A 115,343-nucleotide genomic window follows, 5' to 3' on the forward strand; every position below is an offset into this window, starting at 1 on the left:
CACTGAATATCATTTCTCGGTTGCTGCTATCTATGCCGATGGTCGTGAATCGCCTCGCAGCCCGGTTCTCACAACCGAAACGGCAGCCCCCTTTAGCAGAGTGGTTGATATCCGAGACTTTGGTGCAATTGCAGATGGCCTAACGGTGAATACAAAACCTATCCAGGCGGCAATTGATACTTGCTCGGTGGCCTCGACCAGTGCTTATGGATGTAAGGTGCTTATTCCATCAACAAACAGTGGCAAGGCTTTTGTGAGTGGGGCATTGTTCTTAAAAAGTAATATGACTCTGGAGATTGCAGCAGGGGCTGTTTTGAAGGGCTCGGAAAATGCAGATGACTATCCTTTAGGCCAGGGTTATCAACTGTATAGCTATCGAACCAATACGACCGATTCACGCCGTCCTCCATCATTACTGAACGCCCTCAACCCGCATCAGATGAATGCTGAAAATCACAGCCAACATGGTTACGATTATCGTCGCGGTCGCTTTAACAATATCCGAATTGTTGGTGAAGGAACCATCGATGGTGGCGGCTGGTTAAGGGGGAAGGACACTCAAGATGAACTAGGTCGGTCGCTGGCATATTATCCGGCAGGGAGTCGGGCGAAAGTATATCGCTTGGGATTATTGGCAAAAGACCAAATGCAAAAAGCTTATCGACAATTTAACCCCGCTTGGGATGGTGATACCGATGAGATTGACTATCAGGCGCAGTTACATCGTGACTTGTACTCGAATCGGCGCTCTAGCCTGGCAACCTTTCGTGGGGTGCGAGATATTTACTTTGCGGGTTTAACGCTACTCAACCCGGCCTATCACGGGGTGATGTTTCTAGAAGCCGAAAACACGGTGTTTGCTTATAATTCGGTTCAAACCTTTGATATTAACAATGCCGATGGGGTGGAGTTTGGTAATAGTGGAAACTCTCTGATCTTTGCTAATTTTATCGATAGTGGTGACGACTGTATAAACTTCGCTGCTGGTCAGGGGGCGGATTATCATTTGGGCTCTGCACATGTACAGGCCACCGACGGCGCTTGGATTTTTAATAACTATACCCGCGAAGGGCATGGCATGGTGGTTGCTGGCAGTCATACTGGTGCCTGGATCCAAAACATTCTGGCAGAAGAGAATGTTGCCTTTATGACCGATAATGGATTGCGAATGAAGAGCACCCCGGCTACTGGCGGGGGAGCGCGCAATATTACTTTTCGCAATAACGCGATGAAAGATATTGGTACCCAAAATTCCCATCAGATTGATGGCCTGACCATTGAAAATCGTGGCCGGGTCGGGAATCCATTTGTATTTACCTTGGCCTATAAAATGGGGGATAACGTATTTGAATCGGCACCCAAGGCTGCTCAATTTCGCGATATTGTGGTGCAGGATGTGAGCTTAGATAATGTTGATAGTGAAAGCCCGGCAAATTATTGGCTCAAAATCGATGGTTACGACGGTGCCGATCAACGTTTGGTTTATCCAGAAACCTTTCAACAAAACTTTTTGTTTGAACATGTGCGAGTAAAAAATACTAAAGTTAGCCATATCAGTCGTCTGAAAGGTGCAGTCTTTCGTGATGTGACGATTGAAAGTTGGGAAAATGCCGCGACTTCCCCATGGCAGCTCAGTGACTCAGAAAACATTCAGTTTATTGACGTCACGCCACCAATCAACCACTAATCATGCACTCATCAGGCAAGCGATCTTGAATGGCTTGCCTTGTTGTTCGCTTTAACGAGCATCGGAACGTTTAACCCTATATGTTTTAGCCATTCAAAACATATATTCAGATTGACGACTAGCGCTTATACCCATCTGATTGATCATATGATTAATTTATTACGCAGAATAAATCTGCCGATAACCAGGCATTAAGTGCAGCAACTCGTGGTCCTAGTGACAAGATACATCACGCAGTTAGCGGTAATTTAGGCCCCCAAGAACGGCCAGATAATTAGTTCTATTGGATTAGTTAGCCATAAACATTTCACGCGATGTTGGCCTTACTGACCGTCCAAACCTTGTTCTAGGTGTCGGTTTGGTAGCCAATATTAGCCATTTGAGCACCTTTAAAGGGTTGTTTTTAAAAGCTTTGTTTTTGTTGCGATTTCGGGGGTAGCTGTTAGTCTTCAGGCTCGTGTGGCGCAAGGGCTAGTTATGAACGAAGAATATGAAGTGTTTAATCAAGTTGATTTTTCTCACCAGGATTTGGGTGATGCCCTTTTTAAACGTTGTAAGTTTTATCAATGTGATTTTAGTCGTACAAATCTAAGGGATGCGCAGTTTGTCGATTGTATGTTTATAGAACAAGGTGCGATTGAAGGTTGCGATTTTAATTATAGTGACCTTCGTGACAGTTCTTTTAAAAACTGCCAGCTATCCATGGCTAATTTCACTGGGGCGAAATGCTTCGGCATTGAATTTAGGGGCTGTGATTTGAAGGGGGCTAATTTCATCCAAGCGAGTTTCTCAAATCAAGTGAGTCATCGTATGTACTTTTGTGCTGCGTATATCACGGGATGTAATTTATCCTATGCTAACTTGGAACGCCAATGTATAGAGAAATGTGACTTATTTGAAAATAACTGGATTGGAGCTAATCTACAAGGCGCCTCTTTCAAAGAGTCGGACTTAAGCCGAGGTTTATTTTCTGAAGATTGTTGGACCCATTTTCAGCTGCAAGGTTGTAATTTGAGTCATTCAGAATTGAATGGTTTGGACCCTAGAAAAGTCGACCTTAGTGGTGTAAAAATTTGCGCTTGGCAGCAAGAGCAGTTACTTGAGCAACTTGGGTTGATTGTTTTACCTGATTAGTTGCACTGATATAGTGGCATAGTACATCACAGAATTTATCATTTGGATCCGTCACAATTCCGGTCGTCAGTTCTCATGCGTCGTTGTGACAGGAACTGTCTGCTTATCCTAAGCAGGTTTAGCTTCAACAACTTCGCTCAGAGCGCTGTGGTGAATCTTCTAAGGCGACACCCATGACGGGTGAGCCGCGTCGTATTTGCGAGTCAGAGACGCGAGTTAAGCGCCTTGAAATGGAAAAAGACATTCTAAAAACGGCTTCTGTCAATGTCTTTCTCCATGCGTAATTCTTTGTTTTATTAACGTCATCATTTAAGTTCATCCCGCTCAGACTCTTCCAAGGTAATACCTAGTTGTTGAGCTTCATCTCTAAATTCCTGCGGATAGCTCTTGTGTGATTTTTCAAACTCATATAAGTCTCTTAACGGATTAACAATACGGTCTCAAAATTAAGTGTCCGATGGCATTAGACCAGAACAGGCTTGTTTTAATCTGAATTGATCTACGGAATTTATGAATAAATGTGTTCATTTCATCTTCAACGGTCTTGCCAGTCATTTAAGTTTCACTGGCCATTTTTGCTCTTCAACTCACAAATTAAGCCTTTGAGATGTTGAGTGAATATAGTTTTGACTATTTATTGATTTTTGGTGTAGATAATTTTATCAAATTATGATTGATTTATATGTCATTACAAACAACTATTTAAAAAGGATTGGCGATGTCTGAACAACTGAGTGAAACATGCTGTGGAATTAGCTTGCCGTTATCGAAAGGGCCATTTCAAAATAATGGCGCTTCGCCTTGGTATGCGACACTGACTCTGGGGACCGCAAAACCGGGAACCGAAATTCAGCAATTAAAATTTAGTGTTGATACTGGCAGTAACTTTGTTTGGGTGAGCTCTTCGCTATGTGTAGAGAATGAGTGTAAAGAAAATAAATGCCAACATTATGGCGGTGATTTGTTTAATTACCATAATTCAAGCTCTTTTCAGTTCATCTCTCAGCAACCACAAATGGTCGATTTTGGCCCATGGGGGGAGATGCAGGTAGAGCTGGGTGAAGATGTATTCCATTTTATCGATAACCAGCCAACACAAAGTGAGCTTTATCTATCTCGAGCATTTGTTGATAAAGATAGTCAATTTAAGGAGTTAGATTGGGATGGTGGCATCGGTATGCCAAGTTATACTATTCCGACTGACGGAAAATCGGAACACCAAGCGAAGGCTGGTCATTATGGTCTTCGTGCGGTCAATAAATTAGAACCTTCATTTCACATCATGGCTAGCCTGATAGAGCAGCAGCTAGTGGAAGCGCATATGCCGTATGTCGCCTTTGAAACGGATGGGCCAAGCGGGGAAGGAAGTGTTAGTTTGGGTCGACTCGATCGGAGTTATCAAACCAGTAGAGAGTACTTATTTTTGCCATGGAAAGAATCTTTGATCCCAAGCGTTTCCTACTTATGGTCGACGCAGCTGGAAAGCTTTGCACTGGGTGATCAGATCTTAGCCAAGGATGCAGATTTTATACTCGATTCTGGTTCCTCTCAATATAAAGGCGATGTAGAAGTGATGAATGCGGCGCTTAAAGCCGTGGCTAAAAGTCCAGAAGAGTTAATTATTACTTTCGGTGATACGGGTGAAACGCCTAATGGTGAGCTACGCATTCCTGCCAGTACATATTTGGTGAAGATAGAGGCCGGTCAAGATGAAGGGCAAGTTCAACCTCAATTTAAGCCAATGGAAGGGATCCCTGGGCTAATCTTAACCGGGTCGGTTCTGATGGATTATCTATACACCGTTTATGAATATCGAGTCAGACATATTGCCGGCAAGGTTGCTTTGTTTCCGGTGGGGACTTGGATATTTAATAAACCTGGCGGCTTAAACATTATTCAAAACCGTCAATCTTCTCCCGCAAGAATATTTACCCAAAACGAAGAGAACTAATTTATGACTCACGCAATCGATGGAATGTGGCAAAACAGTTATGGCTCTCAGATGAGACTGAGCGTTCAAAAAGATGGTTTATTATTGGGAGATTACAGTTCTACGACTGGTTCTTCAGGACGTTATTTAATGATTGGCTATGTGAGTGGTCATGAACCAAATCCTTCGCTGGGCCAAGGCGTCGTGATCTCTATTTATTGGCGATCTGTGGAACGCTCTGCTCCTGACGCTAGTTGGCATTGGGTGTCAACTTATTGTGGTCAGCTTCAAGCGAATCAGCAGATGGAAGTGATTAATTCGCTGGTTGCATCAACCCAGTTTGAACAAATTATCGTTGGGGACTACATTGATAAACTTGGTTTTCATAAGGTTGAATCAAATGTTAACTTGCAACCCTTCGAGCTAAGTATTAAGGGAGAGCATCCGGATTTGATGAATGGTACTTGGAGTGATCCAAGTAACTCTCTTAGTATCCAATTGGCAGTGACAAACCCTGAGTTAGGTATTGTGAGTGGGTCAGCAAGCTTCCAGCAACAGTGCTTTCCAATTTATGGTTTTACCGATACGCATCGGGCCGATCTTGATTTACAAAGTTTATCGATTAGTGGTTTGATACCTAATGATAAGCAGCCCATCTCGATTAGTGGGACTCTCGATGTCGTGAGTCAACAGTTAAACGTGTCGGCCTGGTTAGGTAATGGCACCGCGCCAGAAGAGAATTACTTGCAGGCGAGTATGTCTGCTTGGGTTTTAAATAAGAGCTCTAAGTAGCAAGCTATAAGCTGCAGTGTAGTAAAACTACTGCTCTGCAGTTTGGCTTTAGCGCATATTTTCCTACTGATGAGGGGATTAGATAAATGTTCATTCAGAACACGAAGCTTCGATTCAAATTAAGGTTTAGTGCGATAAATATGGTTATTTTCCGCTAATTCAATCTCATTATCGTGCATGTCTTCATTGAAGATGCTCACTCTATCTCTGCCTTGTTTTTTTGAGAAATACATTGCTTCATCCGCTCTAGAAATGATCTGCTCCGAGCTATCATCTTGCACTTCTATTTGGGACAAACCAATACTCACAGTGACATGAACGGTATAGTTTTCGACGACACAAGGGCTATTTGATATTTTTCGCCTTAAGCGTTCGGCCATTTCAAGTGCTTGTTGTAGGCTGGTATTACTCAATATGATAGCGAACTCCTCACCGCCGAGCCGGCCAATATAATCCACAGTTCTTATTTCTTTAGAACAGATATCAGTGACATGCTTAATCGCTTGATCTCCTGATTTATGCCCAAGTAAATCATTGATGCTTTTGAATTTATCGATATCAAGCATTAATAAACAAGTGTCATTCTTGTAGCGTTGATAGCGATGTAATTCGCCAGCCAGTTTTTCCATGAAAGCACGGCGATTTAAAATGCCTGTTAGTTCATCTGTTTCAGATAATTTCTTTAGTTGCTCTTGCAGGTGATGCCGTAAGGTGATGTTTCTTGCTGTCCATACCACCCGTTTCAATCCATTTACGAGTGTTGGAAGTGGTTTGATGGTGCTCTCTATCCATAAGGTATCAGGAACAATAAAACTGTCAGGTAGCTTTAACATGGTCTCATTGGCAAAGTGATAGCGTACTACCAATGTTGTGTCACTTTGGATTGTTTTCTTAATATAACCCAGAAATTCAGTCGCTCTATCGTGCGAGAGCACGTCATGTAAGGTTTTACCAATATAGTCTTTAAAATCAAAACCTGTCTCGTTTTCTTCGCCTCCAAACACTTCCAAATATTCACCTGCTTCTGAAAATACGAATACATGGTCGGGTAAGGCATCTAATATTTGGTAATAGTTTTTAGATAATGAGTATTTTTCATCCATAATATGACTTATTTTCTAACTGGTTAGACATCTGTTTGATACATTATCATTAGTGATGTATTTATTCTCTATACACTGAGCTCGGTATGAATAATGCGGTTTTTTTTCAGTAAAAATGAAGCTAAATCATAGATTTTTAGACTTCAATGATCAGATCCTATCTGATGAAAAAATATTCATAAGTGTACATTTTTAAGTGAATATTCGATTAATAGTAGACCTATTTTTTATTACATGCGAAATACAGAGCTGCATATTTAGAAATAGATCAATAAAGTGAAATGAAATTTTGTCCGTTTTTTCAAATGATTACCTTGGTGTGAATCGATGATGTTAGTCGTGGATGTGTGTCGTTTGCATATTTTGATACCCGCTGTTTCACCAACGGAGCCATAGCACTTGGTATAGGCAATGGTATGTACCCACTAGGAGTCAGCCATTTTTAATTGAAAATGATGACTTGGCGCTTAGCCGTCGCAATCAGTGAGCAGCTAAGCTTGGGAAGGGGATTATCATCAGACTTGACTCGCGAGCTTATCAAGCATTGGTTTTTAGGGCGAAAGTTTATAAGTTTTCCACGGTGAATGGCTAGCTTAATGAATGGGAATAACGCGATGAAGGTATCGATAAACGCTCGAGTTCATTAAGCTTTATTTTTACGAATATGGCTATGCTGAGTTAATTCAATCTCATGATTGCAAAGCTCGTCGTGGAAAATTCTAACTTGGTCTCGGCCTTGTTTTTTGGCGTGATACATAGCTTTATCGGCTCTCGATATCAGATATTCTGAGCTATCAGCTTCGGTTTCTATTTGAGACAAGCCAATACTCACGGTGATATGAATGGTATAGTCTTCAACGACACACGGAGAACGCGCTATTTTTTGCCTTAAACGTTCAGCCATTTCAATAGCTTGTAGTAGATTGGCATTGCTGAGTAGGATCGCGAACTCTTCACCACCGAGCCGACCAATATAATCGACTTCTCGGATTTCTTTGGAGCAAATATCTGTGACATGTTTAATCACCCGATCACCGGATTGATGGCCAAGTAGATCATTGATACTTTTAAACCTGTCAATATCCAGCATCAATAAGCTGGTATTTTGCTTGTAGCGTTGGTAGCGGTGTAGTTCGATGGTCAACTTTGCCATGAAAGCGCGACGATTTAGAATGCCTGTTAGTTCATCGGTTTCAGACAACTTTTTTAGCTGTTCTTCCAGGTTATGTCGCAGAGTGATATTTCTTGCTGTCCATACGACTCGTTTTTGTCCGTCTTCGAGTAATGGTAGTGGTTTAATAATACCTTCAAACCATAGCTCGTTGGGTACAGAGATACCGTCAGGCAGCGTTAGCATATTCTCATTGGCAAAATGGTAGTGCACCACCAGTGTTTGATTGGTTGCTAGTGTTTTCTTAATATAGCCATGAAATTCTTCAGCCATATCTTGGGAGGTAACATCGTATAAACTCTTACCAATAAACGGCTTGCAATCAAAGCCGGCATCATTGTCTTCGCCACCAAAAACATCTAAGTACACCCCTGATTCCGAAAAAATAAATACATGATCCGGCAAGGCGTCCAATATCTGGTAATAGTTGCGAGATAATGAGTGTTGATCATCCATAATTCTACTCATTTTATAGCGTTTTAGTTATCCAATTTGTACATTAACATTGACATTATTATTATTCACCCTGCATTTTTCCATTCTTTGAGCAGGGGAGGTTTTATAAGATGTAGTTGTGTGATATTGAATCGAAATGCTGGGTGGCTATTTTATGGTTAATATCACTAGTTATATATATATTTATTGATTGAAAAGCCGTCTTATGTGGCGCTTGGTTAAATGTTGAACCAAAATATATGCCAAATATTATTGATGCGGTCAATATTACTTCGCTTCATCATTAAGACCAAATTTTACTCAAGCCATCCACTAAGCTTGAGCCGCCGTTATTACCAACATATTGTAAAATAATGGGTGCAAACTGTTCTATCATACTTGCGTCTAAGCCCAATGCTGAAAAAGCACTTTTAACACTGTCCATGCTGCTAATTTTCTGGAGTAGTTGAGCGCTGAGTGAAGCGCTGTTTCCACTTGGAATAATGTCGTTCAACAAAGAGCTTTCGCTACCAGATAGCTGTTGTTGGGCAAGCGCCAGCAAGGCTGCTGTACCACCAGTAGCTTGAGTGTCACTCACGCCTAGCTGGCTAGTTAAATTGTTTAGTAGCTCACTGTTTATGGTGCTTTCTTGGTTACCGGTTAGCGCGGATGCTGAATCAAGCAGTGAACCCAAACCGGCGCTGTGTAGCTGAGGGCTCATGGTAAATAGCCAAGCGCAGATCACTAATCGCGCATATTTTATTTGCTTATTCATTATTATTCCCTCGTTAATGGCTGGATAAACAGGGTTGCTTAGCAAGAGCAACGATCATGCATTGTGCTATGAAATAGTGATATTGGGAACAATTTCACGAAATTATTGTATGGATTAACTGCAAATAAAAATGAACATTGACCAGATAAGCCATGATGCTTATTCAATATTTTGTTTTTTTTGCACTACTTTTGTTTACTAAAGCTTGGAATGGGACGGTATATATTGATTCGTTTAGCTTGCGAGAAATAGATTGGTCTGAAATGGTGGTTTGAGTGGCTGGAACTATTGCCCGCTCATATATAATAGTTGGAAGATTAACGTTGTCATGAACGCGGATGATCGATTAACCGTTGGCGATCCGAGTCTGTAGCGCTGAGAAGCTAGAAGTCGACCAAAACTGTTCTATTCACTTACTCTTCGGATCTTGAAAGAGGCTTTAATACGAGCAAAGCCCGTATTAAAGCCTGCGCTTACAAATTAAATTCAGATTTTATTTGCTCTAACCAACCGCTAATGCGTTCGGGGTGTAATTCACTTTGATTATCGTTATCTAAGACTAATCCGGCAAATTTACCATTTTCTAACAGAGCTGCTGAATCGTCGAAAGTATAGCCATCAGCAGGCCATTCTCCGACCAATTCTGCACCAGTCTCGGCCATCGCGTCGTATAGCTCGCCAAGACCATCGACAAACTCACTGGCATAGTTCACTTGATCGCCTAGCCCGTATAAAGCAACTTTAATACCGGCAAAATCAGCGTCTTCTAGCTGGGGTAAAAACTCATCCCAGCTTTCTGCCTGGCAGTCAGAAGCCAAGCCTGGGAGCTGTCCTTCGCCTAGGGTTGGGGTACCTAGGATCAGCATCTTATAGCTGGTGAGGGTATCTACGTCTACTCGGTTAATATTGAGGGGTTTGTCGCATAAATCCGCTCCGAGTTGTTGCTGGATCATTTTTGCGATTTTGCGGGTTGTACCGGTATCAGTACCAAAAAAAATGCCTATATCTGCCATGGTTAACTCCTTAAAGATCAGACCAATTAGTGTTTTGCAATATTTAAACCAAATAAAAATACCTATATTACAAGGGGTTATTAATATATAGGATGAAGGTTTCTCACAATGTCACCAACACTGATGTCGTAAAGCTCACAAAGTGTTGATTTATTCGTCATCGTCATCATCATCTAGGTCTTCAGGTTGCCAAGTAATCGGTCGATAAATTTCTATTCGGTCACCTTCTACCAATTGGTTTTCTAAGGTGACAAACCTGCCAAAAATGCCTACTTTTTGTTTATCTAAAGCGATTTCTGGACATAGGTCTAAGATCCCCGATTGATGCAGCGCGTTTATTACGCTGCTGTCTTGCACCACATCAACATTGATACATAGTTGCTGGTGAGGGGTGGCATAAGCAATAGAGACTAACATCTTGGTAAGCTCCTAATTTGAGGCCGAAGGATCGACGCAGCAAGCGGCTTGAGTGGTTTGTTTTTGCGCTAAAATTCTTTGGACCTGTCGATGAATGCTAAGCAAACCGCCCAGTACCAAGAAGCCTCCAGGCGGTAGAATTACCAATAGCAAGCCGTGATAGTCGGGAATAACCGTGAGCTCAATCGCACTAAAGGCTGGGCCCAATAAAATATGGGCGTTCGCAAATAGGGTGCCGGAGCCAATAATTTCGCGGATCCCACCGAGTAATACCAAGACCCAAGTAAAGCCGATCCCCATGGCCAAACCATCCACGATGGCTGGCATTACTTTTTGTCGACTGGCGAAGGATTCGACTCGGCCTAAGATAGCGCAGTTGGTCACAATCAGCGGAATAAACAGGCCGAGCACCTTATGCAGTGGGTGAACCCAAGCGTTGAGTACCAGATCGGTGATCGTCACCAGAGTCGCAATCATTAAAATGTTAATTGGGATCCGAACTGCGCGGCTCACATAGTTTTTAATTAGTGCACTAACCGCGTTAGAACTGACCATTACCGCGAGAGTCGCTAAACCTAAACCTAAACCATTGGTGGCGCTAGAGGTTACGGCTAACAACGGACACAGGGCTAAACATTGCCCCAAAACCACGTTGTTATTCCAAAGACCGTCGGCAATAATTTGAGAATAGCGGCTCATTGTTGGCCTCCTTGCAGAGTTTGGATCTGTAAATCGAGTAGTGCTTGGTGTACGGAGTTCACCACTGCACGAGGCGTGATGGTAGCACCGGTAAATTGGTCAAATTCACCACCATCTTTTTTTACTGCCCAGGCTTTTTGGCTGGTATTGTCTAAACTTTTGCCATTAAAACTGAGCACCCAAGGGGTTTTCTCAAATTCAATTTTGTCGCCCAGCCCTGGCGTTTCGCTGTGGCTTAATACTCGTACGCCCAAAATCGCAAGATCGGCGTCGACCCCAATTAGAAGGTCAATCGGCCCGGCATAACCATTGGCTTGAGTTTGTACCACATAACCGCTAATTTGCTGTTGCTGATTTAAAGCGGTATATAGGGTGTATTGTTGTTTGCCTATGGTAAATGTTTGTTCGGTAGATAACATCGGGTTTTGATAGAGCTGTTTTGGCATAACTAAGTCAATTGCCGCGAGTTTGTCTTCGTTGAGTCGTTCTGCGATAGCGGGGGCAGTGAAGCTATTTAAGGTTAGTAGTAAGATACTGGCGATAGCGACAGCAGCAGCCAACGAGAGCGATTGATACACGGTACTATCGATATGTTTTTCAATACTGGGAAGGGTCATGTTTAGGCTCCTTTTGATCGGCTAAAAGGCTTGGCCATACCAAATATGGTGGGACGTAAATAATGGTCGATGACTGGTGTACAGGCATTCATGATGAGTATGGCAAAGGCGACACCTTCCGGGTAGCTGCCAAAGCAGCGAATTAACCAAATTAATAGGCCGCAAGTTAAACCAAATAACCATTGTCCGCGGGGGCTAGTGGGTGAGGTCACCATGTCGGTAGCAATAAAAAATGCGGCTAACATCGCTCCGCCACTAAATACATGTAATATTGGCGAGGCGAATTGATTTGGGTCGATGAGGTGAGCGATGCTGGCTGGAAGCACCAAGCCACAAATTAAGGCCGTTGGTATATAGGGGCGGATCACTCCCCGCCAAATCAGAAACAAACCGCCAATGGCGATTAAAATTGCACTGGTTTCTCCCATGCTGCCCGCGTGTTGTCCTGTGATCAGCATGCTCAAATCGTGTATTTGACCGAGATCGGCCAGTGGGGTTGCCGCACTGCTACCGTCGATACCAGTCCATTGTGAGTTAAATATTAGGCCGGTTTCGCTTAAAGTTGGTGGAGCAATCGCGCGCCAGTCGGTGAGTTCTACTGGAAAACAAATCAATAACATGACTCGACCCAACATCGCTGGGTTAAAGGGATTGTGCCCCAATCCGCCGTAAACATGCTTGCCTAAGAAAATTGCAAAGCCACAACCTAAGGCGGCGACCCACCAAGGGGTTGCCGGCGGTAAACTCATTGCCAGTAGCAGTGCGGTTAATAAAGCCGAACCATCGAAACTGTGTTGCCAGTTTTTGTTTTGTAGCAATAAACAGATTAGCTCACATAACCAGGCGGTGAGGCAACAGCTTACTATCACACTAAGCGCTGGCAGGCCAAACAGCCATACGCCATAAATAGCGGCGGGACTTAGGGCCAAAATCACTAAATACATGATGTTGGTCGTTGAGGTACCGGAGTGGGTATGTGGGGCGGCAACCGGATTGTATTGGGCCATTAGCTTTCTCCTTGAGTACGGCGGGCTCTGGCTGGGCGTTTACGTTTAGATGCCTTGGCTGCTTTTTTCGCTGCGGCTTCTTTAGCCAAGCGTAACTGACGAGCTTCAGTCAACTGGCGAGCTTGATTAGATTTTTGTAGCATGCTGCGCTGCGCATTGACGTTAGATTTAGCGTGTTGAAAATATTGCACCAAGGGAATGCTGGAGGGACAAATATAGCTACAGGCACCGCATAGTAAGCAGGCGTCTAAACCAAATTGTTGAGCGCTTGCAAAATCACCATGATTACTATGAGCCGCCATTTGGAAGGGCATTAAACCCATCGGGCAAACTTTGACGCAGTTTCCACAGCGCACGCAATCTTGGCGTTCACGTTGGTTAATTTGAGAATCGCTAAGCGCTAATAGTCCACCAATACTTTTGTCGATAGGCACGAAGGGAGAGGGCAGTACTTGGCCCATCATCGGCCCTCCGGCGATCATTCGGTTAGCTTCAACTTTTAGGCCTCCACATTCGGCTAATACCTGCGACACCAAACTACCAATGGGAACCAGCAAATTGGTTGGGTGTTCAATGGCATCTCCCGACACTGTGAGTACTCGTTCAATTAAAGGACGCTGAAAACGTACCGCTTGGAAAACCGCCTTAGCGGTCGCTACGTTATGCACCAATATGCCTTTGGCGGTACTCAGTTGTCCGGGGGGAATGGCCAGTCCGGTCACTGCTTTGATTAGATGGCGCTCCGATCCCATCGGGTAGAGACTCGGAACCATCTTTATTTCCAGCTTGGGCTGTTCCGCACACGCTGATGCCATGGCCGCGATCGCATCAGGCTTGTTATCTTCGATGGCAATAATTGCTTTATTGGCCCCAATTGCTTTGAGCATCATGTTGATACCGCCAATAATCTCGGCAGCGTGTTCTTGCATCAAACGGTCATCACAGGTGAGGTAGGGTTCACACTCGCCGCCATTAATGAGCAGGGTGTGTACCTTGGCTTGTCGGGCGAGCCTGAGCTTGATGCCGCTGGGGAAACCTGCGCCACCTAGACCGACGACGCCAGCATCTAATACGCGCTGGACAATTTGTTCCGGCTCTAGCTTTGTATAGTCAGAGGGAGGGTGAGCGTCTCCCCAACAATTGTCGCCATTATTAACTATCACCAAGGTTTGACATTTGATCCCCGCTGGATGGCTACTTAAATAGGGCTTAATTTCAAGTACTTGACCGTTCACTGGTGAATGCAGCGGTACGGTCATGTCGTTACTGCCTTTGGCGATTAATTGTCCTTTGAAAACCATGTCTCCAGCGGCAACTAAACACTGTAACATTGAGCCATTCCGCTGCTGCATGCCAAGGTAAACCCGATCAGGGCGAAAGCCTTTGGCAATGCTTTGCTGTTCAGTGAGTTCTTTAAAACCTTTGGGATGGACGCCGCCACTAAATGGTCTGGGTTTGAATGCAAACATACTGTCTCCTTAGGCAACTTGGGGTTTTGGCCATTGCCAAGTATTGAGTTTGACGGCGGGAGCTTGCATTGTTAAACAACCTTGACTACAAGCCTTTTCGCAGAGGCGGCAACCAGTACAAACATCGCTAATCACGGTATGCATTTGTTTACTGGCTCCAACGATTGCATCGAAGGGGCAGGCTTTAAAGCAACGAGTACAACCGCTGCAGTTGCTTTCATCGATATAAGCGACTAAAGGCCCACTGCCTTGCTCGGTGCTTAGTTCCACACCAAGCAATGCCGCAATGCTGCTGGCTAAGCCCGCGCCCCCAGGAGGGCAGCTCTGAGCCGACAAACGCCCAGCGACCATGGCTTCCGCGGCTTGTCGACAACCAGGCTCACCACACTGACCACATTGTCCTCCGGGCAGCATTGCTTCCAATTCATCGACTCTTGGATCCCCCTCAACTTTTAAGGCTTTTGATGCCCAACCTAGCAGTCCGCCTAAACAGCCACCCACTAGCATTAGCAAAAAAATGGATAAGTAGATCATTGCTCGTCTCCTGTTATTTGACCATGCCGCTAAAACCAAGAAAGGCCATCGATAATAGTCCTGCGGTTATAAACGCGATCGGTAGGCCTGCAAATGCTGCGGGTACTTTGGCCAGCTTGATCCGCTGGCGTAATCCGGCAAACAGCACGATCACCAGACTAAATCCCAATGCCGAGCCAAAGGCATAACATAGGGTTGCTAAAAAATTCATGTTGTTTTGTACAACTAACAAAGCCACTCCCAATACCGCGCAGTTGGTGGTAATTAAAGGCAGAAAAATACCAAGCGCTTGGTATAAGTCGGGACTATTTTTTTGGATGAGTAGCTCGGTCAGTTGCACCACTGCTGCAATCACAATAATCAAGACCAGAATACGCATCACTTGCAAGCCTAGTGGTGCCAATAATAAGACTTCGATTAACCAGGCGGCGACGGCGGCTAAACACAGTACAAAGGTGGTTGCTAGCCCCATGCCTAAGGCGCTGTCGATGCGATTGGATACGCCCATGAATGGACATAAGCCAAGAAATTTACCCAGCACCACATTATTCACGACCGCGGTGCTAATAAAGATTAAGAGATATTCAGCCATTTGTTTGTTCCAAGGATCACCATGCTTAGTTAATTGCAGGTGTTGTACCAATATGGGGAGTTGAACCAAATTAGGGAGAAAAGCCTTGTGACAGAGCGGATTAGTTCGCTAGGTGGACTGATTATGGCGCTTGAATTTTGGTGTTAAAGCTAACAATTTTTACTGATAAATATCTTATTTTTGTTGTAAATCAAACAATGAATGGTTAATGGAGGCTGAATTTAGGGGCTTTGGCACATGGGAATACCCTTTGCATTGAACAAGGTTAGTCACAACAAGCAGCAATGCAAAAGGTAACAATGACGATGAGCGAACTTCAATCTAAGTTAGAGCAGGCCTTGGCCGTTGTGGGGGATGGCACAATGAGCGATGTGTCTGAGCAGTATTTGCAAGTGGTAGAGCAAGCCCCCATGGCCATATCGATTAGCGACCTAAGTGCTAACATTCTCTACGTAAACCGATATTTTACTGAAATTACCGGATATTCAGTGGAAGAGTTGGAGGGGAAAAAACATTCGGTTTTGAGTTATAAAACCACTCCCATCGAAGTCTACCAACAATTATGGGGGTGTATTTCAGCTGGAAAAAATTGGCAAGGGACCTTGATTAATCGTAAGAAGAATGGTCAGCGTTACTTAGCCGAAGTTTCAATCAAAGGGCTGTATAACCGAGCTGGGGAAATTACTCATTACGTTGGAATGCATCGTGATATTAGCCAACGGCATGATAATCAAACCAAGGTTGCCAATCAAAAAGCGATGGTGGAAGCGGTGTTAAACACGGCACCAGTTGCGATTGCCTTAATTGATGAACATCAATCCGTATTACTCGACAATCTTTCTTATAAAACTCTGGCCTCTGATTTTGGCCGAGAGCCGGTTGATATTGTGTTGCAACAATTAAAACAATCGGCGGGGGATGATGAAGGATTATTACACCTCGCCGAAGGGCAGCAATTTAATGTTGAGGTCGGTAGTGGAGGACACAAACGTTGGTTTTCTTGTTGCTTATCCAGTGTGGAACTTAATGATGGCAATGTTGATGATTATTTTACGCCAACGGTGAGTCGCTTTTTAGTGCTCACACTGAGCGAATTTACTCGGGAGCGACGTCGCCAAGAACGTCAGCGGCTGATTGAATTACAACGCTCAACTGAAGAATCGGAAGCTTTGCACGTGATGCAAGAGGTATTACATGCTGCGATTCACCAGATCCAGGGGCCGATAAATATGATTGATTCGGCCTTAAATATGTTCTGTGGCGGTGCGACCCAATGCGCTCGGATTGATGCCATGCAAGCCGGTTTAAAGGCTGGGCATGCAGCGGTTGATCAATTACAGAATGCTTTACCTGAGCGCCCTCATGAACCGATGCAGTCGGTCAATATCAACCAGTTAGTTCATGAAGTCACCGAAATGAGTAATCAGCGGCTGCTGGCTCGTAGTATCAGCATGCAACTTAGTTTAAACGGTACGCTACCCGCGTTTACCGGTCAGCCTTCGCGGATCCGAGTGGCCTTAAAGCAATTATTAGATAATGCCATCGATGCCATCGATTACGCCAAAATGCCGCGTAGAGAAATTATCTGTTGCACCCAGCGAGTAGATGACGATATTGAAATCACCTTCGAAGATAGTGGCCCAGGGCTTAAAAAGGAATTACAGCTGAAGATATTTGAACCATTTTATAGCACCAAGCCCTTGTCTAGTAACAGTTGCCGTGGCGTGGGTTTAAGCATCGTTCAACAGGTGGTGAGTGAACACAATGGTACGGTGCAATATCAATCAACGTCGTTGGGTGGATGTAAAGCCAAGTTAGTGCTTCCTCTACGAGTTACAAAAAGGGCTTAATCATGGAATATTCAACCGCGAGAGAATCAAAAATAGCCGAACAACACTTGTTGGCGCTCTACGAGGTGAGTAGCGTACTTACCGACAGTTTAGACTACAAACAAAGTGTCACTAAGGTGCTACAGGTGCTGCACGAAAAGGCCATGCTTCAGCATGCGATGTTGGCGCTTATTGCCGAAAATGACCAAATGTTGACCATCGATACGGTACACACACCGAGTCATATTAGTGACAGCATTACTAAAAATGTGCGCTATCGTCCCGGTGAAGGCATTGTCGGAACGGTGTTAACCCAAAAACAGCCGATCGTGCTGAGTCGTGTTTCCAATGATCTACGTTTTGCCGACAAGTTAGACTTATACGCCCTAGATCTGCCTTTTATAGCGGTGCCAATAAAGAAATCAAGTGAAGTGCTCGGGGTACTTGCTGCTCAGCCGCAACTGGATGATCCTCAAAAATTGGCATCCTTTACCCGTTTTTTAGAAATGACCGCTAACCTTATTGCTAAAAGTGTATTGTTGGCAAAAGACGTGGCAGTGCAAACGACTCAGTTAGAAGCAGAGCGCGATCGACTGCGACGGAAAGTGAGAAGTAATTACAGCTTAGACAACATCGTTGGTCATAGTCAGGTGATGCGTAAGGTCTTTGAACAAATTCGTTTAGTGTCAAAATGGGATAGCACAGTATTAATTCGTGGAGAGTCGGGTACTGGTAAAGAGTTGATTGCCAACGCGATCCATTATAATTCCCCGCGAGCTACTGGGCCTTTCATTAAGCTCAATTGCGCAGCCTTACCAGATAACTTATTAGAATCGGAGTTATTTGGTCATGAAAAAGGAGCTTTCACTGGGGCAGTGAAGCAGCGTAAAGGTCGTTTTGAAATGGCCGACGGTGGTACTTTGTTCTTGGATGAAATCGGTGAAATATCAGCAGCCTTTCAGGCGAAGCTATTAAGAGTCTTACAAGAAGGTGAATTTGAGCGTATTGGTAGTACTCAAACTCTGCATGTTGATGTACGGATCTTAGCTGCAACCAATCGCAATCTAGAAGAAGAAGTAAAACAAGAACGCTTTAGGGAAGATTTGTATTATCGACTGAATGTGATGCCGATGTTCCCACCACCACTACGAGATCGGATTGAAGATTTACCTGAACTCGCTGATTTTTTAATCGAAAAATTGAGTAAGCAGCAGCGTCGAAAGTTGTCATTAACCGATAGTGCCATCCGAATGATGATGGCTTACGATTGGCCGGGTAATGTGCGCCAACTAGAAAATTTATTGGAGCGCGCCTCGGTGATGAGTGAAAGCGGTATGATTGATCAGGATCTCATCGTGATTGATGGTCTTGAAGGCCAAAGTTTTACTCGCCGACCGAGTATCGGTGCAGACAAAGCGCTGTTAGACGATTCAGAGATGGACGAACGGGAACGAGTGATAGCGGCCTTGGAGCAAGCGGGTTGGGTACAAGCGAAGGCGGCTCGCTTACTAAACATGACTCCTCGGCAAATTGCTTACCGGATCCAAGTGATGAATATTAATATGCGTCAGCTTTGACAAAAATGTACTGTCGCATTTGTGACAAATGCGACAGTTGTTAGTTTTTTACCTGAATGATTTTGCTTAACCTGTTGTTTTTAATGATTATATTTTCTGGAATGCGCTTTGCAGACTCTAAGTTAAGTCAATTTAGGGAAGCTCTTTATGAAAATCCAGCAACTTAATCATGGCGCGACGGCCAGTTCTTCCCAATCAAAAGCCGATATTCAAACGGCTTTGGTTGCCACCCATCCGTGTTTTTCAAAAGAGGGACATCAATACGCGAGGATGCACCTTCCGGTTGCGCCCGCTTGTAATATTCAATGCAACTATTGCAACAGAAAATTTGATTGTAGCAATGAAACGCGTCCCGGAGTGGTGTCTAAACTACTCTCGCCAGCGATGGCGGCGAAGCGCTTTGCGAAGGTAAAGCAACACGTCCCAGAAACCAGAGTTGTAGGTATTGCAGGGCCGGGAGATCCATTGGCAAATCCCAAGGCGACCATTGCGAGTTTAAAAGCAATTGCCGCGGTCGATCCCGATGTGCACTTATGTATTTCGACCAATGGTCTCGCCTTGATTGACCATTTGGACAAGTTACTTGCTGTCGGGGTGAAACACCTCACTATCACCATTAACTGTATCGATGCCGCAATTGGAGAAAAGATTTACCCTTGGGTCTATTTCAAGCAGCAGCGTTTGCGTGGGCGGGCAGGCGCGCAGGCCTTAATCGACCAGCAGCTACTGGGTTTAGAAGCCGCCATAAATGCCGGTATGTTAGTGAAGGTGAATACGGTATTGATCCCCGGCATCAATGACCAGCACATCGAGGCATTGGCCATGGAGCTGGGGCGTTATGGCGCGTTTATTCACAATATTATGCCGCTGATTTCGGATCCTGCTCATGGCACTTATTTTGGATTAAAGGGCCAAGCCGAACCCAACAAAGAACAGTTAAATCAGGCGCGTACTTTGGCCGGGCAAAGTATGCAGCAAATGACTCATTGTCAGCAGTGTCGTGCTGATGCAGTGGGTAAGCTGGGGCAAGATCTCGATCTCGAAGCTCTTGGCTCGAAAGTGGCGCAACCTGTGCAACAAATTCGGGTGGCGGTGGCGAGTCAAAGTCAGCAACTGGTCGATCAACACTTTGGCCATGCCAATCAGTTTCAACATTATGTAATTACGCCAGACGGTATCACTCAGCAAGCGGCGTTTAGTTGGCAACAATATTGCGAAGGCAGTAGCAGCTGCGATGAAGCGCTAGAAGACAACCGCCGAGAGCTGAGTCTATTAAGTGAGTTTGATGTGTTGCTCTGTAGCCGGATCGGTTTAAGCCCTCGTCAGGAACTAGAAGAATTAGGCATCACGGTAAATACGCAATTTGCCCTTCGTGATATCCAGCCAAGTTTGCAGCAGTTGCAGGCGGACTTGCTTGCAAGTTTGGCTGGGTCTTCGGCTTGCAATTCGAAGGAGTGTGGCTAATGGCTTTAACCATCACTCAAGCCTGTATTGGCTGTTTCGCCTGTAAAGAGGTTTGCCCCAACAACGCCGTGAAGGCTAGTGAACAGGGTTTTAGTATTGTGGCGCATCGCTGTAACGAATGCGCGAACAATGTTCATGGACCGCAGTGCGCACAAATTTGTCCGGTGGAAACGGCGATCACCGATAGCGAAGGGGTGGCGCTGAACCCTCCCGGTTCGCTGTGTGGTTTGCCACCGCAGAGTCGTATTATTACCATTGCGAAGTAGGAGTGTTGATATGAGTAGTGCAAACACCCATCTACAAACCCCGTTTATTGGGGCAAGTTGGTTAGAAGCATTATCTAACATCTGTAAGCCTTTGTCGGTGGCAAACCGACATTGGTTTCGCCAAATCATCTTAGCGCAACTCAAGGGCGATACTGCTTTACCGCATGGTCTGGGTTTAGACAATGCGAGTTATTTGGAGCTTAAGCGCGCAATTTGTAGCGGTACGGTTGATAAGCAAGAACGTGCTTGGCTTAAACCAGTGCATAGCCTCTTACGTAAACGCGCCGATACCTTAGATGAACTCATTGATTTGCGTGCTAAGGAGCGTAATGAGCTGATAGCGTTATTGTTTCAGTACGCTAACCAAGATGAGCCCTTTGCTTTAGAAATGGCAATCGTGCTGGCCAGTGCCAGTTTGTCTGCATCCCATCTTTGGCGGAGTTTGGGTCTTAAGCAGCGTAGCGATCTAAGTGCTTTGATTAAGCATAATTTTCCTCAGTTACATGCCTTAAACCACGAAAATATGCGCTGGAAACGCTTCTTTTATCGCAGCTTATGTGAACAGGGAGGGGATTATATTTGCCGTGCTCCCAGTTGTGGCGAGTGTAGTAGCTACGACGAGTGTTTTGTGTAGGGCTAACGGCTTTTTGAAACGGTGTTAGTCGTATTACGGTGAAGCGAGCGCTGAGGCGGATTGTTTGAGTATTACGGGTATAAACCGGCAGTTAAACGGCTAAATCGTTGTTGTGTGCTTGGTTCAGGGGGAAAACAGTTGGCAGCTGCCTCTAAGTTAGTTATTTTAGTCTCCGATTTTAGCCTCAGTTAGGGGTGATAACGTTTAAGGGGACTAAGTTGCTTAAGTGGAAAGTTATTTTTTGGTTGTTAGCTGGATTAACAACCTCTGATTTTTTTAGCGTCCCAACTTCTGATTCGGTTGATTTACTCGGTGTATTGGGGCTAGTGGCGAGTGCGGTAATGTTAGTACCGTTTTTTGGCTATGCCTACAACGCGATCATTGGCGCTAAGAAAATTTGGCAAGTCGCATTTTGTATTGCGATGCCGATTTTAGCCTGTCAGTTTGTGGTTGAAATTTCGTTTATGTCGGATTTGTTTGTTGCGAATCCCTCTGGCCCTGCAGTTTTTGGCGCGGTGTTTGGTGGCTTGGCTTATTTATTATTATTGCTTCCTGCTTATCGTTACGCTTTCAAATCGAATGAGTTTTGGCTTCAGGCTGAAAACACAGAGTCTTAAAGGCTATCCGTTAGGGTAGTCGTCGACTACCCGTCGCTTTATTGCTGTTACGTTGGGAAAAATTCACGCCATAAATAGGTAAATGGTAATACCAAGATCAGCGCCGGTAAAAAGTTTACCACTGCAAAGTGCATGATTTTTGCAATACGTAATCCAACTGCGAGCATGATAATACCGCCCACCGCCGAGAAATCTGCATAAGCAATAGCGTCCATGTAAGGCATAATCGATTGAGCTAGCAAGAATAGTGAGGCTTGAACAACAAACTGTACGACCGCGAGTAATACCACTCCAGGCCCCAACGTGACCGCAAAGATCATCGCGGTGACGAAATCCATCAATGATTTCACTAATAACAGTTGGTAGTTGCCATTAAGACCTTCGGTCATGGCCCCGATGACCCCCAATCCACTGGCCCCAAACAATACAATCAGCGCGGTAAACTGGTGGGAAAACTCTTGTTTGCTTAAGCCTCTAGGCAGTGGCAAAAAACCTTCGCATTTACGCTGGATAAAACTAGCCGCTTTGCTTACGCCTGATTCAAGGTAAATTAATTCGCCTAAAGCGGTGCCTAAGATTAAGGCCATCACGACCACGGTGAGATTATTGACTTTAACAATCATCGAAATACCAATTGCGATAGCCGACAGAGCAAATGTGGCAGGTAAACCTTTTTGGAGCCGTTTGGGAATATAACGAGCCAAAGACGCGCCACCTAAGCCGCCTAAAATAATCGCGCAACTGTTCATAATTGGACCAATCATCATTGGTTAATTTCTCCTTGAATAAAGCAATATCAGTTTGCGTAAAGATAGGTTTCGACCGCAGGTTCAATTCATAAGCCGCATAGCGAGAGCGCTAATTAGCTTTGCTAAGTAGCGAAAAGGGCCCGCGTTGAAAGTAAACTGATAGTTCAGTAAGACCATGTATCGGAGGAGCGAACAGATTTGTAGGACAAGCTCCGATAGAAAGTGGTGATTCTATCATAGGCTATGTCATGTATTTTGATTTAGCTTGGGTAAATTGATTATTCCCTTTGTTTTTACAGAGAATTATTTAATCTTAGTTTAATTTTACTCATCAGGGGGGCGTAGAATATTCAAACAGACGGTATTTATCATGGTGTCTTCCTAGATGACGATCCCAATGTAGGTAGAACGTTTCTGTGGGTTGGGGCGCTGTTGCTCAAATAAGATTGACCCTTCTAGTTTCTGCTAGACCCGATCGTGAAGTCTAAATAGTCTGTATAACAGGCAAAGTAAAAGGCAATATCGCCTTCTTCAACGCCCAGTCTGGATGATGGTGCTTAGGAGGATAGCCATCATGTGATTCTCTTAGCACAGCTACCACCCAAAATTTGGGGACAATTTGGGTGATAAACTGTCAATAGGGGCACAAATGTAAGTTTTTTCCGCCTTAGGTAGGCGCTCGTTTTTGTGGCCAAGTAAAAAGTTATTTATCGCTTATGCCGCGCGTCTTAGGTTAAGCGATCTAAGGGGCTGGTGACGCCATCAGCGCCCATATTCAAAACATGTGTATACATTTGCGTCGTACGAATATCACTATGCCCTAGTTGGGCCTGAATAGTGCGAATATCGGCACCTGCTTGTAATAGGTGGGTAGCAAAAGAGTGGCGAAGGGTATGGCAACTAATTGTTTTGCTTATTTTTGCTTGGTGTTTTGCCTGTTTTATAGCTCGGCTAATGTTAGAGGGATCGAGGTGGTGGCGGCGCAAGTGCCTAGCACCGTGCTCGTAACTTAAGCGACTAGAAGGGAAAAGGTAATGCCAGCTTAATTCAAAAGCAGCCTTGGGGTACTTTTTGGATAATGAGTAGGGCAAATATACCCCTGCATATTCCAGATTGGTTTTATCACTAAGGTAATACTGTTCACTGATTGATATTTGTTGCTTTAAGGCGGGGAGTAAATTTCTGGCTAGGGTTACTCTTCTATGCTTACCGCCTTTCCCATCCCAAATAGTGAGGCCAAGGTAATCAAAATCAATATCTTTTACTCGTAGCCTTAGAGCTTCCATTTTGCGTAAGCCACTACCGTACATGAGTTGAGCTAATAAAAGATTGGGAGGTGATAATGCCGCTAAAAGACGTTCAATTTCTGCCGGTGTTAAAACCACTGGTAACTTAGTTTTCTGGTGGCTTGGCTGAAAATTTAACGCGAGTGATAAGGGGTGGTTGATGATGTCTCGGTAAAGAAAAACCAATGCATTTAATGCAATCGCTTGGGTCTTTGGCGCTAAATGCTGTGCACTCGCCATGTGAGATAGGAAGGCCTCGACCTGTTGGTTATGCAATTCGCTAGGGTGCCGCTTATGATTGAAAATGATAAAACGTTTGATCCACAGCAAATAGGTTTTGATAGTTGCCTCACGATAGTGGCGCGTACGCATATGTTCGCTGATGTAAGTCAAAAACGGAGATGACATAAATTGCACCCGATACTGTTTTTATATGGCTCTTCACCGAATGTAGTGGAAACACTTTCAACAAACATTAATGAGCGAGATAATAAGTAAACGTTCATGAATACCTCGCGACCATGCAAGACACGACGCTTTATCAATCCATTCTTGGATTAACTCATCCTTGGGCTGTTTCATCTGTTGAACTCAATGAGTCAACCCAAACCATCACCGTACGCGTTGACTATGACCGAGCTTCATTAACGGCTTGCCCCTCTTGCGGTAAGGCTGTTCGTCGACACGATACTCGGCGGCGGGTTTGGCGACATTTAGATACCTGTCAGTTTGAAACACGTATTGAGGCTGAAGTCCCTCGAGCTGATTGCCCAGAGCATGGAGTGCAAACACTTCAAGTGCCTTGGGCGACAAGTAACAGTCGCTACACAGAGCTGTTTGAGGCTCGCGTTATAGAGATGCTTAAAGTCAGTTCCTTATACGCGGTGAGTAAAACCTATCGGCTTAGCTGGGGAGCCATCGACCGGATGATGACTCGGGCCGTTCAACGTGGTCTTGCAGCCAGAACCACCATCAACTACCAAGACCTGTTGGTCGATGAAACGGCATTTAAGAAAGGCCATGACTATGTCACGGTATTATCCAATCGTGATGGTCAGGTGATATCGGTTGAAGACGGTCGAACAGGCATGAGCTTATCTGCTTGCTTTAAGGCATTGCCCCCTGAGTCAACAATGGTTACACGTTCCATATCGATGGACATGAGCAGAGCATATATAAACGCAGCATATGACTACTTCGGTGAGCGGGCTAAGCAAATGATAGCCATAGACCATTTTCATATCGCAAAGGTGCTCACTAAAGCGGTGAATGAAGTGAGAAAAAGCGAACTCATGGCGTTGCCCCAGCATTTAAAAAGAGAGTGCCACCAAACACGGTATGGATGGTTAAAACGAAACAGCCACCTACATGGGACATTGAGAGAAAGAGTGAGTGCGCTGGCCAAGATGATGCAAAACACAGGCTTGAGCTGGATATTAAAAGAGCAAGCAAGAGCCATTTGGTATGGCCATGCAGCTAACGCCAAAGCGGCTTGGAATGATTGGTTAGCACTCATAAAGGTCAGTCAAATCAGACCGATGATGACAGCAGCAGAAACCGTGAAAACGCACTTAAAGGGCATCATCAATGCGATGCGTTATAAGGTATCAAATGGCTTAGCGGAAGCGATAAATGGAAACATTCAGCGCCTAAAAATACGTTCGATGGGTTTTAGAAATAAAGAACGCTTTAAGCGAGCTATTTTATTTCACTTTGGAGGGCTTGATATGACTTTCCACCAAGAACGGTGAAGAGCCTTTTATATACAGTTAAGTGGATTCCCATCTTTCTGCAAATACATGACCATCTTTCACGCATGGTCAAAATGGTGATTCACTGATATGCTGTTGATAAAATTGAATATTAAAGGCTGTGTGAATTTCTGTGCTGCGTGATAGGTGGTAACTTCGCATGCGTGAAAGATGGGAATTTGCATATTAATATACTGTTAGGTTTAAACCATAATTCCGTTATGCATTCTTAAAGGATTTATTTAATGCAAGCTTCAAGCTCCGCTATCGAAAAAATGGGGTACTCTAAATATCCTGATGATGATGTATTGTTAGTCAAATTTTCCGTTCAAAGAGTATATTCTGTGCAAGGAATCAACTTTGAAAAAGAAAGCGAACTATTAAAATCTGCCGTAATTCAATTTGGGCAACAATGTAAGGTTGTCATTGCCGATTCAGTAAATAAAGCTGCGAATGAAGCTTGTGGGGAAGACTATGCTGAGAATGAAGAAGAATGGGTTAAAGAAAAAAAAGGTCGTTCCCCTTATTTATTAGTTTGTTTCGAAGAAAATGAAGAACATATACTTAAAGGTGGTTACCGGCAGGAAAAAGAAGAGCATATTTTAACTTATGACGAATTCAAAGATGGTAAACAAGAAATAAAAAAATGGGAGGTAGAGGAATTACCAAGCATAATAACATCCCTTACAGTGCATTTATCTGAGCCCGATTTACAGATTAAGTTAGTATCTTTAGATCGGAGTGTTTATGGAAAAACCAAAGATAATAAAACACTTTTCGATTTAAAAATGACTGCGTCAATGAGTGCATTTCAATCACGACCTAAGTCTACAGTAGACATAAATTTATCCTTAAGAAAGTCTACAAACTTGTATTCTTCATTAGATCAAAAAACAAGTCGCCATATATTTATGGCATTAGAAGAACCGGATCGTCTAAAGCAGTTCCTATACTACTTCTTGTTCATTGAGCGCTTTACACATAGCCAATTCAAAAAAATTAACTATGATAATTGTGCTCAAAATATGTTTAATATACCAGCAAGAATGAGTGTTGCAGGTATGGAGTTCTTCAAAGAACGTCAATTAGACGCAAAGAATTTATCACAAAGGTTTCAATGGTGTTCTTTACTCCTTTGGAGTGAGATAAATGATAATGATGTGACTTCATTTAAAAAACTAAAGAAAACTAGAGATTTGATTTCTCATGGTGAGAACGTTATTGAATCTACATTGCCAGTAGAAGAAATAAGAATACTCGCTTTGAAGTTACTTGGTAGTATTTAAACCTAATCGGGTAGCCGAAGGTATCTAGCCTCCAGCCCCCACAACACCCTGCATGCGGCTCCGCACAGGGCGTTTCACTTAGAATGGTGAAGCTTAATCCATCCATCTCGAAGCGCAAATAGACCTTGGGATGCTAAATAAGCATTCGATAATGCTTGTTGGATCCCCGGTGTTTTCGAGCTTCTCCATGGGCCTTTACTGGTTATGCCACAGGCTACCGCGGCTTGAACATGTACTCCTCTACGCATCAGATTTCTTACTTTGGTTCTCGGTTTTCGCCACTGTCGCCAGTAGGCCATTCGCACTCTGCGCCTTATCCAGTGATCTAGATCTACGCACAGTTGATAGCAATTCGCGATCCCAAAGTAGTTTATCCATCCTCGCAAGTATTGGCTTACTTTAAATAGCTGATAGCCCATCGACACGCCCCAGTTACGGTTTGTTAGACGCCTAATTTGTTGTTTAAAACGGTGTAACGTTTTGGCATGAATTTGCAGCCGTCCCGCTTTAAAGGTAAACCCTAAGAACTTACTCTTCGCCGTTTTAACCACCTGACTTTTGGCTGTATTAACCACAAGTTTTAAGCGCCGTTGCAAGAAGCTACTAATGCTCGTAAGCACTCGTTCACCCGCACGCTGACTTCTCAGCAAAATGGTAAAATCATCGGCGTAACGAGCAAACTTGTGCCCTCGCTTTTCCAGCTCTTTGTCCAATGGATCGAGCATGATATTGGCCAGCAAGGGCGATAATGGTCCCCCTTGCGGTACACCTTCTCGACTTTCCTGATAGCACTGGTTATGGATAAAACCCGCTCTCAGGTATTTTCCAATCAGTGTAAGTAGCCGTTTATCTTGAACTCGATTTCCCAGCTGACTCATGAGCAGATCATGGTTAACTCGGTCAAAGAATTTAGATAAGTCCACATCAACCGCAAAACGTCGGCCTTGCTTGATGATGCCTTGAACTTGCTTCACCGCTTGCTGCCCATTCTTGTTTGGCCTAAATCCAAAGCTATTAGCTGAGAAACTAGGGTCAAAAATGGGCGTAAGCACTTGAGCTATGGCCTGTTGAATAACACGGTCTAGCACCGTTGGGATCCCCAGTTGGCGTTTACCGCCATCGGGTTTGTCAATCTCCACACGGCGAACCGGTTTAGGCTGATACTGGCCATTACGCAGCGCAGCAGCAACCTGCTTCCAGTGTAGTTTTGCCCAAGAAGGAAATGCATCAATGGACATGTTATCCACTCCAGCAGCCCCTTTATTGGCTCGAACACCTTGCCACGCGAGCTGAATATTCTGTCGCGTTAGCATATGTTCGAATAGATGTTGGCTAAAGGTTGGCTGCGAGTTATTACGCTGAATCGCATCTACGCCGGACGGCGAATGGGTGTTCAAGTTTAACAAGGCTCCTCCTTTATTCTAAGTGTTCAGGCCTTCACCGTGTCCCAACCATTACGATGGGCGTTGGGCTACTATGCCGTCTGCTGACTTCTGCTTAATCACCGTTTGAGTTACCCCAAATAGCGCTATCGTTGTTCATCGTATTTGCTCACTTAAGTTGATGAGAATTAAGTGCCAGGCCTGTTGAACTAGCGGCCAAGCTAGTCAGTTTAACGATCGCCTGTTAAGCAGATCTCCCCAGATAAGAACATGCACTGTCTCTGCACTGCTGCATCATTTACGGTGGCCGTTAGATCACATGGCTTCGTTGTCTTGTGCCAACTCGCCTCCAGCCTACGCCTCATATGATGTTTTTGTTCATCAGCTCGCAGATTTGCGTCCGGCTTCCTTCAGACATTCCCTCACGGTAACGCCCTTGCCATTCGCTAGTAGTTAGCGTTTAATAATCAAAGTGTTATTAAACGGTGACCTTCCTACAGAGGACTTTCACCTCATTAGTTCATGCCCATGCTGGGCGTACACAAGAAATTCAACTGGAAGAAAAACGGCGGGTCATCGCTACGCGATTTTAACCCACCATTTTTCTCCAGTTAATATAGGCGTTAAATTGCAATGGAGTATTATGAATTCTGTATTAATAACAGGTGCAAATAGGGGGTTAGGTTTAGCATTAGCACAACAATTTTCTGCCTGTGGTTATAAGTTGTATTTAGTAGTACGTACTGAATCTTCAAAAATTGATTTACTTAAAGAGTTACCTGACGCAAATGTTTTAATTTGCGACGTGACCACTAATAAATATGAAGTGTTATTAAATGAGTGGTTAAGCGATATATCCTTAGATGTTATTATCAACAATGCTGGTTCGGGTACAAAAGCCCCAACGCTAGAATCTACGAAATCTGAGTTTTTGCGTAAAGAATTTGAAACTAATTGTATAGGTGTCTTAGCGACAGTTAAGGGGGCTTTAGTTGCTTTAAAAAGAAAGCATAATTCCCTTGTAATCAATATCAGTTCTCGTAGAGGCTCATTAACTATGCAGTCTGAATTAGCAGCTAAAGGTTCAGGATGCTCATATTCTTATCGCATAAGTAAAGCCGCACAGAATATGCTTACACTTTGCCTTGCTGATGATCTAGAAGATTTGAATATTCGAGTTGTTGCGATACACCCGGGACGACTATTAACCAAAATGGCTTCAACTGATGCTGACATGACACCAGAATTATCAGCAAAAAAATTACTGGCGATGGTGAAATGCAACAAACTAAAAACACGAGACTATATAAGTTTGGATACAGGTGAGCTACCTTGGTAAGCAATTTAATCGGGTAGCCGGAGGAATCTAACCTCCAGCCCCCACAACACCCTGCATGCGGCTCCGCACAGGGCGTTTCCTGAAAACGGTTAAAATACAACGGCCGATTAGCTCCTTTGCATTCCAATGATGGCTTCTGTTTTTTGCGCCATGACTCCTCAGTCCGTTCGGATACGGAGACAGTGAGCTGCACAGGCTCCTCATTGATTTTCAGGTTCAGGCCTTCACCATGTCCCAACCATTACACAATAGAACGGCATTGGGACTTTTTATCTAAAAACGCCGTCTGCTGATAACCGCCATGGAGTGAGTTAAACGATCGCTTGTTAAGCAGATCTCCCCACTCTTTGTTTATAAGAAGTAGAACATGCACTTTCTCTTTTCTCTGCACTGCTGCATCATTTACGGTGGCCGTTAGATCACATGGCTTCGTTGTCTTGTGCCAACTCGCCTCCAGCCTACGCCTCATATGATGTTTTTGTTCATCAGCTCGCAGATTTGCGTCCGGCTTCCTTCAGACATTCCCTCGCGGTAATGCCCTTGCCATTCGCTAGTCCTTAGCGTTTAATCATCAGAATGTTATTAAACGGTGACCTTCCTACAGAGGACTTTCACCTCATTAGTTCATGCCCATGCTGGGCGTACACAAGGCATTTAAACGGAACTAAAACAGTGGGTTACGTTCCGCTTCGCTACACATTATAACCCACTATTTTAGTCCGCTTAATGCGGCGTTACATGTACGGGTAAATATGCGATATATCTTTCTAATCTACATATTATTTTCATCCTCAGTCTTCGCGGGTGTTGATTTAGTAAAAGTAGATAAATCTGATAACAAAATGTACTTACTGGCTGATGGTAAAGTTGTTAAGGAATATCACGTAGCATTTGGAGAAAATCCGAAAGGGCATAAAGAGCAAGAAGGTGATGAAAAAACTCCTGAAGGCACTTATACCTTGGATTATAAAAAAGAGGATTCATCATTCTACAGAGCAATGCATATTTCATATCCAAATGCTCAGGATGTTGAGAATGCTGAGTCTAAAGGTTTGTCTGCTGGCGGTTTTATTATGGTTCACGGACAACGTAATTGGCTTGGGTGGTTTTCTTTAATTACGCAAAAGTATAATTGGACAAATGGTTGCATTGCTTTGACCAATCCAGAGATGGATGAATTTATGGACTTAGTAGAAACTGGAACCAAAATACATATCCAGTGGTAGGCACATGTAATCGGGTAGCCGGAGGTATCTAGCCTCCAGCCCCCACAACACCCTGCATGCGGCTCCGCACAGGGCGTTTCACTTAGAATGGTGAAGCTTAATCCATCCATCTCGAAGCGCAAATAGACCTTGGGATACTAAATAAGCATTCGATAATGCTTGTTGGATCCCCGGTGTTTTCGTGGTTAGTTAAAAGTGGACATCCATATTAAAAATCATAAATACAGTAACAACGTTAGTGAAGTGAACACCACTACAATCATTTAGTTCTCAGGCGATTGTCATGCCGATTAACGGCTAAATTCACAGTAGGTGACTCAGTTTGGTGATTTCTGGGCCAATGTGCGCCTCAGCAAGGTATCACCACCGATACAATACTGATGATTAAGACATAGTTCGAAAGTAAGCTCGCGCCTAAGCGCGATTTAGCAAACGTTTGCAGCAACTTAAACCGGCCGTTCGTTTATGTCCCATATGCTGATGGTATTCCCTGAGCAAGCGCTCTTGACCAACAGCCCCAGAAAAGTGCCGTTCAAACTCACCGCTTAAAGTCAGCCACTGTGCTTCATTTATCCCTAAGCGTTGGATGATGGAACTTTCTCCACTGTCGATGTAACCCCGTTTATCTTCTCTTACCATGCGTCCGGTCATATCGACCAACTCAAGGTAGTCTTTCAGCTCAAAGGGTAAGCCTTGGGGCATCGGCTCTCTTGGGTTACCCACAAAGGGAAACAGGTTTGTTGCCTGGGCTTGTTTTAGCTGAGCTGCTTTTGCTCGTCGTTGTACGCTGGTATGGGCCGAGTCCTCTGGTGTACTTGCCATCTTGGCTCTGATGGGGTTTAGGTCTACGTAAGCCATACACGCCATGAGGGCGGCTTCATCCAAAAGCGCTTGGGATTTAAAGCGTCCTTCCCAAAATCGACCGGTACATTGGTCTTCTTGATTGGCGGCTCGCGCAATGTGTTCGTTTAAATGGCGCATAAACCAGCTTAAGTCATACAGGCGAGTCCGATACACTCCGGCGGTGGCACGAATGGCTTGTAGTTGCACCTCACTTAACTGCGGACGTAACTCAAGGTTGAGATACATCTGAGTCAGTAAGGTGCCCTGATGCAAACTATGCCAGCGTTCTAAGACTTCATCCATTAACCAAGCTTCTGCTTGCTGCGGATTAACATGTAGCACGAGGTGGGTATGATTACTCATGACAGCATAAGCACAAACATCAATGGCGAACACCGAGGCTAATTTGAGCAGATAATCCTCGACCCACTGGCGGCGGTGCTCATAGCTTTTACCGGTTAGTTGGTCTTCGCCACACAGAAACGCCCGTCGAACACAACGCGAAACACAGTGATAGTAGAGTGTATCTGATAAGCTCACCTGCGAGCGTCTTGGCCGAGGCATAATGATAACTCCCCAAATAAATAACTATTGATAGTTTAGGTTATTAAAGGCGTTTCGTTAGTTGGAGTGGGTGTCTCGTTTGACGTTTGGGTGTTGTGGGGGCTGGAGGCTAGATACCTCCGGCTACCCGATTATGAATTGCCATACTCGCCAATAATTTCAATTTCACCCACGATATTATCATTTAACTCTTCAAGCTGTTCCGCAGGAACCCACCACTCCGTGTGGCGTTTGGCTCCAACCGTTTTAATTGGAAATTGATCCATAAATACTTTGCTGACGAGAAACCTTGATACATAGCCCTTCCCGAAATCGGTAATATTCCATTGCGTAAGTTCAACGGCATATTCCTCACTCGTAACCGGATAGAAAATTGGCTGCTCTGGTAAGCGTGGTGGCCATTTCTTATAACCACTTGCAGCTACCAAATCCAATTCTTTCTGCCCTAATGGGCGATAGCAAATTATAGTTTCCATCTATTTCTCAGAATTCATAACAGTATATTAATATGCAAATTCCCACCTATCACGCACCACAGAAACTCACATATCCTTTAATATTTAAATTTATCAACAGCATACCAGTCAATCACTATTTTGACCATGCGTGAAAGATGGTAATGCACTTGCAGAAAGATAGGAATCAAACAGGCTGTATAATCACAGTATTTTTCCCATCAAAAAAATAGAAAAGCTAATCGTAAGCTGGTTTTTTGGGAGTATTGTTTAGGTAAGTTGTAACCTGTGGGTAGAATTACTTCGATGCATTCTGCTAGTTCGATTTAACAGAGGCAATAGGTGACGAAATTTATTGGAATGCGATCAAACTAAATTGTCTTCCGACAAGGTCTGGCTACTGAATAACAAGCATATAGCCCTTGGTTTAGCCACATTTTGTTAGTTTGAATTAGCGCTTAGTTCCAAGCCCAACTCAGGTTTACTATTCACTAGAAACGCGGTTGTTGCGGACCAGACCCCGTTTAACATTTCTACACAGTTTGCCAAAACGAGAGAGATCATCAAAGCTGGGGATCACCCCTCGCCGAATCGCATGTTCCCAGTAAGTTAGCTGATCGTCTACCAGTTCCATTAATTTCTTAGGGCAGCCAATACAGCTGTTATCTGGTCCGCATACAAAGGTATCTTCTTGATAAAGCGGAAATTCTTGTTTAACTGCGTGAATGATTTGTAGCATGGCGGTCACTCGGTCGGGTTTTTTACTCAAGGCTTGAATCATTTATTGTCTTTAGTCATACAATTAATTTCTCATTTACTCTAAAGTTTTTCAAGTCTGGTCGTCACTGGCTAAACCGAGGGTGTCGACGCGGAGGCTTTAGCGCGGCAGTTGAGCTGTATTATTAGGTATTTAAGTCGCTCTTATAAAAAATTCATCAAGTTATGAATATTGAAGAATTATTTTACTAAACAATCACTTCTGCTTGTCTCTATACTGTTTACATAGAGTTTTAAAGGAATGAATCATGAGACGTATTTTTTGGTCTTTGTTGATGTTGGGGGGCCTGAGTGCTTGCGACTCTTCAACACCATCTCAGGCCCTAGGGACCATAGAGCGTGATCGCATCACGCTTAGTGCCACCAGCAATGAAATTATTCGCAGTTTGCCAATGACCGAAGGTTCAGCGGTAAAGCAGGGGCAGCTGTTGGTGCAGCTAGATAACCTTAGCCAAACGGCAATTGTCGCTCGAGCGAAGGCTGAACAGGCAAAAGCCCAAGCTTACCTATTACGCTTAAGTAATGGTGAGCGGAGCGAAGATATTGCGAGTGCTCAAGCAGAGGTTAATCGGGCTCAGGCTCGGGTTGTAGAAATGCAAAAAAGTTATTTGCGAGCCCAACAATTGGTGAAGCAACAATTAGCGAGTCAATCGAGTTTAGATAGCGCTTTGGCCGAGCGAGATAGTGCTCAGGCTGGTTTAGCAGCTGCGCAGGAAGGCTTTGCTAAGCTGACTGCTGGGGCACGATTTGAAGATGTAGAACAAGCCAAGGCCGCTTTAGATGCCGCTCGCGCCGAAGTTGCCTTACAACAACATAAATTGGATGAGCTGAGTATTGTGGCTACCCGAGATGGGATCTTAGACAGTCTCCCCTTCAACTTGGGGGAGCGAGTGACTAACAATGCGGTGGTGGCGGTGTTGCTCGCCGATCGTTTGCCCTATGCACGGGTGTACGTGCCCCAGTCATACCGGGCTAAGCTACAGCCTGGTCAGGCCTTAACGGTACATGTGGATGGCGTCGATCGCAGTTTTAGTGGGGTGGTGCGTTGGTTAGCGACAGAACCCGCGTTTACTCCCTATTATGCACTCACCGAGAATGAACGCTCGCGCCTTATGTATTTAGCCGAAGTCGATCTAGAAGCCGCCGCTGGCGCATTACCCTCGGGTTTACCGGCACAAGTAGATCTGCCTGAGGCCAGCCAATATGAGTGAGTACGCGATTGTTGCTAATCATATCAGTCGCAAATTTGGCGATTTTACCGCCGTAAACCAGGTGAATTTGAACGTTACCAAGGGTCATATTTACGGTTTCTTGGGACCGAACGGTTGCGGAAAATCCACCACCATTCGAATGTTAACTGGTCTGTTAAGCCCGAGTAGTGGTGAAGTGAAAGTCTTAGGATTGGATATTCCTAAACAGGCCGAGGCCTTGCGTTTAAAAATAGGTTATATGACGCAGAAGTTCTCCTTATATGATGATTTAACGGTGCAGGAAAATTTACAATTTATGGGACAAATTTTTGGTATGCCCAGTAAGTCCTTAAACCATCGTTTAGAGCAACAGTTGAGTACCTATGGTTTGACTCAGCGGCGTAAGCAGCGAGTGGGCGGAATGAGTGGCGGACAAAAGCAACGTTTATCGTTAGCCGCAGCCACCATGCATCAGCCAGAACTGTTATTTTTGGATGAACCTACCTCGGCAGTGGATCCGGAAAATCGTCGCGAGTTTTGGGAGCAATTGTTTGATTTAAGTGATCAGGGCACCACTATTTTGGTGGCCACCCACTATATGGATGAGGCCGAACGTTGTCATCGATTGGCGATTTTGGAATCAGGAGAGATGCGCGCCGACGGCGATCCAGAAACGCTGATGAACAATATGGGGGTGAACGTGGTGGAATTAAAAGCCGCCAACTTGCGGGAGTTAAAACAACAGTTAATTCGGCATCCAGAAATTCGTTCTGCAGCACAATTAGGGATCCGCTTGCGAGTCTTGGTCGATCAGCAAGTTGCTGATCCTATTGGCTGGCTAGTGAAGCATTATCCACAGCTGCAAGGGGCTGAGCTAAGCCTTGCTCGGGCGAGTTTAGAAGATGTATTTGTAAGCGTGACCGGTAAGGGGCGCCAATGAAATCTGTATTTCGAATTAAGGCGGTGATGCTTAAAGAGTTTCGTCAACTGGCCAGAGATAGAATTACCTTTGGTATGGTGGTGATGATCCCGTTGATCCAGTTGTTGCTGTTTGGCTTTGCAATTAATACCGATGTGCGCAATATCCCCGTGGCGGTGGTGGATCAAAGCGGCAGCAGCAGTGGTCGCCTCATTGTAGAGTCGCTCAAGGTGGCTCAGGTGGTCCAGGTGAACCAGTTTTATGCAAGCATTGCCGAAGCAGAGCAAGCGATTGAACAAGGTAGGGTGCGAGCGGTACTCATTTTACCGAAGGATTTAGAGCAACGCTTAGCGCAAAACAGAGCCTTGGGACAGTGGCTGGTAGATGGTTCAGATACCATGGTCAGCTCCGCTATTATGCAGTTGCGGATGATGCCTTTAAATGATTTACAATGGCGAATCAATACTCAGCCTAATACTTTTGATGTGACCCTGTTGTACAATCCAAGCCGCCGTTCGGCGGTGAATATTGTACCGGGTTTGCTCGGTGTTATTCTTACTATGACGATGATTCTATTTACCAGTGCCGCGATTGTTCGCGAGCGAGAACGGGGCAATTTGGAGTTGTTGATTGCGACCCCAATCCACTCTATTGAGCTGATGATCGCTAAAATTGTGCCCTATGTGTTTGTGGGATTGATTCAAGTGACCATTATCTTGGGTTTAGGGCATTTCATTTTTTCGGTGCCGATTAACGGTGCGCTCAGCCAAGTTTTATTCGGGACGCTGCTCTTTATAGCGGCCAGCCTTACCTTGGGTTTGGTGATATCCACCATTGCTCAAACTCAGTTACAGTCTATGCAAATGACGGTGTTTATTTTACTGCCTTCAATTTTATTGTCCGGATTTATGTTTCCCTATGAAGCGATGCCCGTTGCCGCCCAATGGATTTCTGAAATTTTGCCTGCGACCCACTTCATGCGGATGATCCGCGGGATTGTGTTACGAGGTGCTGATTTGAGCGATTTATGGCGCGACAGCCTATGGATGGTGGTCTTCACGATCATTGGTTTAGTGGTGGCCTCATTCCGCTTTAAGAAAAGCCTTGATTAGTGAATGTTCAGTCGATTATTGGCTTAACCAACGTCGAAAGGCGCGACGAAAATTACTGACATCAAAAAAGTTCATCGCCGTGCTTAGCTCATTATCGCTGTAGTTATATTGCGCTTGTAGAAAAAATGCATGTTGCTGGCGAACTTCATCACACAGTAAGCGGTAACTGCTGTGGTGACTTTTTAATCTGCGCTTTAAAGTCGCAGGACTCAACGCGAGTTGTTGGGCGATTTGCTCTAGACTTGGTAATTGGCTGATATTTTGTCTTAGCAGCTCACGAATGATACTTAATAAACTATCGTGCTGGCTAAGGTTTACTTTGCTGTGGGCCAGTTGATAAATAATGGCTGAATGTTGTTGCCAAGGTTTATCCAAGTATTGTTGAGCGATGCTCAAGGCACTATAAGTTTGGCTAAATTTTACTTGGTCTCCAAGGTGAACTTGATATTCTGCCCGCCAGCTGGGGGCGGGGTAATCAAATTGGATCTGCCAAGGCAGGGGCGCAGCGGCTCGCCATTCACATAAGGAGACAATTGCGCTCACCAGCGCTTCTTGTATCCAGCGCCGATAGGCGAGTTGTTCTGGTTGTTGGTTTGGTCGAAGGCTTTCGCCAAAGGGATCTTCAAACAATAAGTGAGTCTGCTCGCGGCAGTCAACGAGGCGTGGTTTTAGCAGTGGAAAATAGTCAGTAAAATGCCGACAAAGAACGCCGAGTAAGCTTCTAAGGTTGGGGGCGTGTGTCAATAAGTGGGAGTACTGTTCAAATACGCCGGGAAACAAACGTTGACCAAATACAAAGCTAATGTCTCGATCGTTCGACTGAAGACTAATATTTAAACATAGTCGGGCTAATTGTTTAGGGCTGATCTTTAGCTCGCCGCCTAAAATATCTTGATAAAAAATTCCCGTTTTACGGAGTAAAAAGTGCGGCTCAGCCCCGCGCTCAAGCAGCAGATCTAGTAATAGGGCTAACTGGTGTTCGGCGGGGATGAAACGTTGCTGGTTTTCCAAGACCTGAATGCTGAGATTAATTGGCAAGGACTTCACCATGACTTGCTTGTTTGAGAATCGTTAGCTGTTGATTAGCTTGTTCTAGGAGTTGTTGAACCGCCTGTTGCGGCGAATCGGCAAGTTCTGCTGACACTTTTACCCAGTGAAAACTGGGGTGAATTGCTTGGTTTTGCTGATTGCGAAAGCAAAAATGTTGCAGTAGCGTGGATAGTTGCTGACTGAGTATCGCGGCTTGTGGCGGCGAGTGATTGAGCAAAATCGCAAATCGTTGTCCAGCGTAACGGCACAACAGTGCATCCGGTGGCAAAGCTAACAGTAATAATTCGGTGATGGTCATTAATAGCTTATCGGCTGCGCTGCCGCCATAGCATCGACTTAGCGCATTAAAGTCGGCAACTTCTAGCAACAACAGTTGGTTATTTAGCCAAGTTTTCGGCTGTTTGGCGCGTTGCAATAACTGTTGCTGTAAATATTCAAAGCCAGGAATGTTCAATCCACCATCGATTGCTGTCGGAGCAGGGCTTAACAATTTACGACGGCTCAAGTAACGGCTAATTTGTTGTTGTTCGGCCCGCCAAAACCATAGCGCGGCGGTGAGCAATAAAAATCCAACAGGCATCGACTCTAGCCAACTGTCCCAGCGGATCCCGGATTCAAGTTGAAAAAACTCATCTAATAGATCTTGGCTAAGTGCTAATACCATGGCGATTAATCCGCAAGCAAATAGATCGGTAAGCCAACCCTTCGCACGTACTGAAAGAATAATTATCAGCCAACATACAATCAGCAGCGCCGTCGCGCCTTCTCCAACAATGTCGACCCAGTCTAATTGAGCCCATGATTTTATTTCGCCATGGTGAGCATTTAAGCCAATTAATCCCACTAAGCTCACCACTTGTAACAACAACCACCAGCGATGTGGCTTTAAAGCATAATAAAGTTCGGCACACACGTAGCCTAAATTTTTTCGATGATTCAATCTTGTTTAACCTTGCTTAACCTTCGCCTCTCGCGGGGAAAAATGAAAAATAGTCCGATTAGCTCATATTGTTTTTCATTGAACCCCGTTATTCGTGGCGGATCCATAGTTTAAGCACAGTTTAAACCGCTTTTATGACGGTTTTAATTTGATTCAATTAGTCTCAATAGCTCACTTCTCGTTGAGTATGTGCACTTCAACGCTCTGTACAGGGAGTACGCCAACTTACTGTCATAAAAGTGCCATTTGGGCTGCTTAAGGTCGCTGGCAATCTTCATTACAAAGGAATATCGAATGCGTCATTTAGGATTAAGTAGTTTAACCATTATCTTGAGCATTGGTGGTTTAAGCGCATGTGGCAACAGCGATACAACTGCTGCAGTCACAACGCCCTTGAGCACCGAGCTTAAAACAACGCTCACTTATGATGACTTCGGCGATGCAGCTTATTGGTTTAATCACAGTGACTCGAGCAAGAGCCTATTAATTGCGACGCTTGAAGACGACGGTTTAGCGGTGTTTTCAAGCCATGGAGAACAGCTACAACAGTTGCAGGGTATTGCACCGACCAGCGCTGATATTCGTTATGACATTAGCGATCAACATGCCGGCAGTGCCGATATTTTAGCAGTGGCTTTACCCGAGCAGCAGTCTTTCGGATTTTATGCGATTAGCGATGACCAAAGTGGGCCGCTGACTGATTTAGGTAGCTTTGATGTTGGCTTCAATGCCGAAGGTTTATGTTTATATAAAAATATCACCACGGGTGAGCTGATGGTCACTGGTGTAGCCGATGACGGGATGGCGAAACAATTTAAATTGAGTTTTGATGGCAGCCAAGTGAGCAGTCGATTGCAAGATGTGAACGGAGTGGCACTGCCAGTTCGAGAATTCTCGGTTGGCGGTAAGTTAAGTGCATGTATTGCCGATGACGAATTGGCAAACTTGTATATCGCCGAGCAAAATATAGGGATTTGGGCTTATGGTGCAAATCCCGAAAATGTGAAAGAGCGTCAGCTGGTGGATGGGGTGGCACCACTTGGTCACTTACAAGAAATTGAAGGTTTAGAGCTTATCTATCAAGCACAGGGGAAAGGTTACTTAGTTGCTGCTGATGAAGGTGCTGGCCTACTGTTTTATCAGCGTGATAACTGGTTTTTTAATTCGCAGCAGCGGGTTGCTGGTATCGATGAAACCAAAGCGTTAGCCGTGGCTGAAGATGGCTTATGGTTGGCTAACTCCGAATTAGAACAACCAATTTATGAGAAATTGAGCTTTACGGCGCTTAATCAGCAAAATGGCTTAAGTGCTCGGCCAATCAGCGATGTATTAGCGCATCGAGAACTTTCTCTCTCCGGGGTGGCTTTAGTCGCGGCGACAGGAGAAACCGCAGCGGTTGACGACGATGGTGATGCAGCCGATGATCCAGCGTTTTGGTTAAATCCCGATGATGCCGAACAAAGCTTGATTATTGCGACCAATAAACAAGGCGGCTTGCTTGCTTATAACTTGCAAGGTCAGCAAGTACAGTACTTGGCTCAAGGTAAACCCAATAACGTAGATATCCGTTCCAAGGTGCAAAATTTCGCCGGGCAAGACATTAGCATAGCGGCAGCCAGCAATCGTGAACTGAATACCATCGCTCTTTATCAAATACGCTCTGCTGATGGCCAAGATCCAATCGTGCCGCTTGCTGCTTTGGGTAATGCCGCGCATCCAGATGCGGCGGAACTTCAATCTTCACTCGATGAAGTTTACGGTCTGTGTATGTACCAATCGGCAGACAATACCGCCTATGTGTTTGTGAATGGTAAAAACGGTCAAGTTGAGCAATGGCGCTTAACACCAGTTGAGGGGGGCTTTAGTGGTGAGGTGGTTCGAACGCTGAGTGTGGCCAGTCAGCCGGAAGGTTGTGTAGTGGATGACAGTAGCGCTACCTTATATCTAGGCGAAGAGGACCAGGCAATCTGGCAATTTAGCGCCGAAGAAGGAGCCGATACTCAAGCGAGCTTATTTGCCAAAGTTGATGGAGAGAACTTGGTTGCCGATATTGAAGGCTTAACCCTATATGATGATGGCATTCATAAATATCTACTGGCTTCGAGCCAAGGTAATAATACTTATGTGGCCTACGATCTGGCTCAGAATAATCGTTTGGTGGGGCATTTTGCGATTATCGGTGATGATAATCTGGGGGTCGATGGTGCCAGTGATACAGATGGAATTCACGCGGTATCGGCGAATTTGGGAAGTGCTTACCCTAAGGGATTATTTATTGCGCAGGATTGGTATAATATCGATGCCAACTACCAACAGTTGAACCAAAACTTTAAATTAGTTGATTGGCAGACGATCCAAGCCAGCTTTGATGACTAAGATTGACCGATTATATCGCCGTTAGCCTTTGGTTAACGGCGATAGCTATTGCCTTGGTTATAAGCACCAGCTTGCGCTTATTGTTACTTGAAGCCGCTTTCATGCACGACTTATCTAGGTTTGTCTAAATCATCAACAAGCACAGAACCATCGCGAACGCTTCGTCCTCATTAACCGATAGGCTTAGTGAACATTAACTGGTGGTGTTGGCTCAAGATTAAAGCGAGCTAACTTGGGGATGGCAAGCGAACTTGATGGACTGTTGTTGTAAGTTCTAATTTAAGTGCTGACTCCAGTGCGCTTTTCTATACTTAACTGTATTCTTATTCATTTGAACGCTCGCTTTAAGCCCATTCACTTTTGGAGTTTTATGAAGTTTTTATGGAGATTAAGCCTAGGCCTTTGGCTCTTGTTGAGCCCTTATTGCTATGCCAATAATTTGAAGCTGTTAATTCTGGAACAACCGCCAATTGAGTATCAACAAAATGGTTATAATAAGGGAATTGCGGTCGACATTGTAAAAGAAGTATTTGCCCGTTTGCATCGACCGGTCACCATCGAAGTTTATCCTTTTGCTCGAGCGCTGCGCATGCTTGAAGAAAGCAAAGCGGATGGAATTTTTGCCATTGTAAAAAAATCAGAGCGACAAGTTTATCTTAACTACAGTGATGAAGTGTTGATTGAGCAAGCCGCAGTATTATATGTGCAAGCACAATCTGAAATTACCTTTAATGGACAATTAGGCGATCTGGGAGCCTATCGCTTTGGGGTACTACGCGGTGCGACTTATGGACCGATGTGGGAGCAGGTTATCGATAGTGGTGGCATTTCTAAAATAGAAAGAGTTGCCGATTATCGTCAGAACGTTATGAAGTTGGTTAACCAGCGGCTCGATGTCATTATTGGCCCCGATTATACCATGGCTTATATTATCAAGGAGCTGGGACAAGAGGGACGCTTAAAACAACTGTCGCCGCATATTGAGGTTGTTCCTACTTATATCGCTTTTTCTAAAAATACGGTTGCGCCTGAACTGGTCGCTGCGTTTAGTGATACTTTAAAGGCGTTAAAGCGTGACGGAACCTATCAGCGGATCATCAACCGATACATTGAGTAATACCGTGGCTACAAATAATGTCGTTTAAGGTAGTTGTCTTAAGAAAATGCCCACCTTGTTGGGGCGGGCGAGGGATTTAATAGCTCAAGCCGAAGCCAAGTTGGTAGAGTGGGTTGGCCGAGTCATGTGCTACATCTTCATCTTGTTCTAATACGGCTTGCCAACTTGAAGGGAGCTCGAAGGGTAAATGTCCTTGCGGTGGTGTCTTTCCAAGCAAGACATCGAAAAAAGCGCTGTCTAAAGCCCCAAAGTTTGCCAACAATGCGCTTGCACTGGGCTCAATTGCCGTGAGAATAGCAGGGCGGTCCAAGTAAATGGAAATAACCGTGGGGATGGCTGCTGCAGTGGCAGCCTGGATTGCTGCGTAGTCTTCACTGCCCGAATAAACACCTTGATGGTCTTGGTCTTGGATCAAGTTGGTTTGGTCGAAAAATCCAAGTTGACCAAAATGTACGTTACCAAATGGTAAGCGCGGATCAGTTTCGTAAGGTGCATTCACCCGTAAGATTGCGATATCGGCATCTTCTAGTTTATCTACAACGGTAAAACCATAGTCTGTCGCCACTTGAGCATTGACTTGATATAAGTAAACCTTCGGGGTCTTGTTTGGACTGAGCGGCAAAGTTTCCGCGTCGTTTTTTAGCAATACATGAGCACGGCTCTGGGTCTTGGTTGCGACGCGTTGAAAATCCTCATTGCCGACAAAATTTGTCACAATAGAAGTGTCAACATAGGGATTTTCAAATAAGCCAAGGTCAAATTTTTGAATTAAGATCCGTTGCGCTGCTTTATCGATTTGTTCATTTGTTATTAATCCTGCGGCTATCGCTTCCAGTAAATGAGAAGGATCTTGTACGCCACCAAACTGGTCAACGCCAGCATCGACGCTCTTGGCATAACGTTCGGCAATTGATAAAGGCTCAACGCCCCAAGACATTCCAAAAGGAACCGTCCAAACGCTCACACCATCGGTAAGCTCTTGATCGCTTAAGCCGAGCTGACATTTGTCATTACAGTCATTCACTATCCCCCAGTCGCTGAGCACGACGCCTTTAAAGTTGTATTTACCTCGCAGCAAAGTGTCGAGTATTTGTTTGTTAAAGCCAAAGCCAATTGCTTCAATGTTCTGGTCGTTATAGTTTAATCCGATAGGCTGGCCGTAATAGGGCATCACCGAGCCCACGTTTGCATCAAAGGCGCCTTCAAAGGGGAGTAAGTGATATTGAAAGTTACTGCCGGGATAGACTTGTTCTTTACCAAAGTGGTTATGTGCATCAAAGCCGTTGAGTTGTGGGCCCCCGCCAGCAAAGTGTTTCACGACAGAGATGACACTGTTTGGATTGAGCCCTTCGATACCACGCTGAAAACCTTCAATGTAAGCTCCCACCAAATTTTTGGCAATTATGTTATCTTCACCAAAGGTTCCGGCGCTCCTACCCCAACGAGGTTCGGTGGACAAATCAGCTTGAGGAGAGAGCGCTTCATGGATCCCTACCGTACGATATTCCTGACGAGCAATATCGGCAAATTCTTTTACCAGCTCAGGATCATTCAGGGCGGCAAAACCTAATAACTCAGGCCACTGTGAAAAACCTCCAGCCCCAACGGCGGTGGCGTTTGGATCGTTGATAAAATGATTTCGAGGATCGGTGCTAATGGTAACCGGGATCCCAAGACCAATCGCTTCTGCCCGTTGCTGTAGGGCATTGTTATCTTCGGCGATTGCGAGAGGGTCGCCAGCCATGCGCGTAATAAAGGTATTTACATAGTTGTTGAGCAGTGGTGTCATCGCATTGCTGGATATGCGGCCAGCGGAGTCTAGGGGCAAGGTGCCATGCATCATTAAGCCCGCTTTTTGTTTGGTGTTCATTTGGCTGACGAGATCTGAGGCTCGTTCTGCACTAGTTAAACGCCAATCTTCATAGGGGCTGAGCTGCCCGTCTCTATTAAGGTCTTTAAAATGGTAATTGTCCACTTCAATGAGACTCAGTGTTTTATAGCCGAGAGAAGGTTGAAAGTAGATTCTATCATCGGATCCACAGCCATTGAGTAGTGAGAAGGTAACGGCTGTGAGGATTAACACTAGCATTGTTATTTTCATCTTAGTTCCTGTGATTCGGGGTGAGTAAACGGAATCATTTGTCAGTCATGATTTCGGTTCACCATCGACTATATCTAGGAGACGAAAATATGTTTTTGCAATATGGAGCATGCAACACTCAAAATGGTGCGAGTGTAACGAAGTGTGAATAATATGCATTTTTTACCCTATATTACAATCCGTTACATATATTTGTGAGTATCGTCTAAGGTCTGTAGATCGATCTAGCTTAAGCTTTGTTCTATTGATACATCTCTTGCTTGGAAAGTGTAGAATGCAGCAAAATTTTTTATCCTGAATTGCTCATGATTTACTGAATGTTCGCATCATGTATCGGTTGTTAAATTGAGCGAAAAGCATTTACACACAGACTACCTGAGGATTACATATTACTTACTATTTGTTACATCTGATTATTGTGAAGCATGAACCGTCTCACAACCTTTAGCGAGGTCTCCGCAAATAATAGCGCTTTACAAAAGATAAGAGTTTATGGGATGAAAACTGTTTCCAACCGTATTGCGCAAATTTATTTAGAGCAAGTTTTCAGTGCGAATGTGGATGAGCGTCAATTATTGCAGCGCACAGGGGTTAATATGCAAGAGCTTAGCGTTGCAAATGGTAGGCTTGACGCTCAGCGGCATTTTCGTTTTTTTGAACTGTATACTTCTATATTCCCCGAAGTACAGTTTGATTCAGAACCGGATTTAAGCTTCTTATTTTCAAACTTTAATGTGTTAGGAGCCGTGTGTGGGAATGCACCCACTTTGCTTGAAGCGTTAAAGGCGTATGTCCGCTATCGAGCTTTGATCGGAGAATGTGATGACATCGAGTTTGTCATTCAGGATCATTATTTAAAGATCGTATATCATTCTGAAAGTGATAATCCTTTGATCACCAAACTCGTCGTTCTTAATCATTTTTATGTTTTTTACGCAATTGTTCGTGAATATGTGGATGACAACTCTGCGAATTTAGGTTTGCGGCTAAATTTCCCAATATCGATTGAAGAAAAGCGTAATTTGAGTGAAATTTTTTATTGTTCGGTGGAATCGGGCATACAGAACAGCTATTACATTCATCGCCAATGTTTACATTTGCCCCACAAGTCAAGTAATTCTGCCTTACAACCTTACTTGTTGCAGCAAGCGGAAGAGCAATTACAACAGTTACGCCCGGCTCTTACTTATTCAGCTCAAGTGGAAAAAATCTTACAAAAGTTGATATGGACTGAGTTAGATATCGATTGTCACGCTGAATCGATGCAAACACTGGTTTGTGAGCAACTTAGGATAAGCCGTTGGACTCTTGCTCGGCGGCTCAATCAAGAAAACATAAATTTTTCAGTAATTTATACAAAGGTTCGGTGTGCTGAAGCATCTCGTTTATTGGCCGAACCACAATTTTCTCTGTTGTATATTAGCCAGGGTTTAGGCTTTACCAATCAAAGTAGTTTTAATCGTTTTTTTCGGGAACAGTTTGGCTGTACGCCCTCTCATTATCGGCAGCATCACGTTGCCGAATAAATCAATGTTTAGATAGGATCTTAAGCTAAGTCGATTTTTAAACCGTTTATGCATTGTTTTCTCATCATTAAGTTTGAATTAGTTATAAGGAAAATCTATGAATTCCTCCTCGTATTTGTCATCGGTGGCCGCTTGTATTTCACTATTTTTTATTTGTTCTTCGGTCTCCGCCAATCTGTATCAATTGCCAGCCTCGGCTGGTGCGGCAATACCCGATCTAAATGGCAATGGGCTTCTTGAGCCCTACGAAGATACTACGCTGCCAGACGAGCAGAGAATAGATGATCTTATTTCGCGAATGACTTTGATTGAAAAAATTAACATGTTAACGGGGACTGGCTTTAGTGTTGGGGCCTCTGGAGGTTCACAAAAAGTACCGGGCGCTGCGGGGGAGACTTATGCCCTTAATCGATTTGGAATTCCTTCCATAGTATTTGCTGACGGACCCGCTGGGTTACGTATTAAACCAACGCGAGAAGACGACCGTAAAAGCTACTATGCTACGGCATTTCCTATTGCGACGGCTTTAGCTTCAACTTGGGACCCTCATCTAGTGGAGCAGGTGGGGCAAGCAATGGGCAACGAGGTGAAAGAATATGGGGTTGATGTATTATTAGCTCCGGCGATGAATATTCAATTAAATCCTTTGGCGGGACGAAATTTTGAATATTACTCTGAAGATCCCTTAGTGAGCGGCACGCTGGCGGCGTCGATGGTTAACGGGGTTCAGTCACAAGGCGTTGGCGCAACCATTAAGCATTATGTTGCGAATAACGTAGAAACCAGCCGGATGGTACTTGATGCCAAAATTGGCGAAAGGGCAATGCGCGAAATCTATTTGAAAGGTTTTGAATTGGCTATAAAAAATGCCCATCCTTGGGCCGTTATGAGTTCATATAACAAGGTGAATGGGACCTATACTTCACAAAGTTTTGGCTTACTTCATTCGGTGTTGCGAGGGGAGTGGGGATATACCGGTATGGTCATGAGTGATTGGTTCTCGGGAGATGATGCCGCGGAGCAGGCCGCGGCGGGGAATGACTTAATTATGCCCGGGATCCAGCCCGATAGGGATGAAATAAGCAAGGCGATAGAGCTTGGCAGATTAAGTGGAGCGGAGTTGGATCGTAATCTGAAGCGGGTACTACAATTGGTATTTCGTTCACCATCAATGCAAAACTATCAATACAGTGATCATCCCGCATTACTTGAGCACGCACAGCTTGCGCGTCAGGCGGCGGCTGAGGCTGTGGTTTTACTAAAGAACGCCCACCAAGCGCTACCCTTTAGTAAAGATATTCAGCAGATAGCCGCTTTTGGTAATACTTCTTATGATTTTATCGCTGGAGGCTCTGGCAGCGGAGATGTGAACGAGGCTTATACCGTGTCTTTGGTTGAGGGCTTAAACCAGCATCATTTAGTTGTCGATGCTGAGCTAGCGGACATCTATCAACGCTATGCAAAACAACAAAAAGCCAAGCGAATCAAACCGAAAACGATGTTTGAATTAGTACCGCTCATCCCTGAAATGCCAATTGATCCAGCCTTAGTCGAACAAAAAGCAAAAACTGCTGATATCGCCTTAATAACCTTAGGTCGGAACTCCGGGGAATTTCAGGACCGAGAATTGAGTGATTTTAACTTATCTCCCTCCGAACAAGCGTTGATCACTCAGGTATCCAAGCATTTCCATCGGCAAAACAAGAAAGTTGTGGTGGTGTTAAATGTGGGCAATGTGATTGAAACCGCCTCTTGGAAGGATAAAGTTGATGCAATTGTTTTGCCTTGGCAGGGGGGGCAGGAAGCAGGCAATGCGGTGGTTGATGTGCTCAGTGGTGAGGTTAATCCTTCTGGCAAGTTAGCTGTGACATTTCCGTTAAAATATCAACAGCTTCCTTCCGCAAAAACCTTCCCTGGTAAAGCGACTAGTGAACAAATCGTGATGGATCCTTACTTAAAGTTTGCATTAGGTATGCCTTCAGAAATTCAATATAACGAAGGTATTTATGTGGGTTATCGTTATTTTGACAGCTTCGCTCAAGATGTCTCTTTTCCTTTTGGTTACGGTTTGTCTTATACCAATTTTGCATACGGCAATGCGAAACTAAATCGCGCTACTTTTAACGGTGAAATTAAGGCTTGGCTTACGGTTACCAATACAGGGGAACGAGCTGGAAAAGAAGTGGTTCAACTTTATGTCAGCGCGCCTCAAGGTCAGTTAGAAAAACCGCAACAAGAGTTGAAAGCTTTTGCTAAAACGGTGTTGTTAGAACCTGGCCAATCACAAACACTGAGTTTTACTTTAACTGCTGAGCAACTCGCTTCGTTTGATGATTTTGGTTCGCAGTGGCTGTTGGAAAAAGGGGAATACCTGTTGGCCTTATCCAGTTCCTCTCGAGAGCGAAAACTGAGTTTACCTTTCTTCGTGGATCACACCCAGCCTTTAGGGCATCAATTGCTAAGCCTTAAACCTCGACATGAGTTAAAGTTATTGAATCAACAGTAAAATATCATCTCCTCGCAGCGTAGTTGTGAGCTTTAGTTGTGAGGTTTAGTTGGACGCTTCCGTTTTGGTACGGTGACTGATACAGTGCCATCTCGGAGGTAAATTAAATATGCAAATCAGAGCAACCACCTACGCAGATTTCCTGATATTTTGGCCAAGCTTCCAAAAAATAGTCAGTGATCGGCAAAGCTATGCCTTTGACCCAGATATCAATATTGAACAAGCTTATGAGCTGTGGTGCCTTAGCCCACTTAAAAGTTATGTTTATGAAGAGAATGGCCATATCTTGGGTACTTACTATATAAAAGCCAATGCCATGGGGCCGGGCAGCCATGTATGTAACTGCGGTTACATGGTTGCTGAACTTGCCCGTGGTAAGGGGATCGCGGCGTTGTTGTGTTTACATTCACAGCAAGTTGCTTTAGATCTTGGCTTTAAAGCGATGCAGTTTAACTCGGTTGTGTCGACGAATGAGGTCGCAGTGCGCTTGTGGAAGAAATTGGGTTATCAAATTTTAGGTACGATACCTCAAGCTTATCTCCACTCTGACCAAGGCTATGTGGATAGCTATATTATGCATAAGCTGCTAGTTCCGCTGAATTAGTCTAGCTCGTCAACGGGTCGAGTGATCATTAATGGTGATGGCTATTGATGATGCTCAGCTGCTCGCTTGAGAGAAGTTCAGATTTAAAAATAAAAACTAACCCGCCTAAGCGGGTTAGTGGCGGTGTTAGCCTGGTGGTTTATAGTTTATAACGGTCGACTAGTTGTTGTAGCTGGTTGACCTCTTGACGAATGCTTTCGCTGGCTTGACTGGCTTCTTCGGCAACTTGTAAGGCCGCATTTGCGCCGTCGGATATTTGCACAATATTGTGTTCAACTTCATCCATCACCTTGCTTTGTTCCTCGATTGCGCTAGCAATATTGGTATTGAGGTCGACTACTTCATCTACCCGCTCGGTGATATTATTAAAGGCTCCACGCGCTTCTTCCGCTTGCTCCACACCACTTTGTGCTCGATTACTGGCATTGGCCATAGCGTTCACCGAGCTTAGCGATCCAGACTGTAAGCCTTCGATCATTTTTTGTATTTCATCAGTAGAAGTTTGGGTGCGACTGGCTAGGGTACGAACTTCGTCAGCCACTACCGCAAAGCCGCGGCCCTGCTCGCCAGCACGTGCAGCTTCGATGGCGGCGTTAAGCGCTAATAAATTGGTTTGTTCGGCAATGTTGCTAATTACATCAATCACACTGCCAATCGCATTGCTTTGTTGTTGTAGCTGACTTAATGAATCTGAAGTGGTCACCACTTCCTCATTAATCAGGCCAATGGTGGTGATTGTTCCGCCAACGATCTCTTGTCCACTCACTACCGCTTGTTGCGAGGCGAGCGTTGAGTCTGCCGCTTTGTTGGCGTCTTCGGCCATGTTATTGACGGTCGCATTCATTTCGGCAACCGCGGTCGCCACTTGCTGAGTCTCTTGTTGCTGTTGATTAATCGCATCACGCACGGCTTGTGATTTATCACCAATTCGCTGAGTTGCGTTGAGCATTTCCAGAGAGCTGGCGGTCACTTGTTGCAGTAGATGACGCAAGGCTTGCAGAGTTGTTTTGTAATCTTGAGCAATATCGGCCAGCTCATCTGAACCATGAACCACTAAGTCTGCGCTTAGATCACCTTGGTTGACTTTACCGGCAACTAAGCGAATTTGTTTCACGGTACGTTTGACGGAGAGGTAAGCACCAATCATGAAATAGGCACAGACAAGCAGGATCAGGCTGAGTGCAACCAGCAGTACAATCCGCTTATTTTCGGCATTATTCTTCCGGGCGGTGAGTTCTTCACCGAGGTAACTCATGGATGCGGTCGCCAGTTGTTCTATATTATCGAGGCTGAGTTGAGTGCTTTGGAAAACCGCCTCGGTATTGGTTTTTACCTGCTGGTCTTTTAAGATGTTGTCGCGAATTAACGAGATGCTCGCACCGATGGATTCAACAGACTGTGTCGCTTGGTTGCCGAGTTTTTGCTGGAAAAGTGGGTCATGATTGCCTAACAGGGTTAGGGCTTTTTGCATATTTTCTAATTCTTCGTTGGCCAGGTCGGTTCTAAAGTTGAGATCAGCATTGCCTTCGGCATCTAGGATCCCAAAATCGGCAATGTCGCCGCCTTTATCTCTGAGCCTGGCGATATTACTTTGTAAAATAGGTAGATTATTTACTGAGACAGCAATCAGGTAATAACTGGTGACTTGGGGGTCTCGTGTTAATCCACTGTCTGCACCAATACTATGAGTCAATCCTCTGATATCACTTAATAATGCTTCGTGTTCGACTAAGAGATCATTTAAGGAACCTGCCTGCTTGCCTTTTAACGCCAGCCATTGCTGTTGAACTTGTTGTAATTCTGTTTGATGATTTTCTGACATCATGGATGCGAGTTGAGCAAAAATACCATCAATGGACTGGTTGAGTGAAACGAGTTCTTCAGGCTCAAAGTCTCTATCCATTGAGTTTAAGGTCATCAAGTGTTGATGTTGCACGATCGAGGCTGATAATTCGGGGATTTTACTGACAAGTTGGTAACCGGAGAATTCCCGTTTCGCAGACTCAATATCTTCGTTCATGGTTAAAATAAGGGAACTAAAGCCGTAGGCGATAGGTACTAAAAACAAACAAGTCCATAATAGGAATTTATACTTAAACCCGATGCGGTCACTCAGATAGACCGCCGGGGAAAAAAAACTTCCCATGAAACTCTCCTTTTTTTGCAGCAAAATATGTTGTGTTAATTCTGTATTATCGGCATTAACTTAAAATAGTTTATGCCATTATGAGTGGTGTTTGCCTAGCGCCATTTCATTTTTTATCAGTATAATCGTTTGAAAAACAAACAATAAATAAAATCATAGCCAAAGGTGTTGATAGTTTAAGCCAAGCGGCTCAGATCTAAATAATACGCTTAGCCTAACACAGTTCACTTTTTTTAAACCAAATCGTAATCACTGAGTTCGACGGTGTGGTGATTTATGCTGGGCTGTTGGCTGAATCATAAACCACTAGGATTCGATCGGTAAAGTGGTCCGCTGATTGGCTTCTGGCTGGACCTAGACCTTGCGGGAGTATTGAACGGTCTATTTCGTCGTATAACTTACAATATAGCGAATTTTGTTGTTACTATGACAAGCCACGGAACCTTTGGCTATCAATTATTTCCATTATATACAATGCCTTAGAACTTACTTACTGAGTGGAATTGGACTTGCAGTAAAACGCTAGAAGAGTCTTGAGCGGTGATTCGCTTCATCCAAAAGACTTTGGTTTACAGCATGAAAATATGTTTAACACTAGCGTTATATAGGTGAAACTATGACGGAATCAACAAAGTCAGTCATCACCCAACCCTTGTTGGGGAAAATAAAACTGTGTAGTGAGTTAGGGCCTTTTCTCAGTGATAGCCGGATCCGTTTATTGGATGGCATTCAACAGCACGGCTCATTAAGTGCGGCGGCTCGCGCCTTACCCATGTCCTATAAGGCTGCCTGGGATGCCTTAGATGCAATGAATAACCTGTCTGAGAAGGCTTTGGTGATTAAGCAAAGCGGCGGTAAGAATGGGGGGGGAAGTGTACTAACCGAATATGCCAAGCGCTTAATCGCCTTACATAAGGCGCTAGAGTTAGAATACCAGCAGGCCTTCGAGCAACTTAAACCGCAGCTGAGTCAACCTCTGAAAATTAGCAATCACGAAGTGGCACACTTTCGTCAATTGATGCGTCGCTTGAGCTTTCGCAGCAGCGCACGTAACCAATTATTTGGTCAGGTAGAAGCGATTCAGCTGGGGCAAGTTAATTCGGTGATAAAAATAGCCGTATCGGAGCATTTAACTGTCACTGCCATGTTGAGCTGTGAGTCCATGGAGTGTTTAGGTTTGGCGCTGAGCTCAGAAGTGCTGTGTTTAATTAAAGCGCCGCAGCTGATGCTCTATCAAGGTGAAGGACTTAAGGTGGCGGCTGACAATCAGTTTACGGGACGGGTATCGCGAGTTATTCGTGGGGCGGTGTGCGACGACATTAGTATTGAGTTAGCCGACCAAAAAACGCTTGCTGCAATGGTTCCTAGTGAAAGTGCAGCGAATTTAGATTTAACCGAAAATACTGAGATTAAGCTATGTTTCTCTGCGTCTTCGGTCATTGTTTGTTGTTATGGATAAGTCGTCAACGGAGCTTTCATCATGAAATATAATATGAGCATTTTTAAAACAATGACCTTGGTTTTTAGTTTTTTGTTAGGTCAAACAGTCGCCTTTGGGGCGTATGCCGAAGGCTTAAAAGTGGCGGTTGCTGGCAATTTTTATAAGCCGCTACTACAAATCGCGGCGCAGTATCATCAAGATACGGGTCATCGGCTGCTTATTTCCACCGGTTCTACCGGCAAACTGTATGCGCAAATTCGTAATGGGGCGCCCTTTGAGTTTTTTATGGCGGCCGATCAAGTTCGACCGAGTCAGCTGGTTGCCGAGGGGATGGCGCTGGCCGACAGCCAATTTACCTATGCCCAAGGACGTTTAGTGTTGTGGTCGAATCAAAATAACTTGGTGGATCAACAAGGCAAGGTATTAAACAATTTTCAGTTACCTTATCTGGCGATAAGTAATCCCAAAACCGCCCCCTACGGCGCTGCGTCGGTGACTGTATTGAAAAACTTGGGATTATATCAACAATTACAGCCTAAATTGGTGGAAGGTCAATCGGTAGGACAAACCTTTCAGCAAGTGAGTTCAGGGGCTGCGCCTTTAGGTTTTGTGGCGCTTTCTCAGGTATATGTTGATGGTGAAATCAGCCATGGTTCGGCGTGGATTGTACCAAGTGACTTATATCAAGCGATCAAACAAGATGCGGTGATCCTTAAAAAAGGCGAGGGGAATCCTCAGGCCAAAGCGTTTTTAAGCTACCTACAAACACCACCCATTCAAGCCTTAATTAAAAGTTTTGGTTATCAAGTGAATGAGTAAGTAGAAATGAGCCTTGTCGCTCGAAAATGTTGGTATTTCTAAATGAAGGATAGTTGTCGATGACTGATTTTTCGGTGGTGTGGTTAACCTTGAAGTTAGCCGCCGTAGTCACCCTCATTTTGCTATTGTTGGCGACGCCCTTGGCATGGTGGATGGCACAAACCCGTTCGCGTTTCAAACCCATTGTGGGTGCCTTGTTCGCCTTGCCTTTGGTATTGCCGCCGACGGTGTTGGGATTTTACTTATTACTTGCTTTGGGGCCTAATGGCACGGTTGGCAAGTTGTTTAATGCTCTCGGTTGGGGCAGTTTACCGTTTACCTTTACCGGTATTGTGATTGCCTGTGTGATTCACACTTTTCCGTTTGTGGTGCAACCGCTGCAAAATGCCTTTGAAGCGATAGGGAAGCGGCCTTTGGAAGTTGCTGCAACCCTACGTGCCGGACCGATTGCCAGTTTCTGGCAAGTGGCTTTTCCGCTGGCCCGTCCAGGTGTATTTGCCGCCGCCATTCTGGGATTTTGTCACACCATCGGTGAATTTGGCGTGGTGTTGATGATTGGTGGGAATATCGCTGGGCAAACGCGCGTAATGTCGATAGAAATTTATAATCATGTGGAAGCCTTAGAATACAGCCAGGCCCATTGGTTAGCTGGTGGCATGTTGGCTTTCTCTTTTATCGCTTTGCTCTTAATTTACAGTCTTAATGATGCCGCGCGGCGGAGGGTCATGGCATGACACAAATACAAGTTCGTTTTGTGGCCGATCGCGGCGACTTTTGTTTAGATGTCAATATGACGTTTCCCAGCCAAGGAGTGACCGTATTATTTGGGCCCTCGGGATCGGGCAAAACCACCTGTTTACGTGCCATGGCGGGGTTAGAGCGACTACCTCAGAGTTACTTTGCAGTGAATGGAGAAGTCTGGCAGGATCATCAAACGGGACAATTTGTGCCGACTTATCAACGTGACATCGCTTACGTTTTTCAAGAAGCCAGCTTATTTCCTCATCTGAACGTGCAACAAAATCTGCTCTTTGGTTATAAACGTTTGTCTGCAGATAAACAGAAGTTGGACATTGGCGAAGTCTCTGCGCTGTTAGGCATTACCGAACTCTTGCAACGTCACCCTCGAGCGCTATCGGGGGGCGAGCGACAACGGGTGGCTATCGCAAGAGCCTTGCTCACCTCTCCCAAGTTATTGTTAATGGATGAACCCTTATCGGCCCTCGATCTCAGTTTAAAACAAGAGATCATGCCTTATTTAGAGCGTTTACATCAACAGCTGGCGATCCCCATCGTTTACGTTAGTCATTCGCTGGATGAAGTCGCGCGTTTAGCCGACCATGTGGTGGTTCTCAATCAGGGCAGGGTAGTGCTGCAAGGGCGCCTCGAAGAAGTGATGCTGAATGAATTATCTGGTCCACTATTTAGCGGCCAAACTAATACCTTGCTTACAGGGCGGGTGGTCGCGAATCATGAGCATGGTTTAACTCAATTGACGGTGAATGGCTTAGCTTTTTATTTAGTCGGGCAAAACTGGCAGCCTGGAGAAACGGTGCGCTGTCGGATCAACGCTCGCGATGTCAGCATTTGTCGAGTGAAGCCGCAGCAAAGTTCAATTTTAAATGTGTTTCCTGCCGAAGTGCAGAGCATTCATCCGGGGCTAAGAGCGGGAGAGTGTTTGGTGAAAGCAAAACTGAGTTCTTCACAGCTCGTTCAAGCGTTGATTTCGGAATATTCAGTGGCGCACTTACAATTGAAACTCCAGCAGCAAGTTTGGTTGCAAATTAAATCAGTGGCTATTTTGTAGCTTGCCAAGCTAGCGCTGGCTGATAAGGAAACCACCATCGATGCACACTTTTTGGGCAAATTTGGTTTGAATTGGTGCTTGGCGGGGTGCTGCACGCCTGACTTCATTGTTCCGTTGAGTATCGTTAGTCCTTCCTTTGTGCATTTGGTATATTTTCTTTGCTTGGCTTTGCTCGCCGTGCACAGTTTTTAATATTTGGATTTAGGCACTACTTATGGCACAGCTCTTGATACTTATTCGCTGAAGGGATCACTTATATTCAGGAGATACAGCATGAGTCAAACAAACGATTTTCCTTTATCAGCTGTGCCAGATGACCAACGAAAAGGTCTTTGGTCGATGGCCTCAGTTTTACTCGGTTTTACTTTTTTCACCGCAACGATGTGGGCTGGTGGTAGCTTAGGTGCTGCATTTTCCTTCTCCCAGTTGCTGGTTATTATTGTGGTTGGTAATCTGCTGTTAGGCGCCTACGCCGCAGGGCTAGCCTATGTCGCCTATAAAACTGGACTAAACTCGGTGCTATTAGGACGATATTGCTTTGGTTTGAAGGGCAGTATGTTGTCAGATTTTGTCTTGGGTTTCACTCAAGTGGGTTGGTATGCCTGGGGCACTGCGACTATTGCGATCGTATTGGTTAAATTACTGGCTTTGCCAGAGAGTTTGACCATTCCTTTGATGGTGGTATTTGGTTTTGGTTTTTGTATCACCGCCACTATTGGTTATAAAGGCATTGAGTTATTGTCTAAGGTGTCGGTACCTGCCATGTTGGTGTTTATCGCACTGTCTTTGTATCAAGGCTTGATTGATGTCGGCGGCTTGAGCGAGCTGATTGCGGTTGAACCCACTCAGGCGATGCCGATTGCCGCTGCGATTACCATGGTATTTGGTACTTTTGTGAGTGGCGGTACCCAGGCGACCAACTGGAGTCGCTTCTCCAAGAGTGGCAAGATCGCAGTGTACACCACACTGGCTGCGTTTTTTGTGGGCAACGGTTTAATGGTATTTGTTGGCGCCTTTGGCACCTTAATTTATCAGCAGGCGGATGTGGTGGATGTATTGGTGGCGCAAGGCTTTATGCTGGTGGCAATATTGATGTTGTTTACTAATATTTGGACCACTCAAGATAACACGATTTACAATTTTGCTGCTGCGGGGTGCAACTTATTGCGAACAGATAAACGTCGCTTAGTCACTGTAGGTGGTGCCGCCATTGGTACTTTGCTGGCTATATTTGGGATGTATAATCTATTGATCCCTTTCTTGATCCTGTTAGGAACCTTTATTCCACCGATTGGTGCGATTATCATGACTGATTTTTGGGTGAAGTATAAGGCTGCGCCACCCGCCTTGGAGCAGGTTAATTTACCGCAATTTAATCTACAAGGCTTAGCCGCCTATGTCGTGGGTTCGGCTGCTGCCTATTTCTCTCCATGGATTGCGCCTTTGGTGGGGATTGTGGTGGCAAGCGCCTTCTATAGTCTGTTGGTGTTTATTGCTTCGGCTCAACCGAGCCTTGCTAAAGAAGCTTAATGTGGCCTTAAAAGTTAGTGAGATCACCGCTATCGCCGGATTGGAAGCCTTTGTTCTTCGAGCCGGTGCTGGTGGTGCAGACAATTCAGTTCGTTGGCCCTATGTGGCAGAAAACCTCGAGGTAGGTCCTTGGCTACTCGGCGGTGAGTTGATTTTTGTTACCGGGATCAATTTGCAACGCAGTGTTGAAGATTATCAGCAGCTAATCGTAGAGGCTCAAGCTAAGTACGCGGCAGGTATTGTGATTTTGACCGGCTCGGAATTTATTCCTATGATCCCTGAGGCAGTATTGGCCTTTGCCGAACAACGTGATTTTCCGTTGTTTGAGCAACCCTATAGTTTGCCGATGGTGAAGGTCACCGAGCTTATTTGTAATCGGATTATTCAAGCCGATCTGGCCGAACATTCTCTGCGTTGGTTTTTAAGCCATGTGATCGAGTCCCCTCGAAAACTACCCGCTTTAGCTCGGCAACGGGCCAACAGTCTTGAACTTGATTTGCACCAGCCACTGTTAGTGGCGTTGGTGCTGCCCATGGTGAGCGATGATGTCGACTTAAGTGCTTGGGCCTTTAGCTTGAACCGTCAACTGGAAGCTTATCCCCATCGGTTGCCGATTTTAGAGTATCAAGATGGCTGGTATCTGTTTCTGGCAAATCCTGAGGGCTTGAACCACGAACAACAAATTCACTTGTGGAGCGAACTTGCGACACAGTTAGCGGCGGCTCATCTTAATTGTGCTTTAGGGGTGAGTGCGAGTCCTCAGGGGATAATTCATTTAGGTTTGGCGGCGCAGCAAGCCAAACAAGCTGCTCAATTTGCCCGTAATAGTGCGCGCCAAACGGTGTTGCATTATGCCGATCTCGGTATCAATCAAATTTTTTCTGCGGTGGACAATCATGAGTTGTTAGCCGATTTTTGCCGCCAGCAGCTGGGTCCTTTGTTTGCCAATCGAGAGCCGCAGGCGAAACTTTTAAAACACACGCTGGCAGTTTATTTTGAAAACCTATGTAGCGCCCGACAAACGGCGCAAAGTTTAGGTATTCATCGCAATACCCTGCAGCATCGTCTGCAAAAGTTTGAAAGCTTAAGCCAGCGGCAACTAAACAATGCGCAACAGCGTTTAGCGCTACAAAATGCGCTGATGATGGAAGCCTTGATTTTAGATGAGAACAATCACTATGGATGATCATCCGATGAAAATTATTAATGCTCGGCTACGTGGCCAAGAATCGCTATTTAGTATCAGCATTCGTGATGGTTGCTTTAGCCAAATAGAGCAACAACAAAGTACCCTAGCGATCAGTGCAGGTAGTTATGATGCTAAGGGAAATCTTTGCTGCGCCCCCTTCGTTGAACCACATATTCACCTCGATGCAGCCCTCACGGCAGGGCAACCCAATTGGAATATGAGCGGAACGTTATTTGAGGGGATCGAACGTTGGGCCGAGCGCAAACCGATGTTAAGTGCCGAAGATGTTGAGCAAAGGGTGCTTAAAACAGTCGAACTGTTGGTGGCCAATGGCGTGCAGTATATTCGTACCCATGTGGATGTTACCGATCCGCAGTTAGTGGCGCTAAAAGCGATTGCTAAGCTCAAGTCTCGTCTTCAAGATAAGATATTGTTGCAAATCGTGGCGTTTCCTCAGGAAGGTATTTGGTCTTATCCTAACGGTCGCGAGTTAATGCTACAGGCGTTGGAAGAGGGCGCCGACGTGATTGGTGGGATCCCGCACTTTGAATTTACTCGTGAATACGGGGTGGAATCGATGCGTTGGGTGATAGAGTTGGCGCAGCAAACCGGTAAATTGGTCGATGTGCATTGTGATGAAATTGATGACGATGCGGCGCGTTTTCTGGAGGTTCTCGCCACCGCCGCCTTGGAAGCCAATATAGGACCACGGGTAACCGCCAGTCATACCACTGCCATGCATTCCTATAATAACGCCTATTGCTCCAAGCTGTTTCGCTTACTAAAAATGTCGAAAATCAATTTTGTTTCTTGTCCAACCGAGAGCATTCATTTACAAGGTCGTTTCGACAGCTACCCTAAGCGGCGTGGTATCACTCGGGTTAAAGAACTACGTGAAGCCGGTTTAAATGTATGTTTTGCCCAAGACTCCATCCAAGATCCTTGGTATACCCTTGGCAACGGTAAGCTGTTACGGGTATTGGACTCGGGGATCCACAGCTGCCATATGATGGGCTACAGTGAACTTCAAAACTGTTTAGATTTGATCACTGATAATGGTGCAAGAACCCTACAGGTAGAAGATGAATACGGTATTGAGCTGGGCAAACCAGCAAATTTCATCGTATTAGAAGGTGGGAATGATGTCGAGGTCTTGCAAAAGCAAGGCGAGGTATTGTTGTCGGTGCGCCAAGGTCAGATCCTAATTGAGCGCAAACCTGCCGAGCTGCTGCAATCACCGATTTTTTGAAGCTGTGGTTTAGAGACCGTGTTGGTCACTAGACGCTGTCGTTTGCAATCACCGAGCTACAAAAAGGCCTTGTCAGTGACAAGGCCTTTTGCAATATTTAGTTTGTGATTGGCTCGCGGGTTTAGTGGCTGACTTTGTTTCTTGGCTTGTAATGCCCCGAACCCTTGTTTGATTTGGGCCGATAATTCAGGATAGAAATTGGCACTTCTTTTTTCGGCTCTAAGCCTTCAACGACCCGGCGTTCTATCAGCTGACCGAGGCGACTCTCAATCGAGCAAAGGTTTCTAAAGTCATCTTTTGAGACAAAAGAGATCGCTTCGCCAACAGCGCCAGCCCGGCCGGTTCTGCCGATGCGATGAATATAGTCGTCGGCTTGATCGGGCAGATCATAATTGACCACACGGCTTAATTCATCGATGTCGATGCCGCGCGCTGCAATACCAGTAGCCACCACAAACTGGACTTCACCGGATTTAAAATCGGCGAGTAACTTACTACGTGAGGCCTGGCTTCGGCCGCTATGAAAGGCTTCGGCTTGAATGCCACGCTTCTCCAATTGGCTCACCAGTTTGGCCGAGCCATGTTTGGTTTGAATAAAGATCAGCGCCTGTTGCCAGTTGTTATCAACGATCATCTGGCTGAGTAATGCCGACTTTTTGTCTTTGTCGACGGTAATTAACCATTGCTCGATTTTAGGGCTGTTATCCGAAGACGACGCTACATTGATTTCCAGCGGATTTTCGATAGTCGTTTTGGCTAAGCGCTTAATTTGTGGAGATAAAGTTGCCGAAAACAACAGACTTTGACGCTGCTCGGGCAGGCGCTGCAAAATTTTCTCAAGGTCGTCGATGAAGCCCATATCCAGCATTCGGTCGGCTTCATCGAGCACCAAAGTATCAAGTTGGTCGAAGTGCAGGGCTCGTTGATGGATCATATCCAGCAGGCGCCCCGGGGTTGCGACCAGAATATCTACGCCGTAGATTAGGGCTTGTTTCTGTGGTTCTGCGTCAACACCGCCAACCATTGCCAGTGAGCTGATTTCTAAATGTTTTGCGTAATGGCCAATATTCTCTTCAACCTGAACCGCCAGTTCACGGGTGGGGGTAAGGATCAGCACCCGAATCCGTTTACCGCGCAGGGGCGTTTGCGCTTTACTTAGTTTTTGCAAAATGGGCAATACAAAGCTGGCCGTTTTGCCGGTGCCGGTTTGCGCCGCGGCGAGCAGGTTTTTACCCGCTAAAATAGCCGGAATGGCCTGTTGCTGAATGGGCGTGGGCTGTTGATATGCACGCTCGCTCAAAGCTTGTAAGATCGGCGTACTTAATCCAAGTTTAGAAAATGGCATGAAGGGTCTCAGATGACGAACAATAGGGCCGCGATTAAGGCAAATAGCACTAAGCGCAGATAAGCTTGCGATTGTAGCACGAAGCGCGCGCTTTGCTTAGCGGGGCTAATCCTCACGATATAAATACTCAGTTTAGAGAGATATTGCGAATCGTGCAGGGGATTATGTTCTTAGCCTCGATAAGGATGCTTAGTGGCGCGGTTAACTATTTTTTTATAAAATTAATTTTCTTTTAATATCAAGGACGTTGTAAATGAATTATTTTGTTAAAAGCATTATTTCTTTGGCTGTTTTGTCTTTTTCTTCTTGGAATGCTCAAGCTCAGTGCGTTATGAACGAACAAGGGTATGTCGATATCGCAGGTTACTATGTTTGTACTGGGTATTGTCAGGTTTATGGTGGTGCCACTTATGTGACTCAGAATGCTGATAAAATTGTTTTGATAAATGAAAAAAGTCAAACGGCAACCGGAGAAATCGATCACTTGGGCGGTAATTCAACTGATTGGGGAGTAACATTTGAAATTACTAACAATTGTAAGCAAATTGTATTTTCTAATTCTACCATTTGGTTGAAAAATAAATAATTAGTCTTGTTGGTTGCGTTTTGTTTTAGCATCTCAGTCGTGAATACAGAAAGTAATCAGTTGTTATTCGTTAATATGTGAATACTTAGGTTCAAATGGAAACTATCATCCAGCTGCTGCAAAACGATCGGCAACGTTTGCAGGCACTTGACTGTGTTCACCGACTTGGCTTGCCTCAGGGGTATTTAGCGGCCGGTTTTGTGCGTAATATGGTTTGGGATCATCTGCATCATAAACCAGTTGCTACGCCTCTCAATGATGTGGATGTGATTTACTTTGATGCCGAGGAGACGGATCCAGAAAGGCAGCTGAAACTAGAAGCTAAGCTTAGATCTTACATGCCCCAGCTTCACTGGCAGGTGCGCAACCAAGCCCGGATGCACCTGCGTAATCATGATCGACCGTACTTAAGTACTTTGGATGCAATGAGTTTTTGGCCGGAAAAAGAAACAGCGGTGGCGATCCGTAAAACTTCTCAAGGCTATGAGTGTGTTTCGGCCTTTGGCTTTGAGTCGTTATTTCAATTGAACATTACCCATAATCCTAAGCGGTCGCGTGAAGTCTTTGAGCAGCGAATACAGGCCAAAGCGTGGTTGGCGCAGTGGCCTAAGCTAACGATTGAGGGGTAATTGGACACCGGTTTTGAAATACCACGCTGATCTTTCGAGTTGAGCTTTATAGCTTTGGTTTACTCGTTATTTACAGCCATTCTTTTTCGATCAGTTCATGAATGGTATATAGGCGCTGCTCCAATTGGTGGTTCTCAATAGCGTGTATGACTTTTAAAACCCCCGATGCATAGGGGGAATCACCGTACACCCGCGATTCCAAGGAGATGCTGCATGAACTATCTTGAATCGTTATTTGATGGACTGCGTGTCTGGATAAATGTTCCGAAGGAACTCCGCATAAGTGTTGCTGCTGTTCTGGATCTCTGATGGAGTGAATGTCCTCAACAGACAGGTCGAATGCATTCGCTAAATAAACTGCAGTGCCCGGCACCGAGGTTTTTTCTGACTGATGCGATTCACTTAGTTGGATGTTATATTGTTGGAATTGTTGTCCGTGGTTTGAAATCATATGCATGAATTTGAGCATCAATATATTGATATTCGGACAGACTACTGCGCTAAAGTCGATAGCTATCTCCTCTATCTGCGATCCTGTTGAAAGCTCAACCAACACCGAATTTGTATTTCGGCAATAGGTCATGATTTCTTCGAGTTCTCTGCCTGAACCCGCATGTACAATAATCGCCGGGTTGTTGTTCGCTCTTTCGTGCCAAGCCTTCACTTGGTTAAACTGCAATTGACTGAGTAGCTCGTTTGCTAGTTTTCCATTCCCAACTACAAAAACATTCATATGATTTATATTGCCTATTTAATAAGGGATTACGCCGTTATCCGTTCTTGAAAATATTAGATCTGAATTTCTCGCTTAGTGTATAAAAAGCCGTGTCATGATTGATCCAGCTCCGCTCGAATGATGTTTGTGCTCTTAACTTACATCAACCAGTTAGGTGAACGTTTGGATGACAAGGCTCACCGCTTCATCGATGCTTAATGAAGCGGTGATTTTGAATTTTAATCAGCACTTATTTTAATGAGTTTTTCTTCATTAAATCCTGGTCGATCCCTTTTAGTTTCATCTCATCCATGATGAAGTTAACAGTATTCAGCAGACGTTGTTCACCATCTGGGATCAGGTAACCAAATTGACTTTTGGTGAATGGATTGTCTTCGCGCACCGCTTCTAGTTTTTTATTAATCACTTGATAATAAAGAGCTTCAGGTGTTTCGGTTACCATCACGTCGATTTTCCCCGCTTCTAGAGCTTTAGGGACGTCTAGGTTGTTATCAAAGCGTACCAAAGTGGCTTTACTCAGGTATTTTTCGGCAAATTTTTCGTTGGTTCCACCAATATTTATCCCAACTTTAACTTCTGGACGGTTTACTTCTTCTAAGGTATCAAATAGAGAACCGCGTCCCTGAGCGACTAAGAAGCACTTGCCAAAAGTCATGTAACCTTGACTTTGTTCTGCGGCCATTTGACGAGAGATACGACGTGTAATGCCGCCCATAGCGATGTCATACTGGTTTTCATCTAAGCCCAACAGTAGGTTTTTCCAGGTGGTTTGAACAAATTTAACTTCTACGCCCATTTCATGGGCCAAGTGTTTTGCGACGTCGATGTCGTAACCTTTGAACGTTGCGCCATCGTAAAAAGAGAAAGGCTTGTAATCACCAGTGGTACCGACGGTGATGTAGCCTTGTTTTTGAATGTCTTGTAAACGGTCTGCTTGGGAGGCTGCGCTGAACAAAAGGCTAACAGCTGTAATGAATGTGACTAGTTTCATAAATAGGAATATCCGTATAGTTGCGTTTATGTGTGTTGTATTAAGCCGAAAATTGAATTTCTCCGGTCTTTTTAGTTCGACGATATGAGTAAGTTTTATACAAGTGATATCAGCCTCACCATAGAGAGGGTGAAAGCATTCTAGTTCTAAGTCAATATCACGCTGAATATCATTTTTAGGGCGAGTCCAGTTAACAATGCTTTAATTAGCCATATGAGTCGCTGATTTCCGACCAGCCTGCGCATTTTGGTCCCTAAATAAGAGCCGAGTACCGAACCAAGCACCATGCTTATCAGTAAGTTAAGATGCTCAGTGTAGCTAAAGCCGATAAAGCCAAATACCAATATTTTAAGTAAATGACTAATCGTCATAAACATTGAACTGGTAGCAATCAGTTGGTTATGGTCGCTCAGCTTTTTGGCTAACACGCTGGTACCGATAGGGCCAGTTGCACCCACGACTAAACCCAATCCGGTTTGCAGGACACCAATCAGGTAATAACTCTCATATCGATTGATGAGGCGAGAAAACTTGCTGCTCCATAAGTTCAACACAATGTAGGAGCCTATAAGCGCAGGAATATATTTGCTGGGTAGATGGCTTAGTAGCAAGCCAAATAAACCAACGCCGAGGATTGAGCCAATTAAAAACGGGACGATGAGCGGCCACTGTACGTGCTTGAGCGAAAATAAACTTCGTGAGATATTGCTGGCGAGTTGTGTGACCCCATGAATGGGAATGATGGTACTTGGACTTAGGTATAAAGGCAGTACGGCAATCAATAACATGCCACCACCAAAGCCAAATATGGCGGCAATCAATGATGTAACTAAGGCGCTTAAGCCCAAAATAGACTCTGTTGACAAATGCTTAGCTTCTCTTTTTTGGGTTTGTTTGATGATACTAATCATTAATCCATTGCTCGTACAAGCTTCAGGTTTATCGCAATGACAATACTTTGCTGGTTAACTCTAGTGAATTTCTGATATAAATCTGTTACTTCATAGGCTTGCGGTAAAAACTTACCGGCAATCCCAGTTCGTCCATTAGGTTTAAGACACGGACGGGTATTGTTTGACTCGAGTTATTGAAGCGACCAAGTTGAATTTTAAAGAGGATGAGTTGATGCGAATTGCGGTATTGTCAGATATCCACAGCAATCTGTACGCACTTGAGGCGGTGGTGGCAGATATTGAGAGCCGAGGGGTTGATGTGGTGGTCAATCTAGGTGATATTTTATATGGACCGATTGCGCCTCGGGCGACTTACGAGCGCCTGAGGGAACTTGATTTTGTGACGATTTGTGGAAATCAAGATCGCCAGATTTATCAAGCAAGTGCTGCTGATTGCGCGACGAACCCAACGATGCAGTTTATTTTAGACGACTTAGGGCCTGAGCCACTCCAGTGGATGCAGCAGCTTCCTTTTGATCTGCAATTGAACGAGCAGGTTTATTTGTGTCATGCAAGCCCTGGGGATGACTTGATCTACCTCGTAGATGACGTGAGTCAAGGCTTTGCCCAGCTACGTTCAGAGCATGAAATATTAGCTTTACTCGAAGGGCAAACATCACCGTTAATTTTATGCGGTCATAGCCATACGCCAAGGGTGGTGAACATCGGGGAGCAGCAATTGCTGGTGAACCCCGGCAGTGTCGGCTTACAAGCTTATCGAGATGATTGGCCCAATTCACATGTGATGGAAAATTTTAGCCCGCATGCACGTTATGCCATTGTAGAGTTGACGGCGCAAGGTTGGACAGTGGCGCAATATCAGGTTGCCTACGATATACAAAAAGCTGTTGCACTGGCGGAGCTGCGCGGTCGCGATGATTGGGCCTATGCTTTGGTTTCGGGTCGAGCAAGTAATTGAGCGCATGGGGCTGGTAAGTCTACTTTAGGTTTGGGCTTTGCTGGGGGAGTGTTACGCAGAGTTGCTGGTTGCGTCAGTTGTTGTTTCCACCAAACCAGATCTTGACAGCCATTGCCTTCAGCTAAGGCCGTTTGTTCTTGGCACAGTGGTTGATCGATAGGGCAGTGAAGCCTGATGTGCATATGTTTGGTATGCCCCCACCAAGGTCGAATTTTAGCCAACCAGCGTTGTTTGGCTTGAGTGTGAGTGCAGAGCTGCTGTTTGATGACCGGATTAACGAAGATCCTCGCGACTCGCGGGTCTTGCGCGGCAATTTTTAGCATTTGCTGATGCGTACTTGACCAAGCAGATTCAAGTCGGAAGTTTTTTGAGTCAACTAAGTTGATAGGCCTAAGGTTTGTCTGTTGGGATGGCGTGAGTTTGTCCGTGGTGGTTTTAAACCAAATATCCACATCTAAGCCGATTTGATGACTACGATGACCATGACTAAATGGTCCGCCTCGCGGCATTGACATATCGGCAATGAGAATATTCTGCAGGCCCTTAGCTTTTAGCGTTTTGGCATAGTCTTGAATAAATCCGAGTAAGCTTGGATGACCATAATTGCGTCGACGTTCGGGGTAAACCACCCGATAGCCTTCACCGGTGAGCGCTAAGGGCTGGCCTCCGGCTAGACAACCTTGGTTATAGGCGCCTATGGCATTAGGGCTCCCATGTGAGGGGCTATTGATCTGCTCCCAAGGGTGACTGGCTGCCATCACGGAAACATTGACCATAACACTCAAGCTAATTACCAGTTTGAATCGCTCCAGCATATTGACTTGATTTCCTTTATTAGCGGTTGGTTCGCAAAGTTTAGCGCACTTAGCTAAGCGCGTACGGTATTGTTTATCGCAAACCATTTGATTTGATGGTTGAGGGATCTCTCGTGATAGTTTGCGCTTATTGCTTAGATCATTTATGTTGATATTTGGTTGGTAATTTGTAGCCAATGTGTTGTCTGATTTGTTGTGAAGCTGATCGTTGTGGTATGGGAGTACTTCAAGCCACTCTGTTTTGGGTGAAGGACAAGCAACATGCTTGGCGTTTATTAATGATTGCCGTTTGGGCAATCGATTGATGCTGAACCAGAGTAACGATTGTTGGTAAATGGAGATGCCGCAGCTCAGAAGCAACTGTGTGAGCCGTCGCATTGGATGCAAATTTATTTTTACGTGAGGGTATGATAGTGGCTCAATCTAATCAGTTTTCTAGCACAGCAGCAAGTATCGATGCTCAGTCTTACGCGATTCCCCAAGAGGCTTTTGACTGGTATGACGAATATGCACATGGCTTGATTGACCGGCGAACCTTTCTGGCGCGTTTGGCAAAGCTGACCGCTTTGGGTTTTTCTATGGCGATGTTGTCTTCGGCTCTACTTCCTAATTATGCCTTGGCTGAGCAGGTGTCGTTTAATGATCCCGAGATTAAAGCCGAGTATGTCTTGTTTGATTCACCAATGGGACATGGTGAAGGGCGAGGTTATCTGGTCACACCGAAGAATGCCGACAAACCGCTGCCGGTGATCTTAGTGATCCATGAAAACCGGGGCTTAAATCCTTATATTAAAGACGTTGCGCGGCGCTTAGCCAAGGCTGGCTATATTGCATTTGCACCCGATGCATTGCATACATTAGGCGGCTATCCGGGGAATGATGATCAAGGGTGTAGTATGCAAAAGTCCCTTGATAAAGGTAAAATTGAACAAGACTTTTTGGCCGCCGCCGTTTTTTTGAAGGAACATCCCGCCAGTAACGGCAAGTTGGGCGCGGTTGGTTTTTGTTTTGGTGGTTATGTGGTGAATATGCTAGCAGCAAGAATGGCCAAGCAGCTGAATGCAGGCGTACCATTTTACGGAACGCCATCCGCGAAAGAGCTTCGGTCAAATATTAAAGCGCCCTTGTTGATCCACCTGGCTGAGTTAGATAAACGGGTGAATGCTACCTGGCCCGATTATGAACAAGATCTGCTGGCGAACAAGGTTGCTTACCAGATGCATATGTATCAGGGGGCCAATCATGGTTTTCATAATGACTCCACTGGCCGTTATGACGAGCTGCAGGCCGAACTCGCCTGGAGTCGCACGCTAGACTTTTTTAAACAGCAATTGGGATAAAAACTTGAAGGCGCAACCTTGCTTGTGTTTGTGCCTTCTATTTGTCGCTACCGAAAAATACTTGCTTATTTTTCGGTAGCGAGGGTGTTGATCGGTTGTTAGTTTAGCTTCATCCGAACTGATTACAGAGCAGCAAAACCAATGTTTGAGCTAAGCTTTCAGTTTCAGCAGAAGTATAACGCAATGAATCGCCGTGACACCCAGTATGAAGGGGGTAATACCACTTTTTGTCGGTCAAGTTGTCGCGTCTATCAAGCTATGCTAGATGAATTCGGCGTGTGGCGATATTTAACAAGCGACAATCGGTAACTAATTCAGCTGTCTATAATGGTTGTCAGTCACTCAGTGGCTTTCACCAGTAATATCGTCTTTTGTTTGGTAAAGCCCCTTACTCAATACATCATCAGGTGGTGATTCATATGACTCGTTTTTTATGTCATTTGGGCCGATGTACGCCTGCGCTTCGCAATGAGGTTTATGTTTATTGGTGTTTACCGCTCGGAAGATGCTTGAAACCGAGTTGAAGGGCTTCGCCAAATGCTTGAAGGCGCTTTAGATAAGCCGAGTAGCGAACTTGGCCAGCAGCTATGACGAGGTCGACAAGTGATACCTTATGGAGAAACCCGGAGTGATCAGCAACAAGCGGAGTATTTTATGATGCCAAAAGCGTGTCGAGCTGTTGCGGCCGCGAATGGCTAAAATAGAGTGAGTATTATCATACCTTGTCATTGGGTGAGCGGTGTTAAAGAGTTGCTCACTGGTTATACCGGGGTTTTTATCGAGAGTATTGGTCACTGCAGTACCAACAGGCCATCCTCAATATGGATTGAACTCCGCCATAAATTAATATTAACTTATTGTATTGCATATTGAGGGTGGGCTTTGGCTTCAAGTTGCTTTAATGGCTGATTGTGATTCACAGATAAGCAATGGCCAAACCCATTAAACACTCACCCGATGGCAATTTTCTTAGATTAAGTGAAGAGAGTTATACCCGAAATAGGGCGTACTGATGATTTTAAAATTGGCTGTCAAATTAAACTTAATCATCATACAAGTAAGCTGATCTGTTACCAATTTTCGTAAAATTACGACTACGATTTGTGGATTCGGATTCACAAGTGTATTGAAAAAAATACAGTATTATCAAATTATTAAATCATTACCTATAGAGAAAAAATAAAATCATGCTACCGTAGTGACGCTTTAGTCATTATAGATGAGCGAGCTGTTTTCATATTTATTTTGGATTAAATCATAGGAAAGTATAAGGATCCCTATGGCTAGTGAATTTTCAACGATCGAAGGTGCTGCTCGGAGTTTGCACTTACAAGTGGCAAGAGAAGTTGCTAAAAGTATTTTATCGGGAGCACTTGCGCAACATAGTATTATTCCATCCGAGATGGAGTTGTGTGAACAGTTTGCGGTGAGTCGAACGGCCTTGCGAGAAGCGATTAAACATCTTAGCTCCAAAGGCTTATTGGAGTCGCGACCTAAGATTGGGACTCGAGTTAGAGCTCGAGAACACTGGAATATGCTCGATCCTCAGTTATTGAGTTGGATGTCTGGCCTGGGAATGCAACAGCAAGCAATGGATGAATTTATTGCTTTACGCCAAGCTATTGAACCACAAGCTGCGGCTTTGGCTGCAAAGAATGCCACGTCCCAGCAACGTAGTGCATTAACTGAAGCTTTTTTACAAATGTCGGCGGTCGCTAAAAAACAAGATTGGTCTGAATGGGTCGAGGCGGACTTGCGTTTTCATCGTTTAATCTATTTGGCGACCGGAAACTGCTTCTTTATTCCTTTCGCGAATGTCTTACAGGTGATGTACGTACATTACTTTAAATATGCTTCTCAGGATGGTCATACTTGTATGCCTGAACATACGGCTATTTATCAATCGATTATGGCTGGTGATGCAGAGCAAGCTCGACAGGCAAACCTTGCTTTATTAGCTTTGGGCCCACAGCAGTTGGCAAAAGGTGCTGTGGCTTAATCCTGGTGCTTATCTCAGGTCTTTATTGTAGATAGAGACCAATTCTCGTCTTTAGGAAATGGCGTAACCTTTCTCTATTTTGGGTTACGCTGAGCGTTCTGTCATAAAAGCGATTCTCAGGATCTTTCTTGTTCTTTGGTTTCGCCCATTCACTGTGATGTTTCAGCCTATAGGGATATGACAATTCAACAAAATAGACGGTAAACAAGCATAAACCGAGGCGTTTCTAGTCACCTGCCTTTGGAGTTTCTGGCCCTTGATTTGGTGAATCAATAAAAGTGGCCTTGGCTGCTAAGACCCGAGTTAATGTGGTGATGAAACACAGAGCTGCAAAACCTAGGGCCAAGGTGGGGAAATGCTCCGGATATATGCAAAAAATCAGGAATAAAGCGATGGTTTCACTACCTTCGGTGAGTCCTCCCAAGTAATATAAGGACTTGTGTGGATATACCGTATTCTCTATATCTCTTTTGGCGGCCATAATGGCAAAAGTGAGGAAACTTGAGCCAGTACCCATAAAAGTCCAGATGAGTACATTGGCTGCAATGGAATTTTGCTCAGGAGCGGCCAGAGCAAATCCCAAAACGACACCAGAGTAAAAGATAAAATCACAGACAATATCAAGGTAGCCGCCAAAATCGCTACAACCTTGACGCCTTGCCAATGCGCCGTCTAAACCATCGAATATACGGTTGAGTATGATCAAGCCTAAGGCCCAATCATAGTGTTGAAAGGCCAACATAGGAATGGCTGCTAAGCCGAGCACAAATCCGCTGAGGGTGATTTGGTTGGCATTCAAACCCGCCTTATCTAAATGCTTGGCGACGTAGTCCAGTGGTGCTTTAATCAGTTTTACGGCGTAGCGATCTAACATAGATATCCTATTGTTCAGCCTTCATTTAACGAAAGTCGCGGGAGTGGATCGATAAATCGGCCAATAGCCATGAGCAATCCTCTAACTTTCCGGCGATAATATGCAATACATTATCACAGCGTTCTAAGCGCCCTGTCACTTTAAGTAAGCGAGATGAAATAAGCGCTTTACGCTGAGCTTTGGCGGTTGCTGGCCAGACTATCACATTGCTATTACCAGTTTCATCCTCTAGGGTGACGAAGGTGACATCGGCCGTTGCCCCTGGGCGTTGACGTCCTACCACTAAACCAACGACGGTAACTAATTGACCGTGTTGGCAGCCTTGTAATTGCAATTGTGACAAACAATTTTTTAGGGCTTGGTGTTCGCGCAACAGCTGCAGAGGATGGTGGCGTAAACTCAGGTTAGTCGTGAGATAATCTTGGGTGATATCTTCAATTTCACTCGGGACAGGCAGTTGCACTTTTGCCTCAGAGGGCATTGCAAATAGCGGTAGATCTGGCTCGATACCACTCATTTTCCAACGTGTTTGATGGCGATGACCGGCAAGACCCGCGAAAGCATCGGCTGAAGCTAAGGCGTTTAAACTACTTTGGTCTAAGCAGGCGGTGATTTGCGCCAGATGAGTGAAGCCTTGAGCGGGGCGCTGTTGTAGCAAGCGATTGATCTTATGTCGATTTAACCCTTTGATTTGTTTTAAGCCTAAGCGGATCGCTCCCTTAGCTGCGCTTTGGTAATCTAGGTGATGCTCCCAAGCGCTGTGGTTAATGTCGATTGCTAAGATGCTAACCCCATGGCGTTGAATATCTTGTATCAGTTGACTAGGACTATAAAATCCCATTGGTTGGCTATTGAGCAATGCACAGCAAAAGGCGGCGGGTTCGTGACACTTTAACCAAGAAGAAATGTAAACCAACAGAGCAAAGCTGGCGGCATGAGACTCCGGAAAACCATATTCACCAAAGCCCAATATTTGTGAGAATAAGCGTTCGGCAAAATCGAGTTGATAGCCGCGACTAAGCATACCGTTGATTAATTTATCTTTAAAATAGCGGAGCTTACCATTACGTTTCCAAGCGGCCATCGCGCGACGTAATTGATCGGCTTCGCCGCCACTAAATCCGGCCGCGACCATCGCTAATTTGATGACTTGTTCTTGGAAAATTGGGATCCCGAGGGTTCGACTTAATACCGATTCGACCTCTGGGCTAGGATAGCTAACGGCTTCTTCTCCGTGACGTCGTCGTAGGTAAGGATGCACCATATCGCCTTGGATGGGGCCGGGACGTACGATGGCGACTTCGATCACTAAGTCGTAATAGCTTCTGGGCTTTAAACGCGGCAACATACTCATTTGTGCTCGCGACTCGATTTGAAAAATCCCAATGCTGTCGCCACTACATAACATATCGTAGGTGCAAGGGTCGTTCTGTGGAATGTCGCTCAGGCTAATACGGCGCTGTTCCCGTTCACTCAAACTCCTCAGACAGCGGCGGATCGCGCTTAGCATGCCAAGCGCGAGAATATCTACTTTCATTAAATGTAGTGCTTCTAAATCATTCTTATCCCACTGAATAATCGTGCGTTCGGCCATGGCAGCATTTTCAATCGGCACTAAGTCACAAAGTTGCCCTTGCGCGATAACAAATCCCCCGACGTGTTGCGAAAGGTGGCGCGGAAAGCCCCGTAATTGTTCCACTAATTCGGCAAAGTGATGTACGTGAGCGGCGGGTAGTGAGCCAGATTTAATAATCTTTTCACGGGTGTTGGAACTTTTATCGCGCCAGTCGATATGATGGTTGAGACTATGCAGAATATGTGCAGGGATCGCTAAGGCTTTGCCGATGTCATTGATGGCGCTACGGGTTCGGTAGGTCACAATGCTGGCAGCAAGAGCCGCGCGGTCACGACCATATTTTTGGTAGATATATTGGATCACTTCTTCACGGCGTTGGTGCTCAAAATCAACATCAATGTCGGGTGGCTCATCTCGCTCTTTGGAGATAAAGCGTTCAAATAATAAACCTGCTTGCTGGGGATGAACTTCGGTAATATATAAACAGTAACAGACCACCGAATTAGCGGCTGAGCCTCGCCCTTGGCACAGGATCTGTTGTTTCCGTGCGTAATCGACGATGTCATAAATGGTTAAAAAGTAATGCTCGTAGTTGAGTTCGCTAATTAAGGCTAATTCGTGGTCAATCTGTTGACGGATCTCGTCCGCTAAGGTTTTACCAAAACGTTTTTTTGCCCCCCGTTCTACGAGTATTCGTAAGTAGTCTTGGGCAGTGTAACCCTTTGGAACACAGTCTTTTGGGTATTGGTAACGAAGCTCATTTAAACTGAATTGACATTGTTCTGCCAATTCACTGCTTAGTGCTAGTTCTTCTGCTCGGTAACGCTGCTGTAGTTGTGGCCATCTTAAAAGGCGGCGTTCGGCATTGGGGGAGAGTAAAAATCCAGCCTGTTGTACACAGGTATGGTGGCGGATCGCATCGAGCACATCGGCCAGCTTTTTCCGCTTGGCGAGATGCATGCGAGGATTCATGGAGGCAACACAGCGAACTTGGTTAGATTTTGCTAAGTGGCGGTAGTCATTAAGCTGTTGACTGGTTTCGGTTAAATCATTGTGCAATAGCAGATATAGCGGTTGTTTTCGGACTGTTTGTAGCTGGTGAAGCTGGGCTGTCGTTAGTTGTGGCGTAGCTTTTATGAGCAGTATGCAGTTGTCTAAGTCTTTTTCAAACTGACTCAAGTTGAGTTGGTAGTGACCCTTATGACTATTTTTTCTAGCTGCTGTAATCAAGCGACAAAGCTGTTGATAGCCTTGTAGATCTTTGGCAAGCAACACGATTTGGCATTGTTCCTGACAAGTAAATTGGCTACCAATGAGCAGTTTGATCCCGAGTTGAGTCGCTTGTTGGTGGGCGCGTACAACACCACTTAAGCTACATTCGTCGGTGATGGCAATCGCTTGATATTGATATTGCTGGGCCTGTTCGACCAACTCCTCAGGGTGGGACGCGCCATATAAAAAACTAAAGTTACTCTGAGCATTGAGTTCGGCAAAAGGAATCGTATTCATCTTACTGCTTGTCTATTTCTGGTAATGATGGGACCGCAGCTTGTATGAGGCCGAGTCTGTGTGATGGCGTCATAGATAAGCCGCTAAAATAAACGAGGTCTGTTGATAAGCGCATTTGGAAAGCGGGGCTAAATACATTTTCTTCCTCATTGAGAATAGAGAGTGATAGCTGCGGCATTAAGCCGCTTTTTCTGCGACTAAGTACTTGATTAAAAATCATTAGTTAAGTGCAACAGCCTAGCCAAACCAACCATGTAAAAACCATTGCTGATTCTCTTGGCATATCCAAGCAAGCGCCTCATGCTGACTTTTCGCCAAATAATAATCGCGGTTAATTTGGTGCTCATCCCACCATCCGCTGGCAATACGTTCTGGAGCTGAGAGCAGCTTATAATGCACAATATTGATTGGTTTAAGCTGGGGCAGTAACCAGCATGGTCGAGGAAAGTTACTCGGATAACTAAGTGCAGAGGTATGTTCTAAGGGTTGATATTGGCTGGCTAGTTCAGGCCGATAATCAGCTCGACAGCTTAAACGATGGATCCGTTGGCTACCTAAACGGATGTTGAGTTGATCAAATAACAGATCATCGAGTTGAGTTTGGTCTTGGTCAAATAGCCCATTGCTCGAATGATTTAAAGGGTAGAGCGCTTCGCTACTGAGGTTAAACTCGAGCAACGCCGCTGGTAATCTCAGAGTCTCTAGTTTCAGCTGAAATAAGGCAAACCAGTCGTGACGACTTTGTAGCATACGGGCACTGCGTAACAGGAGCCTTTGTTTGGCCTTATCACGAAAACATAATTCAAGGACGATTTCATTACAGCAATACTGGCGTTCTCTTAGCCAGTGTTGTAAATGTTGGCAAGCTTGCTTCAAAGGAAACATTAAAGCTTGAGTGGTGTTGATTTCACTCAGCAGTGGAAACATTTGCTGGTAACGGTCTTGTGCTTGAATAAAAGCGAGCGGGTATGGCTGTTTACCTCGCGCCTGATCTAAGCTTTTTAGGCTTTGTTCTCCTAAACGTTTTCGCAGTTCTGGGCGAGGTAATGCGCAAAGCTGTTTAAATGTGTAAAGCCCCATGGCTTGTAAGCTGGCAATTTGTGTTTTTGGCAAATCACAGGCGCTTAGTGGTAGAGCGTCGAGTGTTTCGACCCCTCTATAGGGTGCTTGTTTATGCTTTGAGCAAACCAGCCAGCGAGCAGCGAGCGCGGTGTTGGCCCAGGCCAGTCGAAAGCTTAAGCCTTGTTGTTGATAGATGATGCTTAGTTGTTGAGCATGAGTCTGGGGGGTGGGATAAATACTCTGCATGCCAGAACCATTAATAAATAGGCCATAATCTGGGTGCAGGGCGACTTGCGCAGCATAGCTTAAAGCTTGTTGGGCTAAGTTTTGAAACAAATCATCAGTAACTTGCGTTTGTTGTTCATAGAGATGGAGCTGTGGTGCCAGCTGATAGGCGGTATTGAGCGAACAGCCAAAGTAGAGCCCTAGCTGATGCGCTGCCTTGTTGAACTGAGAGAGTTGTTGCTTATGGTGAATAGCTAAGGCTTCGGAGAGCGAATGTTCGCGCTGTAGCAAGTCCAGCGCGAGTTGTGGGAAATCAAGGTAAATCCAATACATGCTTTAGTCACATTGAGTGCTTTGCTATTAAACTCGACGAGGAATATGTTGCCCGTAGAGCGGAGCTGCGCCGCGTCGTTTTAATAGCTGGTAGCTGATTTGGTCAGTATTTCTATTGGGATGTAGTGCAATGCGAACACTAGCGCTGGAGCTTTGTTGTTGTTGCTGCAAAGGTCTAAATAAATAACTGAGACAGTCGCCTTGTTCGGCAGCTAGTTGCAAGCGGCGACTGGCTTTTAAATCTAAATGATCAACCCAGCCTAACACGGCGCTGCAACAGCCACTTTTAAGGGCTTGTTCAATGGTCCAGATAATATCGCTGCACTGTTCTGGGCGGATCACAATCACCTTACTTATATCAATGTTGTGTTGTTGCAGTGCTGGGGCATTTGGCATGAACGGAGGCGCCACCCATATGATCCATTGTGATTTTTTACTTAATTTAGCCAGGGCCGGTAACAGCAGTTGTAGTTCCCCAATACCTTGTTGTTCATAGAGGACTTCTGTCATTGCGCCTTGTGGCCAACCTTGGCCTGGGAGCTGTTGATCAAGCTGTTCAAAGCCGCTTGCTTGCACCGTTAGCTGGCTGCGATGCCATTGCTTACCTTGCCAAACTTTGTTGTTCTGTAGCAGTTGATTGATTTGTTGTGCCATTGTTCGCTCCATGCTCTCAGTCGATGCCAAATTTAACGGCCTTACAATTACTGTATGGATATACAGTAGTGTTAATTTTATGCATTTGCAAATATTTTTTTCGCTTATATGTATTACAATTGACTAATGATGCTAGTAATTTTTAATAAATACTTGCAAAATAACTGTGGAGATTGAAAAGGTTTTCATGGGCGAGTCAATAAATAGGGATACAAATGATAACTCTGGGTGAATACATAATTGAGAAGCAGCACCAGTTTCCTGAAGCTACGGGAGAGCTGACCCAACTGCTTGGGGCGATTCGTTTAGCCGCAAAGGTGGTTAACCGCGAAATCAATAAGGCTGGTTTAGTCGATATTATTGGCGCAACTGGCGTAGAAAATGTACAAGGAGAAGTACAACAAAAGCTCGATCTTTATGCCAATGAAATGTTTAAAGCGGCATTGGAAGCAAGGGGTGAAGTATGTGGTGTCGCTTCTGAAGAAGAAGATGAATTTGTTAGTTTTGATAGTACTCGTTCTATCGACAGTAAATACGTTGTTCTGATGGACCCCTTAGATGGTTCTTCTAATATTGATGTGAATGTATCAGTAGGCACTATTTTTTCTATTTATCGACGGATCAGTCCTTGTAGTTCCCCTGTTGTATTAGAAGACTTTTTGCAACCAGGCTATCGTCAGGTCGCGGCTGGTTACGTGGTTTATGGTTCATCAACTATGTTGGTCTATACCACGGGTCATGGCGTACATGGTTTTACCTGCGATCCATCTTTAGGTGTATTCTATTTATCCCACGAGAACATGACGATCCCTAAAGATGGGATTATCTATTCGATTAATGAAGGGAATTACCTTAAGTTTCCAACTGGGGTAAAGAAGTACCTCAAATATTGTCAAGAGATTGAACCGAATACTAATCGCCCCTATACCTCTCGTTACATTGGGTCTTTAGTGTCTGATTTCCATCGTAACTTGCTTAAGGGTGGGATCTACATTTATCCTTCAACAGCGTCTGCGCCCTCCGGGAAGCTACGCTTATTGTATGAGTGCAACCCAATGGCCTTCCTTATTGAGCAAGCAGGCGGTAAAGCCAGTGATGGCTTTAATCGAATTATGGATATTGAGCCGACTGAGTTACATCAACGTGTTCCTTTTTTCTGTGGCAGTACCAACATGGTTGAAACGGTTGAAGCGATGATGCGCGAATATTCTCTGGACGAGAATAAAGCTTAAGTTATCTCTTATTCCTAACTCGCTTTTGCCCTGATGAACCATTCGTCAGGGCAAACAAAAATTCTTTTCTGTTGTTGTGGACAATACAGTTGCACTGGCCGATCGATTTGCCAGCTTGTTGATTTAATGGGCTCTAACTGATGAGCCGGCGGGCTTAACCATTGCTGTTTATTGAGTTCACACCAATCTTCTCCTCGATGATTTTTTCGCCATTGTTGATGACTATACCAATGGAGACTCTGCAGTGTTTCACTGCGTTCCGGCGCTTGCTCGAACAGATAACCTGACAATATGATGCGCTGTTTAAATTGATAGTGTGAGTAAACTTGTCGTAGTGCTTGGATTTGTGGATGACGGCCGAGAGGGATCTGTTTGAGTAACAGTTTACTTAGCTTGTTGCTTAGCCGATCTTGCAGGTTTGGGCCAACATAATCGTAGGCACTACTGTTACTTTTTACGGCCAAATAAAATTTTAGGGCTAATTCCCAATGTTCAACCTTTTGCTGCCGATGATTTACGAGTAAGAAATCAATCGCACCCAGCGTCTTTCCATTTTCTTGTACGGGGATATTATCGGCTAATAACTGCCAATCGGGATGTCGTTTTATTAAGGCTCGCCATAGCTGTTCAAAATATAAACCTAAACGTGGGTGAGGTTTAATCGAAGGTAATCTGTTTAATTGGTTGAATAGGGCACTTTTCCATTGCTGCTGCCAAGCCAGATTTACACTATAGGGTAGCGAATAGGGAAGTAATGGCCGTGCATTTAAGCACCATTGCAAATCTTCTTGCAAGGTATTTGAATCCATTTATGTTTCTCTTTTGTTATTATATTTACAAATAATCAAACTATAAGTGTTTTTTTTAGTCAATTTCAACGATTTTTGTAGTTTAATTACTAAAATGCAGCTAATATTTTCTGGTCTAACCAGTTGAGGTCGTTCTATGAGTAAACAATATTCTCTCCCGCTTATTTGGCTGCGTCGTAGTGTATTACTACTTGTGGGTACTCTATTGTTCCCATGGATCGCACTATTAGGATTACGAGCTCCATTTTATAGTGCCTTACATCGACAATGGGTTAAACGTAATAATTTGCCAGCTTGGATGCAGCAGGCTGAGCGGATCAATCAGTTTGTTCTGTATTAAGTGAGCTACAGTGATGATATTTAGGCTAAGTACTTGTTTCTAGAGCTTGCTGCTACTTACAATACAGACAAACCATTGTGAGTGAGCCGAATGAAAAATACTCGATTAGAAAATATCCTGAATCAACATCTCGATAGCTTTAAATTTAAAGATTATTGCCCGAATGGTCTACAGGTTGAAGGGCGTGAATCGGTGCAGCGCATCGTTACCGGGGTGACGGCTTGCCAAGCCTTGATCGATCAGGCGATTGCTCATAAAGCTGATGCTATTTTAGTGCATCATGGCTTTTTCTGGAAAAATGAAGCAGCGGTTGTCACTGGTATGAAGCGCCGTCGCCTGCAGGCTTTGCTCAAGCATGATATTAATCTCTATGCCTATCACTTACCTTTAGATGTTCATCCGGAATTAGGCAACAACGCTCAATTGGCTAAGCGACTGGGCATGACACTGACACGGGGTTTAGAACCCTGGGATCCTCGCAGCGTGGCGATGGTAGGCAAGTTGGCTGAACCCATTTCCGGAGAGGCTTTTGCTGCGCAGATCGAAGCCGTGTTACAGCGTAAGCCCTTACATATTTCGAATCAGCGAAAAATTCATAAAGTGGGTATTTGCACGGGGGGTGGCCAGTCGTATTTAGGTTTAGCTGCGGAGCAGGGACTTGATGCCTTTGTGAGCGGAGAGATCTCTGAAAATACGGTACACACTGCCAGAGAGATGCAGATTGATTATTTTGCAGCTGGGCACCATGCCACCGAACGTTATGGGGTTCAAGCCTTAGGAGAATGGCTCGCCGAGCAGCATCAGTTAGATGTTCGTTTTATCGATGTCGATAACCCTGTTTAAACAAGCTACATGGCTTAATTGCGCTGTAAATTTTAGTTGGTTTATTATAGTTCTACAGTGGCGATTATCTGATTTTCTGCTAAATTGTAAAAAAATATTGCGAATGATAATAGTTCGCAATATAATTTAGCTATTGATGGGGATGAGGATTAATTCATGTTTGTATGTTTATGTCATAGCATCACAGATAAGCAAATTAAGCAGGCGGTTGAACAAGGCTGCGAAAGTTTGAGCGACGTGCGTGAACAGCTCGGGGTTGCTTCCGAATGCGGTCGTTGTGCGCGTATGGCGAAACAGATCATCAACAAACAATTAGAAGTGACACCTAAATATTACCAAGTCGCTTAAATTCCCCGCGGGTAGTTATTTTTGTTTTAATTACCCCCTCCCTCTAAGTTTGAGCTAACGCTTCATCTTCTAAGCCGTTTTCATCATCGTTGTGATGGTTCTATCTAATACCAATCTGATTCATTATATGCTCAACTTATTGCGCAGAATAAAGCGGCTGATACTAGGCACGAAGTGCAGTAACGAGTGGCTCTAATCACTAGATACATCACGCAGCTAACGGTGATTTAGCTCAGCAAGAACGAACTAATCATCAGTTAGATTGGCACCATGTTTAAACCGCGTCGCAAACGTTTTTCGAGTCCGTCCATCAAGTCTCATCAATCAACTATCGCAAACTTAGTTTTGAATTTAATCACTGCTTATGGCCGACCTTATGGTCTAGAATTGTGAGACCTGTTGCAGCGGCACAATGACTCCAATATGATGGTAGCCTGATGATAAGAAGACAGTAATTAGGAGACGCACATATGTCGATGGCAGACCGCGACGGATTGATTTGGTTTGATGGTGAAATGGTACCTTGGCGCGAAGCGAAAGTTCACGTGTTAACCCATACCTTACATTATGGTTTAGGTGTGTTTGAAGGCGTGAGGGCTTATGCCACCGATGATCAGGGCGCGTGTATCTTTAAGTTGCAAGAACATACTGATCGTCTATTCCGTTCTGCGCACATCTTAAATATGAAGCTGCCTTATTCTAAACAAGACATAAATGAAGCGCAGCGGGCAGTGGTAAGAGAAAATAAACTTGCGCATGCCTATTTACGTCCAATGTGTTTCTATGGTTCGGAAGGGATGGGCTTACGGGCTGATAATTTAAGTACCCACGTGATCGTTGCTGCCTGGGAATGGCCAGCCTATATGTCACCAGAGTCTAAAGAATTGGGGATTAAGATCCGCACCTCGTCTTATACTCGCCATCACGTGAATATTGCAATGACGAAAGCCAAAGCCAATGGTAATTATATTAATTCGATGTTGGCTTTAAAAGAAGCCTTGGATTGTGGTTGTGAAGAGGCTTTGTTACTCGATCCAGAAGGTTACGTTGCAGAAGGCAGTGGTGAAAACTTCTTTATGGTGCGTGATGGTGTTATCTATACACCGGAGTTAACCTCTTGCTTAGATGGGATTACTCGCAAAACCGTCATTCAAATTGCGCAAAGCTATGGTTATCAAGTGATTGAAAAACGAATTACCCGCGATGAAGTGTATATCGCTGACGAAGCTTTCTTCACTGGAACTGCGGCTGAAGTATTACCAATTCGCGAATTGGATGGCCGTCAAATTGGTAATGGTCAACGTGGCCCAATTACCGAGCAGTTGCAATCGACCTATTTTGAAGCCGTGACTGGAAAACGTGCTAATTTACTCGATTGGTTAACACCAGTAGCTTAATGATTGAAATAATTGTGATTGAGGCATGCTAAATTTTTTGGCATGCCTGCCATTTTTATACACTCTTGAATCAATCAAAGGTAAGCAATCACCCCTTACAATGAATCATTCCTCCCAACATCAACTATCCTTCGGCTTAACGATTTGATCTTCTTCTCGATGGATCAATAAATCAAAGCCTTTATCGCGCCAGTATTGAATTAGATTAGGCTGTACGCCAAGAATGGCAAGCGCAATATGATGTTCCTGGCAATGCAGCTTTAGTTGTTGCCAAAAGTCTTTATTATCGTTGTTGATATTCAGTAAGATCCACATATCTAAGGATAATACCAAGATGTCGATCAGCTCGAATACGGTTACTTGATTCTTTAATTGAGCGATTAAGTTGGGCTGCCAAGCCAGTTGAAAGTGCTGTTGCTTTAAGCGGATTAATCTCGAAAGATGATCCATCGGTAAATCTGGACTAAAGACTAAAATTTGTTGAGGATAATGCGTTGCGAGGTTATTCAGGGAAGCGTGATTGCTTGTTAGCTGCTGTTTAAAATACGGCCAATAGTTGGCATTGAATAGCGCTGGCTTGCTTGATGGTCTATCAGAGTCGGATGGTTGCTGGAGAATCGGCCAATCCCAATAACCAAATAATTGTTGATCATCAATATTTTTAATCAGGTAACAACGATGCTCGGCGGCTTGTTCTTGCTGGTTGAGTTTATGGCGGTAACGTCGGAAAAATTGACGGCTCAGGTAAGCCACTTGTTGTTGGAATAAGCTTTGCTCGAAACAGGTGTAGAGATTTAAGCCATAATGTTTTGCTAGCAAAATAATGCTACTGCGTAGTCGAGAGTTGCTTTGAAAAACCAAAAATAAGCCGGGGCGATGTAGTACAGAAGCTAAGATTTCGATAACCTCAACCAAATTAGGGTCATTGTCATATACCACGACTAATACTAGATTGGCCTGCCGTAATTGATGTCTTAAATTCTCTTGTTGGGGCCACCAGCGGTGATTATTGGTAAATTGTAAGTGGGACAGTTGTTCTGCGAACGATGAGTCTGGCTCCGGACTATACCAGTAAAGTCGTTTATTATTGAGCCATCGTTGATATTGCCGATTAATTTTGTAACACCAGAAAGTGAATTGTTCTTCAAACTCAATTTGTTCAGCGCAGTAGGTGAAATCCGCAATATCGAAGGCCATATCTGGCAGTTTGCCAACCAAAAATACCGACATTTGCGATTGCTCTTCTAGCAAGTTAGCTAACAGGCTTAACTGAGCACTATTGAGTTGGATGCAGTTAAATACAATGGCATCAAATTCGTTGGTTTGTTGAAGTTGCAGCTGTAGCTCTTCTAAGTGAGAGACTTGAATATGATCGATAGGATAATTGACTTGAAAAAGAGGCTGCTGAAACCACAATACTCGGAGTAGCTTTGAATTAGCGGGTAGAGTAGTTGGCGCTAATAATAGCGCCAGCTCCTCTTCATTTAAAGAAAATGAGTCCGCCGTCATTGTTAGTAATGAACCTTGACCGCTGCTGCAATTTGTTTGGCATGACTAACCGCTTGCTCGATGCTATCGGCGCGATTGAGCGCGACGCCCAAGCGGCGTTGGCCATTAATTTCGGGTTTAGAAAATAAGCGTACCTGGCTATTGGCTAAGTCTAAAGCTTCGCTTAATCCGCTAAACTTAATATCTTTGGATTGGCCTTCTCCCATGATCACCGCCGAAGCGCTGGCGCCAAATTGGTGGATTTGTTTGATCGGCAGGCCCAAGATGGCTTTGGCATGCAGGGCAAATTCAGATAAGTCTTGAGAAATTAAAGTCACCATTCCAGTATCATGTGGGCGAGGGGAAACCTCACTAAAGTAAACCTGGTCGCCTTTAATAAATAGTTCAACACCAAACAGACCATAGCCGCCTAATTCGCTAACAATCTTATGAGCTATTTCTTGAGATTTAGCCAGCGCCTGCTCAGACATTTGTTGTGGCTGCCAAGACTCGCGGTAATCACCATCTTGTTGGCGATGGCCAATAGGTGCGCAAAAATGAATGCCATCGATGGCGCTTACCGTGAGTAAGGTGATTTCGTAGTCAAAATCAACAAAACCTTCAACGATAATTCGTCCTGCACCGGAACGGCCGCCTTGCTGCGAGTAATCCCAAGCCGCAGTGACATCATTACTATTACGAAGTGTCGACTGGCCTTTACCTGAAGAGCTCATTACCGGTTTTAATACACAAGGTAATCCTACCTTGGCGACCGCCTGTTGGCAGTCCTCCAAGCTATCGGCAAATTGATAAGCAGATGTTGGCAGCTGCAATGTTTCTGCGGCTAAGCGGCGGATCCCTTCGCGATTCATGGTTAATTGAGTCGCTCTTGCGGTGGGCGTTACAGCAAAACCCTGTTGCTCTAACTCAACGAGGGTTTGAGTCGCAATTGCTTCAATTTCTGGAACAATGTGTTGCGGTTGTTCTTTGATGATGATGGCTTTTAAGGCTTCGCCATCTAACATATCGATGACATAACTGCGATGAGCAAGGTGCATCGCTGGGGCATTTGCATAACGGTCAACGGCGATAATTTCAACGCCATAACGTTGTAGTTCAATGGCAACTTCTTTACCGAGTTCGCCCGCCCCAAGTAATAACACTTTCGTTCCAGAAACGCTAAGCGCAGTTCCTAACATTTAGATGCTCCTATGTTTTAGAGTAACCATGATGAGTCATGGGTTTTTCAGAATATTCTGCGAAATTCTGTAATTCTTGCTTAAAACTAAACCGATTGTCGTTATGTTCCCATAATTCAAAGCGCTCAACTTTGTCTAAGCTCAGATGATTTAAATTCAGTTGAGATAATAAAGTGAGAAGCGGAGAGAGAGAAGGGCTAAAAGCAACGTTTTCGATATAACAGCTCCAAGCGAGCAATTTATCGCCTTGATAAGCGAACATTGCGCTTTGAGTGTGGCTATAGGGAGCATAACTGGCTTTGGCAAAATCACTCGGCTTATGTGCATCGCTGAGCGCTAAGTGATGTAAAGGAGCAGTAATGCCAAGATCCCCTGGGCCAAATGATTCAGGGAGTAATTGCGGTAGGCGGTAGTTTTGCTGATTAAAGCGGATCTGCAAGTCTTTTGCATTTTCCAGTTCATTCATGAATTGGCGGCAATAACCGCAAGGGGCGGCATTAATCACCAGACTTTCTATCGAGCTGGCTTGATGGCTCAAAGCATTGAAAATAGCACTTTGTTCGCCATGTAGGCTGCCCGTTAATGGGCCATAAGCTAACTCATAGTTTGCGCCCAAAAATAGCTGTTGTTGTGTATCGATAGCAATCGCGCCAACGTTAAAATGAGATTTTGGTGTTACCGCGAAGCTTGCTGCTAAAGGAAGCATTCTTTCAGCAAGCTCGAGAACACTACAACTTAGTTGTTTGCATAAAGCCGCACTTTGAGCACTGTTTAGCATGTGAGGCACTTGTTCAGTGAATAAAACTTGTTGTAAGGCTTGTAGTAAGGCTGGATCTTGGAGCTTGTTAGGTGACATATAAGGTTCCTCGATATTGCTCGCGAGCGATAACAATCATTCGTTTATCAAGTCTTTGATTATAATTGTCGCAACGATCATTGACTTAACATTTCTGTCTATTTTCACCTTAACTCAACTACCGAGATACCAAGGTAACTAAAGATGTTGATCATTGATGATTTGGTTTTTCACGATTGAGCGTAAGGCATTGAGCAAAGTTAGTGAATGAGGATCGAGCTTTACAAGTTATGGATGGGAGACTGGAGTGTTTCAAGTTGTTAGCGTTTTAGTACTTAAACTCAAAACCTAAGGAAAACTTACTATCGCCATAACCAGGAATATCGTGATTAGAAATAATGGTTTTTAGTGAGAGATATTCACTTAATGGGGCAACAAAACCTAGACCAACGGCAAACTCAGATTTGTCGGCTAAGTAGGCTAATTGGCGACGGCCCAAACCATGATAGATGGAGTCTTTATGTAGCTGAGTATAGACTGAGTACTTAGGGTCGTAGATATGGCTAAATAATTCTAAACGAAATGAGTTGAAGGGCGTTTGAACCACTGGAATTGCAACCAGTTCGTATAAGTCAGATTCTGCAAAGTAACTATTGGTTAAGGTGGGAGAAAAATCAGTTTTTTGATAGGCCTGTTCGAATAGATGACCTAACAATGCAAATTGTTCTGCACTCAGCCTCAATAATGAAGAAGGGCGTATGGGTTGCTTATTTTCTGTGGCGTGACAAGTTGTAATACAACCAAACAACAAACTAAGCGCCAAGGCAAATGCCTTGACTGTCGATGCTTTTAATTGCTGAGTTTGTTCCATCAATCGTCAGTAATTGTTGTGATCTAGTGAATCAATTATAGCGAAAGGTTTGGCTTAAGCTAGTTGTTTGCTCACATTTTAAAGTAATTGTATATAGTCATAGAGCCTTTTTAAGATCTGAGTCTTGTTCGGGTCATTTTGATGCTCAATTAATAAGTCCTCTAAGTTTGGTAATATTTGACTCATTTGTTCACTTAATACGATTTGTCGGTGAGCTTGCCATTGCTGAAGTTCGTCTTCGCTTAAGCACTCGGGGTAATTTCTTGCTTTAAAACGCAATAGCAAGCGATTTAAGCGAGGATCGGCAAATTGAAACCGTTCCTTGGAAATTAGATTGGGGTCACTATCGCGTAATACTTGCATTAAATTTTTGTCTGCGTTGCCAACAAATCCTCGGTATAAACTGGTATCAGGATTGTCATCCTCAGCGAATTCACTCTCTAGCGAAAATACTTGGTTCAATTTTTCTTGAATTAGCAATTTATTGTTAACTAATAGATCGAGGCTTTGGCGACATTGTGATCGATTTAAACCCAATTGTTCCGCTCGTTCAGGCGTTAAGGTACTGGCGGGGGCTAACACCGGACACTTATTGGTGTGGACCAGTTTGACCGGGATCGGTAGTTCATCTGCAGCTAAATTGGCACGGGCAGTATAAAGGCGTTGGTTAATTTGCTCAGCGTTGAGCGCGAGTAATACACTGGCGTCTTGGTTCAAATCCACCACAATCATTGCATTTTTATTAACCGGGTGCCAAGCGATAGGGAGGATCCAAGATGCGCAGCCTTGTGTGGCACCAAACATGCCGGAAATATGAACTAAGGGTTTGTTATTTAATAAATCAAATTTTTCTGCAACCACCTTTTTATTCCGCATATTAAGTAAATAGCTGAACAACTTAGGTTGTTTATCTTTGATCAGTTTAGCCATAGCAATGGTTGCATACACATCGGAAACAGCATCATGAGCATTGGCATGGCTTAAACCGTTGGCCGCAGTGAGTAATTCGAGTCGAAAACTCACGATACCATTCGCGTCAGTGGGCCACTCGATACCATCGGGGCGTAGCGCGTAACAAGCACGAACCATATCAATCAGATCCCAACGCGAATTACCATTTTTCCATTCGCGTTCATAGGGGTCGAGAAAGTTTCTAAATAAAGTGTAGCGGGTCACTTCATCGTCAAAGCGAATGCTGTTGTAACCTACGCCACAGGTTCCTGGTTGACTAAACTCTTGGTTAATTTTGTCGATGAATTCGCTCTCTATCATCCCTTTTTGTAATGCTTGCTGTGGGGTAATGCCAGTCACTAAGCAAGCTTGTGGTTGAGGAATGTAGTCATTTGCCGGTTGGCAAAATAATTCAATTGGTTCGCCAATCGGATTTAGCTCCAAATCGGTCCGAATTGCGGCAAATTGGCAGGGTCGATCTCGGCCCGGGTGAATTCCGAAAGTTTCATAGTCGTGAAATAAAAAAGTTTGTTGGTTCATTGGTCTATCGTCACGCTTTGTAGATGCTTCACTGTTTTAATAAAACTAACCTTACCATAAAACAGAGTGAACAAACTTGCTCTCAGGATTGAGTGTTTAGTTTGCATACAGTAAGCCACTTTTTTAATGCTGCTACTTTCATCATTTGAAGTAGCGGGTATTGCTCTAGATTCACAGACTCATTTTGAGGGCCTTTGTTGCAAGTTATTGACTGAGGAACCCATGAAGATGACCTCGAGACCACAAAATGGATTATATAAAGATAAACCGCTTCGAGAGTAACTAAACTATATTTAGAAATATATCAGCAATATAGTTAAGTTTGTTGGTTTTAGCTGTTGTGTTCACTGAGCTGTATGCTATTTCAAGGATGAGATATGACAATGTTGCAGTCGTTATTGACCCTACTGATTTTGTTAATTGTGGTCGGTTTCTTTTTAAATAAATTACGTACTAGTTCTATCGAAAATTTGAGTGCTCTTTTTAGTTCTCGTAAAAGTATATTGGTTATTTTAGTGGTGGTGGTGTCCGCCATTGGTGTGATTGCGGCGATCACTAGTATTGGATTGATGCAATTAAAACATCATCGCTTCGTGCAAGTGGAAAATGTGGTGGAGTCGATACTCGATACCACTGATGCAGGCTTGGATGAATGGATGCAATCGTGGCAAGCGAAAGTTGATATCATTGCTCACGATCCAGCTTTTCAACATTTCTCATATGTGTTACTTGAAGCGGAGCATTCCAAACAAAGTTTAATCGAAAATCCTGCCTTGGCGGGCCTGCGTCAAACCGTTGCTAATTACCGTTCTATTTTTGATGATCTTGGTTTTGTCATTATTTCACAGCAGCGGATTAATATCGCATCGATGCATGACGATGAGATAGGCGAAATCAATGACATTACTCGCTATTATCCACATTTATTAACCCGAGCGTTTGCAGGTGATACCGTGTTAATTCCACCGATCAGGCTGCAAGAGGGTGATCAAGAGCGATTTAAAGGGCCGCGGGGCAATAGCCATTCGACAATGTTTATTGTTGCTCCCATTCGAAATGGTGATGGGCAAGTGGTGGCATTACTTAGTTTACGCTTGGATCCAGAGCAAGAGTTTAGCAGTCTGTTAGAGGGAGCGAGGGTAGGTGAAACGGGTGAAACTTATTTAGTGAGTCGCTCCGGATTTCTAGTCTCACCAAGTAAATTTGAGGGGCAGCTACGCGAACTAGGGCTATTAGAGACCGGTCAATCCTCAGTTTTAAATATTAAGTTACAGGTTCCGAATGGTGACTCAGTACAACAAGAGTGGACGGAGAGTGGTTATGGGGTCCTAAATAAGCAAACTGGGGGAAATTTCGTTCACTATCTTGATTATCGCGGTGTTGCGGTGGTAGGTGCTTGGCACTGGGATAGGGACATGGAGATCGGCATTGTTTCTGAGATCGATTATCAAGAAGTGATGCAAGGCTATTCTCATTTTCGCAACATTGTATTGTTGCTACTTGCTGCAACTCTTACATTTAGTTTGTTTCTGTTTGTCTTAGTGTTTGGTTTAGTGAGAAAGCTTAATTTGCGGCTGAAGCGATCGAATATCGATTTGGAACAACAGGTGAAGCAACGAACTGCGGAGTTACAAGAGCGAGAACAAACCTTATGGGATCTATATGAAAATGCCCCTGTGGCCTATGCATCGTTGTCAACGGAAGGCGTATTTTTAAAGCACAATCATAATTTTGCAGAATTGTTAGGTGTCGAACGCAGTTTTTTTGAACAGCACCGGTGGCAAGATTTTGCTGCTGACCCACAGCAACAGCAAAAATCGCAACAGCTATTAGATGAGGTGATAGATGGCCAGAGTCTGACGGATAGAAACTTGATGATTAAGGCACCAGATGGTCGTGAATTACATCTGAGCGTTAGTATGACACCGCGAAGAAAGGGGAGTAATCAAGTTGCGGAAGTGAAAGTGTCACTTACAGATGTCACCGAACGTTACTTAGCACGGCTTGCGTTAGCGGATAATGAAGAGCGGATCCGAACCATTGTCGACACGATTGCAGATGGTATTATTTTAATTGACCAGCGCGGGATCATCAGTAGTTTTAGTCCCGCAGCCGAGCATATTTTTGGCTATCGTGAGGCAGAAATTGTTGGTAAAAATGTTAATCTATTGATGCCAAATGATATTTCCGTCGACCATGATGCTTATTTGAGCCAATATCAGTCAACAAATGGTTCCTTTGTATTTAGCAATGAACGAGAAGTGTTTGGACTTCGTAAGGGCGGTGAACCGTTTCCTATGGAATTAACGGTTAAAGAGATCTATTTAAAGGGTCAGCGTCATTTTACCGGGGTGGTTCGAGATATCACTGCTCGTAAAAAAGCTCAGCAAGAATTGGCGGATAGTGAGCGGCAATTTAGAACGTTAACCAATAATCTGCAATGCGTGGTGTATCGTATGCAATTACTCGAGGATGGCGGAAAAGATTGGTTATACCTGAGTGAACGTATTGAAGAACAGACTGGCTACCCACATCAAGACTTTATCGGGAAACATCCAAAACGCAACTATCGAGACTTAATTCACCCCGAAGATAAAGCGCAAGCCTTAGCATCGGTGAGTGAGGCCTATCGCCATGGCGGTCAAATATCCCAAGAATTTCGAATTATTGATGCGGCAGGTACTGTACGGCACGTATTACACAAAGCGGTGGTATCACATGACCAAGATAGCCAGCACAGCTATTCCGATGGGGTGATCTTCGATATTTCAGACCTTAAGCAGGTTGAGGCACAACTGCGTGAGAGTGAAGAGCGTTTAGATTCTGCTGCTTCTGGCGCAGGTTTGGGAATGTGGGATTATTACCCGCAAGAAGATCGGATCGAGGTGAATAATATCTATGAAAGCATGCTTGGTTATCAAGCCGGTGAACTTCGGGATGGCGTGGGTTTATGGGCCCGTTTGAAAAATGATACTCACACTTGGTTAAGTTTGATTCACCCGCATGATGTATTGAGTACCGAAGAAAAGTTAGCCGAACATTTAGCCGACAAAAGTGATTTTTTGCGTAACGAAATACGTCTTCGTTGTAAAAACGGCGAGTATCGGTGGATATTAAGTATTGGCCGTGTGTCTGAAGTCGACAGTGAAGGTCGGCCACTGCGGATTAGTGGTATTCATGTCGATATTGATGAAATCAAGCAATTAGAGGAGGCGCTGAATGATGCGAGAGCGCAGGCTGATGCGGCAAGTCAGGCGAAAAGTGACTTCTTAGCCAACATGTCACATGAAATTCGTACCCCTATGAACGCAATTATTGGGATGTCTTACCTCGCTTTGGAAACGCAACTCGACCCAAGACAGCGTAATTATATCGATAAGGTTCATCGCTCTGCGGAAGCCTTGTTGGGGATCATCAATGATATTTTAGATTTTTCGAAAATAGAGGCGGGTAAACTGGATATTGAGTCGGTGGGATTTCGCTTAGAAGACGTGTTAGATAATTTAGCTAATTTGGTGGGCTTAAAGGCCGAACAAAAAGGCTTAGAGTTACTGTTTGATATCGATCCCAATATACCAACGGCGCTGATTGGTGATTCCTTACGACTCACTCAAGTATTGGTTAACCTGTGTAACAATGCTATTAAATTTACCGAACAAGGCGTTGTGGTGTTGAAAATTGAGGGGTCTGAACTGACGGAAAATGCAATACGATTACACTTTGCGGTGACTGATACAGGGATTGGGATGTCGCCGGCACAACAAGAGAAGCTATTTAAACCTTTCTCTCAGGCCGACAGTTCGACCACTCGTAAGCATGGCGGAACTGGTTTGGGCTTGGCTATCTGTTTGAAATTAACAGAACTTATGGGAGGGAAGATTGCGTTGAAGAGTGAGGTTGGTCAAGGGAGTAGTTTTTATTTTGAGTTATCAATGTTGACTCAAGATAATACACTGCTGGTCAATGCCACCACGCATGCCAGCTTATCGCATTTAACCGCCCTAGTTGTGGATGATAACCAAAGTGCTCGACAAATTAACGTACAAGTCTTGCAAAGTTTTGGCTTAAGCGTCCACTCGACCGCCGGGGGGAAAGATGCTTTGGCTTTACTGCAATCCTTTGCGCCGGACGTAACGGTAGACATGGTGTTTATGGATTGGAAAATGCCGGATATGGACGGTGTGGAAACGGTTCGGCGCATCAGACAACTGGGATTGAATCCAGACGTGATCATGATTACTGCTTTTGGCCGCGAAGAGCTGAGTCAAGAGGCCAAAGGGGTACCTCTTGACGCAATATTAACCAAACCGGTTACGCCTTCTCATTTATTTGACACCATTATTCAGGTAAGAAAAATTGAAATATTTGAACAAACACGACGAGAAGTTAAGTTGCAGGGGGCTAATCAAGATATTGCCAACTTAGTCGGAGCCAATATATTGGTGGTTGAAGACAATGATATTAACCAAGAGTTAATTATCGAACTGCTCGAATCAAATCAAATTCATAGTCAGCTATGTTGTGATGGGGCAGAAGCCGTTGAATACCTCAGGACTCACCATGTGGATGGGGTGTTGATGGATTGTCAAATGCCGATTATGGATGGTTATACTGCAACCAAAGTTATCCGCCATCAATTAGCGCTTGCTGATTTACCAATTATTGCACTTACGGCTAACGCTTTGGCTGGCGATCGGCAAAAAGCCATCGATGCGGGGATGAATGATCACATTTCTAAACCGATTAATGTGAATAACTTGTTTGCGGTGCTGGCTAAATGGATCAATCTAGGGGAGCGTCCGCCGGAGACGCAAATACTCGATCATCGCTTGGTACCGCATCATGTTGATATACCCTTACCAGACATAGAAGGTCTCGACACGGTTGTTGGCCTCGCGAATGCTAATGGTAGCAAGTCCCTCTATTGCAAACTTCTTAGCAAGTTCTCTCAGCAGGATGTGATTGATAGCTTAGTATTGGCTAATCTAGAGGAGCGACTTCAGGATGCTGAACGGATCGCACATACCATAAAAGGGGTGAGTGCGACTTTGGGTATGGCGTCTTTATCACAATTGGCGATGTTAATCGAAGGTCAAGCTGAGAGTGGCTTTATTAACGCTATCGACATTGAACAGTTACAAGCCAAGATGGTTCCTTTGCAACAGAGCTTACGAGAATATTTTACAGATAATCCAGAGACGTCGAATGGGGTCGATGATGAGTCTACTCCTGAGGTCTCAGATAAAGCCTTGAGTCTTTGTTTAGACAAACTCGCGACTTTATTAGAAGATTTCGACAGCGAAAGTAATGAATACCTGGATAATCATCATGAAATATTATCTCGATTTCCTCCACTGGCTAAAGAATTACAACGGCTTATTGAAGAATATGACTATGAGGCTGCTGGGCAGATTGTATTAAGTATGCAGCGTCAGTTAAACACCAATCCTGAATGATGAAGATGTCCAAGCAAGACTTGCGAAACAACTTGGGGTAGACTTTCACGATTTTATATTGAATTAGGGGAACGTTGTGACGCAAGAGTTGACTATTATTCGGCCTGATGATTGGCATTTACATTTGCGTGATGGAGCAATGTTATCAGTTGCCGCGAATGCAACCGCTAAACATTTTTCCCGAGCGATTGTGATGCCAAATTTAACTCCGCCAGTGACTCGAGTTGAAGATGCTCGAGCGTATTTGCAACGGATCAAACAGGTTCTTCCCCAGGAGAGCTCTTTTGAACCACTGATGACTCTCTATTTAACCGATGCGACAAGCCCACAATTGATTGAAGAGGCGGCAGCCAGTGGCATCATTAAAGCCTGTAAATTGTATCCAGCCAATGCCACGACAAACTCAGCTCATGGTGTGACCGACGTCGATGCCCTCCGCCCAGTGTTTGAAACAATGGCAAAGCATAATATTTTACTGCTGGTGCATGGGGAAGTGACACATGCCGATATTGATATTTTTGATCGTGAAGCCGTATTTATCGATAGCTATATGCGGAATTTGGTCAAGTCCCTACCGGAACTGAAAATTGTTTTTGAACATATCACGACTGCCGAAGCTGCGGAATTTGTCCTCAGCGCGCCAGATCATGTCGGGGCAACAATTACGCCTCAGCATTTAATGTATAACCGCAACCATCTTTTGGCGGGGGGCTTAAGACCTCATAACTATTGTTTACCAGTATTAAAGCGTCAAAGTCACCAACAGGCTTTACAACAAGCGGTTGCCAGCGGAACGCCTAAGATTTTTTTGGGAACGGATTCAGCGCCACATTTACAAGGTGCAAAAGAAAGCGCCTGTGGCTGTGCCGGCTGTTATAGTGCGCCAGCTGCTATCGAGTTATATGCAGAAATATTTGAGCAACTGGGAATTTTGGACAAGTTGGAAGCCTTTGCTAGTTTTAATGGTCCTGATTTTTATGGATTACCCCGTAATAAAGAGACCATTACCCTAAGTAGGCAGGCTTGGCAGGTCCCATCACAGGTGATGGTCGAGGAACAAGCCTTGGTACCATTCTATGCTGGTGAAACTCTGCAGTGGCAAGTCAGATAAAAAAAGCCCTTTGCTTAATAAAGCAAAGGGCTGCATAAATTGTATAATTACAAACACTGCAATAGGTAACTAAACGCGAAGACTGAATTAGCAAATCAGTCTCTTTAACATTACAGCGGGATCAAGTATTACACCATGCCCCAAATGGGTGAATTGAGTTAATATTGGCTTTTGTTTGGTGTTTTCATGAGGCTTACGGGTCGCGAATCACAGAGAAAAAAAGCCCTCTGTTTAATATAAACAAAGGGCATGCATAAATTGTGTAGTAAACACAGCAATAGGTAACTAAACGCGATGACTGAATTAGCAAATCAGTCAGTTAAATCATATAGTGAGGCCATCTAGCTATCCATTCCCCAAATGGGTGAATTAAGTGGATATTCATAAGAATAGCGATGGCGCATAGGGAAAGGCGTATGTTTGCTGATTTCTGGCGATTTCACTGCGCCAGAATATAAAAAAGCCCTTTGCCTAATATATAAGCAAAGGGCCTGCATAAAATGTGTAAAAATTACACCGCAATAAATAACTAAACGCGATAACTGAATAAACAAATCAGTTGCGTATAGGATATAGTTCAGTGCTTAGACTGACCATTCCCCAAATGGGTGAATGAAGTCAACATTGAGATTTTCTTGATGTATTTTGTTTTTCAACTGGTTGCTTTTTAGTCCAGCTGAGGGTCGATGATGAACAGAGTCATCATCATTTCGCTGTAGCTGGTGTTACTCGATGTGCTTGTTGCTATAAACAGGTGGCTTAGACTTGTTTTCTTAGCGATTGTTGTTAGCATTTGCGCCTCGTATGCAACCCTACGAGGTTTTATTCTTGCAGTCCGCTCTATCAAACTTGAAACAACAAATCAGCTTCGCTTTGGCAAAGGATCGTTATCGTCTTCAGCGGCAGCTGACTAAGTTAACATCCGACGATCTGGAACAAAAAAGTGCCGCTTTTGTTAAATTTGCTCAGGCTCTCGATCGCTCTTGTCAGTTAGCAAGTCGTCGACGAGCGACTATTCCTGTCATTCATTACCCTCCGCAGCTACCCGTCGTTGAGCAAAAACAAAAACTTTATGAAGCGATCCGTGATCATCAAGTGGTGATCATCGCTGGTGAAACGGGCTCGGGTAAAACAACCCAGATCCCAAAAATTTGTTTAGAGTTAGGCTTAGGGAGTCGTGGTTTCATCGGTCATACTCAGCCTCGGCGGTTGGCCGCTCGTAGTGTAGCCGCTCGTATTGCAGAAGAATTAGAGACTCCAGTAGGCGATTTGGTCGGTTATAAAATTCGTTTTAACGATCAAATTAAAGCGGATAGTTTAATTAAGCTGATGACTGACGGGATGTTGCTTGCCGAGATGCAACAGGACCGTTTTCTTTCTCAATACGAAGTTTTGATTATTGATGAGGCCCATGAACGTAGTCTGAATATTGATTTCATCCTCGGAGTGCTCAAGCAATTATTGCCCAAGCGACCTGATTTAAAAATTATTATCACTTCGGCAACCATTGATCCGCAACGATTTTCTAGGCATTTTAACGACGCTCCGGTGATTGAAGTCTCAGGCAGAACCTATCCGGTTGATACTCGATATCGCCCGCTTAATGAAGCAGAGCAAACCAAAGATGTTCTAGAAGGTATCGCCGATGCGGTTGACGAACTATATCGGGAAAAACCCGGTGACATATTAATTTTCATGAATGGCGAACGTGAAATTAGAGATGCGACAGATTACTTACAGAAGCGCCAGTTACGTGACACTGAAGTATTGCCTTTATATTCTCGTCTCTCTAATGCGGAGCAAAATCGCATTTTTGCAGCCCATCGTGGTCGTCGTATCGTGTTAGCCACGAACGTTGCCGAAACCAGTTTAACGGTGCCAGGGATCCGTTATGTAATCGACCCCGGTTCCGCCAGAATTAGTCGCTATAGCTATCGTTCTAAAGTTCAACGCTTGCCAATTGAAGCGATTTCTCAAGCGAGTGCCAATCAGCGTAAAGGACGTTGTGGGCGGGTGGCAGAAGGGATCTGTATTCGTTTATATAGTGAAGATGACTTTGCTGGTCGGCCGGAGTTTACCGATCCTGAAATTTTACGAACCAATTTAGCCTCGGTTATTTTGCAAATGCTTGGCTTAAGGCTTGGTAAGTTGGAAGACTTTCCATTTATTGATATGCCCGATCAGCGAAATATTAAAGATGGTTTGAACCTACTCGAGGAAATTGGGGCTTTACATCAGCAGCACGGGAAGCCAAGCCTTAGCGCTTTAGGGCGTGAGGTGATTAAGTTTCCCATCGATCCTCGCTTAGCGAGAATGATGGTGGCTGCGAAGAGTTTTGGCTGTGTTCAAGAAATGATGGTGATTTGTGCAGCCTTATCGATCCAAGATCCGCGAGAGCGACCTAGTGACCGTAAACAAGCGGCAGACCAACAACACGCACGCTTTGTTGATAAAGATTCCGATTTCTCGAGCTACTTATTACTATGGCGTTATTTACAAGAACAACAAAAGGCTTTATCAAGTAACCAATTTCGTAAACAATGTAAGCAAGAGTTTTTAGCTTACATGCGGATTCGCGAGTGGCAAGACTTAGTTTTTCAGCTTTCAACGGTGGTAAAAGAGTTAGGTTATCCACTGAGTCAAAATGAGGCGAATTACGATGCCATTCACCAGGCAGTGACCGCTGGTTTGCTCAGTCACTTTGGTTTTAAAGACAAAGAGCGAGAGTTTTTAGGCGCACGAAACGCACGCTTTGTGGTATTCCCGGGATCTAGTCAAGCGAAAAAGCCCCCTAAATGGGTGGTGGCTGCCGAGCTGGTGGAAACCTCTCGTTTGTTTGCGCGTGGCGTAGCAAAGATTCAGCCTAATTGGTTAGAAGCGCAGGCTGAACACCTGATTAAAAAGTCTTATAGTGAGCCGCACTGGTCGACCAAGCAACAAGCGGTGATGGCTTACGAAAGCGTGCGTTTGTATGGTGTAAGTTTAGTGAGCAAACGTCTGATTAATTATGGTCGAATTGATCCCGTTGTGGCCCGAGAAGTCTTTATTCGCTCCGCTTTAGTCGAGGGGCAGTGGTCAAGTAAACACAGCTTTTTTAAACAAAATCAGCGCTTACTCGAGGATGTCGAAGCCTTAGAGCAAAAGCAACGTCGCCGCGATGTGCGGGTGGATGATCAGGTGTTGTTTGATTTTTATGCCGCACGTTTAGCAGAAGATATTGTCTCTGCTTCTCACTTTAATCGCTGGTGGAAGCAAGCGCAGCGACAACAGCCAGACTTACTCAATTTTTCAAAACAAATGTTGTATCAACATGATGCGAGTCATGTGACTGAGCAGCAATATCCAGATAGCTGGCAGTTAGATGGCTTTGCGTTGGCCCTTAGTTATGTTTTTGAACCAAGTGAAGTAGACGATGGGGTGAGTGTCCATATTCCATTGGCATTATTAAACCAGATTGATTACTCACGTTTCGATTGGCAGATCCCAGCGTTTAGAGAAGCTTTAATTAGCGCTCTGATTAAATCTTTGCCTAAGCCTATACGACGTAATTTCGTACCAGTACCGAATTACGTTCAAGCCTTTATGCAAGCGGTCCCGCAGGCCGAAGGCGAGTTGTTACCAATATTGACCAAGCAATTACTCAGAATGACCGGCTGTAAGATCCCCGAGGATGCCTGGAATCTAGATGCTGTACCAGACCATCTTAAGGTCAACTTTAAGGTGGTGAATGATCAAGGTAAAGTCGTTTCTCAGGGGCGAAGTTATCAAGTATTGCAAACCAAACTTCAGGACGAAGTTGAGCAAACGCTTGCTGAAATTGCGCCTAGTGCGTTCGCCGAGCAAGCGAGTGTTAGTCAATGGAGCTTTGGTGAGTTGCCGACGATGATAGAAGAACAACGTCAAGGTTATCAAATAACCGCTTATCCGGCATTGGTGGATGAGGGGAAAACAGTGGCCCTTAAGTTGTTTGATAAAGCCGAAGAAGCGAGTTGGAGTCAGTCTCGTGGCTTAAGTAAGTTATTGCAACTGAATATTCCTTCACCGCTGAGTTATTTGCAGCAGCATCTGCCTAATAAAGCCAAACTTGGTTTGTACTTTAATCCTTTTGGTCGGGTTGATGTGTTATTGGATGACTGTTGTTTAGCGGTCATCGACAAATACTCGCGACTACAGCCGGTGGATAATCAAGCGGACTTTGTTGCCTTATGCGATACCGTACGGGCCGAGTTGGCAACTGAAACTTTAGCTGTAGTCGTACAGGTAGAGAAAATTTTAAGTTTACATTACCAAATTAATAAGTCCTTGAAAGGTAAAGTCGGTTTTGATCGAGTGATGGCTCATGCTGATATTAAAGCGCAGCTTGCTAGATTGGTTTATAAAGGATTCGTGCGAGAGGTTGGCGTAGCGCGTTTAGCCGATTTACAGCGTTATTTAAAAGCAATTGAAAAGCGCTTGGAAAAATTAGCGATCGACGCGCATAAAGACCGTTTAGCCATGCAACAAATTGAAACGGCGGTTGAACGGGAACAAGTCTTAGCCTTACCCATATATAATGAACAGGGTCAAGAACTTCGCTGGATGATAGAAGAGCTGCGGGTATCGCTGTTTGCTCAGCAATTGGGCACTAAATATCCAATTTCCTTAAAAAGAGTGCTGAGTCATATGAGTGAGTTACAAAAAGGGAAATAACGATGGCATTACAACAATCAAAAGACCAGCCTCGCGTCGTAATTTATTATTGTAGTTTGTGTGGTTGGTTATTACGCGCCTCTTGGTTGAGTCAAGAGCTACTTACGACATTTTCACAAGAGTTGGCAGAAGTGGCTTTAAAACCAGCGAGTAAAGGACGTTTTCAAATTTACCTCGATGGAAAATTGATTTGGTGTCGAGTGGCTGATGAAGGTTTTCCGGAAGCTAAAATTCTAAAGCAACGAGTACGCGACCTGATCGCACCGGAAATGAATTTAGGACACAGTGACAAAAATAAAAAGGGCGCTGATTAGCGCCCTTGGTCCTTAGCAAGCTTTTTTGCTTAAGCAAAATTTGCTGAGGCAAACTCCCAGTTTACCAATGCCCAGAATGCATTGAGGTAATCAGGGCGAACGTTACGGTAATCAATGTAGTAAGCATGTTCCCATAAGTCACAGGTTAGCACTGGCGTAACCGTTTCGTCAGTCAGTGGTGTAGCTGCATTACTGGTATTTACGATCGCTAGACTGCCGTCAGCATTTTTGACTAACCAAGTCCAGCTGGAGCCAAAGTTGTTGACTGCGCTATCGGTAAATTTCGCTTTAAATTCTTCGAAAGAACCAAAACTTGCGTCAATGGCTGCTGCAAGTGCTCCACTTGGTTGACCGCCAGCATTTGGCGCCAAGCAGTTCCAGTAAAAGGTATGGTTCCAAACTTGCGCTGCGTTGTTAAATACGCCGCCAGTGGAATTTTTAACGATTTCTTCTAAACTTTTCTCAGCTAAATCAGTGCCTTCGATTAAACCATTTAGTTTTACCACATAGGTATTGTGGTGTTTACCGTAGTGGAAAGATAAGGTCTCAGCAGAGATGTGCGGTTCTAACGCGTCTTGTGCATAAGGTAGTTCAGGTAGTGTAAAAGCCATGTTTCTCTCTCCTTGTAATAATTGGCTGAAGCAACAGCACAATATTTTATATAGTAAAAACTTTACAAACTAGTTTAGCATTACAACAGTAGGCGGAAAAGCAAAAATATTAAAAAATATTGATCTAGCTCAAAGTGGTGAAATCAGAGATTTTTTTTGCTACGGTATAGTCATAGCACCTAGAATAGACTTAGTGTAAAAAATTAGAGAATTTTAAAATGGAAACTGTTGATAAAATTAAGCAGCAAATTGCTGAAAACCCGATCCTACTCTACATGAAAGGTTCTCCAAAGTTCCCTAGTTGTGGTTTCTCAGCGCAAACGGTTGAAGCTTTAATGCAATGTGGTGAACGTTTTGCCTATGTCGATATTTTGCAAAACCCTGACATTCGCGCTGAACTGCCTAACTATGCTGATTGGCCAACTTTCCCACAACTGTGGGTTGAAGGCGAATTAGTTGGCGGTTGTGACATCGTGATGGAGATGTTCCGCAGTGGCGAATTACACCCTTTAATTAAAGATACGGCGGCAAAACATCCTGCGCCAGAAAGTGAGGCTGAATAGACTAATATTCAGCTCTAATTGAAGGAATCAACCGCTCTTTATTAGAGTGGTTTTTTTGTCTTATATCAAGTTGCTTAAAATTTTTCCATAAAAAGCTAAAATCAATGAGACATTTTGTGATCAAAAGCGTATAGTGCGCATCCTTTAAATAATCGTGGGCCAAATATGACAGAATCCAGCAGTACGAGTTTTGAGCAATTTGCTCTCCCTGAAACAATTTTAAAAGCAATTGCCGAGATTGGATTTGAGACGCCGTCTCCAATTCAGGAAAAAACCATTCCATTACTGCTGGAAGGACACGATGTACTTGGCTTAGCGCAGACCGGAACGGGTAAAACTGCAGCTTTTTCTTTGCCTTTAATCGCAAAGCTTGATCCACAATTAAATGTGCCGCAGATGTTGGTGTTAGCACCAACTCGCGAATTGGCGAATCAGGTTGCGGATGCAATTAAAGACTTTAGCCGTCATGTACCTGGTTTACGCGTACTTGCCATTTATGGCGGTGCCGATTATGGACAACAAATTAAAGAACTGCGTCGTGGCCCTCAAATTATTGTAGGAACACCAGGACGTACGATTGACCACTTAGAACGTGGTAAGTTGAAGTTAGATCAACTTAGAGCCTTAGTATTAGATGAAGCCGACGAAATGTTGCGTATGGGCTTTATTGATGATGTCGAACGCATCATGCGTGACATGCCAAAAGAACGCCAAACAGCGTTGTTTTCAGCAACCATGCCGCCAGCAATTAAAAATCTGACTAAGAACTACATGTCAGCTCCGAAAGAAGTAAAAATTGCCAACAAGACGCAAACAGTGTCTAACATTGACCAATACTATTGGAATGTTGCTGGTTTAAACAAAATAGAAGCTTTGGCTCGGATCCTTGAAGTGAATAGTGATGGTGCTGCGATTATCTTTTCGCGTACCAAAAGTTCGACCACTGAAATTGCTGAGCGCCTCGAAGCGAAGGGCTTTAGTGTTGCCGCTTTAAACGGTGACATGAACCAAACCATGCGTGAGCGCACCATCACCCGTTTAAAATCGGGTAAGTTGGATATTGTTGTCGCTACCGATGTTGCCGCTCGTGGTCTTGATGTAGAGCGTATTGGCCTCGTGGTTAACTTCGATATTCCTTATGATGCTGAGGCTTACGTTCACCGCATTGGCCGTACTGGTCGAGCAGGACGTAGTGGTAAAGCGATTATGTTTGTGGGTTATCGTGAGCAGCGTTTGTTGCGCAATATCGAGCGCACCACACGACAAAAGATTGAAGCGATGGAGTTGCCTACTCGTGAACAAATCGAAAAACAACGTATTGCTAGTTTTCAAGATAAATTAACCACCGCGGTTAAAAATACTAAGTTAGAAGATTATCAAGCCATTGCTAGCGAATTAGCGACAAACCTTGGTATGACTGAATTAGAATTAGCGACAGCCTTATTGTTCCAAAGTCAGTTAGCACGACCATTCAAGCTGCCAGCCGATCCTGAACCTCGTTCAGCTCGTTTCGCTGGTAACGATCGTGGTGATCGGTCTCGCGCTCCTCGTGGTGAGCGCAGTGCTCGCGGCGAAAGAGGCGAACGTCCTAGCCGCTCTGAAGCTGGCGCGACAAAACGTAAACGCCGTACCGCTGATGTTGAAATGAACACCTATCGAGTTGATGCTGGTCGTGAACATGGTGTACAAACCAAGCATATCGTAGGCGCGATTGCTAACGAAGCCAACATTAGCAGCGATTACATCGGTAGCGTGAAGTTATTTGATAGTTATTCAACGGTTGAATTACCGAGCGGTATGCCAGAGAAAACTTTTAATCATCTTAAGCGTAGCTTTGTTCGCCAACGTGCAATGCGTTTAGAGCTGATTGCTCAATAACAATAACTGCTAAAATTGAAAGGAAAAGGTGAACTTAGTTTCACCTTTTTTTATATACTCTCGGTACCATTGGTGCACTGCGAGTTAAGATGCGTTTTTTCCTCCCTCTTGTTATCCCTTTATTGTTGGTCTGTGGTTTGTTGCAAGCCGAGACGATGCCCTTACGGGGCGCAACACTTAGTTATATTGGACCAGCCAGTCAGGCGAATAGCCAACGATTATTGGTGCCAGCCAGTACCTTAAAAATCGTAACGGCAACTGCTGCGATCAAACTTTTAGGTGCAGATTTTCGTTTTAATACTCAGCTCAGTATCAAGTTGAGCGAGCAAGGTTTAGATCTTTATCTTCATATGAGTGGCGATCCTAGTTTCAGCAGCAAAGATCTGAATGCGTTGTTGACGAGAGCCTTCAGCCGTTATGGCAAAAAAATCCATTCAATCACCATCGACGATGGTGTCTTTAGTGGTCACAATCGCAGTCGTGGTCAGGTGTGGAACGATATTGGGATTTGTTTTGCTTCGCCAGTATCGGCACTGAATATTGATGGCAATTGTATTAATGGCAATTTGAAACCAGGTAAAATCGGGCAATTGAGTGATTTACATATTAGTGATCCGAGCTTGCTTAATATGGACAATCAAATTATGACGGTGGCGGCTGATACTGCAGATTGTGAACAACGTCTGGTGGTTAAAGATCATAATCACTACCAGCTTTCAGGCTGTATACCAAAAAATGCCAAAATGATGCCATTACGCTTTTCGATTACCGATGAGCATCGTTACTTTTCGTTGAAGCTAGGCCGAGTGCTGGCGCAACTGGGGGCGAAGTATAGCGGACAAATACAATATCGTTCTCGGTTAGCTCCGTTTCCAACAGTTTTTACACATCAGTCAGTACCGCTGATCGATTTACTGAAATTTATGTTGGTTGAGTCTGACAATTTGACCGCAGATAGTATTTTTAAAAGTCTAGCCGCAGCACAAGGACGTAAAGCGAGTTACGCAGTTGCGAGTAAAATTGTTTTGGCTCAATTGACTGCTTTGGGTTTGGATGTGAGTCAGGTCGTGATGCGTGATGGCTCGGGATTGTCACGGGAGAACTTGATTAGTGCCGAGTTGTTATATCAGCTTTTGCAACGCTGGCAAACTGACCCGCAACTACAAGTTTTGCCTAGTATACTCGCCATCGCTGGAGAAAATGGCACTCTTAAATATCGCCGCAGTGTCACCAAATCTCCGTTAAAACATCATATTCACGCTAAAAGTGGTTATGTGACAGGCGTGATGAACCTAGTTGGATTTATTGAAAAACAAGGTCACCTAAGCCCGTTTGTATTTATGAGCAATGGGGTTGCTCTCAACGAACAACAGCGCCAAGCCGTGAAAGAGCGTCGAGTGGTGCATCCGATATTAGTTTATGAGAGAGATTGGTTGGAAAAGCAGTGGCAAGCTCTCAATTAGAAACATGCTTTGTATATGCATGAACATTCAGCGTTTAATACTCATTACTGAGTCTTTACTAGATTGTATATGGAGATGGAACCCTGATTATTAGCATAAAGATTCATTTTTTCTGTAATTTACATGTGCTTTATGCTTAGATCTGCGCCCAATAACAAGAACGCAATTCGCATACACAATTATTAAGAGAAAATATGAGTAATAACACCTCAGTGAATAATCGCTGGTCGAGTAATTTTGCCTACGTTTTAGCGGCAACAGGGGCCGCAGTAGGGCTTGGTAATATCTGGAAGTTTCCCTATATCATGGGAGAGAACGGCGGCGGTGCTTTCGTACTCGTTTACCTTTTATGCATTATGTTCATCGGCATTCCGGTGATGATGGCAGAGGTTTACCTAGGTAAACAAGGGCGTTCTACACCAGCCAACGCGGTCGCGAAAGTAGCGCTTGAACATGGACGCTCTAAACATTGGGCATTTATTGGTGGCATGGGGGTATTGGCTGGGTTCTTGGTGTTAAGCTTTTACATTGTGATTGCTGGCTGGGCAGTGGCTTATGTATTTAAATCGTTATCAGGAGATATCTCGGCAGCTGCAGGTAATGCAGAGCAAGTTGGAGCAATGTTTGGTGCTTTAACTTCTGATCCTTTGCAACTCACCTTGTGGGCAAGCATTGTGATTGGGGCAACCATTCTGGTCTTAGCGAAGGGGGTCACTAAGGGTTTAGAACGGGTGGTCTATTTGTTGATGCCTGCGTTGTTTGTATTGTTGGCAATGATTATGGTTTATGCCGCAGTGACCGGTGATTTTGCTGCCGCAGTTAATTTTATGTTTAAACCTGATTTTTCTAAATTAACTGTTCATGGCGTGATGATAGCTCTCGGTCATGCTTTCTTCACCCTTAGTTTGTCATCTGGGATCATGATGATCTACGGTGCTTACTTGCCTGAAGGCACTTCGATAGCTAAAACTTCTATTTATATCGCGATTGCCGATACCGTGGTTGCGCTGATGGCTGGTTTAGCTATTTATCCTATTGTGTTTGCTCACGGTATTGAGCCGAGTGCAGGACCCGGTTTATTGTTCGTGTCATTACCGATTGCTTTTGGCTCCATGCCAATGGGATCGCTTGTCTCTGTGGTATTCTTTGTGATGGTGGTGGTCGCTGCATTTACTTCTGCAATCGCCTTGCTTGAATCGAGTGCTGCTTACTTGGTTGAGCGTCGCGGCTTACGTCGTAACGTTGCCGCCGTCATTGCAGGCTTTGCAGTTTGGCTACTCAGTTTGGGAACGATTGCTTCATTTAGTGGTTGGGAATTTGCACAGATAGATGCCGGCCCCATGGGAAGCAACTTTTTTGAGATCCTTGATTATCTAACGGCAAGCGTATTACTACCATTAGGCGGATTACTAATCACTATATTTGTCGGTTGGATGATGCAGGGGGAGCGTGTTAAACAGGGGATTGGTATGAAAAGCCGTAACTTTAGCTTGTTCATGAAGAGTGTTCGTTTTATTTCTCCAATTGCCATCGCACTGGTGTTTTTAAACGCCGTTGGTTTGCTGGCATTTTGATATACAACACCTGATAAGTCGGCTTAGGCCGACTTTTTGCTTTTTAGTCCCTTTAAAATCGTTAGCAGCAGTCGCCAATATCTCTTACAATACAACTCGGTCTGTTTATCTTTTACGATTGTAGTCACTCGATTGACACTTCTTTGCCCAAGTACTCATTGATGTCGCTTTTTTAGTTTAGATTCATCAGCATATTGTTTTAAAATGGTTTTTTTAAACCTGAGCGTTTATTACAATTTTACGACTGAAGATAAACCGACTTAAACACGTTTTAGTTTATTTTTGAATTTCTACTAAAAGGAAGAGTCATGGCAGAACTAGCAGCCCAACCCGTCGCTAAATATCGTGCAGATTATCAAGCACCTCAATATACCATCGAGCAGGTGGATTTAGAATTTGACCTCGAGCCTAATCATACTAAGGTGACAGCGGTATCCAAGGTGCTTCGGGTCGATGCCTCCGCCGAAGATTTAGTCTTAGATGGGGAAAAGCTGCAACTGCTGTCCATCAAGGTCAATCAGCAAGCACACACCGATTACCACGTTACTGACAGTCAATTAGTGTTGAGTAACTTGCCGACAAGTTTCGATTTAGAAATTGTGACTCAAATTAATCCGGTCGAAAACAAGGCCTTCGAAGGTTTGTATCAGTCAGGGAATGCTTTTTGTACTCAGTGTGAAGCCGAAGGATTTCGACGGATCACCTACTTCCTCGATCGGCCAGATGTTTTAGCGACCTATCACACCAAAATTATTGCTGACAAAGCAGCTTATCCGTATCTACTCGCTAATGGTAATAAGATAGAGCAGGGCGACCTCGACAATGGTAAACATTGGGTGCGCTGGCAAGACCCATTTCCCAAACCATGTTACTTGTTTGCATTAGTTGCGGGTGATTTTGATTTACTTGAAGACAGTTTTGTTACCCAATCGGGGCGGCGGATTGCGCTCGAGTTATTTGTCGATAAGGGTAATTTGGATCGAAGTGAACACGCGATGCAATCCCTGAAAGAGGCGATGAAGTGGGACGAGCAACGTTTTAACTTAGAATATGACCTCGACATTTATATGATTGTAGCTGTCGATTTCTTCAATATGGGCGCGATGGAAAATAAGGGCCTTAATGTCTTTAATTCAAAATATGTTCTAGCGAACAAACAGAGCGCCACCGATAGTGATTTCTTAGGCATAGAAGCGGTCATTGGTCACGAGTATTTTCATAACTGGACTGGTAACCGAATTACCTGTAGAGATTGGTTTCAACTCTCTTTAAAAGAAGGCTTGACGGTATTCCGAGATCAAGAATTCAGCTCTGATTTGGGCTCAAGGGCCGTCAATCGGATCAAAAATGTACGTATTTTACGTAGTCATCAGTTTGCCGAAGATGCGGGACCAATGGCCCATCCAATTCGCCCTGATAAGGTGATTGAAATGAATAATTTCTACACTTTAACAGTTTACGAAAAGGGCGCAGAAGTGATCCGTATGTTACACACCTTATTAGGTGAAGCGGCCTTTCAAGCTGGGATGAAAACTTATGTTGAGCGTCACGACGGACAAGCAGTCACCTGCGATGACTTTGTGAATGCGATGCAAGATGCCAGCGGCAAAGATCTTAGCCAATTTAAGTTATGGTACAGCCAATCGGGTACCCCTATTTTAAATGCCATTGGCAATTACGATAAACAAGCGCAGCAGTTTAATCTTAGTATTTCGCAACATACTGCGGCCACCGCAGATCAAACGCAAAAGCAGGCCTTACATATTCCGGTGTCTATCGAGTTATTAGCCAGTGATGGTCAAAGTTTAGCGCTTACTGCTCAAGGGCAAACGCTATCTTCAGTGCTTGAGTTAACATCGGCTGAGCAAAGCTGGGTATTTGATGGCATCACTAGCCAACCAACCGTGGTATTGCTGCAAGATTTATCTGCACCTGTAAAACTAGAAATGGATTATTCACTAACTGAATTGTTACTGATCATTAACCATGCGAGTAATACTTTTGCTCGTTGGGATGGCATGCAAAAGCTAGTCGCACGTTGGATGCAGCAAGCGGTTGGGCTGTTACAGCAGGGCCAAACGCTGAATGTTGCCGATGAAATTGTTGAAACCTTCCGACAATTACTCAATGATCGTCAGCTCGATAATGGTTTATTGGCTGAATTATTAACGATTAGTAGTGAAAACGAAATCGCCGATAGCTTTGCCGCGGTGGATGTCGATGCGATTGCTGAGTCGAGAGACTTCTTTATTTCTGTACTGGCCAATCGTTTAAGTGAAGAATTTGTATCCCTTGAGCGTTTATGTGCCGGATCTGAGCAGCAAACTCTGGCGCATTCTGATATCGCGTGGCGCTCTTTGCGTGCCGCTTGCTTACAGTATGTGGCATATATTAAGCCAGAAGTGGTCTTGGCAGCCTATTTTGAGAGTTCATTAATGACCGATAAGCTGGCGGCAATGGCAGCGGCTAACAATGCCCAAATTGAGCAGCGGCAGCAGATGTTTGATGATTATGAGCAACACTGGCAACATGATGGTTTAGTCATGGATAAATGGTTTGCCTTACAGGCTAATTTTGCACAAGGAGATAGTCTCGCTCGGGTTAAAGCCCTCACCGAACATCCGAGCTTTAGCATGGAAAATCCCAACCGTGTTCGCGCCTTAATTGGAAGTTTTGTAAATAATAACCTTCGAAAGTTTCACGCAAAAGATGGTTCTGGCTATTGTTATTTAACCGATGTTTTGTGTATCTTAAATCAACAAAACCCACAAGTGGCATCGCGCTTGATTACACCTTTGATCCAAACGGTAAAACTTGATCAACCACGTAAAGACTTGATTATTGAGCAATTACAACGTTTAGCAGATTTGCCAGACTTGAGTAAAGATCTTTATGAAAAAGTCACCAATGGTTTACAACAACTCAGAGCTTAATCAGTATCGTTTTCAGTATGAAACAGTATTATTTTAATTTACATATTTCATATCTGGAGTTTGAGCGGGTCTACCGAGGTAGTGCCCGTTCGGTGATCGCTGTTGATGATAAAGGCACGCGGGTGCAAATTCCCGCGTTGCGTTTTTTGTCCTTTTTAAATGCTTCAGGCATTAGCGGTCGTTTTGTATTATCGACCGATAACCAAAATAAATTCATATCTCTTCAAAAAATCTAGTGAACAATGTTGTATATATGTAAAAACATGGTTTAATTGCCGCTGTAGTTGTTCGAGTTATTTTTCGATTAATTTTTAAACCCGACTACACTCAAATAAACAATAAGCTGTTGTTTTACACAATAATAATATTACTCTACTTAGAAAAGGAATGCGTTATGACAAGAGCGCAGCAACACGCCTCCGTATTACTTAAGAAAGTCTATCAAATTGTTAACCAGAAACTGGATGCAAGGGCGGCGCCCTTAGCTGAGCAGTTTTTAACTCGGCTGTTTTCTGGGCTAGGCAGTGACGACCTGGCCAATCGCAGTGACAGCGACTTATATGGGGTCGGAGTTGGCTTATGGAATACGCTAAATCTTACAAAAACTTGTGACCGACATATTAAAGTCTATAACCCTGAGTTAAGCCGTCACGGTTGGCAATCTACCCACACGATTATCGAAATTGTTGTACCAGATTCACCGTTTTTAGTTGATTCGGTTCGAATGGCCTTGGTTCGCAGTGGCATTAATACTCACTTATTATTGCATCAACCAATGCGTTTAGACCGCGATGAGAATAATCAAGTGACCGCTGTATATGACGTGCAGCATAGTGAGTTTGGCAATCAAACCATATTCATGATTGAAGTTGACCGCCAAAGCGACGAAACAGCCTTGCGTAAGTTGAGTAACGAACTGAGTAAGGTCTTGGACGAAGTCGCAGTGGTGGTTAATGATTGGCAGGTGATGCTGCAAAAGTTAATTGATGTCACCGCAGACTTGGCCAAAACTAAAGGGCCAATAGACAACTATTTACTAGCTCAGAGCTGTGCTTTTTTAGAGTGGATGTCTGATCACAACTTTACGCTGATGGGCTATCGTCACTACGCACTCAAAGAAGTGAAAGGGGACTTTCAGTTGATTCCCGATGACGAAGGCAGTTTAGGTCTCTACCGAGAATATGTGACGAGTCAGGTAGTCTCTTTATCGAGCTATACCGAGGCCGGTCGTGAACTGGCGACGAATCAGACGCCGTTGGTGTTGAACAAGAGTAATCATAAGTCGCGAGTGCATCGTCCTGCTTATATCGATCACGTTGGGATTAAAGTTTTTAATAAAGCGGGTCAGGTGATTGGAGAGCATCGTTTTGTCGGTTTATATGCTTCTTCTATCTATAATCGCAGTCCTCTAGAAATCCCCTTGATTAATCAAAAGCTTGCTCGAATTATGGTTAACTCGGCTCTACCCGAAGGGTCTCATGCATATAAGTCATTGCTGAATATTATGGAAACTTATCCCAGAGATGAGTTGATCCAGGCGAGTGAAGAGGAATTGTTGAATATTGGTTTAGGTGTCGAGCAAATTCAAGAGCGCGACTTAGTGAAGTTGTTTGTGCGAAAAGATTTATACGGGCGTTTCTACTCTTGCTTGGTTTATACCAGCAAAGACCGTTATAACACGGCTTTAAGGATAGATAGCCAAGAGATATTCAAGCAACACTTTAAATCCACGGAAGAAGTCGAATTTACAACCTATTACACTGAAGGCTCAATGGCGCGCACTCACTATCTAGTGAGAGTAGATAATAGCAATCAGGAGTTTGATTTGAGCCAGTTACAAACTAACCTAATTGAAGCCGCTAGAACCTGGGAAGACCGTTTATCAGATTCTTTGGTATCTAATTTCGGTGAAGAGCGTGCGATTCAATTAAGCAGTAAATATCAAAGTGCTTTTCCTCGTTCATATAAAGAAGACGTGCTACCGGGTTCGGCTGTTGCCGATATCATGCAATTTGAAGAACTCAGTGATGAGAATCAATTGGGGATGTTGTTCTATCGGCCCCAAGAAGAGAATATTAATAACAATCATGTCCGCTTAAAATTATTTCATTTGAATGAACCGTTACATCTTTCTGATGTATTACCGATGTTAGAAAATATGGGCTTGCGGGTGATTGGTGAAACACCATATCGCTTAACCAGCAGCGATAATAAAGTATATTGGTTGTTGGACTTTTCGATGTTGTTTGTGGGCGAACAAGCTTTGGACATCGAAAAAAATCGTGATAATTTCCAACAAGCCTTTGCTGAAATTTGGTCTGGACAGCTTGAAAACGACGGTTTCAATCGCTTGGTTTTGGCTGCGCAAGTGTCCGGTAGAAATGTTGCCTTACTCAGAGCCTACGCGAAGTATATGCGTCAGATCGGCAGTAATTTTAACCAAAGTTATATTGAAGAAACCTTCGCAAGTTACCCGCAAATATCTACCTTATTAATGGATTTATTCCATCGTCGTTTTAATCCCAGTCTAAAGCGTTCTGAAAAGACCGAAGAAAAGATAGAAGCGAAGTTGATTAGTTTGTTGGATGGTGTCGAAAACCTAGATGATGACCGAATTATTCGTCGTTACTTAGAGATGATTAAAGCAACTTTACGGACCAATTTTTACCAGCTTACTGCAGACAAACAAGTTAAAGACTATATCTCCTTTAAAATTGACCCTCGGCAAATTTCGGATATGCCGCAGCCTGTGCCAATGTTCGAAGTTTTTGTTTATTCGCCGAGAGTCGAAGGGGTTCACCTACGGGGAGGTAAAGTTGCTCGAGGTGGACTGCGCTGGTCTGATCGACGTGAAGACTTTAGAACTGAGGTACTGGGTCTAGTCAAAGCTCAACAGGTGAAAAACACGGTGATCGTACCAGTCGGTGCTAAAGGTGGTTTTGTTTGTAAGCGTTTGCCTGCGCCGAGTGATCGAGATGCTTGGTTAACCGAAGGCAAACAGTGTTATCGCACCTTTATTCGCGGTTTATTGGATATTACCGATAATAATATTAAGGGAGAGATTATTGCGCCTCCCCAAGTGGTTCGACGTGACCCTGATGATCCTTATTTGGTGGTGGCCGCCGATAAAGGTACCGCAACTTTCTCTGACATTGCCAACCAAATTAGTCAGGAGTATCAATTCTGGATGGGGGATGCCTTCGCATCCGGTGGCAGTAACGGTTACGATCATAAAGGTATGGGGATTACTGCTCGAGGGGCTTGGGAGTCGGTAAAACGTCATTTCCGAGAAATTGGCGTGAATTGTCAAACCTCCGACTTTAGCTGTGTCGCAGTTGGGGATATGGCAGGTGATGTATTTGGGAATGGGATGTTGCTTTCGGAACATACCTGTTTAGTTGCTGCCTTCAACCATATGCATATCTTTATTGACCCCAATCCTGATGTAGCGCGTTCTTACCAAGAACGTAAACGGCTATTTGAATTACCGCGTTCCTCATGGCAAGACTACGACAACAGTTTAATCTCTGAAGGTGGAGGCATTTTCTTACGTAGTGCTAAGTCGATTAAGCTAAGCCCTGAAATTCAGCGTCTACTTGATACCAAACTAAGCAGTGTTACGCCAAATGCTTTGATTCAGTTGATCCTATGTGCATCTGTTGATTTATTTTGGAACGGTGGTATTGGGACTTATATCAAAGCCAGTTCCGAATCCAATACCGACGTTGGTGATCGCGCTAATGATTCGTTGCGGATCAATGGTAAGCAACTTCGCGCGAAAATTGTTGGTGAAGGGGGCAATCTTGGGATTACTCAGCTTGGCCGTATTGAAATTGCCGAGAATGGCGGTCGAATTAATACCGATTTCACCGATAATGTGGGTGGTGTAGATTGCTCCGATAATGAAGTGAATATTAAAATTTTGCTCAATGGCTTGGTGACAAATGGTGATCTTACAGAAAAACAACGTAACAAATTGTTAGTTGAAATGACCGAAGATGTGTCACTCATTGTATTAGAAAATGCCTATCGTCAGAGTCAATCGATCAGTGCGACGGAACAACTTGGTGAGAGTACCGTTAAAGAAGTTAGCCGCTTTATGCATATTTTAGAGCGGGAAGGGCGTTTAAACCGAAGTTTAGAGTTTTTGCCTAGCGATGAAGAGTTATTAGAGCGAGAGGCAAATGGTCAAGGGCTCACCAGACCCGAATTAGCGGTGTTGGTTGCATATGGCAAAATGGCCTTGAAAGAATGGTTTAATGTTTCCGAAGTAACCGAGGATCCCTATCTTAGTCAAACTTTGATTAAGTCTTTCCCTGCTTTATTGCAGCAACGTTATGTTGAACAGATGCATCAGCATCCACTTCGCCAAGAGATTGTGGCGACTCGTTTGGCGAACCAGGTGGTCGATGATGTTGGCTTTAACTTTGTCACTCGCCTGATTGAAGAAACGGGGTCGAGCGCCGCAGAAATTTGTACTTGTTATATGACTGCTTGTGAAGTCTTTGGCGCATGGGAGCTTTATGAGCAAATTGAAGCCTTGGATAATCGAGTGAATGCGCAACTTCAATTGAGCATGATTAACAGCTTGCGCAGGACTATACGTCGAGCCACGCGACGTTTCTTAACACTAAGAGATCGCTCCTTGACCATCGCAGAGCAAATAGAACGTTATCGCCCGAGTTATTTGCAACTAAATCAGCAGTTACTGGACGTACTTGCCAGCGATGAGGTGGACTTGGTAAATCAGCAAGCAGATAAGCTGCAGCAGCAACATGTGCCAGCAGAGTTAGCCAGTACCATGGCCAAGATGGATTCGATGTTTTCGATCTTAGACCTCACCGAGATTGCTGAACAAGGCGAGCAAGATATTGTTACGGTGGCAAGACTGTACTTTAATCTTGGTGCAAATATCGGCTTACATTGGTTCCTAGAGCAAATTAATATCCAAGCGGTAGATAACCATTGGCAGGCCTTAGCGCGTTCTTCTTTTAGAGAAGATCTCGACTGGCAACAACGGCAGCTTACCATGAGTGCTCTAAAATGGGCGACTCAGATGGAAAGTGAAAATGCTTTGGATGATTGGTTAGCCGCTCACGAGAGCCTTTTGCTTCGCTGGAATCAGATGTTGGCCGACTTCAAAACCGGAAATATCCATGAATTTGCGAAATTTTCAGTATTATTAAGGGAATTGAATCTATTAAATTTAAATTGCTCGGTAAACTAGTATAAAATACTGCCCCCGAAGCCCTGCATCTTCGGGGGTCTTATACTAGGAGTCTAAATGTATTACCCACTCGCTCGTAAACTAATTTTTCAACTAAATCCTGAATCCGCTCATGATCTGACTATCGAGATGTTTAAGCGTACTGGCGGAACCTTACTTGACAGACTGTACCGCCAACAAGTTCCAGCCAACCCAGTAGAACTAATGGGACTTACGTTTCCTAATCCGGTCGGCTTAGCGGCTGGTTTAGATAAGAATGGCGAGTGTATTCAAGCTTTTGCTGCAATGGGCTTTGGTTTTATAGAAGTTGGAACGGTAACCCCTCGCGCTCAGTCAGGTAACGAAAAGCCTCGTATTTTTAGGGTATTAGAAGCCGAAGGTTTAATTAATCGAATGGGCTTTAATAATAAAGGGATCGATTATTTAATCAATCAGGTTGAGCAAAGCCAGTTCAAAGGGATCCTTGGGATCAATATTGGTAAAAACTTTGATACGCCTGTTGAAAATGGTAAAGACGATTATTTAATCGGTATGAATAAAGCCTTTGCCCATGCCTCTTATATCGCAGTTAATATTTCTAGTCCAAATACTCCCGGTTTAAGATCCTTACAATATGGTGAAGCGCTAGAAGATCTATTAAAGGATCTTACTGAGCGAAAAGATCAACTTAGCCAACAATATAATAAACATGTACCACTGTTGATTAAAATAGCACCTGATTTATCAGAAGCGGAAATTGAACAAATTAGTTACAGTCTGATCCGTTATAAATTAGATGGGGTGATTGCAACCAATACCACCCTAGAGCGCTCAATGGTTGAGGGGATGAACCATGCTAGTGAGGCTGGAGGTTTAAGCGGGCGTCCTTTGCAATTAAAATCGACAGAAGTTATTCGTAAATTAGATCATTATTTAAAATCGGAGATCCCGATCATTGGTGTTGGCGGAATAGACTCAGGGATGGCTGCAAAAGAAAAAATGGAAGCGGGAGCCAAACTAGTTCAAATATATAGTGGATTTATTTATAAAGGTCCCGAATTAATTAAGCAGATTTCCAAAGTTATATAAAAAATTTTTAAATTTATTTGTTATTATTGAGTTCACGTAGTACATTTGTTTATTAAGTGAACTCACATGGATAGATCTGTCTTTTTAAAATGTTAATACAACCTAATAAACAATGGCACTGGATATTCGATACCAATAAAGGAGTAATGACTCTGGACTTGGGGCCTAATATGCTGTTTGTGTCTAAGTTGTGTAAAAAGCGTTGTGTTCTACATGCTCAAGAAGACAGTCCTTTCACGACCGAACAGACTCAGCTTTATTATCAATTTTTAGAGCAATTAGAAGAGGTTAATTGGTCTGAAGCGATTAAAGTTCAAATTTGTTTAAATGCTTTAGCCGCCGCGCAATTTCTTAAACCGTTGATGCCGCAAAGTTGGTTTTTCAAGAGTATCGGCACCGTTCAGCAAAGCGATTTGCAATTGGGTCAACTGGTGGTACTACAAAGTGATTACGCGCATAGTCGCTGTGTGATTGTTGAGCGCAGTGAGCAAAGCTATACGGTGATGACCATTGAAGCAGGCTTGCAATTGGACCAGCGTAAAAGTTTAGGTCAATTTGAAGCCATTAAAGTGATGCACGATCGGGTCATGCCTCTCTCTCGTTTACTTCAACCATCTCGCGGTTTCGCCCAAACAGCTTAGGCCTCCTCAATTGCTTCATTTCGGGCATAAGCTTGGTTTCACATTCAAATATAGTTACCACAAACTGATTGATGGATAATTGAGCGTTCTGATTCAAATCAAGCTTGTCGGTTATCAGCGTCAGCTCGGTCTAATCAATAGACTGTTTTACGGACGAATAAGCCGTGTCTAGAAGCATTAATTATTTAAAGTTACTGTGGCTAATCTTGAACTAATTCAAGTAATTGCTGCTGCATCCGCCGACTAATCAAGGCTTGCGCCTGCTGATTGGGATGGATCCCATCGTTTTGCATCAATTCGCTTTGGGTCGCGATATCTTCAATAAAAAAAGGTAAGTAATTGATCTGTTGTTGTTCTGCCAGCGTTTTATATAAGCTTTCAAAGGCAGTGGTGTAACGTTTGCCATAGTTTGGCGGGATGCGGATTTGCATCACCGCCACTTGTATACCTTGCTGCTTGGCGAGTTGCACCATTGCTGTAAGATTATCGGTGATACTGTTAATCGCCTGGCCTTGTAGGCCATCATTACCACCAAGCTCAATAAGTAGCCAATCGACAGGATGTTCTGCCAATAAATCTGGTAATCTTCGTAAAGCACCGGCGCTGGTTTCACCGCTGATACTTGCATTAATTAAGTATAACGGCTTATTGTTGTCTCGATAGTGTTGTTCAGTGAGTGATACCCAGCCTTGCTCAAGGGTCATACCGTAGGCGGCACTTAAACTATCACCGAGGATTAACATCGATTTGGTATTTGCTCTAGCTTTGGTATTTATTGTCAAACAGAGTAAAACCAGCAATAAGCTGAATACGTAATACCCAGTTTTCCGAGTAACAATCATTATCGAGTACCTATTTATGTCAGTAGAATCACAGTCGTCTCCCTCTAAGATAATCATAAATGCAACTGGACTCAATCATCAGGTTGCCACTCCAAATGGGAGTTTGAGCTTATTAAAAGATATCAATGTGCAAATTAACCAAGGAGAATCACTTGCCATTGTGGGCGCATCTGGTTCAGGAAAAACTACCTTACTCAGTATTTTAGCTGGCTTGGATAGCGCCAGCCAGGGAGAGGTTGAATTATGCAGCGAAAAATTGTCGGCCTTAGATGAAGAGCAACGGGCACGTTTAAGACGCGATAAAGTGGGTTTTATTTTTCAACAGTTTTTATTAGTTCCAGCCTTAACTGCTCTGGAAAACGTTATGTTACCGGCAGAATTAAAAGGGATCGCCAAGGCTAAGGAGTTGGCGGAACAGTGGCTAAATAAGGTGGGCTTAACCGAGCGCCATCATCATTATCCTAATCAACTGTCTGGTGGCGAGCAACAAAGGGTTGCAATTGCGAGAGCCTTTATTTGCCAGCCCGAGGTCTTGTTTGCGGATGAACCTTCCGCCAATTTAGATAGTGAC

91 protein-coding genes (2 of these 91 only partly in view) are annotated in these 115,343 nt (G+C 44.2%); 53 read left to right on the forward strand and 38 right to left on the reverse strand.

Annotation, left to right across the window (positions count from 1 at the left end):
- From ACRRSY_RS10045 to ACRRSY_RS10060, 4 genes are all read left to right on the forward strand, one after another.
- A protein-coding gene (locus tag ACRRSY_RS10045) for a glycosyl hydrolase family 28 protein (RefSeq protein ID WP_432463087.1) crosses the window boundary here: on the forward strand, positions 1–1,687 show its 3' portion. It extends 416 nt beyond the left edge of the window; 1,687 of the gene's 2,103 nt are visible here — the last part of the coding sequence; its start codon lies beyond the left edge, outside the window; its stop codon occupies positions 1,685–1,687.
- Positions 1,688–2,164: 477 nt separating this feature from the next.
- Entirely contained in the window at positions 2,165–2,821 is a 657-nt protein-coding gene (locus ACRRSY_RS10050) for a Qnr family pentapeptide repeat protein (protein WP_432459268.1), read from the forward strand.
- Between the two features lie 718 nt (positions 2,822–3,539).
- Positions 3,540–4,772, forward strand: coding sequence for a pepsin-like aspartic protease (locus ACRRSY_RS10055; protein ID WP_432459269.1), 1,233 nt, complete (start codon positions 3,540–3,542; stop codon positions 4,770–4,772).
- 3 nt (positions 4,773–4,775) lie between these two features.
- Positions 4,776–5,543: an avidin/streptavidin family protein gene (locus ACRRSY_RS10060; protein ID WP_432463088.1), complete on the forward strand. Its 768-nt coding sequence runs from the start codon at positions 4,776–4,778 to the stop codon at positions 5,541–5,543.
- Between the two features lie 119 nt (positions 5,544–5,662).
- Here the strand turns inward: ACRRSY_RS10060 and ACRRSY_RS10065 are convergent, their stop codons facing one another.
- The 11 genes from ACRRSY_RS10065 to rsxA form a co-directional block, all read right to left on the reverse strand.
- Positions 5,663–6,646 (reverse strand): diguanylate cyclase, encoded by a 984-nt coding sequence (locus tag ACRRSY_RS10065; protein ID WP_432463089.1) that lies wholly within the window; start codon positions 6,644–6,646, stop codon positions 5,663–5,665.
- A 643-nt stretch (positions 6,647–7,289) separates the two neighbouring features.
- Positions 7,290–8,273 carry a diguanylate cyclase gene (locus ACRRSY_RS10070; RefSeq protein WP_432463090.1) on the reverse strand — a complete coding sequence of 328 codons (984 nt, stop codon included), beginning with the start codon at positions 8,271–8,273 and terminating at the stop codon, positions 7,290–7,292.
- 283 nt (positions 8,274–8,556) lie between these two features.
- The gene (locus tag ACRRSY_RS10075; RefSeq protein ID WP_432463091.1) at positions 8,557–9,027 is read right to left on the reverse strand and encodes a DUF2780 domain-containing protein; all 471 of its coding nucleotides are present in this window, start codon (positions 9,025–9,027) and stop codon (positions 8,557–8,559) included.
- Between the two features lie 473 nt (positions 9,028–9,500).
- The gene (locus tag ACRRSY_RS10080) at positions 9,501–10,040 is read right to left on the reverse strand and encodes a flavodoxin (RefSeq protein ID WP_432463092.1); all 540 of its coding nucleotides are present in this window, start codon (positions 10,038–10,040) and stop codon (positions 9,501–9,503) included.
- A gap of 150 nt (positions 10,041–10,190) precedes the next feature.
- On the reverse strand, positions 10,191–10,457 hold the full coding sequence (locus tag ACRRSY_RS10085) for an RnfH family protein (RefSeq protein ID WP_432453342.1): 267 nt from the start codon (positions 10,455–10,457) through the stop codon (positions 10,191–10,193).
- Between the two features lie 12 nt (positions 10,458–10,469).
- Complete coding sequence (locus tag ACRRSY_RS10090; RefSeq protein WP_432453341.1) at positions 10,470–11,156, reverse strand: electron transport complex subunit E; 687 nt, start codon at positions 11,154–11,156, stop codon at positions 10,470–10,472.
- Positions 11,153–11,773, reverse strand: a complete 621-nt coding sequence (gene rsxG, locus ACRRSY_RS10095) for an electron transport complex subunit RsxG (protein WP_432463093.1) — start codon at positions 11,771–11,773, stop codon at positions 11,153–11,155. Before rsxG ends, ACRRSY_RS10090 begins: the two co-directional genes overlap by 4 nt.
- Before the next feature lie 2 nt (positions 11,774–11,775).
- Positions 11,776–12,780, reverse strand: a complete 1,005-nt coding sequence (locus ACRRSY_RS10100) for an RnfABCDGE type electron transport complex subunit D (protein ID WP_432459274.1) — start codon at positions 12,778–12,780, stop codon at positions 11,776–11,778.
- Positions 12,780–14,249: an electron transport complex subunit RsxC gene (gene rsxC, locus ACRRSY_RS10105; RefSeq protein ID WP_432459275.1), complete on the reverse strand. Its 1,470-nt coding sequence runs from the start codon at positions 14,247–14,249 to the stop codon at positions 12,780–12,782. Before rsxC ends, ACRRSY_RS10100 begins: the two co-directional genes overlap by 1 nt.
- Positions 14,250–14,258: 9 nt before the next feature.
- Complete coding sequence (locus tag ACRRSY_RS10110; RefSeq protein ID WP_432463094.1) at positions 14,259–14,783, reverse strand: RnfABCDGE type electron transport complex subunit B; 525 nt, start codon at positions 14,781–14,783, stop codon at positions 14,259–14,261.
- Between the two features lie 13 nt (positions 14,784–14,796).
- Complete coding sequence (gene rsxA, locus ACRRSY_RS10115) at positions 14,797–15,375, reverse strand: electron transport complex subunit RsxA (RefSeq protein ID WP_432453336.1); 579 nt, start codon at positions 15,373–15,375, stop codon at positions 14,797–14,799.
- A gap of 305 nt (positions 15,376–15,680) precedes the next feature.
- Here rsxA and nifL point away from each other — a divergent pair, with 305 nt between their 5' ends.
- The 6 genes from nifL (at position 15,681) to ACRRSY_RS10145 (ending at position 21,762) form a co-directional block, all read left to right on the forward strand.
- Entirely contained in the window at positions 15,681–17,225 is a 1,545-nt protein-coding gene (gene nifL, locus ACRRSY_RS10120; protein WP_432463095.1) for a nitrogen fixation negative regulator NifL, read from the forward strand.
- 2 nt (positions 17,226–17,227) lie between these two features.
- The gene (nifA, locus tag ACRRSY_RS10125) at positions 17,228–18,781 is read left to right on the forward strand and encodes a nif-specific transcriptional activator NifA (protein ID WP_432453334.1); all 1,554 of its coding nucleotides are present in this window, start codon (positions 17,228–17,230) and stop codon (positions 18,779–18,781) included.
- 147 nt (positions 18,782–18,928) lie between these two features.
- A complete protein-coding gene (gene nifB / locus ACRRSY_RS10130; RefSeq protein WP_432459278.1) occupies positions 18,929–20,245 on the forward strand; it encodes a nitrogenase cofactor biosynthesis protein NifB in 1,317 nt (438 codons plus the stop codon).
- Positions 20,245–20,511 carry a ferredoxin gene (locus ACRRSY_RS10135; RefSeq protein WP_432459279.1) on the forward strand — a complete coding sequence of 89 codons (267 nt, stop codon included), beginning with the start codon at positions 20,245–20,247 and terminating at the stop codon, positions 20,509–20,511. Before nifB ends, ACRRSY_RS10135 begins: the two co-directional genes overlap by 1 nt.
- 10 nt (positions 20,512–20,521) lie before the next feature.
- Positions 20,522–21,145 (forward strand): nitrogen fixation protein NifQ, encoded by a 624-nt coding sequence (locus ACRRSY_RS10140; RefSeq protein WP_432459280.1) that lies wholly within the window; start codon positions 20,522–20,524, stop codon positions 21,143–21,145.
- Between the two features lie 218 nt (positions 21,146–21,363).
- Entirely contained in the window at positions 21,364–21,762 is a 399-nt protein-coding gene (locus ACRRSY_RS10145) for a hypothetical protein (RefSeq protein ID WP_432463096.1), read from the forward strand.
- A gap of 47 nt (positions 21,763–21,809) precedes the next feature.
- On the opposite strand, the gene ACRRSY_RS10150 is transcribed toward ACRRSY_RS10145, so the two are convergent.
- Both ACRRSY_RS10150 and ACRRSY_RS10155 read right to left on the reverse strand, forming a co-directional pair.
- Positions 21,810–22,529, reverse strand: a complete 720-nt coding sequence (locus ACRRSY_RS10150) for a DUF554 domain-containing protein (RefSeq protein ID WP_432453329.1) — start codon at positions 22,527–22,529, stop codon at positions 21,810–21,812.
- Between the two features lie 710 nt (positions 22,530–23,239).
- Positions 23,240–24,205 carry an integron integrase gene (locus tag ACRRSY_RS10155; protein ID WP_432463097.1) on the reverse strand — a complete coding sequence of 322 codons (966 nt, stop codon included), beginning with the start codon at positions 24,203–24,205 and terminating at the stop codon, positions 23,240–23,242.
- Positions 24,206–24,318: 113 nt separating this feature from the next.
- On the opposite strand from ACRRSY_RS10155, the gene ACRRSY_RS10160 reads away from it, so the two are divergent.
- Together ACRRSY_RS10160 and ACRRSY_RS10165 are read left to right on the forward strand one after the other, a co-directional pair.
- Positions 24,319–25,548: an ISL3 family transposase gene (locus tag ACRRSY_RS10160; protein WP_432463098.1), complete on the forward strand. Its 1,230-nt coding sequence runs from the start codon at positions 24,319–24,321 to the stop codon at positions 25,546–25,548.
- 245 nt (positions 25,549–25,793) lie between these two features.
- Complete coding sequence (locus ACRRSY_RS10165; RefSeq protein ID WP_432463099.1) at positions 25,794–26,834, forward strand: hypothetical protein; 1,041 nt, start codon at positions 25,794–25,796, stop codon at positions 26,832–26,834.
- Positions 26,835–26,908: 74 nt separating this feature from the next.
- On the opposite strand, the gene ltrA is transcribed toward ACRRSY_RS10165, so the two are convergent.
- Complete coding sequence (gene ltrA, locus ACRRSY_RS10170; protein WP_432461015.1) at positions 26,909–28,240, reverse strand: group II intron reverse transcriptase/maturase; 1,332 nt, start codon at positions 28,238–28,240, stop codon at positions 26,909–26,911.
- A 619-nt stretch (positions 28,241–28,859) separates the two neighbouring features.
- Between ltrA and ACRRSY_RS10175 the strand changes: the two genes are divergently transcribed.
- Positions 28,860–29,555 (forward strand): SDR family NAD(P)-dependent oxidoreductase, encoded by a 696-nt coding sequence (locus tag ACRRSY_RS10175; protein ID WP_432463100.1) that lies wholly within the window; start codon positions 28,860–28,862, stop codon positions 29,553–29,555.
- 752 nt (positions 29,556–30,307) lie between these two features.
- Positions 30,308–30,781 carry a L,D-transpeptidase family protein gene (locus ACRRSY_RS10180; RefSeq protein WP_432463101.1) on the forward strand — a complete coding sequence of 158 codons (474 nt, stop codon included), beginning with the start codon at positions 30,308–30,310 and terminating at the stop codon, positions 30,779–30,781.
- A 414-nt stretch (positions 30,782–31,195) separates the two neighbouring features.
- Here ACRRSY_RS10180 and ACRRSY_RS10185 read toward each other — a convergent pair whose 3' ends face one another.
- The 3 genes from ACRRSY_RS10185 to ACRRSY_RS10195 form a co-directional block, all read right to left on the reverse strand.
- Positions 31,196–32,188, reverse strand: coding sequence for a transposase (locus ACRRSY_RS10185; protein WP_432463102.1), 993 nt, complete (start codon positions 32,186–32,188; stop codon positions 31,196–31,198).
- 131 nt (positions 32,189–32,319) lie between these two features.
- On the reverse strand, positions 32,320–32,664 hold the full coding sequence (locus ACRRSY_RS10190; RefSeq protein ID WP_432463103.1) for a hypothetical protein: 345 nt from the start codon (positions 32,662–32,664) through the stop codon (positions 32,320–32,322).
- 463 nt (positions 32,665–33,127) lie between these two features.
- Positions 33,128–33,424, reverse strand: a complete 297-nt coding sequence (locus ACRRSY_RS10195) for a hypothetical protein (protein WP_432452912.1) — start codon at positions 33,422–33,424, stop codon at positions 33,128–33,130.
- A gap of 244 nt (positions 33,425–33,668) precedes the next feature.
- Between ACRRSY_RS10195 and ACRRSY_RS10200 the strand changes: the two genes are divergently transcribed.
- From ACRRSY_RS10200 to ACRRSY_RS10210, 3 genes are read left to right on the forward strand one after another with little or no spacing between them, the layout of a single operon-like run.
- Positions 33,669–34,631 carry an HlyD family secretion protein gene (locus tag ACRRSY_RS10200; RefSeq protein WP_432463104.1) on the forward strand — a complete coding sequence of 321 codons (963 nt, stop codon included), beginning with the start codon at positions 33,669–33,671 and terminating at the stop codon, positions 34,629–34,631.
- On the forward strand, positions 34,624–35,550 hold the full coding sequence (locus ACRRSY_RS10205; protein ID WP_432463105.1) for an ABC transporter ATP-binding protein: 927 nt from the start codon (positions 34,624–34,626) through the stop codon (positions 35,548–35,550). The genes ACRRSY_RS10200 and ACRRSY_RS10205 overlap by 8 nt, the downstream gene beginning before the upstream one ends.
- On the forward strand, positions 35,547–36,641 hold the full coding sequence (locus ACRRSY_RS10210) for an ABC transporter permease (RefSeq protein WP_432463106.1): 1,095 nt from the start codon (positions 35,547–35,549) through the stop codon (positions 36,639–36,641). The genes ACRRSY_RS10205 and ACRRSY_RS10210 overlap by 4 nt, the downstream gene beginning before the upstream one ends.
- A gap of 15 nt (positions 36,642–36,656) precedes the next feature.
- Here ACRRSY_RS10210 and ACRRSY_RS10215 read toward each other — a convergent pair whose 3' ends face one another.
- Both ACRRSY_RS10215 and ACRRSY_RS10220 read right to left on the reverse strand, forming a co-directional pair.
- Positions 36,657–37,679: an AraC family transcriptional regulator ligand-binding domain-containing protein gene (locus ACRRSY_RS10215; RefSeq protein WP_432463107.1), complete on the reverse strand. Its 1,023-nt coding sequence runs from the start codon at positions 37,677–37,679 to the stop codon at positions 36,657–36,659.
- Positions 37,669–38,631 (reverse strand): diguanylate cyclase domain-containing protein, encoded by a 963-nt coding sequence (locus ACRRSY_RS10220; protein WP_432452917.1) that lies wholly within the window; start codon positions 38,629–38,631, stop codon positions 37,669–37,671. Before ACRRSY_RS10220 ends, ACRRSY_RS10215 begins: the two co-directional genes overlap by 11 nt.
- Before the next feature lie 294 nt (positions 38,632–38,925).
- Between ACRRSY_RS10220 and ACRRSY_RS10225 the strand changes: the two genes are divergently transcribed.
- Together ACRRSY_RS10225 and ACRRSY_RS10230 are read left to right on the forward strand one after the other, a co-directional pair.
- Positions 38,926–41,007, forward strand: a complete 2,082-nt coding sequence (locus ACRRSY_RS10225; RefSeq protein ID WP_432463108.1) for a phytase — start codon at positions 38,926–38,928, stop codon at positions 41,005–41,007.
- A 370-nt stretch (positions 41,008–41,377) separates the two neighbouring features.
- Entirely contained in the window at positions 41,378–42,124 is a 747-nt protein-coding gene (locus tag ACRRSY_RS10230; protein ID WP_432463109.1) for a substrate-binding periplasmic protein, read from the forward strand.
- A 76-nt stretch (positions 42,125–42,200) separates the two neighbouring features.
- Here the strand turns inward: ACRRSY_RS10230 and ACRRSY_RS10235 are convergent, their stop codons facing one another.
- Positions 42,201–44,225, reverse strand: coding sequence for a glycoside hydrolase family 3 N-terminal domain-containing protein (locus ACRRSY_RS10235; protein WP_432463110.1), 2,025 nt, complete (start codon positions 44,223–44,225; stop codon positions 42,201–42,203).
- Between the two features lie 497 nt (positions 44,226–44,722).
- Between ACRRSY_RS10235 and ACRRSY_RS10240 the strand changes: the two genes are divergently transcribed.
- The 3 genes from ACRRSY_RS10240 to ACRRSY_RS10250 all read left to right on the forward strand — a co-directional run bounded on the left by ACRRSY_RS10240 (position 44,723) and on the right by ACRRSY_RS10250 (position 48,861).
- A complete protein-coding gene (locus ACRRSY_RS10240; protein ID WP_432463111.1) occupies positions 44,723–45,751 on the forward strand; it encodes a helix-turn-helix domain-containing protein in 1,029 nt (342 codons plus the stop codon).
- Between the two features lie 97 nt (positions 45,752–45,848).
- Positions 45,849–48,257: a beta-glucosidase gene (locus tag ACRRSY_RS10245; protein WP_432463112.1), complete on the forward strand. Its 2,409-nt coding sequence runs from the start codon at positions 45,849–45,851 to the stop codon at positions 48,255–48,257.
- Positions 48,258–48,366: 109 nt separating this feature from the next.
- A complete protein-coding gene (locus ACRRSY_RS10250; protein WP_432452923.1) occupies positions 48,367–48,861 on the forward strand; it encodes a GNAT family N-acetyltransferase in 495 nt (164 codons plus the stop codon).
- A 139-nt stretch (positions 48,862–49,000) separates the two neighbouring features.
- On the opposite strand, the gene ACRRSY_RS10255 is transcribed toward ACRRSY_RS10250, so the two are convergent.
- On the reverse strand, positions 49,001–51,007 hold the full coding sequence (locus tag ACRRSY_RS10255; RefSeq protein WP_432463113.1) for a methyl-accepting chemotaxis protein: 2,007 nt from the start codon (positions 51,005–51,007) through the stop codon (positions 49,001–49,003).
- Positions 51,008–51,623: 616 nt separating this feature from the next.
- Between ACRRSY_RS10255 and ACRRSY_RS10260 the strand changes: the two genes are divergently transcribed.
- From ACRRSY_RS10260 to codA, 7 genes are all read left to right on the forward strand, one after another.
- Entirely contained in the window at positions 51,624–52,466 is an 843-nt protein-coding gene (locus tag ACRRSY_RS10260; RefSeq protein ID WP_432463114.1) for a TOBE domain-containing protein, read from the forward strand.
- 21 nt (positions 52,467–52,487) lie between these two features.
- Positions 52,488–53,267, forward strand: a complete 780-nt coding sequence (modA, locus tag ACRRSY_RS10265; protein WP_432463115.1) for a molybdate ABC transporter substrate-binding protein — start codon at positions 52,488–52,490, stop codon at positions 53,265–53,267.
- Positions 53,268–53,326: 59 nt separating this feature from the next.
- A complete protein-coding gene (gene modB / locus ACRRSY_RS10270; RefSeq protein WP_432452927.1) occupies positions 53,327–54,001 on the forward strand; it encodes a molybdate ABC transporter permease subunit in 675 nt (224 codons plus the stop codon).
- The gene (modC, locus tag ACRRSY_RS10275) at positions 53,998–55,074 is read left to right on the forward strand and encodes a molybdenum ABC transporter ATP-binding protein (RefSeq protein ID WP_432463116.1); all 1,077 of its coding nucleotides are present in this window, start codon (positions 53,998–54,000) and stop codon (positions 55,072–55,074) included. The genes modB and modC overlap by 4 nt, the downstream gene beginning before the upstream one ends.
- A gap of 273 nt (positions 55,075–55,347) precedes the next feature.
- Positions 55,348–56,604: a cytosine permease gene (gene codB / locus ACRRSY_RS10280; protein ID WP_432463117.1), complete on the forward strand. Its 1,257-nt coding sequence runs from the start codon at positions 55,348–55,350 to the stop codon at positions 56,602–56,604.
- A 1-nt stretch (position 56,605) separates the two neighbouring features.
- Positions 56,606–57,790, forward strand: a complete 1,185-nt coding sequence (locus ACRRSY_RS10285; protein ID WP_432452931.1) for a PucR family transcriptional regulator — start codon at positions 56,606–56,608, stop codon at positions 57,788–57,790.
- Between the two features lie 7 nt (positions 57,791–57,797).
- Positions 57,798–59,042, forward strand: a complete 1,245-nt coding sequence (gene codA, locus ACRRSY_RS10290) for a cytosine deaminase (RefSeq protein WP_432459490.1) — start codon at positions 57,798–57,800, stop codon at positions 59,040–59,042.
- A 121-nt stretch (positions 59,043–59,163) separates the two neighbouring features.
- Here the strand turns inward: codA and ACRRSY_RS10295 are convergent, their stop codons facing one another.
- The gene (locus ACRRSY_RS10295) at positions 59,164–60,387 is read right to left on the reverse strand and encodes a DEAD/DEAH box helicase (protein ID WP_432463118.1); all 1,224 of its coding nucleotides are present in this window, start codon (positions 60,385–60,387) and stop codon (positions 59,164–59,166) included.
- Between the two features lie 253 nt (positions 60,388–60,640).
- On the opposite strand from ACRRSY_RS10295, the gene ACRRSY_RS10300 reads away from it, so the two are divergent.
- Complete coding sequence (locus ACRRSY_RS10300) at positions 60,641–60,973, forward strand: hypothetical protein (protein WP_432452934.1); 333 nt, start codon at positions 60,641–60,643, stop codon at positions 60,971–60,973.
- Between the two features lie 95 nt (positions 60,974–61,068).
- A complete protein-coding gene (locus tag ACRRSY_RS10305; RefSeq protein WP_432463119.1) occupies positions 61,069–61,602 on the forward strand; it encodes a nucleotidyltransferase family protein in 534 nt (177 codons plus the stop codon).
- Positions 61,603–61,672: 70 nt separating this feature from the next.
- On the opposite strand, the gene ACRRSY_RS10310 is transcribed toward ACRRSY_RS10305, so the two are convergent.
- From ACRRSY_RS10310 to ACRRSY_RS10320, 3 genes are all read right to left on the reverse strand, one after another.
- Complete coding sequence (locus tag ACRRSY_RS10310; protein WP_432463120.1) at positions 61,673–62,335, reverse strand: dihydrodipicolinate reductase C-terminal domain-containing protein; 663 nt, start codon at positions 62,333–62,335, stop codon at positions 61,673–61,675.
- Between the two features lie 232 nt (positions 62,336–62,567).
- Positions 62,568–63,329 carry a transporter substrate-binding domain-containing protein gene (locus tag ACRRSY_RS10315; protein ID WP_432452938.1) on the reverse strand — a complete coding sequence of 254 codons (762 nt, stop codon included), beginning with the start codon at positions 63,327–63,329 and terminating at the stop codon, positions 62,568–62,570.
- Between the two features lie 146 nt (positions 63,330–63,475).
- Positions 63,476–64,240: a sulfite exporter TauE/SafE family protein gene (locus ACRRSY_RS10320; RefSeq protein WP_432452940.1), complete on the reverse strand. Its 765-nt coding sequence runs from the start codon at positions 64,238–64,240 to the stop codon at positions 63,476–63,478.
- Positions 64,241–64,403: 163 nt separating this feature from the next.
- Here ACRRSY_RS10320 and ACRRSY_RS10325 point away from each other — a divergent pair, with 163 nt between their 5' ends.
- Complete coding sequence (locus ACRRSY_RS10325; RefSeq protein ID WP_432452941.1) at positions 64,404–65,201, forward strand: metallophosphoesterase family protein; 798 nt, start codon at positions 64,404–64,406, stop codon at positions 65,199–65,201.
- On the opposite strand, the gene mepA is transcribed toward ACRRSY_RS10325, so the two are convergent.
- Positions 65,168–66,016, reverse strand: coding sequence for a penicillin-insensitive murein endopeptidase (gene mepA, locus ACRRSY_RS10330; RefSeq protein ID WP_432452943.1), 849 nt, complete (start codon positions 66,014–66,016; stop codon positions 65,168–65,170). The two genes, ACRRSY_RS10325 and mepA, sit on opposite strands and share 34 nt — an antisense overlap.
- A 413-nt stretch (positions 66,017–66,429) precedes the next feature.
- Here mepA and ACRRSY_RS10335 point away from each other — a divergent pair, with 413 nt between their 5' ends.
- Positions 66,430–67,356 (forward strand): dienelactone hydrolase family protein, encoded by a 927-nt coding sequence (locus ACRRSY_RS10335; protein WP_432463121.1) that lies wholly within the window; start codon positions 66,430–66,432, stop codon positions 67,354–67,356.
- A 1,279-nt stretch (positions 67,357–68,635) separates the two neighbouring features.
- Positions 68,636–69,355 carry a FadR/GntR family transcriptional regulator gene (locus ACRRSY_RS10340; RefSeq protein WP_432452946.1) on the forward strand — a complete coding sequence of 240 codons (720 nt, stop codon included), beginning with the start codon at positions 68,636–68,638 and terminating at the stop codon, positions 69,353–69,355.
- A 226-nt stretch (positions 69,356–69,581) separates the two neighbouring features.
- Here ACRRSY_RS10340 and ACRRSY_RS10345 read toward each other — a convergent pair whose 3' ends face one another.
- From ACRRSY_RS10345 to imuA, 4 genes are all read right to left on the reverse strand, one after another.
- The gene (locus ACRRSY_RS10345) at positions 69,582–70,229 is read right to left on the reverse strand and encodes a CDP-alcohol phosphatidyltransferase family protein (protein ID WP_432452947.1); all 648 of its coding nucleotides are present in this window, start codon (positions 70,227–70,229) and stop codon (positions 69,582–69,584) included.
- Between the two features lie 25 nt (positions 70,230–70,254).
- The gene (locus ACRRSY_RS10350) at positions 70,255–73,314 is read right to left on the reverse strand and encodes an error-prone DNA polymerase (RefSeq protein WP_432463122.1); all 3,060 of its coding nucleotides are present in this window, start codon (positions 73,312–73,314) and stop codon (positions 70,255–70,257) included.
- A 237-nt stretch (positions 73,315–73,551) separates the two neighbouring features.
- A complete protein-coding gene (locus tag ACRRSY_RS10355; RefSeq protein WP_432452949.1) occupies positions 73,552–74,934 on the reverse strand; it encodes a Y-family DNA polymerase in 1,383 nt (460 codons plus the stop codon).
- Between the two features lie 27 nt (positions 74,935–74,961).
- A complete protein-coding gene (gene imuA / locus ACRRSY_RS10360) occupies positions 74,962–75,588 on the reverse strand; it encodes a translesion DNA synthesis-associated protein ImuA (RefSeq protein WP_432452950.1) in 627 nt (208 codons plus the stop codon).
- Between the two features lie 215 nt (positions 75,589–75,803).
- On the opposite strand from imuA, the gene fbp reads away from it, so the two are divergent.
- On the forward strand, positions 75,804–76,820 hold the full coding sequence (gene fbp / locus ACRRSY_RS10365) for a class 1 fructose-bisphosphatase (protein WP_432452951.1): 1,017 nt from the start codon (positions 75,804–75,806) through the stop codon (positions 76,818–76,820).
- Positions 76,821–76,834: 14 nt separating this feature from the next.
- On the opposite strand, the gene ACRRSY_RS10370 is transcribed toward fbp, so the two are convergent.
- Entirely contained in the window at positions 76,835–77,629 is a 795-nt protein-coding gene (locus ACRRSY_RS10370; protein WP_432452952.1) for a DUF1853 family protein, read from the reverse strand.
- A 136-nt stretch (positions 77,630–77,765) separates the two neighbouring features.
- On the opposite strand from ACRRSY_RS10370, the gene ACRRSY_RS10375 reads away from it, so the two are divergent.
- From ACRRSY_RS10375 to ACRRSY_RS10390, 4 genes are all read left to right on the forward strand, one after another.
- The gene (locus ACRRSY_RS10375) at positions 77,766–77,969 is read left to right on the forward strand and encodes a DUF2517 family protein (RefSeq protein ID WP_432452953.1); all 204 of its coding nucleotides are present in this window, start codon (positions 77,766–77,768) and stop codon (positions 77,967–77,969) included.
- A gap of 90 nt (positions 77,970–78,059) precedes the next feature.
- The gene (locus ACRRSY_RS10380; RefSeq protein WP_432463123.1) at positions 78,060–78,812 is read left to right on the forward strand and encodes a Nif3-like dinuclear metal center hexameric protein; all 753 of its coding nucleotides are present in this window, start codon (positions 78,060–78,062) and stop codon (positions 78,810–78,812) included.
- A 156-nt stretch (positions 78,813–78,968) separates the two neighbouring features.
- The gene (locus ACRRSY_RS10385) at positions 78,969–79,160 is read left to right on the forward strand and encodes a bacterioferritin-associated ferredoxin (RefSeq protein WP_432452956.1); all 192 of its coding nucleotides are present in this window, start codon (positions 78,969–78,971) and stop codon (positions 79,158–79,160) included.
- Between the two features lie 470 nt (positions 79,161–79,630).
- A complete protein-coding gene (locus ACRRSY_RS10390; protein WP_432452957.1) occupies positions 79,631–80,557 on the forward strand; it encodes a branched-chain amino acid transaminase in 927 nt (308 codons plus the stop codon).
- A 120-nt stretch (positions 80,558–80,677) separates the two neighbouring features.
- On the opposite strand, the gene ACRRSY_RS10395 is transcribed toward ACRRSY_RS10390, so the two are convergent.
- The 5 genes from ACRRSY_RS10395 to sbcB form a co-directional block, all read right to left on the reverse strand.
- A complete protein-coding gene (locus ACRRSY_RS10395; RefSeq protein WP_432463124.1) occupies positions 80,678–82,066 on the reverse strand; it encodes a hypothetical protein in 1,389 nt (462 codons plus the stop codon).
- Between the two features lie 2 nt (positions 82,067–82,068).
- On the reverse strand, positions 82,069–83,244 hold the full coding sequence (gene purT / locus ACRRSY_RS10400) for a formate-dependent phosphoribosylglycinamide formyltransferase (protein WP_432452959.1): 1,176 nt from the start codon (positions 83,242–83,244) through the stop codon (positions 82,069–82,071).
- A 10-nt stretch (positions 83,245–83,254) separates the two neighbouring features.
- Entirely contained in the window at positions 83,255–84,100 is an 846-nt protein-coding gene (cdd, locus tag ACRRSY_RS10405; RefSeq protein WP_432463125.1) for a cytidine deaminase, read from the reverse strand.
- Positions 84,101–84,368: 268 nt separating this feature from the next.
- Entirely contained in the window at positions 84,369–84,911 is a 543-nt protein-coding gene (locus ACRRSY_RS10410) for a hypothetical protein (RefSeq protein WP_432463126.1), read from the reverse strand.
- Positions 84,912–84,989: 78 nt separating this feature from the next.
- Complete coding sequence (gene sbcB, locus ACRRSY_RS10415) at positions 84,990–86,402, reverse strand: exodeoxyribonuclease I (RefSeq protein WP_432463127.1); 1,413 nt, start codon at positions 86,400–86,402, stop codon at positions 84,990–84,992.
- 377 nt (positions 86,403–86,779) lie between these two features.
- Here sbcB and ACRRSY_RS10420 point away from each other — a divergent pair, with 377 nt between their 5' ends.
- From ACRRSY_RS10420 to ACRRSY_RS10435, 4 genes are all read left to right on the forward strand, one after another.
- On the forward strand, positions 86,780–91,858 hold the full coding sequence (locus ACRRSY_RS10420; RefSeq protein ID WP_432463128.1) for a PAS domain S-box protein: 5,079 nt from the start codon (positions 86,780–86,782) through the stop codon (positions 91,856–91,858).
- A gap of 139 nt (positions 91,859–91,997) precedes the next feature.
- Positions 91,998–92,969: a dihydroorotase gene (pyrC, locus tag ACRRSY_RS10425; protein ID WP_439033356.1), complete on the forward strand. Its 972-nt coding sequence runs from the start codon at positions 91,998–92,000 to the stop codon at positions 92,967–92,969.
- Positions 92,970–93,797: 828 nt separating this feature from the next.
- Positions 93,798–97,658: an ATP-dependent RNA helicase HrpA gene (hrpA, locus tag ACRRSY_RS10430; RefSeq protein WP_432463130.1), complete on the forward strand. Its 3,861-nt coding sequence runs from the start codon at positions 93,798–93,800 to the stop codon at positions 97,656–97,658.
- Between the two features lie 2 nt (positions 97,659–97,660).
- Entirely contained in the window at positions 97,661–97,972 is a 312-nt protein-coding gene (locus ACRRSY_RS10435; RefSeq protein WP_432452966.1) for a SelT/SelW/SelH family protein, read from the forward strand.
- 29 nt (positions 97,973–98,001) lie between these two features.
- On the opposite strand, the gene sodB is transcribed toward ACRRSY_RS10435, so the two are convergent.
- The gene (sodB, locus tag ACRRSY_RS10440; RefSeq protein ID WP_432452967.1) at positions 98,002–98,583 is read right to left on the reverse strand and encodes a superoxide dismutase [Fe]; all 582 of its coding nucleotides are present in this window, start codon (positions 98,581–98,583) and stop codon (positions 98,002–98,004) included.
- Between the two features lie 218 nt (positions 98,584–98,801).
- Here sodB and ACRRSY_RS10445 point away from each other — a divergent pair, with 218 nt between their 5' ends.
- From ACRRSY_RS10445 to ACRRSY_RS10485, 9 genes are all read left to right on the forward strand, one after another.
- Positions 98,802–99,146 carry a Grx4 family monothiol glutaredoxin gene (locus ACRRSY_RS10445; protein ID WP_432452968.1) on the forward strand — a complete coding sequence of 115 codons (345 nt, stop codon included), beginning with the start codon at positions 98,802–98,804 and terminating at the stop codon, positions 99,144–99,146.
- A gap of 165 nt (positions 99,147–99,311) precedes the next feature.
- Positions 99,312–101,024, forward strand: coding sequence for a DEAD/DEAH box helicase (locus ACRRSY_RS10450; protein WP_432459477.1), 1,713 nt, complete (start codon positions 99,312–99,314; stop codon positions 101,022–101,024).
- Between the two features lie 89 nt (positions 101,025–101,113).
- The gene (gene dacB, locus ACRRSY_RS10455) at positions 101,114–102,487 is read left to right on the forward strand and encodes a D-alanyl-D-alanine carboxypeptidase/D-alanyl-D-alanine endopeptidase (protein WP_432463131.1); all 1,374 of its coding nucleotides are present in this window, start codon (positions 101,114–101,116) and stop codon (positions 102,485–102,487) included.
- 194 nt (positions 102,488–102,681) lie between these two features.
- Positions 102,682–104,061, forward strand: coding sequence for a sodium-dependent transporter (locus tag ACRRSY_RS10460; RefSeq protein ID WP_432452971.1), 1,380 nt, complete (start codon positions 102,682–102,684; stop codon positions 104,059–104,061).
- 308 nt (positions 104,062–104,369) lie between these two features.
- On the forward strand, positions 104,370–106,994 hold the full coding sequence (gene pepN, locus ACRRSY_RS10465) for an aminopeptidase N (RefSeq protein ID WP_432459475.1): 2,625 nt from the start codon (positions 104,370–104,372) through the stop codon (positions 106,992–106,994).
- A gap of 17 nt (positions 106,995–107,011) precedes the next feature.
- On the forward strand, positions 107,012–107,230 hold the full coding sequence (locus tag ACRRSY_RS10470) for a DUF2835 family protein (protein ID WP_432452973.1): 219 nt from the start codon (positions 107,012–107,014) through the stop codon (positions 107,228–107,230).
- Between the two features lie 158 nt (positions 107,231–107,388).
- Positions 107,389–112,221: an NAD-glutamate dehydrogenase gene (locus ACRRSY_RS10475; protein ID WP_432463132.1), complete on the forward strand. Its 4,833-nt coding sequence runs from the start codon at positions 107,389–107,391 to the stop codon at positions 112,219–112,221.
- A gap of 57 nt (positions 112,222–112,278) precedes the next feature.
- Positions 112,279–113,289 (forward strand): quinone-dependent dihydroorotate dehydrogenase, encoded by a 1,011-nt coding sequence (gene pyrD, locus ACRRSY_RS10480; protein WP_432463133.1) that lies wholly within the window; start codon positions 112,279–112,281, stop codon positions 113,287–113,289.
- A gap of 89 nt (positions 113,290–113,378) precedes the next feature.
- Positions 113,379–113,930, forward strand: coding sequence for a cell division protein ZapC domain-containing protein (locus ACRRSY_RS10485; RefSeq protein WP_432463134.1), 552 nt, complete (start codon positions 113,379–113,381; stop codon positions 113,928–113,930).
- Between the two features lie 200 nt (positions 113,931–114,130).
- On the opposite strand, the gene ACRRSY_RS10490 is transcribed toward ACRRSY_RS10485, so the two are convergent.
- A complete protein-coding gene (locus ACRRSY_RS10490) occupies positions 114,131–114,772 on the reverse strand; it encodes an arylesterase (protein WP_432463135.1) in 642 nt (213 codons plus the stop codon).
- A gap of 16 nt (positions 114,773–114,788) precedes the next feature.
- Between ACRRSY_RS10490 and ACRRSY_RS10495 the strand changes: the two genes are divergently transcribed.
- Positions 114,789–115,343: the 5' portion of an ABC transporter ATP-binding protein gene (locus ACRRSY_RS10495; RefSeq protein WP_432452978.1), read on the forward strand. The gene runs 144 nt beyond the window's last position; 555 of the gene's 699 nt are visible here — the first part of the coding sequence; it begins with the start codon at positions 114,789–114,791; its stop codon lies beyond the right edge, outside the window.

Origin of the sequence: Agarivorans sp. QJM3NY_33, assembly GCF_050870865.2 — a bacterium.
Classification (GTDB): Bacteria; Pseudomonadota; Gammaproteobacteria; order Enterobacterales; family Celerinatantimonadaceae; genus Agarivorans.

Bases quoted from the DNA above. Each gene is read 5' to 3' on its own strand.
- ACRRSY_RS10050 (WP_432459268.1), top strand. From the start codon at position 2,165: ATGAACGAAGAATATGAAGTGTTTAATCAAGTTGATTTTTCTCACCAG.
- ACRRSY_RS10055 (WP_432459269.1), top strand. From the start codon at position 3,540: ATGTCTGAACAACTGAGTGAAACATGCTGTGGAATTAGCTTGCCGTTA.
- ACRRSY_RS10060 (WP_432463088.1), top strand. From the start codon at position 4,776: ATGACTCACGCAATCGATGGAATGTGGCAAAACAGTTATGGCTCTCAG.
- ACRRSY_RS10065 (WP_432463089.1), bottom strand. From the start codon at position 6,646: ATGGATGAAAAATACTCATTATCTAAAAACTATTACCAAATATTAGAT.
- ACRRSY_RS10070 (WP_432463090.1), bottom strand. From the start codon at position 8,273: ATGGATGATCAACACTCATTATCTCGCAACTATTACCAGATATTGGAC.
- ACRRSY_RS10075 (WP_432463091.1), bottom strand. From the start codon at position 9,027: ATGAATAAGCAAATAAAATATGCGCGATTAGTGATCTGCGCTTGGCTA.
- ACRRSY_RS10080 (WP_432463092.1), bottom strand. From the start codon at position 10,040: ATGGCAGATATAGGCATTTTTTTTGGTACTGATACCGGTACAACCCGC.
- ACRRSY_RS10085 (WP_432453342.1), bottom strand. From the start codon at position 10,457: ATGTTAGTCTCTATTGCTTATGCCACCCCTCACCAGCAACTATGTATC.
- ACRRSY_RS10090 (WP_432453341.1), bottom strand. From the start codon at position 11,156: ATGAGCCGCTATTCTCAAATTATTGCCGACGGTCTTTGGAATAACAAC.
- rsxG (WP_432463093.1), bottom strand. From the start codon at position 11,773: ATGACCCTTCCCAGTATTGAAAAACATATCGATAGTACCGTGTATCAA.
- ACRRSY_RS10100 (WP_432459274.1), bottom strand. From the start codon at position 12,780: ATGGCCCAATACAATCCGGTTGCCGCCCCACATACCCACTCCGGTACC.
- rsxC (WP_432459275.1), bottom strand. From the start codon at position 14,249: ATGTTTGCATTCAAACCCAGACCATTTAGTGGCGGCGTCCATCCCAAA.
- ACRRSY_RS10110 (WP_432463094.1), bottom strand. From the start codon at position 14,783: ATGATCTACTTATCCATTTTTTTGCTAATGCTAGTGGGTGGCTGTTTA.
- rsxA (WP_432453336.1), bottom strand. From the start codon at position 15,375: ATGGCTGAATATCTCTTAATCTTTATTAGCACCGCGGTCGTGAATAAT.
- nifL (WP_432463095.1), top strand. From the start codon at position 15,681: ATGAGCGAACTTCAATCTAAGTTAGAGCAGGCCTTGGCCGTTGTGGGG.
- nifA (WP_432453334.1), top strand. From the start codon at position 17,228: ATGGAATATTCAACCGCGAGAGAATCAAAAATAGCCGAACAACACTTG.
- nifB (WP_432459278.1), top strand. From the start codon at position 18,929: ATGAAAATCCAGCAACTTAATCATGGCGCGACGGCCAGTTCTTCCCAA.
- ACRRSY_RS10135 (WP_432459279.1), top strand. From the start codon at position 20,245: ATGGCTTTAACCATCACTCAAGCCTGTATTGGCTGTTTCGCCTGTAAA.
- ACRRSY_RS10140 (WP_432459280.1), top strand. From the start codon at position 20,522: ATGAGTAGTGCAAACACCCATCTACAAACCCCGTTTATTGGGGCAAGT.
- ACRRSY_RS10150 (WP_432453329.1), bottom strand. From the start codon at position 22,529: ATGATGATTGGTCCAATTATGAACAGTTGCGCGATTATTTTAGGCGGC.
- ACRRSY_RS10155 (WP_432463097.1), bottom strand. From the start codon at position 24,205: ATGTCATCTCCGTTTTTGACTTACATCAGCGAACATATGCGTACGCGC.
- ACRRSY_RS10160 (WP_432463098.1), top strand. From the start codon at position 24,319: ATGCAAGACACGACGCTTTATCAATCCATTCTTGGATTAACTCATCCT.
- ACRRSY_RS10165 (WP_432463099.1), top strand. From the start codon at position 25,794: ATGCAAGCTTCAAGCTCCGCTATCGAAAAAATGGGGTACTCTAAATAT.
- ACRRSY_RS10175 (WP_432463100.1), top strand. From the start codon at position 28,860: ATGAATTCTGTATTAATAACAGGTGCAAATAGGGGGTTAGGTTTAGCA.
- ACRRSY_RS10180 (WP_432463101.1), top strand. From the start codon at position 30,308: ATGCGATATATCTTTCTAATCTACATATTATTTTCATCCTCAGTCTTC.
- ACRRSY_RS10185 (WP_432463102.1), bottom strand. From the start codon at position 32,188: ATGCCTCGGCCAAGACGCTCGCAGGTGAGCTTATCAGATACACTCTAC.
- ACRRSY_RS10190 (WP_432463103.1), bottom strand. From the start codon at position 32,664: ATGGAAACTATAATTTGCTATCGCCCATTAGGGCAGAAAGAATTGGAT.
- ACRRSY_RS10195 (WP_432452912.1), bottom strand. From the start codon at position 33,424: ATGATTCAAGCCTTGAGTAAAAAACCCGACCGAGTGACCGCCATGCTA.
- ACRRSY_RS10200 (WP_432463104.1), top strand. From the start codon at position 33,669: ATGAGACGTATTTTTTGGTCTTTGTTGATGTTGGGGGGCCTGAGTGCT.
- ACRRSY_RS10205 (WP_432463105.1), top strand. From the start codon at position 34,624: ATGAGTGAGTACGCGATTGTTGCTAATCATATCAGTCGCAAATTTGGC.
- ACRRSY_RS10210 (WP_432463106.1), top strand. From the start codon at position 35,547: ATGAAATCTGTATTTCGAATTAAGGCGGTGATGCTTAAAGAGTTTCGT.
- ACRRSY_RS10225 (WP_432463108.1), top strand. From the start codon at position 38,926: ATGCGTCATTTAGGATTAAGTAGTTTAACCATTATCTTGAGCATTGGT.
- ACRRSY_RS10230 (WP_432463109.1), top strand. From the start codon at position 41,378: ATGAAGTTTTTATGGAGATTAAGCCTAGGCCTTTGGCTCTTGTTGAGC.
- ACRRSY_RS10235 (WP_432463110.1), bottom strand. From the start codon at position 44,225: ATGAAAATAACAATGCTAGTGTTAATCCTCACAGCCGTTACCTTCTCA.
- ACRRSY_RS10240 (WP_432463111.1), top strand. From the start codon at position 44,723: ATGAAAACTGTTTCCAACCGTATTGCGCAAATTTATTTAGAGCAAGTT.
- ACRRSY_RS10245 (WP_432463112.1), top strand. From the start codon at position 45,849: ATGAATTCCTCCTCGTATTTGTCATCGGTGGCCGCTTGTATTTCACTA.
- ACRRSY_RS10250 (WP_432452923.1), top strand. From the start codon at position 48,367: ATGCAAATCAGAGCAACCACCTACGCAGATTTCCTGATATTTTGGCCA.
- ACRRSY_RS10255 (WP_432463113.1), bottom strand. From the start codon at position 51,007: ATGGGAAGTTTTTTTTCCCCGGCGGTCTATCTGAGTGACCGCATCGGG.
- ACRRSY_RS10260 (WP_432463114.1), top strand. From the start codon at position 51,624: ATGACGGAATCAACAAAGTCAGTCATCACCCAACCCTTGTTGGGGAAA.
- modA (WP_432463115.1), top strand. From the start codon at position 52,488: ATGAAATATAATATGAGCATTTTTAAAACAATGACCTTGGTTTTTAGT.
- modB (WP_432452927.1), top strand. From the start codon at position 53,327: ATGACTGATTTTTCGGTGGTGTGGTTAACCTTGAAGTTAGCCGCCGTA.
- modC (WP_432463116.1), top strand. From the start codon at position 53,998: ATGACACAAATACAAGTTCGTTTTGTGGCCGATCGCGGCGACTTTTGT.
- codB (WP_432463117.1), top strand. From the start codon at position 55,348: ATGAGTCAAACAAACGATTTTCCTTTATCAGCTGTGCCAGATGACCAA.
- codA (WP_432459490.1), top strand. From the start codon at position 57,798: ATGAAAATTATTAATGCTCGGCTACGTGGCCAAGAATCGCTATTTAGT.
- ACRRSY_RS10295 (WP_432463118.1), bottom strand. From the start codon at position 60,387: ATGCCATTTTCTAAACTTGGATTAAGTACGCCGATCTTACAAGCTTTG.
- ACRRSY_RS10300 (WP_432452934.1), top strand. From the start codon at position 60,641: ATGAATTATTTTGTTAAAAGCATTATTTCTTTGGCTGTTTTGTCTTTT.
- ACRRSY_RS10305 (WP_432463119.1), top strand. From the start codon at position 61,069: ATGGAAACTATCATCCAGCTGCTGCAAAACGATCGGCAACGTTTGCAG.
- ACRRSY_RS10310 (WP_432463120.1), bottom strand. From the start codon at position 62,335: ATGAATGTTTTTGTAGTTGGGAATGGAAAACTAGCAAACGAGCTACTC.
- ACRRSY_RS10315 (WP_432452938.1), bottom strand. From the start codon at position 63,329: ATGAAACTAGTCACATTCATTACAGCTGTTAGCCTTTTGTTCAGCGCA.
- ACRRSY_RS10320 (WP_432452940.1), bottom strand. From the start codon at position 64,240: ATGATTAGTATCATCAAACAAACCCAAAAAAGAGAAGCTAAGCATTTG.
- mepA (WP_432452943.1), bottom strand. From the start codon at position 66,016: ATGCTGGAGCGATTCAAACTGGTAATTAGCTTGAGTGTTATGGTCAAT.
- ACRRSY_RS10340 (WP_432452946.1), top strand. From the start codon at position 68,636: ATGGCTAGTGAATTTTCAACGATCGAAGGTGCTGCTCGGAGTTTGCAC.
- ACRRSY_RS10345 (WP_432452947.1), bottom strand. From the start codon at position 70,229: ATGTTAGATCGCTACGCCGTAAAACTGATTAAAGCACCACTGGACTAC.
- ACRRSY_RS10350 (WP_432463122.1), bottom strand. From the start codon at position 73,314: ATGAATACGATTCCTTTTGCCGAACTCAATGCTCAGAGTAACTTTAGT.
- ACRRSY_RS10355 (WP_432452949.1), bottom strand. From the start codon at position 74,934: ATGTATTGGATTTACCTTGATTTCCCACAACTCGCGCTGGACTTGCTA.
- imuA (WP_432452950.1), bottom strand. From the start codon at position 75,588: ATGGCACAACAAATCAATCAACTGCTACAGAACAACAAAGTTTGGCAA.
- fbp (WP_432452951.1), top strand. From the start codon at position 75,804: ATGATAACTCTGGGTGAATACATAATTGAGAAGCAGCACCAGTTTCCT.
- ACRRSY_RS10370 (WP_432452952.1), bottom strand. From the start codon at position 77,629: ATGGATTCAAATACCTTGCAAGAAGATTTGCAATGGTGCTTAAATGCA.
- ACRRSY_RS10375 (WP_432452953.1), top strand. From the start codon at position 77,766: ATGAGTAAACAATATTCTCTCCCGCTTATTTGGCTGCGTCGTAGTGTA.
- ACRRSY_RS10380 (WP_432463123.1), top strand. From the start codon at position 78,060: ATGAAAAATACTCGATTAGAAAATATCCTGAATCAACATCTCGATAGC.
- ACRRSY_RS10385 (WP_432452956.1), top strand. From the start codon at position 78,969: ATGTTTGTATGTTTATGTCATAGCATCACAGATAAGCAAATTAAGCAG.
- ACRRSY_RS10390 (WP_432452957.1), top strand. From the start codon at position 79,631: ATGTCGATGGCAGACCGCGACGGATTGATTTGGTTTGATGGTGAAATG.
- ACRRSY_RS10395 (WP_432463124.1), bottom strand. From the start codon at position 82,066: ATGACGGCGGACTCATTTTCTTTAAATGAAGAGGAGCTGGCGCTATTA.
- purT (WP_432452959.1), bottom strand. From the start codon at position 83,244: ATGTTAGGAACTGCGCTTAGCGTTTCTGGAACGAAAGTGTTATTACTT.
- cdd (WP_432463125.1), bottom strand. From the start codon at position 84,100: ATGTCACCTAACAAGCTCCAAGATCCAGCCTTACTACAAGCCTTACAA.
- ACRRSY_RS10410 (WP_432463126.1), bottom strand. From the start codon at position 84,911: ATGGAACAAACTCAGCAATTAAAAGCATCGACAGTCAAGGCATTTGCC.
- sbcB (WP_432463127.1), bottom strand. From the start codon at position 86,402: ATGAACCAACAAACTTTTTTATTTCACGACTATGAAACTTTCGGAATT.
- ACRRSY_RS10420 (WP_432463128.1), top strand. From the start codon at position 86,780: ATGACAATGTTGCAGTCGTTATTGACCCTACTGATTTTGTTAATTGTG.
- pyrC (WP_439033356.1), top strand. From the start codon at position 91,998: ATGTTATCAGTTGCCGCGAATGCAACCGCTAAACATTTTTCCCGAGCG.
- ACRRSY_RS10435 (WP_432452966.1), top strand. From the start codon at position 97,661: ATGGCATTACAACAATCAAAAGACCAGCCTCGCGTCGTAATTTATTAT.
- sodB (WP_432452967.1), bottom strand. From the start codon at position 98,583: ATGGCTTTTACACTACCTGAACTACCTTATGCACAAGACGCGTTAGAA.
- ACRRSY_RS10445 (WP_432452968.1), top strand. From the start codon at position 98,802: ATGGAAACTGTTGATAAAATTAAGCAGCAAATTGCTGAAAACCCGATC.
- ACRRSY_RS10450 (WP_432459477.1), top strand. From the start codon at position 99,312: ATGACAGAATCCAGCAGTACGAGTTTTGAGCAATTTGCTCTCCCTGAA.
- dacB (WP_432463131.1), top strand. From the start codon at position 101,114: ATGCGTTTTTTCCTCCCTCTTGTTATCCCTTTATTGTTGGTCTGTGGT.
- ACRRSY_RS10460 (WP_432452971.1), top strand. From the start codon at position 102,682: ATGAGTAATAACACCTCAGTGAATAATCGCTGGTCGAGTAATTTTGCC.
- pepN (WP_432459475.1), top strand. From the start codon at position 104,370: ATGGCAGAACTAGCAGCCCAACCCGTCGCTAAATATCGTGCAGATTAT.
- ACRRSY_RS10470 (WP_432452973.1), top strand. From the start codon at position 107,012: ATGAAACAGTATTATTTTAATTTACATATTTCATATCTGGAGTTTGAG.
- ACRRSY_RS10475 (WP_432463132.1), top strand. From the start codon at position 107,389: ATGACAAGAGCGCAGCAACACGCCTCCGTATTACTTAAGAAAGTCTAT.
- pyrD (WP_432463133.1), top strand. From the start codon at position 112,279: ATGTATTACCCACTCGCTCGTAAACTAATTTTTCAACTAAATCCTGAA.
- ACRRSY_RS10485 (WP_432463134.1), top strand. From the start codon at position 113,379: ATGTTAATACAACCTAATAAACAATGGCACTGGATATTCGATACCAAT.
- ACRRSY_RS10490 (WP_432463135.1), bottom strand. From the start codon at position 114,772: ATGATTGTTACTCGGAAAACTGGGTATTACGTATTCAGCTTATTGCTG.